Raw genomic sequence first — 114,233 nt, 5'->3', positions numbered from 1 at the left:
CCGATCGCCAGCATCTGCTGCTGGCCGCCGGACAGGGTGCCGGCCCGCTGCCGGGCCCGCTTGCGCAGCTCCGGGAAGAGGCCGTGGACGGTCTCGTAGTCGGGGGCCGTGCCGGCGCGCTCGGCGAGCCGCAGGTTCTCCGCGACGGTGAGCCCGGCGAAGACGCCGCGGTCCTCGGGCACGTAGCCGAGGCCCTGCCGGACCAGCCGGAACGTGGGCTGCCGCAGGATGCTGCCGCCGGCGAAGCCGACCCGGCCGGTGATCTCCGCGGCGCGCGGCATGAGCCCGAGCACGGCCTTGAGCGTGGTGGTCTTGCCGACGCCGTTGCGGCCGAGCAGCGCGGTGACGCCCTGCGGCTGCACGGAGAACGTGACGCCCTGCAGGATGTGCGACCCGCCCACCTTGACCGACAGATCGGAAATATCGAGGATCGCGGTCACAGCGTCACCTCCGCTTCGCTCCGGCGCCGCCGTGAGCCAATCTGCACCCCTGGTTCGCGGCCCGAGCCGCTCCGCTGGCCGCTCACAGCTTCTCCCCCAGGTACGCCTCCTGGACGGTGCGGTCGGCCATGACGACCTCCGGCGTGTCGCAGATGAGCAGGGCGCCGTGGTGCATGACCGCCACCCGGTCCGCCAGGTCGAGCACGACGTCCATGTGGTGCTCCACCATGAGGACGCTGCGCCGCTCGTCGCGGGTCAGCGTCTTGATCAGCGCGACCAGCCCGGGCACGTCCTCGGCGCTGACGCCGGCCATCGGCTCGTCCAGCAGCAGCACCTTCGGCTCGCCGGCGAGCAGCAGCGCGATCTCCAGCTTCCGCTTCTCGCCGTGGGCGAGGGTGCCGGCCATGGTGCGGGCGCGGTGGTCGAGCCCGACCCGCCACAGCACCCGGGCGGCCCGCTCGGCGATGTCCTTGTCGGACCCCGGCAGCGGGAAGGGCCGGATCGACCCGCCGCGGCGGGCCTGGACGGCGAGCCGCACGTTCTGCTCGACGGTGAGCGAACCGAACACCGACGAGGACTGGAAGGTGCGGCCGAGCCCCCGGCGGGCCCGGCGGTGCGGCGCGAGCCGCGTGACGTCCTGCCCGGCGAGCGTGACCGAGCCGTCCGTCGGCTTGCGCAGTCCGGAGATCAGGTTGAACAGCGACGTCTTGCCGGCGCCGTTGGGGCCGATGACGGCGAGGAACTCGCCCTCGGCCAGGTCGATCGACACGTGGTCGACGATCGCGACCTCGCCGATCTTCCAGGTCAGCCGCCTGGTGGACAGCAGGCCGGTGGCCGGGGCGTCAACCACCCCGGCCGCCGGTGCGTTGCTTCGGGGGAACAAACCTCAGCCCTTCATCTGCACGACCGGCGGGGCCGCGTCGGCCGGGTCGATCGCCTTGACGAGCTCCGGCTTCAGGTCGGCGCCGGAGCCGGAGAACTTGCCCTGGAACATCGGCTGCAGCAGGGCGTGGTCCTCCTTGCGGACCGTCAGCTTGCCCTTGACGCCGTCGAAGCTCCAGCCCTCGAGCGCGGTGACCATCTTGTCGGCGTCGTCGCCGCCCTCGCCGGCCGCCCGCACGACCATCTGCGCGGCGGTGAAGCCGTCCGGGTGGAACAGGTCGACCTTGCCGCCCTCGACACCCTTGCGCAGCGCGGTGGTGGCCTCGTTGTCGCTGGCGCCGTCGAAGTAGTGCGCGAGCAGCGACAGCTTGCTGCCGGCCGCGCCGAACGTGGCCCACGAGGCGCGCTGGTCGATGCCGGTGACGACCATGGTCGAGCCGAGCACGCCCTGCTGGTCGAGGGCCTGCCACATGGCGGGGGCGGTGGTGCCGGCCCACGCCACGAAGATCATGTCGGCCTTGGCGCCCTTCGCCTGGGCGGCGAAGCCGGTGAACTCGGTCGCGCTGGCCGGGACGAACAGGTTGTCGACGGTCGCGCCGGCGCCGCCGATGACGGCCTTGACCGCGTCGGCGTTGGACTTGCCGAAGGTGCCCTCCTGCGCGAACACGAGGACCTTCTTGCCCGTGGGCGACGGCAGGTAGGACTTCGCCGCGAGGACGTCCTGGTAGGACTGGCGGCCGGAGCGGAAGGTGTACTTGTTGACGCCGGTGACCGCGTCGGACGCGGCCGGCCCGGAGATGAAGAGCACCTTGTTCTGCGCGGCGAGCGGCGCGACCTGGCCGGCGACGGCCGAGCCGGTGCTGCCGGCGATGATCTTGTACCCCTGGCCGATGAGGTCCTTGGCGGCGGAGACGGCCTTCGCCGGGTCACCCGCGTCGTCGACCTCCTTGACCTCGACCGGGCGGTTGCCGACCTTGCCGGTGCCCTTGGTCGCGAAGGCGAGGCCCGCCTTCCAGCCCTCGATGTACTGCTTGCCGTAGCCGGCGAGGGCGCCGGTCTGCGAGTAGACGAGGCCGACCTTGATGGGGGTGCCGTCCTTCGCCGGCTCCTGCGCCGCTTCCTGGGGGCTGCTGCACGCCGCCGTGAACGTCGCCGCGATGCCCAACCCGAGCGCCGCGAACAGTACCCGCCGCGGCGCAGTCGTCTGCCGAATCACGCTTCCTCCGTGTGAACGCCTTGTTAAGGCCAGCGCCTGCTGGCGGTGTTCGCACACGCTAGGAGTGGCGCAGGGCACCGAGCTATGTGGGCGCACCACACAAGTCGGGCGGGTTGCCCGGTTCGATGCCCTACGAGACGGCCACGAGGTCGAGGAACGCCCCCAACATCGGCAGAAACACCGGCGAGTGGTCACGCTCGGTGACGAAGAGCATGTGGTCGGCGCCGGGGAGGACGGCGACACAGTTGCGCCCGCGGTGCAGCCCGGACAGGCGCTCGGCGAGGACCGAGACGCTGCGCTCGACGGGCACGAGCTCGTCGGCGGCGCCGAACAGGGCGAGGATCGGGCAGCGCAGGTGCGGGACGACCGCGGCGGGGTCGAAGCTCAGCGCCCGGGCGAAGAACGCCAAGGTCTCCACGGTGTCGTACGGCGCGGCCGCGACCACGTCGTGCCACTCGCGGCCGGCGAGCCGGCGCTGCGCGTCGAGGACCTGGGCGGGCGGGTCGCCCACGGCGAGCCTGGCGGCGCGCTCGTCGACCCAGCGCATCGCCTCGTCGACGACGGCGGGCGGGTGCCCGGCGCGGCGCAGCGCCCGCTCGATGCGGACGCGTTCCTGCTCGGCGATGCCGACCGCCGGCCCGGACACGGTGATCACGAAGTCGACGGCCTCCGGCCGTCCGGTGGCGGCGAGGAGGGAGATCCAGCCGCCCTGGCTGTAGCCGATGAGGCCGACCCGCTCCACACCGGTCTCGGCGCGCAGGGCGGCGACGGCGGCGAGGGCCTCGGCGGCCCGGTCGGCGAAGCTCTGCGCCCACCAGCCGGCCGGCTTGTCGTGCCGCAGCGTGGCCACCCCGCGCCCGGCCAGCCAGCCGGGAATGCCGACCCAGTCGTGCCGCATGGCGGGTCCGGAGCCGTCGATCAGCACCAGACCGGCCCTGGGCGCGTCCGGCGGCACAGTGAGGATCGCTTGCAGGTCGCCGACCGTAAGGTCCCGTTCAGGCATGAGGCCCTCCCCACGCTGAACATAACAGCGCGGGGAGGGCCATCGACGACTGCCTAGGGCTTCTTGGCCGTCGGCGTCGACTGGTACGACTTGAGCAGGTCCATCTTCGCCTGGTCGATCGTCTTCCAGTCGTCCTTCAGGACCCCGCCGGTGTCGCCGGAGTTGGGGTTCCAGGACCAGTACGTGTAGCTGAACCCGTTCTCCTTCATGTAGGAGATGAGGTGCCGCTGCCAGATGCCCTCGAGGTCCTTGTTGCCCTGGGCGTCCTTCTCCGCGACGGAGCGGCCGCCGAACTCGCCCATCAGGACCGGGGCCACGTTGTTCTTGACGAGGTGGCCGAACTGCTTGTCCCACAGCGCCGGCATGTTGGCCGGGAACGCCGGGTCGGTGAACCAGCGCTGCGACCACACCTTGGGGCTGTAGTCGTGCGCGGAGTACACCAGCTTCGACTGGTCCTTGAGCCGGACCGGGTCCTTGGCCGCGCCCTGGAGGTTGCCGCCCCACCAGTACCCGTCGCCGTCGTAGGACTCGATGCCCTCCACGACGATCAGCCAGTCGGGGTTCTCGGCCAGGATGGCGTTGCCGGCCCGCTCCGCGGCGGCCCGCCAGTCGGTCTTGTCGCCGCCGGTGCCCCAGGTGGCCTCGCCGTGCGGCTCGTTGTGCAGGTCGGCGCCGACGACGAGCGGGTTGTCACGGTAGTGCTTCGCGAGCATCTTCCAGTCGGAGATCCACCGCTCCTCGCTGACCTTGTCGGTGTACCAGAGGTTGCTCTGGCCCTGCGAGGTCGGCCGGTGCCGGTCGAGGATGACCATCATCCCGCGCTTGGTGATGCCCTCGACCACCTTGTCCATGATCTGTGGGCCGGTGAGCCCCTGCAGGTCCGGGTTGAGCTTGTAGTCGACGCCGTTGGGCTTCGAGGCGGCGTCGAAGAGCTCGTTGCTGAAGGGCAGGCGCACCGAGTTGAAGCCCTGCGCGGCCATCTGGTCGAGCATGTCGTCCAGGGAGCGGGACCACAGCCCGTGCGGGGCGAACGTGTTGGTCTCCAGGCCGAACCAGTTGACCCCGGTGAAGGTGACCGTCCGCCCGCCGGCGTCGACGATGCGGTTGCCGTTGGTGTGCAGCGGCAGCTGGAGCTGCCGGCCGGCCGCCGTGGCCGGACCGTGCTTCTCCTCGGAGTTGCGCATGACAAGACCACCGGTGGTGACAGCGGCGGCGGCGAGCACCAGGGTGGCGCTGAGCCACACAAGACGGGAACGCTTCAAGACCTGTCCTCACGTACGACGACGTCGGGCAGGTCAAAACATTACGGATTCGGAAATTTCAGGTCAGCGTACGAATGTCCGAAATGATCCTGGCGCAACTGTAGGAGCGTCCTCATGGCGCAACTGTAGGAGCGTCCCAGTCCGCCGCTCGTACGACGGCCTCCAGCTTCGACCGGGCACCCATCTTCGACAGCAGATGCCGCACGTGGCTGCGGACGGTGGTGTAGCTGATGCTCAGCTCCCTGGCGATGTCACGGTTGTCCATGCCGGAGGTCATCAGCGTGAGGATCTGCCGCTCCCGCGGGGTCAGGCTGTCCAGCCGCCGGGCGTGCTCCGCGGAGCGGTGCGAGCGCTCCCGCCGCCGCGCGAGCAGCTTCGCCAGCTGGCGGGCCGGCACGAGGATCTCCCCGTCGATCGCCCGGCGCACCGCGTCCGCGACGTCGGCCCCGCCCGCGCTCTTCACCAGGTAGCCGGCGGCGCCGGCCTCCAGGGCCGCGAGGATCACCTCGTCGCTGGTGTCGGCGCTGAGGAACACGATCGCGACGTCGGGCTGGTGCAGCCGCAACGCGGCGACCGCCTCGGGGCCGGTGCCGTCGGGCAGCCAGTAGTCGCACAGCACCACGTCGACCCGCTCGACGTCGGCGAGATGCTCGACCTCCCCGACGCCGCCGGCGATGGCGACGACCCGCAGCTCGTCGTGCTCGTTGAGCAGCGCGGCGAGGCCTTCGGCGACCACCTGGTGGTCCTCGACGATCAGCACTCGGTAGCGCATCAGGCGGCTCCTTTGGATTGCAGGTCGGCGCCGCGCGGCACCCAGAACGTGACGGTCGTGCCACTGCCGGCGCTGCCCCTGGGCACGCTGCCGATCCGGAACCACCCGCCGGCCAGCGCCGCCCGCTCCCGCATCAGCACCAGGCCGAGGTGCCCCGCCCCGGTCTCGAACTCCTCGGCGCCGACCCCGTCGTCGACGACCCGGATCAGGTAGCCGCCGTCCTGCTCGTCGAGGATCACCGTGCACTCGTCGGCGTCGGCGTGCTTGTAGACGTTGGCGACGGCCTCCTGCAGCATCCTGAAGAGCAGGAGCCGGGTGGGCAGCGCCGGCTCGTCCCGCAGCCGGTTGTCCAGGTGCACGGCCAGCGAGTGGTCCTCGGCGAGCCCGTCCAGCAGGTCCCTCGTCGCCGCGGCGAGCCCCTCGCTGGTCAGCTTCGGCGGCCGGAAGTCGAAGATCAGCCGCCGCAGCCGGTCGGCGGCGAGGGCCAGGCTCTCTTCAAGCTTACTGAGCAGCTCCAGGTTGCGGGGGTCGCGCAGCCGGCGGCGCAGGTGCTGCAGCCGCAGCATCGCCGCGGTGATCACCTGCAGGCTGTCGTCGTGCACCCCGGCGGCGATGCGGGCCCGCTCCCGCTCCTGGTTGAGGATGACGTCGCCGAGCGCCTGCTCCTGCGCGGCGCCCTCCTGCTGCAGCCGGGTCACGCGGTGCTCGAGGCTGGACCGGGACAGGCCGCCGGCGCCCTGGTCGTCGACGGCGAGCACGACGAGCCCGCTCGGGTCGCCCGGCAGGGTGCCCAGCCGCACGTCGACCGGCACCTCGGCGCCACCCGGCAGGCGGATCGCCGAGCCGGTGTAGACGGGCTCGTCGCCCGTCTCCGCGCCGAGCGCGCCGCGCGGGTCGCTGACGAACAGCTCCCCGACCCGGCGCCCGACCAGGTCGACGGTGGCCCGGTGGAAGAGCGCCTCCGCGGCGCTGCTGGCGAGCCGGACCACCCCGGCGGCGTCGAGCACGACCAACGCCTCCGGGGCGGCCCGGAATGCCTGCCAGTACACCGGGGCTACTTCTCCAAGTCCTTCGGCAGCACGTACGGCTTCGGCGTCGGGATGTCGACCGGGCCGCCGGAGGAGTCGACCTTGAAGTTGACGGTCGCGGTCGAGCCGCTGAGCTGCCCCCTCAGCTCGAAGATGACACTGTTCTCGGTGTTGCCGGGGATCGTGTACTGCCCGACGGCGCGGGCGGTGCCGGCCTTGTTGACCCGGAACGCGGACACGAGCTCACCCTTCGCGCCCTTGGACGTCTTCGCGTAGACGTGCACGGCCTCGTTCGGCGCGAACTGCGTGGCGTAGAAGTTGACGACCGTGCCGGGCAGGCCGCCGTAGGCGTTCGTCCGGGCCTGCGGCATGTAGGGCAGGATCGTGAACCCCGTGGACGCCGCCGCCCGGCTCTGCTCGCCGATGAAGACCAGCGACTGGGCGCCCTTGAGCTGGTACGGCATGGTGAGCCCGGCGCCCTTGAAGGTTCCGGCGCCGTCGGTCGGCACCGCCATGACCGGCTGCCCGCCGGCGGAGTTCAGCCGCACCAGGACCCGCTCGCCCGGCGCGAACCCGGCGCCGGAGAAGGTGATCGACTGGGTCGCCTTCACCGCGTAGGGCGCGAGCTTGATCGACGGGTACAGCCGCAGCACCTGGAACGGCGCGCTCGCCGCCGCCCCACTCGTCTTGCCCACGACCACCAGACTGGTCGTCCCTACCGCCGTGACCCCGACTTTGATCGGCGTCTTACCCACCGAGCCATCCTCGTCGGCCTTGAGGGTGAGGGTGGGGTCACCATTGATCCGCCCCCAGTAGACCAGCAGCTGCTCGCCCGGGGAGAAGCCCTTCACCGTCAGGTTGACGACGTCGCCGGGCTTGCCGACTATGGCGGACAGCGTCGCCTGCCCGGCGCCCTGAGCGACGGCCGCCTCGGCCTTGGCGACCTTGTCGCTGCCGCGCGCCTGTGCGGTCACCTCCAGCACGGGCGTGGTCATCTTGGTGGGGAACGAGAAGTTCACCGTGAAGATGCCGTACTTGCCGGCCTTCGCGGTGCCGACCTGGACGGGTTTGGCGTTCTTGGCGGCGCCCTTGGACGGCTGCGCCCCGGACGAGGACGGCCCGAGGAACACGTCGACCATGGACCCCTGGTCGAAGCCGGACCCGCTGGCCGTGACCGAGCCGCCGAGCCGCACCAGGCCAGGGTTCAGCGTGACCATCGGATCGCCGCCACCGTGCACCATGACCCCGTTGAGGTCGACGGTCGGCGCCTTCGGTGCCTTGGTCACCGGCGCCGTCGGCGTGTCGCCGCCGCCGCCGCCGAACGACGGCATCTTCGGTGTTTCGATACCCAGCGCCGGCAGCACCGAACGACCGACGCTGATCAGCAGGAACGCGGCGACCGCGGCGATCAGCAGCCGGCGGCCGGAGATCTTCGGCCGGGACACCCGCCGGCGGCGTTTCGCCGCTGCCGAACGGCGTTTCGCCGGTGCCAGCCGGCGCTTCAGGGTTTGCATCGTCACTCCCGCTCGCTCACGAGGTTGCACCGATCTTGATGATCTGTAGTGAGACGTCGCCGCGGGTCGCCTGCCAGACGGGTGTCCCGTGTTGGTCGATCGCCTCGAGGATCCAGGTCTCGCCGCCGCGCTCGAGTGCGTCGCGCATCTTGTTCGACATCACGACGTAGTCGACGTTCTGCCAGCTGGAGGCGAAGACCTTGTCCCGCACGTCCGGGTCGGACGTGGCCTTGTAGTGCGGGTAGGCGTACTTGTACGGCGGGTCGTTGTCGTGCAGCGCGACCCAGATGTCGTCGTCGATGATGAGCTTCGCGTTCGGTGACACGTTCGTCTTGATCCACGCGACCTGCTGCTCCTGCAGGCGGGTCAGCGGCAGCCGGTAGGCGTCGCTGAACTCCAGCTGACCCCTGGTGTTGTACTTGACGAGGAACCCGCCCGGCATGACGAGCACCGGCACCAGCAGGCAGGCGACGAGCACCGCCGCGCCGGCCGGCTTCGTGCGCCGGGTGAGCCAGCCGAAGAACATCCCGAGGTTGAGCGCGAACAGCGGGACCATCGGCGCGATGTAGAAGTCGAGCAGGGCGCTGCGGGTCAGGTAGAAGCCGTAGCCGACGGCCATCAGCGCGCACGCCAGCATCGGCCCTCGCAGCCGTTTGTTGTTGCGGCCGGCGAAGAGGGCGAGCAGCGTCGCCGCGGTGCCGGCGATGAGCAGGTGGCGGTCCTTGAACAGCCAGCTGTCCTGGAGCAGGCTGGTGAACGACAGGCCGTTGCTGCTGTTGGAGTTGCGGTGCAGCTGCCACCACACGGTGTAGAGCAGCGACACGTGGTCGCCGGGGGTGGCGGCGGCGAGGTTGAAGTTGAACCCCTCCGGGAACAGCTCGTTCTTGATCTGTGCGTAGAGCAGGTAGCCGACGACCGGGGCGAGCGCGGCGAACCACCAGAACGACAGCCCGAAGCGCCGGTTCGACTGCTCCTTCACCGTGCGGTGCAGCAGGTACGCGCAGCCCGGCAGGATGAACAGCGCGTTCTCCTTCGTGACGAGCGCCAGGCCGAAGCACGTCCCGGCGGCCATCGCGCTGACGATCCGCCCGTCCTTGCGGGCCAGCAGGTACAGGCCCAGCAGGATCCAGAACATCATCAGGTTGTCCAGCAGCACCTGGCGCTGGTAGTACACGCCGAGCGGCGACACGTTGAACACGAACGCCGCGAGGAACCCGCCGGCCTTGCTGCCGGTGTAGCGCCGGATCGTCTCGTACAGCAGGAACACCGACACCAGGTGCACGATCAGCATCAGGACGCGCCCGGTGTTGATCGCGTTGCCGAAGGCGCTGAAGCCGCCGGGCAGGATCGCGACCCAGCCCGCGATCGTGAGCCAGCCCATCGGCGCGTGGTCGTAGAAATACGTGTAGGGCGACAGCTTGCCCATGTGGAGCACGGACCACGCCTGCTCCATGTAGATGCCCTCGTCGGTGAGGTACAGCGGGTAGCGGAACATGTTCCAGCCGTGCGTCACCAGCCCGATCACCAGGCTCAGGATGATGAGCGGCCAGCCGCGGGTCTGCGGCTTCTTCGGTGTCGGCGCCGCCGGGCTCGCCGGCCGCTGCAGGGTGTCAGCCGACATTGGTCAGCTCCGCCGTCTCCGCCGCGGTGCGGTGCGCACCGACGTGGGCCGTCTTCTCCCAGTTGCGTTCGCCCTTGACCTGCCGCCACAGGGCGCGCGCCGCCGCGTAGGACAGCACCATCTGGTACGGGAACCAGGTGATCGCCATCTTCACGACCGTGCCGGGGGTGGCCTTCAGCCCGTGCGCTCCGGTGAACTCGTACAGGCCGACGACGCTCATCACGAAGTGCGCGCCGAGCAGGAGCACCGGCAGCCACGACATCATGGCCACCGGCACCGGCACGCTCAGCACGAACGCGCTGAGCAGCGCCACCGGCAGGTACACCCCGAGCATCGCCTGCACGTGCGGGAACGCCAGGGTGTACCAGGCGAGGAACCGCTGCCGGCGGGTCGGCATGAGCTTCCAGGTGCCCTTGCCGAGGGTCTGCATGAAGCCTTGACACCACCGGGTCCGCTGCTTGATGAAGCTCTGCAGCGTCGGTGGCGTCTCCTCCTTCGTGACGTAACGGTCGTCGTAGACGACCCGGACCTTCTCCCCCATGCTGGAGAGGCGCAGGCCGATGTCGGCGTCCTCGGTCAGGTTCGACTCGTCCCAGCCGCCGAGGCGCTCGATCAGGTCCCGCTTGAAGAACACGGTGTTGCCGCCGAGCGGGATCGCGCCGTTCTTCGCGTGGTAGTGCAGCCGGCTGCGGAACCAGAAGAAGTACTCCAGCACGTTGAACGTCGAATACCAGTTGGAGTCGAAGTTCATCAGCTGCACGCCGGCCTGCACGCAGCCGACGTCCTCGCCCAACATGATGGTGTTGACGATGTCGAACAGCTGCGGCTGGACCTCGTCCTCGGCGTCGAAGATCGCCACGACGTCGTTGGTGGCATACCGCAGCGCGGTGTTGAGCCCGTGCGGCTTGTTGATCGGACCGTCGTCGAACACGACCACCTCGACGTTGGTGCGGCCCATCGCGCGCAGCCGGTTCACCTGCGCCTGTGCCTGCTCGATCGTGCCGACGTCGTCGGCGGAGCAGACCACGAGGATCTGCACCAGGTGCGGCGGGTAGTCAGCGGACGCGGCGCGGGCGATGGTGTGCTGGATGACCTCCTCCTCGTGGCGTGCCGGGAGGATGGCGGTGAAGGAGAGTGCCGGCGTAGCACGTTGATCTGGCACCCGCGCCCGGTCGCCCGCCTCGGGCTGGTCCCACGTGTAGATCATGAGGTACAACGCGTGCGCCGCCTGCACTGTCAGCACCAGCGAGATCAGGGTGAGAATGGTCAACACCAGCTGTTCCATCGGTGCGTTCACTCCAAATCCACTTCGAGCTGACGGCGAAGTTGACTGCGAACCCGGCCACGATGCCGATGAGGTTCGCGGGCAGGTAGTGCATCCCGAGCGCGACCAGCAGCTGGACCGCGACGACGTTGACCGGCAGTGCAGCGAGGCCGGCCAGGCTGAAGTAGGCGAACCGCTGCAGCGACAACCGGCGGCGGCGGAACGTCCAGAGCTCGTGCAGCACGTAGTTGGTGACCAGCGCGAGCTCGACCGAGGCGACGGTGGCGGGCAGCAGCGCCAGTCCGAGCACCCCGTGCAGCACGAGCAACGCGCCGTTGTTGACCACCACACCGCCGGCTCCCACCAGCGAAAACCGGCCCAGCCGGCGCAAGTTGGGCGTCACGGTGCAACGATGCCCGTCCCGGGCGCGCCTTACATCGGGCCACGGTCGGTGGGCGGCGGCGACCTTCGTCCTCCCCCATTTGGCGTAGGCCGAACGGGACCGGGGACGTGGTGATTCGACGCCGCACCGGGGTATAGCGCGCGGCGATGAGTATCAAGATCTTGATCGCCGACGACCACGCGATGGTCCGTGAGGGCCTGCGCGGCTTCCTGTCCCTCAGCGGCGACCTGGAGACCGTCGGGTTCGCCGCGGACGGCCGCGAGGCGGTGCGCCTGGCCCACGAGCTGCGCCCCGACCTCGTCCTCATGGATCTGCTCATGCCGGTCCTCGACGGTATCTCCGCGACCACCGTGATCCGCCGTGAGCTGCCCGGGGTCGAGGTCGTCGCCCTCAGCGGCTACCTGGAGCCGCAGCTCATCGCCGACGCCCTGCACGCCGGCGCGGTCGGGTACCTGCTGAAGGACACCTCCTCCGAGGAGCTGCACCGCGCGGTCCGCGCCGCCGCCGCGGGTCAGGTGCAGCTGTCGCCGGCGGTCGCGGCCCGGCTCGTCCGGGACGTCCACGTGCCGACGGCCCCGCCGCAGCTCACCCGCCGGGAGGAGGAGGTCCTGGTGCTGCTGGCCCGCGGCCGGGCCAACGGGCAGATCGCCCGGGAGCTGCACATCGCGCCGCAGACGGTGAAGACGCACGTGAGCAACATCCTGCAGAAGCTCAACGCCGAGAGCCGCACCCAGGCCGCCCTCTACGCCATGCGGGTCGGGCTCGTGCCGGTCCACGCGGCGGCCCCGAGCTGAGGCACCGTTGAGACACATAGCGGCGCTGCACGCGCTGCTGCGCGCCGGCGCCCCGGTCGACGAGGTGCTCCACTCGGTGTGCGACCGCGCCCGGCGCGCCCTTCCGGCGGCGGCGGTCCTCGTCGTCGACGCCGCGGGTGCCGTCCGGGTGAGCTCCGGCCCGCCGCTGCCGGACCTCGCCGCGCTCGCCGCCGTCGCGATGCGGGGCGGGCGGGTGGTGCTGCGGGGCACCGTCAGCTGCGTGCCGATGCCCGGGCACGGCGGGGTCCCCGGCGTGCTCGTCGCCGCCGGCCGGCGCCGCCCTCCGCCACCGCGCCGCCTCGAGGCCTTCGCCGCGGTCGCCGCGCTCGCCATCGGTACCGGCGAGACACAGGCGACCCGGGAGCGCGAACGCCTCGCGAGGGACCTGCACGACTCGGTGGTGCAGACCCTCTACGGCATCAGCCTCGGGGCCGGCACCGCCGCCGAGCTCGTCCACGGCGACCCCGTCAACGCCCGCGCCTCCCTCGCCTGGATCCAGGAGACGGCCAGCGCCGGCCTCAGCGACCTGCGCGGCATCATCGTGCGGCTGCGCCCGGAGACGCTCGTCGGCGCGGGGCTCGCCGCGGCGCTGCGGCGCATCGTCGACGCGCTGCACTTCGCGCCCGGCACCGGCGCCGTCCCGCCCGGGTGGGGGCTGCAGCTGGACGCCGAGCCGGCGGTCAGCCCGCAGGTGGAGGAGACCCTGTACCGCATCGCCCTCGAGGCCCTCGGCAACGCCGCCCGGCACGCCGGCGCCTCGCAGGTCACCGTCCGGCTCGCCGGCGACGACACCCGCGTGGTCCTGGAGGTCGTCGACGACGGCGTCGGGTTCCTGCCCCTCACCGCGGGGGCGCCGGGCCGGCTCGGGCTGCGGTCCATGCGGGAGCGGGCCGAGCTGGTCGGCGGCACCCTCGACGTGATGAGCGCGCCGGGTGCCGGCACCGTCGTCCGCGCGATCCTGCCCAGTTCCCCCGCCGTCCTCTCGGGGTGAGGCACCGCCGCCGGGTCCGGCTGACCGTTGGGGCATGCGCGTGGTAGTTGATCTCACCAAGTGTCAGGGGTACGCCCAGTGCGCCTTCCTGGCGCCCTCCTCGTTTCGGATGCAGGGCGACGAGGCCCTCATGTACGACCCCGCCCCCGCCGAGGACCAGCGCGAACGCGTCCAGCGGGCAGCGGCCGCGTGCCCCGTCCAGGCGATCCAGATCGACCGGCTCTCCGTGCAGGACATGCCACCCGTGCACGTCGTGGACCGCCCGTCCCGCATCGTCGTCGTCGGCGCGTCCCTCGCCGGGCTGCGGGCCGCCGAGGCGCTGCGCGAGGAGGGGTTCACCGGGTCCCTCACGCTCATCGACGGCGAGTCCTGCGAGCCGTACGACCGGCCGCCGCTGTCGAAGCAGGCCCTCAGCGGCCAGGTCGCGCCGGACGCGACCGCCCTGCCACGCCCGGACCTCGACGCCAGCTGGCGGCTCGGGGTCAACGCGATCGGCCTCGACCTCGCCGCCCGCCGGGTCCAGCTCGATGACGGCTCGTCGGTGCCGTTCGACCGGCTGCTGATCACCACCGGCGTCCGCGCCCGGTCGTGGCACGACCCGGTCGAGGCCGCCCTGGACGGCATGTTCGTGCTCCGCACCCGCGACGACGCGGTGCGCCTGCACGAGCGGCTCGCCTTCCTCGCGCCGTACGGCGCCGCCGCCCACCTCAGCGAGGCGGTCCCGGGTCCGCTCGAGCCGCGCGACGCCGGCCCCACACCACGCGTCCTCGTCATCGGCGCGGGCTTCACCGGCTCGGAGATCGCCTCCACCTGCCGGTCGATGGGGCTGGACGTCATCGTCGCCGAGGCCGCCGCGACGCCCCTGGCCGGCGCGCTCGGCGGGGTCATCGGTGCCGTCGCCGCCGAGGTGCAGCGCGAGCACGGCGTCGACCTGCGCTGCGGCATCACCGTCGAGTCGATCGAGGGCGACGCCGACGGCCGCGTGCGCCGGGCCCGCTTCTCCGACGGCACGGTCGCCGACGTCGCGGTCGTCGTCGCCGCGCTCGGCGGGGTCCGCAACATCGAGTGGCTCCGCGACTCCGGCCTCGCCGTCGGCGAGTGGGGCGTCGCGTGCGACGCGGGCTGCCGCGCCTTCGACGCCAACGGCCTCGTGCTCGACGACATCTTCGTCGCCGGCGACGTCGCCCGCGCCCCGAACGCGATGTTCGGCTACCAGTTCCTGGCCCTGGAGCACTGGGCGAACGCCGTCTCCCAGGCCGAGGTCGCCGCCCACAACATGGTCAGCGACGAGTCCGACCGCTGGCCGCACCTGCACATGCCGTCCTTCTGGTCCCTGCAGTTCGGCATCAACATCAAGGCCGTCGGCGTGCCCACCTTCTCCGACGAGGTCGTCGTCACCCAGGGCTCCGTGGCGGACCGCCGCTTCGCCGCGGCCTACGGGTACAAGGGACGCCTCACCGGCGCCGTCACCTTCAACCACGGCAAGTGGCTGCCGTTCTACGCGCGGCTCATCGAGCAGGCGGCACCGTTCCCGCCGCACTTCACCACCGTCGACCAGCCCGACTCGATGGTGCCCGTCCCCGCCGACGTCCCCGACCCCAAGTTCCTGGCCCGCGACGCGACCGTGGTGGTCACCGGCCACGATCCCAGCTCCCGGTCCGCTTCCCTGAGGAGTTCCCGATGACCACTTCCGTCGGCTCCGTGTTCGGCGCGGTCCTGGATCCGGTGAACCGCCACAACCCCTACCCGCTCTACACGTCGCTGCGCCGCACCCCCGTCGGCCGCGAACCCGACGGCACGTGGCTGGTCACCACGTTCCGGGAGATCTCCGCCCTGCTGCACGACCCGCGGATCAGCTCCGCCGTCGACCCCGACCGCGAGCCGGTCGGGCTGGCGCCGAGCTTCCTGCGGACCGACCCGCCCCAGCACGACCGCCTGCGCCGCCTCGCCACCCGGCAGTTCGGCCCGCCGCACCGCCCGACCTTCGTCGCGGACCTGCAGCAGTCCTTCGAGGGCATCGTCGACCGGCTCATCGCCGACCTGCCCGCCTCCACCGCGGACCTCGTCGACCAGTTCGCCTACCCGCTGCCGGTCCTCGTCATCTGCGAGCTGCTCGGCGTGCCCCTCGCCGACGAGCCGCGCTTCAAGGCGTGGATCGACCACGCGCTGGCCGCCGCCGAGAACCCGCGGGACACGCCGGCCTTCCGGGAGCTCGGGGACTACCTCGGCGACCTCGTCGACGCCGACCCCGAGCCGGGCCTGCTGCGTTCCCTCGCCCACGACGACGGCCCGGACGGCCGGATGACCCGCGACGAGCTGGTCGGCACGGCGCTCCTGCTGCTCATCGCCGGCCACGAGACGACGGTCAACCTCATCGCCAACGCCTCGCTGGTCCTGCTCCGCGAGCCCCGCTGGATCGAGCGACTCCTCGACGACCCGTCCTTCGCGATCCCCCTCGTGGAGGAGGTGCTGCGCTGGGACCCGCCCGTGCAGTTCCTGCCGTGGCGCACCGCCCTCGACGACATCCCCATCGGCGGCACCACCATCCCACGGGGCGCCACCGTCACGCTGCTCCTCGCCGCCGGCAACCGGGACGCCGCCCACGTCAGCGACCCGGACCGCTTCGACCCGGACCGCCGGCCCGTCCAGCATCTCGGCTTCGGTGACGGCATCCACTACTGCTTCGGCGCCCCGATGGCCCGCCTGGAGGCGCAGGTGGCCCTGCGCGCGCTGGCTCCGGTCCTGGCGCGGGCCCGCCTGCTGGAGGACCCGCCGGAGTACCGGCCGAGCCCCGTGCTGCGCGGCCCCCGCCACCTCCGCGTCGCCCTGCAATGACCCCGGCGCTCTTTGTAGTGACCAGGCGCTCTTTGTAGTGACCGGACGCTCTTTGTAGTAACCGGGCGTCGCGGCGCCGGCGTCATCCGTCGCCGGCGCCGCGGGCCGTCCGCTCACGCGGCGGGTTGGGGCTCCGCCGTGGGGGCGGGGGTCGCCGCCTGCAGCGGGCGGGGCGGGAGGGCCTTGGCCAGCAGGCCGTAGCCCGCGAGCAGGAGCAGCGGGCTGAGCACCGACAGCGGGCCGACGCCCACCGCGAGGAACGCCACGACGCCCAGGCCCGTCAGCACCGGCACCCACCAGCGGACCAGGCCGTCGACGGCGGCGCCGATCGGGACCGCGATCAGGCCGAGCAGGCTCACCAGCATGGCCGGCACGGCCCAGCCGATCGCGAACAGCGCATACCCGCCGAAGGCCTCCGTCACCTTCGCCGCGAGCTCGGCCGGCACCGTCTGCCGGACCGCGAGGTCGCTGAAGTCGCCGACCATCAGCCCGCTGAAGTGCATCAGCGCGAACGCGGTGACGGCGGCCGCCACGCTGGTGAACCGCCGGCCGCGGCGCATCAGCAGCAGCATCCCCGGCACGAACAGCACCCACGCCCAGTGCAGGAACAGCGCGCTCACCTGCGCCAGGTCCGGCTGCCGCACCGACTCCTCGATGTCCGGCGAAAGCCCCGGCACGGTCAGCAGCCCCGCCCCGAACACGACCGGCGCGGCGACGAGCCCGAAGCGGCCCACCCGGTCCTTGAACACGCCGAACGTCGCCGGCTCGTCCGCCCGGGACGGGTCGGTCCGCCGGCCCATCTCCCACCCGGCATAGCAGTACGCCACCAGCATCACGACCGGCCCGGCGAGGTTCACCGGCAGCGGCGAGATCGCGAACTGCAGGTACAGCACCGAACCCAGCAGCGCGGCGGCCGCCGTCCACCAGGAGATGACCTTCGCGTAGGCGGCCGCGACCGGGGTCAGCAGCAGCGCCAGCGCCCAGCCGGCCAGGCCCGGCACCTGCCAGCCCCACACCGCCCACTGCATCGACTGGAACACCTCGTCGGCGCGTTTGACGTCGGCGTCGGGCAGCGTCTGCTCCATGGCGAGGATCGCCAGGTCGTACGCCATCATCGCCGAGAACGTGACGAGCCCGAACACCGCGGCGCACCACGCGATCCGCGCGAGCACGGCGCCCCTGCGGCGAATCGGTGCGAGGAGCCCGAGGAACACCGGCACGAACAGCACCCACGCCCAGTGCAGCAGCACCGAGTGCCACTGGATGGCGTCGGGGTGCGCCCGGTAGATCCCGACGCCCTGGTCCTCGCCGAGGGCGGGGTCGACCGCCGTGGCGACGGCGAGGAAGGCGGGCGCGAGGAAGAGCACGAGCCTGAAGAGAAGAAGCCGCATATCCGTACCCCTGTCGAATCCATGTTGGACCAGCAAGGTACGTATGAGCCGGCTCGCCGGTCGCCACCATGACGAGGGAGTCGTCCTCCCCCGCGCGGGGGACCGGCCGTCATTCCTTGGACGGGCGAATCCCCGGCCGGGGACCGCTTACGGTCATCTCGTGGAGATGAGGCGGGCAGATCTCGCGCTGACGGGCGCGTTCGTGGTGTTCGCCCTGACCGAGGAGGCGGTCGCGCACCAGCCCGGGGGCTGGTGGCCGTTCGTGCTGGCCGGGTTCGCGCCGCTGGTGGCCCTGCGCCGGGCCGTCCCGCTCACGGGCCTGCTCGCCAGCTGCGTCGGCGGCCTCAAGTACTGGTATCCGGACCAGATCGTCAACTACCGCCTGTGGCAGCTCGCCGCGATGATCATCGCGGCGTACACGGTCGGCCGGCACGTGCCGCTGCTCGGCACCACCGGCCGGCTCGCCCGCGCCCGCGGGGTCGCCGGCCTGCTGCTCGCCGTCGCGACCGGCAGCGTCTTCTGGCAGGTCGACCCGGCCGACCCGATGGGCGCGTTCTTCTTCCCCGTCGCGCCGTGGATCCTCGGCACGGTCTTCGGCGTCCAGCATCGCCAGAGCGCCGACGCCGCCACCGCCCGCGCCGCGATCCGTGAGCAGCGGGTCCGCGAGGCGGTCATGGAGGAGCGCGTCCGGATCGCCCGCGAGCTGCACGACATGGTCGCGCACAGCGTCACCGTCATGGTCATCCAGGCGGGCGTGGTCCGCCGCCGCCTCGACGCGGGCCTCACCGTCGACGCCGAGCTGCTGCGCAACATCGAGTCCTCGGGCCGCGACGCCGTCGGCGAGCTGCGCCGCACGCTCGGCCTGCTCCGGGGCGACACCGGTGGCACCGGCGGCACCACCGCGGCACCGGTCGGGCTCGACCGCCTCGACGAGCTGCTCACCCAGGTCCGCGAGGCCGGCCTGACGGTCACCCTGCACCGCTCGGGCACGCCGGTGACGCTGCTGCCGGCCGCGGACCTCTCGGCGTACCGCATCGTGCAGGAGGCCCTGACCAACGTGCTCAAACACGCCGGACCCGCCGCGGTCACCGTGTCCCTGCGCTACGCCGACGACGGCGTCCACCTCTCCGTCGTCGACGAGGGCGGCCCCGTCACCGTCGCGGCCCCCGGCTCCGGCCAGGGTCTCATCGGCATGCGCGAGCGCGTCACCCTGTTCGGCGGCGACCTCGACGCCGGCCCGCTCCCCTCCGGCGGCTTCGCCGTCCACGCCCGGCTGCCGCGGCTGGTGACGTCATGAGCTCCGGTCCCGCACCCGCCTCGAAGATCAGCGTGGTCATCGCCGACGACCAGCGGATGGTCCGCGCCGGCCTGCGCATGGTCATCGAGACCGAGTCCGACATGCACGTCGTCGGCGAGGCCGGCGACGGCGTCGAGGCGGTCACCCTCACCCGCCGGCTACGCCCCGACGTGGTCCTCATGGACATCGCGATGCCCCGCCAGGACGGCCTCGCCGCCACCCGCGCCCTGCTCGCCGCCCCGAACCCGCCCCGCATCATCGTGCTCACCACGTTCGACACCGACGACAACCTGTACGAGGCCCTCCGCGCCGGCGCGAGCGGCTTCCTGCTGAAGGTCTCCTCCCCCGAGCACCTCATCACCGCGATCCGCGTGGTCGCCGCCGGCGAGGCCCTCCTCGACCCGGCGGTCACGACGCGGGTGATCGCCTCGTACGCCGGCACCCCCGGCCCGCAGCCCCCACCCGAGCTCGCCGACCTCACCCCGCGCGAGACGGATGTCCTGCGCCTCATGGCCCGCGGCCTGTCCAACGGCGAGATCGCCGCCGCCCTCACGGTCGGCGAGGCCACGGTGAAGACCCACGTGGCCCGCGTCCTGATGAAGCTCGCCCTCCGCGACCGCGTCCAGGCCGTCGTCTACGCCTACGAGTCAGGCCTCGTCCGCCCCGGCAGCGACGCGGGCCGCTCCGGATCGCCTTAGTCCGGTTCGCCACTGACCCGCTGCTGGCGCAGCTCGGGCACGAACCGCGCCATCGTCTCGAAGTCGGCATCCTCGTGCAGGACCTCGAGTTTCAACCGGATCGCCGTCGCCGCTACAAGCAGATCGGTCACCGACAGCCCATGGTGCGCACTGTGCGATGCCAACTCCTGATGGATGACAGCGGCCAGATCCCAGACGCCGTCGGGCATGGCGATCGCGAGACATGCATTCCGCACATCCTGTTCCAGCTCCGCATACCCCTTGGCATCTGCGATGCACAGCGTTTCGAGGAGCACCGGCACACAGACGGAGATCAGTCCGCGGTCGACAACGTCGAACCACACTGGGTCGACCTGGCGACGCAAAATCCTAACGAGCGCGCTGGTATCGACGAGGTATTTCACTTGTCGATCTCATCCAAGGCGCTGTAGTCAAACAGGCCTTCGTCCGACATTTGCTGAAGACGTTTCAGTGCGCTTCGCCGACGCTCTCGCCAACCCTCGACGTACTGCAGCAGTGCGGCATTCATCGCATCCACCTCGGAGGCACCGCCGAGGTGGCGTTGCGCCTCGGCCAGAAGATCCTGGTCAATGCCGGGGTCGGACAACTTGTTCACAGCGATCTCAGTCATGGTCACCTCCTCACATTGCCACCGTAGGGCCACAAGGTGCAATTCGCGTGTCTTCCTGCGGAAATGGTACGGCGCTCCGACCCGAGAGCGGATCGGAGCGCCGGGCAGGACAGATCAGGCCTCCACGAGGGCCATGACCTCGTCGGAGACGTCGAAGTTGGCGTAGACGTTCTGGACGTCGTCGCAGTCGTCGAGGGCGTCGATCAGCTTGAAGACCTTGCGGGCGCCCTCCTCCTCCAGGGGGACGGTCACGCTCGGCACGAACGAGGAGTCCGCCGACTCGTAGTCGATGCCGGCGTCCTGGAGGGCGGTGCGGACGGCCACGAGGTCGGTCGCCTCGCTGATGATCTCGAAGGCCTCGCCGAGGTCGTTGACCTCCTCGGCGCCCGCGTCGAGGACGGCGAGGAGCAGGTCGTCCTCGGTCAGCTCGCCGGCCTTGGGCACGATGATGACACCCTTCCGGGTGAACATGTACGAGACGCTGCCGGCGTCGGCGAGGTTGCCGCCGTTGCGGGTGAGCGCGACCCGGACCTCGGTCGCCGCGCGGTTGCGGTTGTCCGTGAGGCACTCGATGAGGATGGCGACGCCGTTGGGGCCGTAGCCCTCGTACATGGCGGTCTGCCAGTCGGCGCCGCCGCCGATGAGGCCGGAGCCCCGCTTGACGGCGTTGTTGATGTTGTCGTTGGGCACCGAGTTCTTCTTCGCCTTCTGGATGGCGTCGAAGAGCGTCGGGTTACCGGACGGGTCGCCACCACCGGTGCGGGCGGCGACCTCGACGTTCTTGATCAGGCGGGCGAAGAGCTTGCCTCGCTTGGCGTCGATGACCGCCTTCTTGTGCTTGGTCGTCGCCCATTTTGAGTGCCCGGACATGGCCTAACCCTCCGTCGTCTGGCCCGCCTCACGCGCCATCTCCACGAAGTACCGATGAACTCGGAGGTCGCCGGTGAGCTCGGGGTGGAAGGCGGTGGCAAGCAGGTGCTGCTGCCGAACCGCGACAATCCTACCGGCGACCGAACGTCCGGGCGGTCCGGGCCTTGCGGCTTCGCCCGAAGGCCCGGACCGCCCGCTGACACGACCCAGCACCCGCACGCCCGGTCCAACCTCCTCGACCCACGGGGCGCGGATGAAGACCGCCGAGAACGACCCTCCTTCAATGTCCGAAATGTCGACCGTACCTTCGAACGAGTCGACCTGCCTGCCGAAGGCATTGCGCCGGACGGTCATGTCGATGCCGCCGAAGGGCACCTGGTCGGGGCGGCCGTCCAGGATCGTGCCGGCGAGCATGATCATGCCGGCGCACGAGCCATAGGCGGGCATGCCGCCGGCCAGCCGCTTGCGCAGCGGCTCGGTCATGCCGAACTCGATCGCCAGCTTGCTCATCGCCGTGGACTCGCCGCCCGGGATGACCAGCGCGTCGACCGAGTCCAGCTCGTCGGGGCGGCGCACCGGACGGGCGATGACATCGAGCTCGGCCAGGGCGTGCAGGTGTTCGCGCGTATCGCCCTGGAGGGCGAGCACACCGATGATCATGCCGGCGGTCACCAGCCGCGCTCGGCGAGGCGGTGCGGCTGCGGGATCTCCTCGACGTTGATGCCGACCATGGCCTCACCCAGGCCGCGGGAGACCTTGGCGATGACGTCGGGGTCGTCGTGGAACGTGACGGCCTTGACGATGGCGGCGGCGCGCTGCTCGGGGTTGCCGGACTTGAAGATGCCGGAGCCGACGAAGACGCCCTCGGCGCCGAGCTGCATCATCATGGCGGCGTCGGCGGGGGTGGCGATGCCGCCGGCGGTGAACAGCACGACCGGGAGCTTGCCGGTCTCGGCGACCTCCTTGACCAGCTCGAACGGCGCCTGCAGCTCCTTCGCGGCGACGAACAGCTCGTCTTCGGGCAGCGACGTCAGCTTGCGGATCTCCCCACGGATCTTGCGCATGTGGGTGGTGGCGTTGGACACGTCGCCGGTGCCGGCCTCACCCTTGGAGCGGATCATGGCCGCGCCCTCGGTGATGCGGCGCAGGGCCTCGCCGAGGTTGGTGGCGCCGCAGACGAACGGCACGGTGAAGGCCCACTTGTCGATGTGGTTGCTGTAGTCGGCCGGGGTGAGCACCTCGGACTCGTCGACATAGTCGACGCCGAGCGCCTGCAGGACCTGGGCCTCGACGAAGTGGCCGATGCGGGCCTTGGCCATGACGGGGATCGAGACGGCGGCGATGATGCCGTCGATCATGTCGGGGTCGCTCATGCGGGAGACCCCGCCCTGCGCCCGGATGTCGGCGGGAACGCGCTCCAGGGCCATGACGGCGACGGCGCCGGCGTCCTCGGCGATCTTCGCCTGCTCGGGGGTGACGACGTCCATGATGACGCCACCCTTGAGCATCTCTGCCATGCCCCGCTTGACCCGCGCGGTGCCGGTGACTGACGAGCTGGTGGTGGGCGACTCGGACACGACGAAGCACTCCTCACAGGGCTGAACGGGATTCACCTTGAGTTTACGCCGACCGGGTGACAGGTTCCGACGTCCAATGGGAACCCCGCGGCCCACGTTGCATCCCACCAGCCGGCCAAACCCCCGAAAAAGGTGATTTTTCCGGTTTAGCGGGCGCGGAGCGCCTGATAAACCGGAAGGAAGGGGGAAACAGCGTGCGTTTCGCCGCTCATGTACCGGTTCACGGCAGGGACGGATCGTCGACGTCGAAGTACGCGGGGCGGGGGTGCTTGCGGGCCAGGCGGAACACGCGGACCAGCGCCCGGCGGCGCACGGCGAGGGCGTCGCGCACGACGTCGTTGTGCACCTGCCTGGCGAGGGCGACCCGCCTGCTGACCTGCACGAGCGGCCCGACGACGTCCTCCGGGCCGGCGGCCGCCTCGCGCAGGTGGCGGGTGAGGTCGTTCTCGGCGACCTCGCGGTCCTCGGGCTGGGCGTCGACGGCGATCCGGGCCGCGTACATGAGGGTGGGCAGCTGCGCCGCCTCGGCGAGGGCCACCGCGGCCACCGCGCGCCGGACCAGGTGGGCGTCGAGCGTGGCATAGGCCGCGACCGCCCGCGCGTGGAGCCGGTCGACGCGGGCCGCGAGCCAGGTGAGGTAGGTCGCCACCAGGACCACCACCGCCACCACCGCGATCACCCACCACACGGCGGGAAGCCTACGGGACGGGCTCCTCGACCACGGCCCCGGCGACCTCGATCACCGTCGAGTAGACCTCCAGGACCCGTTCGGCGACGACGGGCCAGTCGTACGCGGCGACGACGGAGGCGGCCCGGTCGGCGAGCGCGGCCCGGCGCGCGGGGTCGTCGAGCAGGCCGGCGACGGTGGTGGTCAGCGCGGCGGCGTCGCCGACGGGGAAGAGGGCACCGGCCCGCCCGCCGTCCAGGACCCGCCGGAACGCGTCCAGGTCGCTGGCGACGACGGTCGCACCCGCGGACATCGCCTCGGTCAGGATCATGCCGAAGGACTCGCCGCCGGTGTTGGGGGCGATGTACAGGTCGACGCTGCGCAGCATCCGCGCCTTGTCCTCCTCCGACACCTTCCCCAGGAAGACGATCCGGTCCTTGAAGGCCGCGATGTCCGGAAAGTCGGTGAAGATCTCGTCGACGTCGCCGGGGCCCGCCACCAGCAGCCGCAGGCCCGGACGGCGGGCGGCGAGCGTCGCGAACGCGGTCAGCAGCAGCGGGAAGCCCTTCCGGGGCTCCGTGAACCGCCCCAGGAAGCCCAGCGTGCCCCCGTCGCCGGGGAAACCGGGCAGCGGCGAGGCGGCGCGGTACCGCGACACCTGCACCCCGTTGGGGATCTCCCACGCGCTGCCGCCCAGGTGCTCGACCTGGACCTTGCGCGCCAGCTCGCTCACCGCGATCCGCCCCGTGATCTTCTCGAGCACCAGCTGGAGCAGCCCCTGCGCGGCGGCGAGCGCCCGCGAGCGGGTCATCGCGGTGTGGAACGTGGCGACGACCGGCCCGCGCGCCGACAGCACCGCCAGCATCGACAGGCTCGGCGTGAGCGGCTCGTGCACGTGCAGCACGTCGAAGCGGCCGGCGGCCATCCAGCGCCGGACCCGGGTCGCGGAGATGAGACCGAAGGAGACGCGCGCGACGGAGCCGTTGTACGGCACCGGCACCGCCCGGCCCGCGGGCACGACGTACGGCTGCTCGGCACTCTCGTCGTCGCCGGGCGCCAGGACGCTGACGTCGTGGCCGAGGCTGATCAGCGTCTCGGCGAGGTCGCGGACGTGGTTCTGCACGCCGCCGGGCACGTCGAAGGAGTACGGGCAGACGATCCCGATGCGCAACACGCCTCCCACGCCTCCTAAGCCTTCACGACGGCGGGGGTGTCGATCCAGAGTCGTTGCAGCATGTGCCAGTCCTGTGGGTTGCGGGCGATGCCGGCGGCGAGGACGTCCGCGATCCGCTGGGTGAGCAGCCGGACCCGCACGTCGAGCGCCCCCTCCGAGGCGTCCGGCAGCGGGATCGGCCCCTCGAGCCGGCCGGCGGCCGCGTCCGGGTCGAACCACATCGACACCGCGTAGAGCGGCGCGCCGGTGCGCAGGGCCAGCAGCGCCGGGCCGGCCGGCATCTTCGTCCGGCCGCCGAAGAAGTCGACCTCGACGCCGCGGGCGGTCAGGTCCCGGTCGGCGAGCAGCGGCACCACGTACCCGGCCCGCAGCCGCTCCTCCAGCACGTCGAACGGGGGCCGCTCGCCGCCGGTCGTCGGCAGGATCTCCATACCCAGCGCGCGCCGGAAATGCAGGTACCGCAGGTACACGCTCTCCGGCTTCAGCCGCTCCGCGACGGTCACGATCGGCCAGCCGTTGGCGGCGACCCAGGCGCCGGCCGCGTCCCAGTTGCCCGCGTGCGGCAGGGCGATGACGGCACCGGACTTGTCGGCGACGTTCTTGGCGAGCAGCTCGCCGCGGTCCAGCCGGAACCCGCTGAGGTGCTGCGCCCGGGAGCGCCCCGGCAGCCGGAACGCCTCCAGGTAGTAGCGTGAGTAGGAGCGCAGCCCCCGCTCGACCAGGTCGGCGAGCTCGGCCTCCGACGGCCCGGGGCCGACGACCCGGCGCAGGTTGGACGCGAGCCTCAGCGTGCCCTTGCCGCCTTTGCCGCTGCGGTACCGGCGGGAGCCGTGCGCCGCGGCGGCCGAGAACAGCGGCCAGGTCACCGCGCGGGGGAGCTTCGGGATGAGCGTGAAGGCGGCGCCGTAGCCGAGTTCCGCGAGGTTCACAGGGCCGCCCGATCGCCGGTGTCAGCGGCCGCCGCGAGCTCGCGGGCCTGCCGGTACACGTGCGACATCCGCTGCCCGATGGTGATCACCGACAGCAGCACCAACAGCCACAGGGCCGCCTCCATGCCGTATGGCACGCCGAACCCGAACAGCAGGCCACCGATCCCGACCAGGATGAGCCGCTCGGTCCGCTCGGCCAGCCCGACGTTGGCGGTCATCCCGAGACCCTCGGCGCGGGCCTTCACGTAGGACACCACCTGCCCGGTGAGCAGGCACAGCAGCGCCGCGGCGCACTCGCGCAGCTGACCCTGGGAGGCGAACCAGAAGGCGACGGAGCCGAAGATGGCGCCGTCGGAGACGCGGTCCATGGTCGAGTCGAGCAGGGCGCCGAACTTGTTGCTGACGCCGAGCTGCCGGGCCATGGACCCGTCGAGCATGTCGGTCAGGCAGCTCACGGTGACGATAACGAGCGCGATGACCATATGGCCGCGGGTGGCGAACCCGAGACTGCCGACGAGCACGCCGACGGTGCCGGCGACGGTCACCGCGTTCGGGGTCACCTTGGCGCGCAACAGCGCGGCCGCGACGGGGTTGACGATGCGGGCCAGTCCGGCCTTGCTGACTACGCTGAGGATCTTCGCCATGGCGCTCCCACGATAACGGCGGCGGAGCTTGCCGGATACCTGCGCGTGGGCCTGCTCACGGTGCTTGAGTAAACCGTAGGCCGCCGGTGGGGTCGAAGGGCTCTTGTGTCGGTGATGGTTCGGGTGTGGGATCGGTGAACAGGTCGTGACTGTGAGACTGCTCACAGCAGGCAGGACGGGAGGCGCATGATGGCGCAGAAGGTCCAGGAGAAGGGTGTCGCCGGCCCGGTGCCGGCGGTTGATGACCCCGGCAGGGTACGCAACGTGGTGGTCGTCGGGCACTCCGGCGCCGGGAAGACGACCCTCGTGGAGGCGCTGCTCGCGGCGACCGGCACGATCGGACGGGCCGGCGCGGTGTCCGAGGGCACCACGGTGACCGACCACGACCCGGCGGCGGTGCGGCAGCAGCGGTCGGTGACGCTGTCCTGCGCCCCCGTCCTCCACGGCGGCACGAAGATCAACCTGCTCGACACCCCGGGGTACGCCGACTTCGTCGGGGAGCTGCGCGCCGGCCTGCGGGCCGCCGACGCGGCGCTGTTCGTCGTGTCGTCCGTCGACGGCGTCGACGCCGCCACCGCCGCGCTGTGGGAGGAGTGCGCCGCCGTCGGCATGCCCCGCGCGGTCGCCGTCACCCGCCTCGACCACCCGCGCGCCGACTTCCAGGACACCCTGGAGCTCTGCCAGGACGCGTTCGGCGACAACGTGCTGCCGCTGTACCTGCCGATGCTCGGCGACGACGGCACCGCGGTCGAGGGCCTCATCGCGCTGGTCACCCACCGGGTCTTCGACTACTCCGCGGGCTACCCGCCGTCGGTCCGCGACCCGGAGCCGCAGCACCTGCCGGCGATCGAGGAGTCGCACAACAGCCTGCTCGAAGGCATCATCGCCGAGAGCGAGGACGAGACGCTCATGGAGCGCTACGTCAGCGGCGAGGTCATCGAGACGTCGGTGATCATCGAGGACCTGGAGAAGGCGGTCGCCCGCGGCACCTTCTACCCCGTCGTGCCCGTCTGCGCGCAGACCGGCCTCGGCCTCGACGCCCTCCTGGAGGTGCTGACCAGCGGGTTCCCGTCGCCGCTGGAGCACGTCGTGCCGCCGGTCACCGACATCGCGGGCGACCCGCACGCGCCGCTGCGCTGCGACCCGGACGGCCCGCTCATCGCCGAGGTGGTGAAGACGACGATCGACCCGTACGTCGGCCGCGTCTCCCTCGTGCGGGTCTTCTCCGGCACGCTGCGCCCCGACAGCCCGGTGCACATCTCCGGGCACGGCATGGCCGAGCGCGGCCACCCCGACCACGACGCCGACGAGCGGTTCGCGCACCTGTTCTCGCCGCTCGGCTCGGCGCTGCGGGAGGTGCCGTACGCGGTCGCCGGGGACATCGTCGCGATCACCAAGTCGACGACGGCGGAGACCGGCGACACGATCTCCGGCAAGGACGACCCGATGCTCATGGCGCCGTGGGTGATGCCGGAGCCGCTGCTGCCGATCGCGATCGTCGCGAAGACCCGCTCCGACGAGGACGCCCTCGCCAAGAACCTCGGCCGGCTCGTCGCCGGCGACCCGACGCTGCGCCTGGAGCGCAACTCCGAGACCCACCAGCTGGTGCTGTGGTGCATGGGTGAGGCGCACGCCGACGTCGTGCTCGACCGGCTGCGCTCCGGCGGCGTGGAGCTGGACACCGAGCCGGTGCGGGTCGCGCTGCGCGAGACGTTCGCCGCGCCCAGCCAGGGCCACGGCCGGCACGTCAAGCAGTCGGGCGGGCACGGGCAGTACGCGGTCTGCGACATCAAGGTCGAGCCGCTGCCGCGCGGGTCCGGCTTCGAGTTCGTCGACAAGATCGTCGGCGGGGTCGTGCCGCACAACTACATCCCGTCGGTGGAGAAGGGCGTCCGCCACCAGATGGAGCGCGGCATGGTCGCCGGCTACCCCGTCGTCGACGTGCGGGTCACCCTGTTCGACGGCAAGGCGCACTCCGTCGACTCGTCCGACGCGGCGTTCCAGACCGCCGGCGCGCTCGCCCTGCGCGAGGCCGCCGAGCAGGGCCAGACGACGCTGCTCGAGCCGATCGACGAGGTCTGGATCCGGGTCCCCGACGAGTTCGTCGGCGCGGTCATGAGCGACCTGTCCGGCCGCCGCGGCCGGGTGCTGGGCAACGAGCCGGACCCGGCCGGGCACGAGCGGACCCTCGTGCACGCCGAGGTGCCCGCCACCGAGCTCGTCCGGTACGCGGTCGAGCTGCGCGCGATGACGTCCGGCTCGGGCACGTTCACCCGCGCGTTCGCCCGGCACGACCCGATGCCGACGCACCTGGCGGACGCGGTGAAGAAGGAGCACGCCGCGACCCGCTGAGCGGCGCCGAGTGGTTCACGGGTCTGGCCGGATCTCCCGGTCCAGCCAGACCCGGTCCCGCAGCTCGATCCCGTCGACCATGATGCCGGCCGGGTAGCCGTTCGCGGGCGTGAAGACGTCCCGCTCCACCGACCGGAAGCGGAAGCCCTGCCGCTGGTAGAAGCGCAGGTTGCCGACGTCGGCGGCGCCGGTCGCGACGAGCATCGTCCCGCCGTGCTCCGCCCGTACCAGCGAGACGGCGGCCTCGATGAGCCGCGCCCCGACGCCGGTGCCGCGGTGCTCCGGCACGACCGCCATGTTCTTGATCTCCAGGCCGACCAGCTGCAGGTGCCCCACGATCCGCCCGTCCTGCACGGCGACGAGGACCCGCCCCTCGTCCAGATAGCCGTCGAGCTCGACGGCGGAGTCCTCGGCCAGCTCGAACGACCACCGCAGGCCGGCCCGGTCACCGTCGTACAGCTCCACTCGCACGACACCAGACGATGCCAGGTCCGCCTACACTGCGCGGCATGATTTTCTCGCGGGGCAGGAAGCAGGACCCGGTCGTCGAGTTCTGGGCCTGGTGGCCCACGATCCGCCAGGCCGTGATCGACGCCATCTCCACCGGCGAGTTCGAGCCGCTCACCCCGCAGATCAGCAAGCGGGTCGCGGCCATCCACAAGGACCTGACCTGGGAGTTCAGCAAGGGCAAGACCGCCACGCACGCGCTGGTCGTCTCCCCCGGCGGCAACCCTGAGCTGCGCGCGGTCGTCGCCCGCTGGGGCGCGCTCGCCCCGGCCGCCGACCCGGAGTGGGAGTTCCACACCGCGCGCCAGCCCGACCACGACACGCTGACGGCCACGATCGAGATCGCCGGCGCCCGGCTGGACCTCGCGCTGCTGCGGTTCGCGTTCACCCCCGACGAGGACTCCGCCGCGATCGACGTCGTCGGCTTCCACCCGCTGTTCCGCAAGCTGCCGGAGCCGGTCCGCGGCCAGATCACGTTCCTCGCCCTCGACTGGCTGCTCGGCGAGGAGGGCGTCGAGCTGTGGGTCGGGTCGGTCGGCTTCAGCGCCGACGAGCCCGACGGCGCGCGGGACCCGCTCGAGCTCGCCGCCGCCGTCGACGACCTGCGCGAGCGGCACCGGGAGCCGACCTGGGCCGTCTTCTCCGCCGTGGTCGACGGCGCCCCGCTGACCGGGATGGTGCAGCGGCCGCTGCGGTCGGCGCGCTGGCCGCGGTTCGACACGCACGCCGCGGTGATCCTGCCCTACCGGGCCGAGGAGGCCGGCCTGCCCACCGAAGACGCCCTGGAGGAGCTGCGGGCGTTCGAGGACGGGCCGCTCGAAGCGGCGCTGGGCGGCGCCGGCGAGATGGTCGCGCAGGAGACCACCGCGGGCCGGCGCATCCTGCACTGCTACCTCGACGGCACGTCCGGCGCCGGCGAGAAGGTCAAGGCCGCCGCGGCCGGCTGGCCGGGCGGCAAGGCGAAGGTGAAGCTGCGCCACGACCCCGCGTTCGAGGCCGTGGCGCACCTGTCCTGACTGCTACTCCCAGACCGACGCCAGCAGCTTCCGGGTGTCGGTGAGCAGCTGCGGCAGGACCTTCGTCCGGCCGACGACGGGCATGAAGTTGGTGTCGCCGCCCCACCTGGGCACGATGTGCTGGTGCAGGTGGGCGGCGATGCCGGCGCCGGCGACCGAGCCCTGGTTCATGCCCAGGTTGAAGCCGTGCGCGCCGCTGGCCCGGCGCACGGCGCGCATCGCGGCCTGCGTGAAGGTCGCCAGCTCCACCGTCTCGTCCGCGGTCAGGTCCGTGTAGTCGGCGACGTGCCGGTACGGGCAGACCATCAGATGGCCGGGGTTGTACGGGTACAGGTTGAGCACCGCGAACACGAGCCCGCCCCTGGCGACGACGAGGCTGTCCTCATCGGGCAGGCCGGGCGCCCGGCAGAACGGGCACCCCGTCGGCTCGTCGTGGTCCCCCGCCCGGTCCTCCTTGATGTAGGCCATCCGGTGCGGGGTCCACAACCGCTCGATGTCGTCCGGCGTACCCGTCGTCATGCCGCCGAGGGTCCCACATTCGTGCGGGACCTGACGACCTCCGCCACGTGCGCGACGGCCTCGTCGAGGGCGACACCGTTGCGCTGGGAGCCGTCACGGTAGCGGAACGACACGGTGCCACCGGTGACGTCGTCGTCGCCGGCGATCACCATGAAGGGGATCTTCTGCTGCTGCGCGGTGCGGATCTTCTTCTGCATCCGCTCGTCGGAGTGGTCGACCTCGACCCGGATGCCTTCCTTGCGCAGCCGCGCCGCGAACTCGGCCAGGTAGTCGCCGTGGTCGGCGCGCACCGGGATGCCGACCACCTGCACCGGCGAGAGCCACGCCGGGAACGCGCCCGCGTAGTGCTCGGTCAGCACGCCGAAGAACCGCTCGATCGAGCCGAACAGCGCCCGGTGGATCATCACCGGCTGCTGCCGGCTGCCGTCGGACGCCTGGTACTCCAGCTCGAAGCGCTTCGGCTGGTTGAAGTCGACCTGGATCGTCGACATCTGCCAGGTCCGGCCGATCGCGTCGCGCGCCTGCACGGAGATCTTCGGCCCGTAGAACGCGGCGCCGCCCGGGTCCGGCACGAGCTCCAGCCCCGACTCGAGCGCCGCGTTGCGCAGCGCCTCGGTCGCCTCTTCCCACTCCGCGGCCTCACCGATGAACTTCGGCGAGTCGTCGCGGGTGGACAGCTCCAGGTAGAAGTCGTCCAGGCCGTAGTCGCGCAGCAGGTCGAGCACGAACTGCAGCAGGCCGCGCAGCTCGCCGACCATCTGCTCCTTGGTGCAGTAGATGTGCGAGTCGTCCTGGGTCAGGCCCCGCACCCGGGTCAGGCCGTGCACGACGCCCGACTTCTCGTAGCGGTACACCGTGCCGAACTCGAACATGCGCAGCGGCAACTCACGGTAGGACCGGCCGCGGGCCCGGAAGATGAGGTTGTGCATCGGGCAGTTCATCGCCTTCAGGTAATACTCCGCGCCCTCCATCTCCATGGGCGGGAACATCGTGTCGGCGTAGTACGGCAGGTGGCCCGACGTCTGGAACAGGTTCGACTTGCTGATGTGCGGCGTGTTGACGAACTCGTAGCCCGACTCCTCGTGCCGCTGCCGCGAGTAGCTCTCCATCTCCCGGCGGATGATGCCGCCCTTCGGGTGGAAGACCGCGAGCCCGGAGCCGATCTCGTCGGGGAAGCTGAACAGGTCCAGGTCCGCGCCGAGCTTCCGGTGGTCGCGCCGCGCCGCCTCCTCCAGGAGCTTCTGGTACTCCTTGAGCGCGTCGCGGGTCGGCCACGCGGTGCCGTAGACGCGCTGCAGCTGCGGGTTCTTCTCCGACCCGCGCCAGTACGCCGCGGCGACGCGGGTCAGCTTGAAAGCCTGGATCATGCGGGTGCTCGGCAGGTGCGGCCCCCGGCACAGGTCCGACCAGCAGACCTTGTCCGACTGCGCGTCGAGGTTGTCGTAGATCGTCAGCTCGCCGCCGCCGACCTCCATGACCTCCTTGTCGTCCACCGTCTGGCCGCTGTCGCTCTTCACGTCGACGAGCTCCAGCTTGAACGGCTCGTCCTTCAGCTCGGCCTTGGCCTGCTCGACCGACTCGAACCGCCGCCGGCGGAACTTCTGCCCCGACTTGATGATCTCCTGCATGCGCTTCTCGAGCTTGTCCAGGTCATCGGGGTGGAACGGCTTGGCGACCTGGAAGTCGTAGTAGAAACCGTGCTCGATCGGCGGCCCGATGCCGAGCTTCGCCTCCGGGAACAGGTCCTGCACGGCCTGCGCCAGCACGTGCGCGGTCGAGTGGCGCAGCACGTTGAGCCCGTCCGGCGACGACAGGTCGACGGCCTCGACCTCCGTGTCCTGCTCCGGCGTCCAGTCGAGGTCGCGGAGCCGGCCGTCGGCCTCGCGGACGACGACGATCGCCTTGGGCCCGCTGGTCGGCAGCCCGGCCTCCGCGACCGCGGCGGCGGCGGTCGTGCCGGCCGTGACCACGATGGTATTCGAGCGCACTGTGGACACGGTCTGCTCCCAAGCGTGAAGAGGTCTGATTCCCCGCAAACTCTATCCGCCGCGTCACCGCAGGGCCGAGAACACCCCGCCCGCCACGACCGCGCCCACCACGGCCCCGACGACGACCTGCGCCACCGTGTGGTCCTTCAGCGCCACCCGCGACCATCCGACCAGCCCCGCCAGCGGCGCCGTCACGATCAGCAGCCAGCCGTAGACCAGCATCAGGATCACCAGCGCCCCCGCGGCCACGGCCGTGTGGATCGACATCTTCCACCAGTGGTTGACGACCGCCGCGACGACCAGCCCCACCCCACCGGCGACGACCGCCGCGAGCAGCTCCTGCTGCGCGTCCAGCCCGACCAGCACCACGAACCCGACCGCCACCGACACCAGCCCGACCAGCAACGGCCCCCGCCGCTGCCGGTGATCCCCCACATGCCGGTCCGTGAGCTCCCCGCGCCGCACGCCGCGCAGGATGTACAGGAACGGCAGCACACTCTCGAACAGCGCCGCGACGACCCCCAGCAGCAGCCCCCGCCCGACGCTCGGCGCCCCGTGCACCGCCAGCAGCACCAGCAGCACCGACACCAGCACCGCCGGCGCCAGCACCTCGGTCACCCCACGAGCGATCCGCTGCACGATCACCGCCGTACCGTACAGAACCCCGCAGCACCCCACGATCCGCGCACACACCCCCACCCCCGAGCCATGCCGGCCGATGCGCTCCCCCGTTTGAAGCACATCGACCGGCACACCCCGACCAGCGCCGACGCCCCGATCCGTCCAGCGCCACATGCCCGGCCCACCTCGATCGACCGAACACTCGATCCGCGCCCGACCCAGCTGGCCCGCTGCGGACCAACCTGCCGACCGCCGAGCCACTCCCCGACCAGCCCACGCCCGACGAGCCTGCCGAACCCGAGCCCGCCCAACCGGCCGCGCGCCCGACCAGGCTGCCAAACCCCGAGCCGATAGCCGGCAGGCCCGGGCCCGACCCGCCTGGCGGCTCTGAGCCACCGCCCGACCGGTCCGCACTCGACCGGCCCGGCGAACCCCGAGCCATTGCCCAACCAGCTGACGTTCAATCGGCCGGATTTCGAACTGCCGGCGATCGCCTCGCTCTGATCCGCCCTGCCCCTGGGTCACGCAGGCCGGACTCCCCCGGGTCAGGCTCTGGGCTCGGTGCGACGTCCTTGGCTCACGCACCGCCGAGGTCCCAGGCCGTCCGCCCCGACTGCGGCCGGCCCAGCACCAAGGGGCGGCGCTGAGACCGAGGTCCGGCGAGGCGGCGACGGATGCCGGAGCCCGCCAGCCCCCGCCATCCACGGTGAATCCCAACGACGCCGCACCCGACACCGAAGCCCAACGACGCCGCAACCAGCACCAGAGCCCAACGACGCCGCAACCGACACCAGAGCCCGAGGGCGCCGCAGCCAACGCCGACCCCGATGGCGCCGAAGCCCGCTGGCGTTCCCGAGCGGTGCCGCCATCCACGCCGAACCCCAACAGTGCTGCAACCGACACCGGAGCCCGACGACACCGCGCCCCACGCCGAAGCCCGACGCCGCCGCACCCGACGCCCGTCAGCGCCGCAGCCGTGAGCCGATGGCGCCGGGACCGATGACGGAGACCCGGGGCGCCGCGGCGGGTGTTGCACGGCCGCGGCGCCGGGGTTGGTCAGCGCTTCCAGAAGGCGCCCCTGGACTTGGGCTGGTCGCCCGAGACCTTGTCGAGCTCCTCGAGGACCTGCTGCCACAGCTCGTCGAGGGGCTGGGAGGCGATGGCCGCCGGGGTGAGGCGGTCGGCCAGGAGGCGCAGGACGCCGATGCCCAGCACCGCCAGGCGCGAGCCCAGGTCTTCGAGCAGCTCGCGGCGCTCGAAGTCGGGGCGGTCGGCGGCGGCGCGCAGGCGGCGGGCCTCCTCGGCGGCGAGCTGGCGCAGCTCCGCCGAGTCGGCGCGCTGGCGCTCCGCCTCGACCGACGGCTGGGCCGCGGGCTGCGCCGAGGCCGGTGCCTGCGGGCGGACCGAGCCCCGGCCGCGCAGCGCCCGCGCGACACCACCGGCGGGACGGGCGAACACGCTGCCGCCACCACCCGCCGACTTGCGGTGCACGGCGCCGCCCGGGGCCGGTGGCGGCGCCATCGGCGGCATCGGCGGCGGGCCGCCCGGTGCGGGTGCGGGCATCGCGACGGCCCGGGCCAGGTCCGGCGCGGCCGCGGCATACGACATCGCCGTCGGGTGCAGCGGCGGCGGGGGCACCGCCGTCGGCAGCTCCCAGCCGGCCGGCGACTCGACGGGCTGCACCACCTGGCGCGGCTCGGCGCCGTCGGTGACGACCCGCTTGTCGACCGCGACATACGCGGTGAACCGGCACAGCACCCCGAAGCGCAGCGACACCGCGGTGATCCGCTGCTCGAGCTGGTTGTCGTCGCTGGTGGCGGCCCAGCGGGCGCCGGGCCCGGCGACATAGGCGTCCTCCAGGTCGCGCAGCAGCGCGCGGGCCCAGATCGCGGTGAGCGCCGGGTTGTCGTGCTCGGTGGCGGTGACGGTGGTCGACCAGGGGGTGCCGTCGCGCATGGTGCCGGCGACGGTGAGCGTGCCGCCGGCCGGGCCGCGATACCGCCCGGTGACGACGAACGGCACGCCGGGGAACACGTCGGGCAGCCGGGCCGGTGCCTGGGTGCCGTCGATGAGGTCGAGCCCTTCGGCGGTGACGGTGACGCCGCTGACGACGGGCGTGCCGATCCGCCGGTGGATGCGGTCCATGGCCTCGTCGAGCCGGTCCTCGCTCTCGACGAGCTCGCAGCGGCCACCGCCGGCGATCGCGAGGCGGCCGAGGAACCCGGCGTTGACGGCCTGGTCGATGCCGACGGTGTGCACCCGCACCCCGCGCAGCGCGCCCGTGACGGTCCGCAGGATCTGGTCCTCGTTGCCGACCTGGCCGTCGGTGACCAGGACGAGCACCCGGTCGCGGTCGCCGGTCGCGGCGTCGAGCAGCTTCAGCCCGTCGATGAGCGGCTGGAGCAGCTCGGTGCCGCCGCGGGCGTCGACCCGGGACAGGTGCTCGACGGCCCGGAAGCGGTGCCGGTCGGTGCCGTCGGACAGGCCGGACGGCAGCGAGTCGGGTGTCTCCACCCGGTCGTCGAAGGACAGCACGGCGAAGCGGTCGGTGGCGGTGAGGGTGTCGACGATGCGGGCGGCGGCGCGGCGCGCGGCGACCATCTTCCAGCCGCCCATGCTGCCGGAGCGGTCCAGCAGCAGCACCACGTCCTTGGCCTTCGGCGGCGCCTGGGACTCCGGCGGCAGCACCGTCAACCGATAGGTGCCTTCGCCGCCCTCGGCGTCGGGCACCACCGCGAGCCCGGCCTCGCCGGCGCCATAGGCCAGCCGGAGCACGAAGTCGCGGTCGGCCCGCTCGCCGGGGCGCACCGACACGGTGCGCTCGGTCTGCTGCACGGCGTGCAGGCTGGAGCGGACCTCGCCGAGCGGCAGCCCGGCCGGGTCGATGTCGACGTCGATGCTCAGGCGCAGCGGGTTGGGGAAGCCGGGCAGCAGGACCGGCGGCGTGATGCGGGACGCGTCGGGCACGGCGTCGGTGTCCAGGGCGTGCCCGGCGCCGACACTGTCACCGTCGAGGGCGCCGCCGGGGATGTAGCGCGGGGCGACGACCAGCGGGAACCGGAACGTGGCTTCGCCGTCCTCGAACGCCAGCGGGCCCGCCAGTGACAGTGACACGCTGACCCGCTCGCCGGGCAGGATGTTGCCGACGCGCATGGTGAACACGTCGGGCCGCTCCTCCTCGGCGATCGAGGCGCGCTGGCCGGCGGCGACGGCGCGGTCGTAGGTCTCGCGGGCGGCGCCGCGCTCCTGCAGCTCCGCCTCGACGACCCGCCCGTCGGCGGTCATCGCCATGCGGGTCACGGCCGCCCGGTCGGGCAGCGGGAAGACATAGGTGGCCTCGAGGGGCACGTCGTGGACGTTGACGAACTCCTGGGTGAGGTCGATGCGCGCGACCAGGCCGGTGATGGCCGTGCGCACGTCGATCCGGTCGAGCGGCAGGTTGCCCCGCTCGGTGCGCAGCGCGCCGAGACCGGCGTCATCCTTCGGGGCGGCGACCCGCTGGGCCTCTGCCTCGGTCATCGTGGCGACTCTCATTGCCCACTCCCTAGCTCGGCACTCGTATCACGCGTCAGTCCGTTGGCCAGACCCAGCGCCGCCAGCAGCTCCAGCAGCGGCTTGGCGGCCGTCTGGATGGCGGCCACGTCGTCGGGCCCAGGTGTGCCGGGCAGCAGCAGCGTCACGTCACCGCCCAGCGGCACCCCGCTGAGCAGTGCGGGCGGTGGCGCCGGTGGCGGTGTGTGCGGTGCGGGCGGCTCGGCCCAGAACCGTGTCCTGGGTTGCTCGTGCTTCGGCAGGTCGGCGATCTCCCACAGGACAGCGTCGGGCGCCTCGGCAAGCTCGATCTGGATGTCGGCGATCCGCCTGCCTTCCGACTGGCGGCGTTTGATCGCCACCAGCTGCGCAAGGTGTCGCGGACCGTAGAGCGCGGTGCGGCCCCGCATGGTCGGGCGGTCGACGAGGCCGATCGTCGCATACCACCTGATGGCACGGGCGTCGGGAACGTCGCGCACCCGACCGTTGGGTGCGCCCGCATAGGCGGTGCCCTCGAGCGCGGCGGCAACACGTGCCGTCAGCTCGTCAAGCGTCCATCCTGTCGCGGTCACCCGCCAATCATGACACTGTCACATGACACTGTCAACAAACCGGGGCAGCCGGACCTCGGCCCGCACCCCCGGCCGCGCGTCCAGCAGCCGCACCGTGCCGCCGTGCCGCCGGACCAGCTCACGCACGATCGCCAGGCCGAGGCCGGTGCCGCCGGCGTCGCGGGCGCGGCCGTCGTCGAGGCGGGTGAAACGGTCGAAGACCCGCTCGCGCAGCGGCCCGGGGATGCCCTCCCCGTCGTCGGTGACAGTGACAACGACCTCCTGGCCGTCGGACTCCGCCTGCAGCACCACCTTGTTGCGGGCGTGCCGGACCGCGTTGTCGGCGAGGTTGAGCACCACCCTGATGAGCGCGTCCTGCTCGCCCTCCACCCACAGCGACTCGCCCGACGGTTCGACGTCGACGCCGGTGTACCGCTTCGCCAAGGTCCTCAGCAGGCTCTGCATCTCGACCGGCTCCCGCGCCACCCGCCGCCCGTCGCGCTCGTCCGCCCTGGCCAGCAGGAGCAGGTCGTCGACCAGCCGGGACAGGCGGTCCAGGTCGGTCAGCAGGTCGTCGCCGACGGTCTGCCAGTCACCGAGCTGCTGCGCCACCTCGACCTGGATGCGCATGCTCGCCAGCGGGCTGCGCAGCTCGTGCGCCGCGTCCGCGATGAAGGACCGCTGCCTGGCCCGGGTCGTCGCGAGCCGGTCCAGCATGTGGTTGAGCGTCACCGCGAGCCGTTGGATCTCGTCGCTGGACGGCGGCACCGGCAGCCGCTCGTCGGTCGCCGCGCCGGTGATCCGCTCGGCGGACGCGCTGAGCCGGTCGACGGGCGCCAGCGCCTGCCCGACGACCTTCCAGGCGATCGCGACCAGGATGGTGACCAGCGCCGGGTACGTCACCCACAACGACGTCTTGAGCAGTTCGAGGCTGCGGTTGTAGTCGCCCAGCGGCACCGCGACCACGACGATCCGGCCGTCCTCGACCTGCCGCACGGTGACCCGCAACGGGTCGCGCTGCAGCGCCCGGTCGCCGGACACGGTGATCCGCTCGTGCAGCGCCTTGTCGATCTCGTCGCGATGCAGCAATGGTACGAGCAGGTCGGCGTTCCGGTCGCCGGCGACGACCCGGTGCTGGGCGTCGAGCACCTGCACGACCTGCCCCGCCGGCGCCGGCAGCGGCGACGGGAGCGTCGACCCCTCCTCCAGCATCGCGGCGATCTCGCCGACGGTCGTGTCGGCCGAGCGGTCCAGCGTGCCCCGGAAGCTGTACGTCATCGCGGTCGCCATCGCCACGCCGGCGATCGCGAGCCCGACGATCAGCCCGCTCGTACCGAGGAGCACCAGCCGGCCTCGAAGCGAAAGACGCGACCACCAGATCATGCTGACCGCAGCCGATATCCGGCGCCGCGGACCGTCTCGAGGGCGTCGCGGCCCAGCTTGCGCCGCAGGTAGCCGACATAGACCTCGACGGCGTTGGGCGCGGTGTCGATGCTGGCGTCCCACACGTGATCGAGCAGCTCGGTCTTCGACACCACCTGCCCGGGGCGGCGCATCAGGTACTCCAGCAGCGCGTATTCCCGCGCCGTCAGCACGATCTCCTCGCCGCCGCTGGTGACCCGCCGACGCGCCGGATCCAGGGTCAGCTCCCCGACCGTCAGGACGCTCGGCCGCTCCGGCGCGCCGCGGCGCAGCAGCGCGCGGAGGCGGGCGACCAGCACCACATATGAGAACGGCTTGGTCAGGTAGTCGTCGGCGCCGCAGTCGAGGCCGTCGGCCTGGTCGTACTCGCCGTCCTTCGCGGACAGCATGAGCACCGGCACCCAGTTCTTCTCCGCGCGCAGGGCGGACACCACCCGGTACCCGGACAGGCCGGGCAGCATGATGTCCAGGATCACCGCGTCGTAGCCGCCGTGTCTGGCCAGCTCAAGGCCGGTCGGCCCGTCCCCGGCGACGTCCACGGCGAACCCTTCCGCCTGCAGGCCGCGCTGCAGCGCCCCCGCCATGCGGATCTCATCCTCGACCACCAGCAGCCTCACGTGCACCAGCGTGGCACGCTGTGCTGTGGGAACGCACAGGCGGTCTCAGCGATGTCACAGCCGACCCCGCGCACCATGGTCGGCAGGAGGTGTACCCAATGTCGAAGTTCACGTCACGACCTGTCCTACGGTGGGCGGTGCCCGCGGTCGCCGCGGTCGCCGTGGTGGGTGCCGGCGTGGCCGCAAAGACCCTCGCCGTCGCCGCCGAGCCGAACCTGCCACCGCGCACCGCCGCACAGCTGCTGGTCGATCTGCAGACCGCGCAGCTGGACGGCCTGTCCGGCACCGTCGTCGAGCGCGCCGACCTGGGCCTGCCGGCCCTGCCGTCGCTGCTGGGCGACCAGAGTTCGGAGCTCACGTCGCTCGTGTCGGGCAAGCACACCCTGCGGGTGTGGTACTCGGGACCTGACAAGGCCCGGTTGTCGCTGCTCGGCACGCAGGGGCAGAGCGACATCATCCACAACGGCTCCGACACCTGGACCTGGAACAGCAAGTCCGCGACGGCGCAGCACTACAAGAAGAACGGCGCCGACGCGGACCCGACGCAGAAGGGTCCGGTCCCGAGCGAGCTGCCGAAGAGTCCTCAGGAAGCGGCCGACCTCGCCCTCAAGGCGATCGACCCGACCACGCAGGTCTCCATCGGCAACTCCGCGAAGATCGCCGGCCGGGACGCGTACGAGCTGATCCTGCGCCCGCGTGACACGGCGTCGCTGATCGGTCAGATCCGCCTGGCCATCGACGCGCAGGAGAAGCTGCCGCTGCGGGTGCAGGTGCTCGCCAAGGGCGACTCCAACCCGGCGTTCGAGGTGGCGTTCACGCAGGTGAGCTTCGCCCGGCCGGACGACTCGCAGTTCGTGTTCAACCCGCCGGCCGGCACCAAGGTCGAGGAGGCGGACCCGGGCAAGGCCGAGGGCGCCGGCAAGCAGCCGGAGCACAACGGCCAGCAGAACGGTGAGCAGCCCAGGAGCACCGTCGTCGGCACCGGCTGGACCTCGGTCTTCGTCGTGCGGACCGGGCAGCCGGGGCAGGCCTCGACGGACCCCGCCGAGGAGAAGAAGGTGCAGGACGCCATCAACCAGCTCCCGCTGGGCAACGGCGGCCGGACGTTCAACAGCAAGCTGTTCAGCGTGCTGATCACCGACGACGGCCGGGTCCTGGCCGGAGCGGTGACCCCGGAGCGGCTCTCGCAGGTGGCCGCGGACCCGGCGGCCGCGCTCAAGTAGGCAACGAGATCACTGAGGGACCGGGGCGGCCTTGCCCCGGTCCCTTTCCTCGTGCCGGGCCGCCGCCGCGCGGTGCAGCGTCGCGATGGAGTACATGTCGCGGGCCCGCCGCAGCAGCTCCTCCTCGGACTCGGTGTTCTGCCGCACGGAGAAGCCGACCGTCGCGTACGCCAGGACGCTCAGCAGCACGCAGGCGGCCACGCAGACCGGCGTGAGCAGGGCCAGCGGGCTCGCACCGCTGACGGGCCCGCTCGACGGCACGGCGGCGACCCGCACCGCGGTCATCACCGCGTAATGCGTGCTGCAGGCCGCCAAGGCCATGATCGCCGCGGCGACGCCGAGCGCCCTGTTGCCGCGGACCGTCGACACGCACCACAGGGACACCGTCGCCCCGACGACCGCCGCGACGAGGGCGGCCAGGGCGGTCGCCGGGTCGTAGCCGACGGTGCCGGCGACGCGCATCGCGAGCGGCGCGGTGCTGTACGCCGCGGCCATGCCTGCGCCGGTGACGATCCCGGCCGGCAGCACCTTCCACAGCGACGGCCGGCCGAAGCCGACGATGTACAGGCCCAGGCAGTACACCACCACCGCGATGCCGAAACCGAGCGCCGTGATCGGCACGTCGTAGCGGACCACCCCGTCGGGCACGTCGGTGCCGAGCAGCGCCATGAAGTGCGGCACCCAGCTGCCCGCTCCCCCGATGCCGACGGCCGACAGGGTCAGCCACCGGGCTCTGCTGCCGCCGCTGGACGCCCTGGACCGGGCGGCGATGAACACGCCGAGCAGGCATCCGAGGAATGACAGGACGAGGGCGAGCGCCGGCGTGATGGCGCCGTAGGCGAAGTGCTCCACGATCGCCCATTCAGCCAGCGCGATGGGTGGGCCGGTCGGACAACCTGTGCGCGTTTGCCCTCACCCTGCGGGGGTAGCTAAAAAGTGAGCACCGAGAGTAAGGGGAGCACACATGAGTCAGGTTGTGGAGAGCGTGGACGTGGCCGTGCCCGTCCGGACCGCTTACAACCAGTGGACCCAGTTCGAGGAGTTCCCGGCGTTCATGCACAGCGTGCGGGAGATCCGCCAGCTCGACGACACAAGGCTGCACTGGGTGGTGGAGTTCGGCGGTGTACGGCGTGAGTTCGACGCGCGCATCACCGAGCAGCACCCGGACGAACGGGTCGCCTGGACGTCGACGGAAGGCCCCAGGCACGCCGGTGTGGTGACGTTCCACCGGCTCGACGACACGCACAGCAGGGTGACCGCGCAGCTCGACATCGACCCGGAGGGCTTCGTCGAGAACGTCGCGGACAAGGTCGGCATCGTGGACCGGGTGATCAAGTCCGACATGGCGAACTTCCGCGAGTTCATCGAGCACCGGGGCGCGGAGACCGGGGCCTGGCGCGGCGACGTGGCCTCCCCCTCGGCGGCTCCCGCCGCACCGAAACCCGGTTCGTGGCTGCACGGCGACGCGGTCCAGGCCGCGCCCGACCTCACGCAGAGCACCGACGTCACACGCATGCCGGACGCGGACGACTCCCGGCACGCCATCTGAGCTCCACTCTCCACCGCACCGGAAAAGCCGGCCGGCCAGCGTTCGCGCTGACCGGCCGGCGTGCTGTGTGCCGGGCTACCGCCGTCGCGCCGTGCTGAGCAGCCGGCCGCTGCCCAGGGTGTACGGTGCGCCGTCCGGCCCGCCGAACAGCTCCACGTCCGCGAACCCGCCGGCGCGCAGCAGCTCGCCGAGGTGCCCGCTGGTGTAGACGTGGTGCACGGCGGTCGCGGTGAGCCGCTCCTCGCCGCGCGTGAACGTGTACGTGCTGAGCATCCGGCTCGCGACCACGTCGTAGTCGGTGCTCGTCTCGACGGTGATGTCGCCGGTGCGCATCATCCGGTCCGCCTGGGTGAAGCCGGGCAGGACCGACTCCGCCGCCGCGCTGAAGTCGACGACGAACCAGCCGCCGGGGCGCAGCGCCGCGGCCGCCGCCGCCACGAACTCGGGCAGCTCGGCCGGCTCCAGGTAGCCGAAGCTGTTGCCGAGGCACAGCACGGCGTCGAACTCGCCGGTCCGCGGGATGTCCCGCATCTCGGCGACCCTGAACTCGACCTCCAGGCCGTTCTTCGCCTGTACGGCGTGCGCGATGGCCTCTTCGGAGATGTCCACGCCGGTGACACGGTGGCCACGGGCGGCGAGGGCGAGGCTGTGCCGGCCGCTGCCGCAGGGCACGTCGAGCACCCGTGCCCCGGGTCTGATCCTCGTCTCGATGAAGTCGACGTCGGCGGCGGTCATCTCGGGTCCGGCGACGCGGCGCCAGAACTCGTTCGGGAGCTCGGTGAAGAAGTCCGCGTACCACGCGGACTGGACGTGCTGGGACAACTGAGGATCTCCTCTTGGATGTGCACGATCGGGGTCTCTGCGTCGCCCGGGCACACCTCGGCAGACCATCGGACCGCGTCGGGTCCGTGGTTCACCGGCGACCCGGGACCGTGTCCCGGGCAGGCATGGCATCCTCCAAGAAGCTGTTGCGCCGACGGTACCAGCGACGCATCGACAGCCGGAAGCGCCTTATTCGACGGGTCGGCGCTGTGCGGGGACCCTCGTCTCCGCCGGGGTCGTGCTCTCCGAGGGCGTGTAACGGCCCGACTCCATCGACCAGTCGACGTTGCCGCGGATCCAGTGCGCGAAGTCGCCGGCGACGGCCGCGACCGCGAAGTCGCCCGCGAGCGGCCCGGCCTGGAACCGCTCACGGGCCGCGATGAACTCCTCCACCAGGGCGTCGTGCTCGGCGACCGCCACTCGGACCGCCGCCTCCACCGGCAGCCGGCGCTCATGCCGCAGGGCGAGCACGATGTTGTGGTGGTCGCCGGCGGCCTCCTCCTTCGGCCACGACACGAGGTCGTTGAAGATCGCGGTGATCATCCCGGCGGAGCGGCGCATCACGGCGAAGTCCGCGTCCTCGAACACCCCCGGGGACAGCTCGACGCCGTGCATGGGCTCGATGAGGTCGAAGAACATGTCGATGGCCGCGGTGCGGAAGCGCATGGTGCGGTACTCGGCGACGGGCGGCGGACGGTTGGCGGCGCGGTTGCCGGCCTCCCAGACGGTGGCCTCCAGATAGTCGCCGACGTGGGCGACGAACCGCTCCCGCCAGGCCGGCCCGACGCGCTGCCTGGTGCGCCGCCACACCTCGGCGACGGCCCTGAGGTGGCCCTTCGGGTCCTCGCCGTCGTCGTCGAGCAGCTGCATGACCTCGTCGACGAGGCGCCGGGTCGCCGCCGGGTCGCCGGCCCGCTCGAGGCGGTCGTCGAGGGCGAAGACGCTGATCAGCCAGGCGGTGGCGAGCTGCAGGTCGGCGGGTGCGGCGTCGGGGTAGGTGCGGGCCATCAGGTTGGCGAACCTCGCCCTGGCGAACGCGGCCCGGGCGCCCGCGCGGTCGAGCAGGCCGTGCCTGGTCGCCCAGTGCAGCGACCAGCGCTGGACGAGGTCGGCGTGCGGCGAGAGGCGCGGTGCGAACGGGCACAGGACCGCCAGCGTCGACTGCATGATGCACCCCTCTTGCCCCAGGAGGTCTTCATGGTCGCTGCTTTTCAGGGATTACGCGACCCTGTTCGAGGGTTTCGAGTTGATATTCCTTTTTGTCGAGTTACGCGCGGGCCGCACAGGTGCCGTATTGAGCTTGACCGAGGTCCATGGGTCCCCGGCCTCGGCGGGCGTGAAAAAGTGTCGTACCCCGGCGCTATCGTGCGCTTGTTCGGCTGGTTCGGCGCTGTCTGTTTGTTCGGCCTTTTTCTTGGAGGTACGGCCGTGTATCGACAAGGTGACGTCCTGCTGGTGCCCATCGCCGCGGGTGAGGTGCCCGCGACCGCGGTGCCTGCCCCGCGCGACCGCTCCGGCCGCATGATCCTCGCCCGTGGCGAGGCGACCGGCCACGCCCACGTGATCGTCGGGCCCGACACGCTGCTGCTCGCCGACCGCGACGATATCGACCGGCTCTTCGTCAAGGTCGTGTCCAAGGCGAGGGTCGTCCACGAGGAGCACGGCTCGATCGCGATCCCAGCCGGGGCGTACCGGATCATCCGCCAGCGCGAATACGTGCCCGGCTCGTGGCGTCCGGTGGCCGACTGATGACCACGACCCCGCTCACCTCCGAGACCAGCGCCGCGGCGCTCGGCGCCAACGCGGCGAAGTGGCTCGCCGCGGGCCTGTCGACCGCGCCCGCCGACCGCGAGGCCGCCGCCGAGGCGGTCCGCCTGGCCTACCGCTCGGCCGGCCTGCCCGAGCCCGCGCACATCGTGTGGTTCGCCTCACCGGCCGCGGGCGCCAGGGCGGCCGCCCTGCTCACCGGCCGCCGCGACCTGCCGGGCCCGGCCGCCGCCCCGCGACCCATGACCACCGCCGCCCGCCGCGCCGCCCGGGCCGGTCTCGCCCTGCCCACCACCCGCCTGGGCGTGGGGACCGCGGCCGCCTTCAGCGACGACGACGTGCTCGTGGCCGAGGAGCTGCGCGCCCAGGGCTGCCCACCCGTCCCGGGCACGGCCGGCGTCTCGGTCCGCGCCGCCGTCCGCACCACCCCGTGGGCCGCCGCGCGCGCCGAGGTCCACGAGTCGCTCGGCCCCGACGGCTGGGCCCGCTTGTGGGCCGCCTGCGGCGCCGACGTGTGGCGCATGGTCAATGACCGCGTCGCCGCCCCGCTGCGCACCCACCTACGCAACGAGCTGCCCGCTCACGCCCGCACCGTCCTCCTCGACGCCGTCTCCGGCCAGCACGACGCGGGCTGGCTCGCCGCATTCGACGCGGCCGCTTCTCGCGCCGACACGCCCGGCGCGCTGTCCCTGCCTCTGCCGCGCGACGGCGGTTCGGGCTCGGGCGGGTCCGTGCACGCCGGCTCCGACGGCCGGGATGCCGCGTCCACCGCTTCCCCGGGTGGTGGCGCCCAGGGCCTTGCGCCCGGCGCTTCCTCGGGTGATAGCGCCCAGGGCCTCGCGTCCGGCGCTTCCTCGGGTGATAGCGCCCAGGGCCTTGCGCCCGGCGCTTCCTCGGGTGATAGCGCCCAGGGCCTCGCGTCCGGTGCTTCCTCGGGTGATAGCGCCCAGGGCGGAGGGTGGGGCGGCAGTTCGCGCGGTGGTCGATCCAGGCCGGGTGGTTCCGTGCGCGGCGGCGCTCCCGGCGGGTGGGCCGGCAGTTCGCGGGGCGATGGGCTCCGGGCCGACAGCCCGCGCGGCGGCGGCCGGTCCGGAGAAGTCCGGGGCGGTGGATGGGCCGAGGACGCTCAGGGCGACGGCCTCCGGGGCGGCGAATGGGCCGGGGGCGCTCAGGCCGACGGCCACCCGGCCGGCGGCGCGGGCGTCGCACACTCGTCCGGGGGCCTCGGGGTCGACGCCCAGCGGGTCGACGGCGCGCGGGCCGACGGGGGCAGGGCCGACACCGCGGTGCTGCGTGCCGCGCAGCGGCTCGCGGGGCTGGCGGGTGTGGCGCGGTCCGCCGGGTGGTGGTGGCCGTATGCCAACGTCGCCATCCTGACCGACCGGCCCGTCGAGCTGCACCGCGACAACGTGGGCCGGCTGCACGCCGCCGACACCCCCGCGCTGCGCTACGGCGACGGGTTCGCGCTGCACGCTTGGCGCGGCATGCCGATCCCCTCGGAGCTCGTGCACCGGCTCGCCCGCCTGACCCACGCCGAGATCGCCGCGGAGCGCAACGCCGAGCTGCGGCGCGTCATGCTCGAGCACTTCGGCTATGAGCGTTACCTGCGGGAAGCGGGCGCGCGGCGGCTCGGCTCCGACGCGTGCGGCGTCCTGTGGCAGCTGCGCTTCGCCGACGACGAGCCGCTCACCATGGTGGAGGTCATCAACAGCACCCCGGAGCCCGACGGCACCAGCCGCATCTACTGGCTGCGCGTCCCACCGACCACCCGCACCCCTCGGGAGGGGGTGGCCTGGACGTTCGGGCTCACCGAGCAGGAGTACCAGCCGCTGGTCGAGACCTGATCGGCGCGGGCCGGCGGGGTCAGCCGCCGCCGCGTTGCGCCTCGACCTGCGCGCGGCTCGGACCGAGGTCCGGCCAGTCGCGCTTCGGGTCGGTCTCGACGAGCTCGACCGTGTCGCTGGGGCGGATGCGGGCGGGCAGCTCGCCGAACCTGGCATGCCGCAGGAAGGCCAGGTCCGGATCGCTGAACGTGATCCTGGCCGAGCCGTCGTCCGCGGTGTCGCTCGTCATACCGACAATCGTCCGCCGGGCCCGGGCCGGTACGCAAGGCCGCCGGCCGCCGGCACGGGCCCCTTCGGGGTTGGGATGCGGGGTGAGCTGTGGGACACGAGAATGGGGCGATGCCGAGCGTGGGGCGGGCGAAGGTGCTCGCGTACCGGACCGTCGCCAACCAGCTGCACGAGCGGGTCGACGCCGACCCGGGTGACCTCGCGGTGCTCGACCTCGGGGTGCCCAACGTGCCGGCCGGGACGGCGCGGCAGGCCCTCGCCGCCCGGACGAGCAGGTTCGACGGGGACCTCGCGATGGTGTGGTCGACCCGGGGCGCACGCCACCTGCACCGGCGGGCGGACCTGCCGGGGCTGGTCGCGGCGCTGTGGCCGGTGAGCGACGCCGACGCGGAGGCCAGGTTCGGCAGCAGGCAGATCCCCGACGGCGGCAAGCTGGGGATCGGGGCGTTCCGGGCGACGGCCGGGGCGTTCGCGGCGGTGGTCAAGAGGCCGACGTCGAAGGGTGACGCGAGCCGGGGCGTCAGCGACCTCGTCCCGGAGGCGTTGACGTACTACTGCGGGCCGTGCAGGGCGACGCACATCGCCGGGTCGGTGTTCCAGCAGGCGGGGCTCGCGGGTGGGGCGCAGCTCGACGAGGCGGCGGCGACCAGCGTGCTGCTGCCGATCGACGACCCGCCGCCCGTGCCGGAGGGGCCGGGCGACCCGTCGGGGCTGATCCGCGCGTACCTGCGGCTGCTCGGACCCGCGACGCCCGGCGACGTCGCGAAGTACCTCGGCACGACCGTCACGGCGATCAAGCCGGCGTGGCCGGATGGCCTGGCGGAGGTGAGCGTCGACGGGCGCAAGACGTGGATCCCCGAGGAGTGCCTGGCGGACCTGCTGGACGCCGGGCCGGTGCACGGGGTGCGGCTGCTGCCGGCGTCCGATCCGTTCCTGCAGGCGCGGGACCGCGGCGTACTGACGCCGCAGAAGGAACGGGAGAGGGAGGTCTGGCGGGTGCTCGGCAACCCCGGGGCGCTGCTGGTCGACGGGGACCTCGCGGGGTCGTGGCGGGCGAAGGCCGCGGGGAGGCGGCTGGCGGTGACGGTGTCGGCGTGGGGGCCGCTGCGGGCGCCGGTGCGGGCCGCGATCGACGAGGAGGCGCAGCGGGCGGCGGCCGCGCGGGGCATCCCCACCGCCGAGGTCACTGTGGAGCGTGGGGATACTTGAGCGCATGAGCTACTTGATCGCGTTCGCGTCGCGGCGGTTGGTGGAGGACGAGTCGCTCCTCCCTGGGTACGTGTACCACGACCCCGAGGACGCGACCCTGCCGGCCGCGCCCGACGGGCGGAAGGCCAGCGGGTGGAACCTGCTGGTCGGCGACGAGACCGACGAGCAGCTCGCCGACGCGGGTGAGCTGCTCATGCCCGACCTGGAGTGGCTCGTCGAGCGCTACCCGGCGTTCGGCAAGGTCGTCAGCGCGGGTTCCGAGGGGCGGCAGTTCGAGTGGGACGCCGACTCCGGCACCTACACCGACGTCGGCCCCTCCACGTTTCAGGACTGAGGCCCCGGCACCGGCAGGATGATCGACGACGGGGCCAGGATCTCCTGCCGGACGGCGCGCAGCTCCAGCTCATGACCGAGCGGCGCGCCCGTGCCCGGGTTGCGCGAGAAGCGCGGGTGCGCCCCGCCGCTGACCTGGACCCGGATGCGGCGCCCCGCCGCGAACCGGTACGCGGTCGGCCACAGCTCCACCCGCACCTCGACCCCGCCGCCACCTGTGGCGCGGGCGAGCCCGTCGCAGATGTTCCACGAGCGGTCCTGCTCGTCCACCTCGCACAGCCGGACGAACACGTCGAAATGCGGCACGAGGTCGCGGTCGGTGAACGGCGTGCCGTCCGGCCGGACGCAGGCAGCCCGGACGGTGATCTCCGCGGCGATCGGGCCGACCACCTCCAGGGGCTCCTCGAGGGGTTCGGACGTGAACGTCAGCACGTCCGGTCGCGCCTCGAGCGGATGGTTGTCGCGCCGGCCGGAGATCTTGCCGATGAGCCGCGGGCCGCCGAGCGCCGGCGTCGGGTCCTTCGGGTCGTACGTGAACCCTTCCAGCCGCTCGCCGTCCGGCGCGGCGGTGGCGCTCAGGCCGCCGTCGCGGCCCAGGTTCAACCGGCGCGTCCCACCGTCCACGGGAGGCCATACCGGCAGCTCGCGCCACGTGTCGGTGCCGCCGACGTGGACCCGGACGGGCCGTTCGCGGATGCTTTCGGGGCCGCCGGTGTGCGCGCGGAACCAGGCGACGGCCTCGGCCGCGGAGTGCTGGAAGAGCCCGGCGCTGCCGTGGTGCCACGGGCCGACGGTGAGGTGCGGCCGGAGGCCCGCCGCCTGTAACGCGGTGTAGTCGGCCAGTTGCCATGGCAGGAAGATGTCGTACCAGCCGCCTATCATCAGGACCGGCGCGGTGACCTTCGGCAGGGTGTGGGTGTGTCCGCGCTGAGTCCAGTAGGGGGAGGTGGGGTCGGCCTCGGCGAGCCACCGCTGGAAGAACTCGACCTCGGCCCCGGTCGTGATGCGGTCCGCCTCGGCGAGCGGCACGCGGGCGAGGCCGCGCTGCAGTCTTGGCTGGCCGCGCAGCAGGTCGACGGCGTTGTCCAGCCGGGTGCCGCGCTGCGCGTCGAGGATCGCCGACCAGGTGAGCACGGTGTCGAGGGAGAAGGCGCCGCCGGCGTAGGTCGGCGGGCCGAAGTCGGAGGCGGTGACGATCGTGGCCATCGCCTTGAGCTCGTCGCCCGCCTCGGCCGCGAGCGCCCACTGCACGAAACCGACGTAGCTGGGGCCGTAGGTGAGGAGGCGGCCGTCGTACCAACGCTGCAACCGCAACCAGTCGAGGGTGTCGAGGCCGTCCTCGCGCTCCTGCAGCAGCGGCTCGAACGTGCCGCCGGAGTCCGACGTGCCCCGGCACGACTGGATCAGCACGTTGAAGCCGCGCTGGGCGACGGCCCGGCACAGCACGCTGGTGGGCGCGCCGCGGCCGTAGGGCGTGCGCACCAGCACCGTGGGCAGCGCGGCGTCGAGGGCCGGGCCGTAGTGGTCGGCGCGCAGGATCGCGCCGTCGCGCATCCGGACGGGGATGCCCTTGGTGACGCGGACGCGTCCGGTCAGCGCGGGCGGGAGCTTCAGCAGTCGGCCTACGGGGTCGAGCCTCATGCCGCCCTACGTTAGTAGTCGTTGCAGCAGCGGCCCATGAGCGCCTTGACGTTGTTGACGTAGTTCCAGTTGGTGATCCCGGCGTCACCCTTGGTGAGGTCGACCGCGCCGGCGCCGTTGTTATAGGCGGACACGACCGCGTTGAGCAGCGTCGGGTCGGCGCCCATGATGTCGAACGTGCCGAGCTGCTCGCCGAAGTAGCGGATCGCCCAGGCCAGGTACTGCCCGCCGAGCATCACGTTGTCCTTCGGGGTGTCGATCTTCCAGCTGGTGCCGAAGCGCTGGTTCATCCAGGTCTCGGTGTTGGGCATGACCTGCATGACCCCGACGCCCCCGTCGCAGGCGTAGATGTTGGACTGCCAGCCACTCTCCTGGTCGGCCACCCCGTACATCAGCCGCTTCGGGACCCTGATGGCCTGCACCTCGGCGGGGGTGTTGCTGCCCCAGAACTGTTTCGTGGACGCCGCGTCCAGATACTCGCGGACGCTCGACTTCGGCAGCTGGGTGCCCTTGTACGTGGGCTGACAGCCGGGCTTCGCGCTGACCTTCGGCGGCGGGGGCGGCAGCGCGGTCTGTTTCGGCGGCGCGATCGACTTCTTCGTCGGGACCTTCGAGGGCGTCGCGGACGGGGTGGGGCTCGGCGGCGGCGGCGCCGACGTCGCCGCCACGACCACCTCGCTCGCCTCGGCGCTCGGCTCGGCCTCCACCTGTGACGGCCGCGAGCCGGCGGACGTGGGCTTCGGATCCTTGCCCTTGACGAGGACCGTGAGCCCGCCGAGCGCGACCAGGACGACCACGACGAGCGCGCCCAACAGGAAGATCATCCCCGGACGCCGCCGGCGCGGCGCGTCCTCCTCGATCCCCCAGCGCTGCTCAGCGGTGTCGTCGTCCCCATAGAAGCTGCCGTAGCTCATCGATGCCTCCCCGTCCTGGCACGCTATCGCGGACCGCGCCGGCCCGCTGTCCCCTATGACGTCGGAGGAGGCCGGTTTCGATGAGTCCGGGCGCGGTACGTCACATCGCGCACTGTGCGTGACGGCACCCTCGGGCCGCCTGGAACAATGGATGCCATGCAGACCCGCGCAGACCTCCGCAACGTCGCCATCGTCGCTCACGTCGACCACGGCAAGACCACCCTTGTCGACGCGATGCTGCGGCAGAGCGGCGCGTTCCACGCGCGCGCGGAGCAGGTCGACCGGGTGATGGACTCGATGGACCTGGAGCGCGAGAAGGGCATCACCATTCTCGCGAAGAACACCGCCGTGCGCTATGTCCCTGCCGACGGCGGAGCCCCGACCACGATCAACATCATCGACACCCCCGGCCACGCCGACTTCGGCGGCGAGGTCGAGCGCGGCCTGACGATGGTCGACGGCGTGGTCCTGCTCGTCGACGCCTCCGAGGGCCCGCTGCCGCAGACCCGGTTCGTGCTGCGCAAGGCGCTGAAGGCCCGCCTGCCGATCATCCTGGTGATCAACAAGGTGGACCGCCCCGACGCCCGGATCAAGGAGGTCATCGACGAGACGTACGAGCTCTTCCTCGACCTCGACGCCGACGAGCACCAGATCGAGTTCCCGATCGTCTACGCCTGCGCCCGCGACGGCATCGCCTCGCTGAGCCAGCCCGAGGACGGCACGGTGCCCGCCGACAGCGACGACCTGCAGCCGCTGTTCCAGACGCTGCTCAACACGATCCCCGCCCCGTCCTACACGGAGGACGCGCCGCTGCAGGCGCACGTCACCAACCTCGACGCGTCGCCGTTCCTCGGCCGCCTCGCACTGTGCCGGGTCCGCGAAGGCAAGATCCGCAAGGGCCAGACCGTCGCCTGGATCCGCACCGACGGCACCGTGCAGAACGTCCGCATCTCCGAGCTGCTGATGACGCAGGGCCTGGAGCGCAAGCCGGCCGAGGAGGCCGCGCAGGGCGACATCATCGCGCTCGCCGGCATCCCCGAGATCATGATCGGCGAGACCCTCGCCGACGCGGAGAACCCGGTCGCGCTGCCCCTCATCACCGTCGACGAGCCGGCGATCTCGATGACCATCGGCACCAACAACTCGCCCCTCGCCGGCAAGGTCAAGGGCACCAAGGTCACCGCCCGCCTGGTCAAGGACCGCCTCGACCGCGAGATGGTCGGCAACGTGTCGCTGCGCATCCTCCCGACCGAGCGCCCCGACACGTGGGAGGTCCAGGGCCGCGGCGAGCTCGCCCTCGCCATCCTCGTCGAGCAGATGCGCCGCGAGAGCTACGAGCTGACCGTCGGCAAGCCGCAGGTCGTCACCCGCGAGATCGACGGCAAGGTGCACGAGCCCGTCGAGCGCCTCACGATCGACGCTCCCGAGGAGTACCTCGGCGCCATCACCCAGCTGCTGGCCACCCGCAAGGGCCGCATGGAGCAGATGGTCAACCACGGCACCGGCTGGATCCGCATGGAGTGGCTGGTCCCGGCGCGCGGCCTCATCGGCTTCCGCACCGAGTTCCTCACCGACACCCGCGGCACCGGCATCCTGCACCACGTCTTCGAGAAGTACGAGCCGTGGTTCGGCGAGCTGCGCATGCGCCCCACCGGCTCCCTCGTCGCCGACCGGGCCGGCGTCGCCACCCCCTTCGCCATGATGAACCTGCAGGAGCGCGGCTCCATGTTCATCGAGCCCACCACCGAGGTGTACGAGGGCATGATCGTCGGCGAGAACTCCCGCGCCGACGACATGGACGTCAACATCACCAAGGAGAAGAAGCTCACCAACATGCGCTCGTCCGCCTCGGACGAGACGGAGAAGCTCATCCCGCCGCGCAAGCTCACCCTGGAGCAGGCCCTCGAGTTCTGCCGCGAGGACGAGTGCGTCGAGGTCACCCCGATCGCCGTCCGCATCCGCAAGGTCATGCTCGACCAGAAGGACCGCGAGCGCGTCGCCCGCAAGCGCTCCCACGCCTGATCTGTCCGCTCGAGGGGCCGCTCCGGCGGCCCTTCAGCGTCTCCGGCGCTTGGGCGACCCTAGGCCGCCTCTCGGCGACCAGCACCTTCTCGTCCGCAGACATCGACCACCGACTGGCCGCTGCTTCGACGTCCCTCAGCCATCACCCGGCGTCTCAGGCGCTGCCCGTGGCGGCGGCGTGCGGGACGGACCAGAGTGGCTGCTCGTGGGGGATGCGCTCCAGCACCCCGCCGGCGAACACGGTGTACAGGGGCAGGCTCCGCAGGTGCACGTAGCCGATGTGGCAGTCGCACTCCTCCTTCGGGCAGGGCGCTGCGGTGCGGCGCCAGGTGTCGTCGTACAGGTTGCCGAGCGGCTCGGGCACGAAGTGGCACCGGCGGACCGTGCCGTCGCCGAGCACGGAGATCACCTCGTCGCCGGTGCGGCACGTGCGCCCGCGGGACCGGTGCGGCCTGACGCTGTAGCCGAACAGCGGGTCGATCGCGGTCCACGCGGCCTCCTCCGCCGGCGTGTACGTGTGGCCGTCGGCGGCGTTGACCCACAGGTACACCTCGGGAGGCAGCGACGCACGCAGCGCCTTCGCGTCGGGAAGGTGCGCGGGCAGGCCGACGACGCCGACGGAGTGCCGGATGCCGTGCCGGCGCAGCGTCGCCACCTGCAGCAGGAAGCGCTCCAGGCTCGTCTGCCCGGGGTGGTACGTGCACCACAGCGCGAGCGTGTCCCGGTCGGCGTCGGCGACCCAGCCGAGCCGCCCCGCGAGGTTGGTCTGGATCGCGGCCCGCCCGACGTGCGGCAGGTGCGACAGCCGGACGAGCGCGGCCCGGTACCAGGACCGCGTCAGCCCCTCGCCCCACGGCGTGAACAGCACCTCGGTCGGCTCGGCGGGGTGCGACTCGACCCAGCCGACGAACCGGTCGAGCGCGGCCCGGTCCTCGCGCAGCAGTTCGGGTGGGTCGCGCCGCTTCGCGAACGGGCAGTACGGGCAGTCGTAGTTGCAGCTCGCGAGCGGGCCGCGGTACAGGATCTTCATCGCGGCACGTGCCCGGCCATGGCGGCGCGGACGCCTGCGGAGATGAGCCAGGGCCCGATCGCGTCGGAGTGCGCGAGCCCCTCGGCGGTGAGCCGGTGCCCGTCGAGGTGGCCGCTGTCGCGGAGCAGGCCCAGCGCCGGGAAGTCGTCGTCGACGCCGGTGCCGAACCGCGCCCGGTACGCCGCCGGCTCCACCCCCGGCGCCCGCAGCAGCGACTTGAGCAGCCAGCGGCGGCGCTGCTCGGTGCCGTCGAGCACGAACCCGACCTCGGCCACGTCGAAGTCCTCCGCCGGCCGCGCCAGGTAGTCGTCCAGAATGCCCCGGACCTGCCGGACGCTCACCGCATAGTCGAACGAATAGTGCAGTCCCGTCGTGTACGACCTGGCCCCGCACCCCAGTCCGACCATGCCGTCGTCCTGGCAGCAGTACCCGGGACCGGCGGAATCACCGATCGGCGCGGCGTCGCGGCGCCGGAACGCGCGCATCGACTGCTGCTCGTAACCCGCGTCGGCGAGCAGGTCGACGGCGTGCCGGTAGAGCCCGAGCCGCTGCGCGTCCCATTCGGGGTCGGGCGTGCCGGGGGCGCGCCGGCCGAGCCCGGTCATCGGCCGCACGTACAGCGGGTACAGGTACAGCTCCTCGGGCCGCCACGTCAGCGCCGTGCGCAGCGACGCGGTCCAGGTGGCGGCGGTCTGGCCGGGGATGCCGTAGATGAGGTCGATGTTCAGCTCGGCCGGACCGGCCGCGCGGATCGTGTCGAGGGCCCGGTCGACCTCGGCGCGACGCTGCGGCCGGCCCGCGGCGTGCGCCTCGGCGTCGAGGAAGCTCTGCACGCCGATGCTGACCCTGGTCGTGCCGCGCTCGACGAGGACCGCGAGCCGGTCGGCGGTCGCCGTGGCGGGCGACGTCTCCACCGACGTCGGCACCGCGCGCAGGTCCGCGCCGGTGGCCCGCTCGACGGTGTCGAACAGCCGGCTCAGCTCGGCCGCCGTCAGGTACGTCGGGGTCCCGCCGCCGATCGCGGCCCGGGCGTAGCTCGCGCCCGGCACGGCGGCGGCGACCCGGCCCGCCTGCCGGGCCAGCTGGTCGAGGTATGCGGTGACCTGCTCGGCGGGCGGCCGCGCCCTGGTGAACAGGTTGCAGAACCCGCACCGCATCTCACAGAACGGCACGTGGACGTAGAGGAACAGCGCGTCCGTCGCCTCCGCCGCCCACACGTCGGCGAGCGCCGGCCGGGGACGCAGCGGCCGGTATGCGGTCTTGTGCGGGTACGCGTACAGGTACCCCTGATACGGAGATCCGAGCATCACCACTCCCCCGGCTCGAGCGTGAACTCGGCGTACGGCACCGTCCACACCACCTCGTGCGCGAAGCGGTGCCCGATGTGCCCGTCCTCGCCGTACGCCGTGCCGTGGTCGCTGCACATGATCACGTGGCACGGCCGCCCGCGGGACGTGACCAGCGCGAACAGCGCCGGCAGGTGCCGGTCGACGTATGCCAGCGCCGCCCCGTGCGACGCCACCGTGTCCTCGGCGGCGCCGGGCAGGTAGTGCCGGTTGGGCTGATGCATGGCGGCGACGTTGACGAACGTGAACAGCGGCCCGTCATCGGGCAGCACCGTCTTGAGCCGCTCGAGCTGCGCCTCGAAGCAGCCCGGGTTGGTGACCCCGAAGTCCCGCGTCCAGTGCGCCTCGTCGAAGAGCCCCGGCAGCACCCCGCCCTGCGCCGACGTCATCGCGAAGAAGCCCACGCCGCCGACGCAGATGGTGTGGTACCCCGCGGCCCGCAACCCGGTGACGACATCACCCTCGTCGAACTCCCACGTGTCCTCGCCGACCGTCGTGCTGCCCGGGAAGCGCGCCGCGAACGGCCGCTCGTGCGGCCCCGGCGTCACCGGTGTCGGCAGGAACCCGCCGAAGAACGCGTGGTGCGCCGCATACGTGAACGACGCCGGCGTGTGCCGCCGCTCCCACTCCCCACCGGGAAGCACCTTCGCCAGGTTGGGCGTCTGCCCGGCCCGCAACTGCCCGGCCGCGACGTCGTGCCGCAGCGTGTCCAACGTGACGAACAGCAGGTCATGGCTGCCGACAAACCTCTTCACCGCACGGCCCAGCTCTCCGTGACGCCTCCACGAGCAGCCGCGCCCGCCGCTGACCCACCACGGGGTGGGGTGAATGGCTTCGACGACCGGACTGCGACGGCGGGCGGCGGGACGATCGAATGCGACGGGGAAGTCAGCTCCCGCGGCAGGCGGACGACCGAGGACGACGGCAGGCACGCGGCCGGGAGACCAGCGACCACGGGCGGCGGGGCCACCGGCGGCGAGAACCGCTCCGCGACCGACGGCGACGGCGACGGCGACGGCGACGGCTGGACTGTGACAGCCTGCGTCTGCACGCCTGCCGCCGGAGACGGGGGCGGCGGGGCGGTGAAGCGGCCGGAGAGAAGGGCGTCGAGCTCGGCGGAGTACGTGTCGCGGCCGGCGACGAGCAGCCCGGGCAGCAGGTCGCCGAACGCGTTGACCTCGGCGACGGCGTGGGTGCCGTGGTCGCGGCCGAACATCAGGTCCACGCCGACGTGCAGACTGCCGGGGAAGCAGGCCGCCGCCGCCTCGCAGGTGCGCATCGCGGCCGCCCAGTGCTCCTCCCCCACGGCGGCCCGGACGCCGGGCAGGTCGCCGCGGGCGTTGCCCAGGTGCAAGTTGGTCATCGGGGACCTGCCGGTGCGCACGACGACGTGGCTGACCCGGCCGGCGACGACGAGCACCCGCAGGTCGAACACGAGCCCGTCGTGCGACGCCTTCGGCAGCCACCGCTCGACGTGCAGGCCGTCGACGGCGAGCCGGTCGACGATCGCGGCGATGGTCCGCTCGTCGGCATACCTGTGCACCCGCAGCTCGTTGTAGAGCTTGCCGCCGTCGAGAGCCGCGGAGGTGTACGCGACGACCCGCCCCCGCTCGCGAGCCCCGCCGAACCCGAGCGCGACGACCCCCGACGCCGACGACCCGTGCGGTGGCTTGACGAACACCCGCCGCCAGCCGCGCTCACGGATCTCCTGGTAGCCGGCCGCGGCGAACGCCTCGGGCACCGCCACGCCCCTGGACCGCAGCAGCGCGTGGCACCGTCGCTTGTCGAACATGACGTCGAGCTCGTCGACCGCGGTCAGCAGCGGCACGCCCGACGCCTCGACCCGGCGGGCCGCCGCGACGAGGCCGCGGTGCCAGGCGGCGAGCCCGACGATCTCGCCGTGCGCGGCCTCGCTTCCCGCGCCCCGCAGCAGCCGGTCGGTCTCGGCGTCCTCCCCCGGTGACTCCAGCCGGATCCAGCTCGACCCGTCGCCGTCGACCCGCGCGCCGGCGCAGACGTCACGCCAGCTCACGACCGTGGGCTCGGGAAGTCCCGCGGCGACGGCCGCGTCGCGGAACAGCCTGACCCGCCGGTTGCCGGGAACGCCGACGACGGTGATGGCGGTCATTCCGACACTGCCGTGTAGCGCTCGCCGTCGTCCTCCTCCTGCTGGTCGGACAGGTCGACGTCGACGCCGGGCAGCTCGGCCCGGAGCCGGTCGGCCAGCTCGGCCGAGACGAAGTGGTGGGACAGGTCGAGCCGTCGCAGGTGGGTCAGCGGCTGGCCGAGCAGGAGCGCCTCGGCGCCCCGGTCGGAGAGGATGCCGAGGGACAGGTCGAGCTCCTCGAGGCGGGGCACGACGGGCGCGCCGGCGAGCGCGGCCGCGACCTGGTCGGCGATCTCGGCGTTGCGCAGCGCGAGCCGGCGCAGCCGGGGCATGCCCGAGCCGCTGAGGACCGGCGTCAGGTCATCGACGGTGATGTCGCCGCCATACTCGCTGACCCCGAGCCACAGCTCCAGGTCGGTCAGCGCCGGCAGGTGCGAGTCGACGACGCCGCGGAGGAAGGCCGCGGGCAGGCCGCCGCTCTCCACCGCCAGCTCACGCAGGCGCATGTGCCGCACCGGCGACAGCTGCAGCCCGTCGGCGCCGCGGATGCGCAGGATCTCCAGCCCCGGGAACGCGGCGAGCAGCGGCGCCACATCGGTGTGGTTGATCCAGGAGATCTCGCACTCCTCACCGGTCATCTCGCCGATGAACAGCGCCCGCAGGTGCGGCAGGCGGGCACGGGCGGCGATGAGCAGGTGCAGGGGCGGCGCGGTGTCATACGCCTCGCCCCACTGGCCGATGACGAACGCGTGGATGGACTCGCCGCCGACGACGTCGAGGCACCGGTCGAGGGTGGAGCCGAACACCTCCTCGCTGTCCTCATAGTCCGTCTCGATCCGCCACGCGACGGCGCTGCGCGGGGTGCCAGCCCTGTCCAGCTTGTCGACGACGCCGGGCCCGAACTGCATCACCGGAAGCCCGGCGAACGTCGTGATGTGCCTCATGCGCGGGACCCTAACAGGACCCCCCGACATTTCCCGGCGACCGGCGGGGCAGCTGCGGCGCGGCGAACCGCCAACCCTGCGTGAGCAGCTCGTCGCATGCCGCGAGTGCCGTTCGCAGCCGCGTCCGGTACGTCCCGGCCAGCTCGATCCACGGGACCCGACCGGCGGCGAGCTCGGTGCGGAACCGGCCGGTCATCCACCCGCGTAGATGCTCGCCGTCACGCATCCCGTCGTCCTCGAAGGGCACGTCGTCGTCGGGGGTCAGCAGGTACAGCGCGGGCTCGCGGGCGGCGGCGCGGACCTCCGGCGAGGCGGAGCCGAGGTAGCGCTCCTCCCAGACGGCGGTGGCGAACGCGTCGGTGTCGCAGATGAGCAGCGGCCCGCCGGCCCGCGCGGCGGCGTCCTCCGCGGCGTTCTGCTCGCGCACGACGGTCAGGAAGTCCTCGCGGTCCCAGACGAGGTCCTCGACCTTGACGCCGCCGGCCATCTTCAGCTCGGTGAGGGTCCGCCCGTACTCCGGCACCCAGCGCGTGCCGGCGAACGCTCCGCCGCGCAGTCTGAGCTGGGCGGCGAGCGCCCGCGCGAGGGTGGTGGTGCCGGTCGACTCGGCACCGACGACGACCACCCGCCGGGCCAGCCAGCCGCGTACGGGAGGGGCCAGGAACGCCCAGTTGGCCACCGGATCGGCGCGGACGGCCGTGCCCGAGACCGGCACACCGCCCCTCGACGGGTCGACCGGGACGTGCCGCGCGTCGAACCGTCGGGCGAGCTCATCGCCGTACAACTCGGATGAAAAAACCAGGTCGACCTGCACCGGACCGACGGCCCCGCGGAAGACCTCGTAGTGCGCCTGCCAGATGTCGGGGTCGTCGTAGTCGATCGGCAGGTCGCAGTACACGCCGGCGAAGCGCACGTGCGGGCTGGCCGAATGGACCTCGCGCAGCCAGTCGAGGCGGGTTTCGAGCGGGATGGACTCGGTGCTCGACGGTGCGACGACGACGGTGACGCGGTCGCATGTACGGGCAGCGGTGTCGATGAGCAGGTGGTGCCCGGCGTGCGGCGGGTAGAACTTGCCGACGACGAGGCCGTGGGTCACGCCGGCACCGTCTCGCGCCGCGGGTCGAGGGCCTGCCGCCACGCGCGCAACCCCAGGACGCACAGGGCGAGGAAGGCGAGGTAGAGCACCGCGGTGAGCCACAGGTCCTTGTACCCGTAGAGCGGCACGTAGACGACGTCGACCGCGATCCACAGCCACCAGCTCTCGACGAGCCGGCGGGTCTGTCCGTAGGTCGCGAGCAGGGAGAGAGCGGTGGTCGCGGCGTCCGGCCACGGCACGGTCGAGCTGGTGAAACGGTCGAGGTACCACCACAACGCCACGGTGAGCGACACGCCGGCGACAGCGAGTGCACCCCATTCGACGCGGGTCGTGCGACGGACTACCGTCGTGGCACCCGGACGCCACCGCCACCAGCCGTAGGCGCCGAGCACCACATAGACCACCTGAAGCCAGGCGTCGCCATAGAGGCCGACGTGCCAGAACGCGACCATGAGCAGCAGCACGTTGGCGATGCCGATGGGCCAGTTCGCGATGTGCTGCCGCACGACCAGCCAGACCGTGACCAGCCCCGTCAGGAACCCCAGCAGCTCCGCCCATGTGGTGGGGGCGCCGAAAGCGTGGAAGGCGGTGGATGTGAGCCAGTCGAGCACGATGTCCCCTACCCTGTCCGAATGGTTCTGGAAGTTGCACTCATCGACGTGCTCGCCGGTCGCGAGGACGAGTTCGCCGCCGCGTACAGCAAGGCACACACGCTGCTCGCGACCACCCCCGGCTGCCGGTCCGTGCGCATGACACGCGGCGTCGAGTCACCGACCCGGTTCGTGCTGCTGGTGGAGTGGGACTCGGTCGACGCGCACCTGGACAACTTCCGCGCCACCGACCGCTTCACGCAGTGGCGCGGGCTGCTCGGGCCGTTCTTCAACGGCGCGCCGACCGTCGAGCACTTCGTCGACGTGCCCGCCTGACCGGTCAGTCGCCGGCCTTCTTCCACACGGTGAAGTCGAGGTACGTGGTGTAGAGCTGGCCGCTGACGACGGCCTCGCCGGACCGGGGCGTGAACCAGCCGAACCGCTGGTCGCCGGTGCGGACGCAGACCTTCGTGGTGGGCAGCAGCGCGCTGAGCAGGACCCGGTCGCCCCACTGGGCGGCCGGGACCGCCGAGCAGACGGCGAGGGTCGGCGTAGCCAGGACGGGGGCGAAGGCCGCGCCGCCCACGGCGGTCAGCCCGAGCGCGCCGGCGGCCATGTCGGCGCCGGACGCCTGCTTGGCGCCGTTGTCGAAGTCGAACGTCTCGTCGGGCTGCCCCGCGAGGACGGTCATCCGCACGGTGCCGGCGCGCAGCACGTCGGTGACGGTGCCCTCCGGCACGGGGCTGGTCACGACGGCGCTCGGGTCGGGGGTGCCGGCGCTGAGCGCGGGCACGGGCGATCCGTTGGCGTCGAGGCCCGGGGACCCTGTGCCCCCCGCAGTGGCCCCGGCGGTGGCCCCGGACCCGGCCGGCGTCGTCGCCTCGGTCAGCGGGGCGGTGGCGGCACGGTTCTCACCGGTCGGCGTCTGCGTGTCGCCGGACGACTTCCGGGTGGCGAGCACCCCGCCCACCGCCGCGGCGAGGAGCACGATCAGGCCGATGACCAGGGCGGCGATCCGCCAGCGGCGGCTGTGCGCCTCCGGGGGCGGCTCGGTGGCCGCGACCGGCGGCACGTCCTGCGGTGCCTCCTGCGGCGCCCGCTGCTCTTCCTTCGGGGGAGTCGCCTGCCTGGGGACGATCGCGTAGGCCGAGGTCGGCCAGCCGGACCCGCCGTCGAGCGGCGAGTCCGACATCCAGCCACGCCGGCTGCGGGGTCGCGGCGGCGACCCGTTGACCTGGTCGTGGCTCGGCTCCGTCGGCGGATCCTGCCGTGGGGGGTGTCCCGGCTCCATGCAGCGCGTCCTTCTGGTCCTGGCGTCGGTGCAGATCGTGCACTTGCGCACGGCACTCGTGCACTCGCCCGGGCAGAGTATCGCTGACAGCCCGCGTCTCGCGCCACGGCTGATGGCGTTGATGACCCACCGTTCGGGTGCCCGCCTGCACCCGCTCGGGTCGCCTGGTCAGCGCGCCAGCATCTGCGCGACCGCGGTCGCCCCCGACGCCGCGTACCAGCCGCTGACCGCGAGTACCGCCAGCACGGCGGCGGCGGCGAAGATGCCCGCGGCCTCGGTCGTCGACCGGCGCAGCGAGCGGCCGCGGCGGTGCCGTGGTCCCTGTTCGGCCACGTCGGCGGCCGCAATGATCATGGTGATGTCACGGCGCCCCAGGCCCGGCCGGCCGATGCAGTGTCGCCCTTGTGTCATGTTCGCCCCGCTATGTCGTCTTCCTCAGCACGGAGGTTATCTCCGCAAATGCCGTTTTCCGTGCCGTACACGCCGGAGATCACCTGACCGGTGCGCGGCGGGTCCGTCCGCTCTGCTGTGATGGGCGGATGAGGATGGTGGGGCTGACCGGCGGGATCGGCGCCGGTAAGAGCGCCGTGGCGGAGCGGCTGGCCGCGCTCGGCGCCGTGATCATCGACGCGGACCGGCTGGCGCGCGAGGTCGTGGAGCCCGGCACGCCCGGCCTGGCCGCGGTCGTCGAGGCGTTCGGCGACGGCGTGCTCACCGCGGACGGCGCGCTCGACCGGGCCGCGATGGCGAGCCGGATCTTCGGCTCCGACGAGGCGCGCGCGACGCTGGAGGGCATCGTGCACCCCCTCGTCCGGGCACGGACGGCCGAGCTGGTCGCGGCCGCGCCTGACGGCGCCGTCATCGTCAACGATGTGCCGCTCCTCGTCGAGAAGCAGATGTCGCGCCTGTACGAGACGGTGGTCATCGTGTTCGCCTCGCTTCCCACGCGGCTGGACCGGCTGGTGCGGTTGCGCGGGATGACGCCCGAGGAGGCCCGGGCCCGGATCGCGGCGCAGGCGACGGACGAGCAGCGGCGGGCGGTCGCGGACGTCTCGATCGTCAACGACGGCACACCGGCCGAGCTGGACGCGGCGGTCGCGGCGGCTTGGCCCTTGATCGCCGGCGTCGCCTGACGTCTGCGCCCCTGACGCAGGGGCGCTCGCGGCGGCCGGTCGCGCGTGTCGCGCGATCCATCCACGGTGCGCTCGCCGACCGTGACGGGCCGGGGCAGCAACCTGGCGCCGGGAGGGCCGGACCGAGTAAATGGCCGGCCTGCTCTCCGGTCGGCCGCCGCGAGCGGCCTACAGCTCTACGGTAGTCCGGTGATCTTCCCCACACAATCGTCAGGTTGAATACGATCAACCACCCAGGGCGAGGAACCCGAAAGTTGTCATACCCCCCGCGTACGGTTGGGGTCATGGCGCTCGACATTCCCCGCTTGGACAACCGCTTCGAGGTGGTCAGCGAATACGTTCCGTCCGGCGACCAGCCCGCCGCCATCGAGCAGCTGGCGCGTCGCATCCGGTCCGGCGAGCGGCACTCGGTGCTGCTCGGCGCGACCGGCACCGGCAAGAGCGCGACGACCGCGTGGCTCGTCGAGCGGCTGCAGCGCCCGACGCTCGTGCTCGCCCACAACAAGACCCTCGCAGCGCAGCTGGCCACGGAGTTCCGCGGCCTCATGCCCAACAACGCGGTCGAATACTTCGTCAGCTACTACGACTACTACCAGCCCGAGGCCTACATCCCGCAGACCGACACCTACATCGAGAAGGACTCGTCGGTCAACGAGGAGGTCGAGCGGCTACGCCACTCCGCGACGATGAGCCTGCTGACCCGCCGCGACGTCATCGTGGTCGCGACCGTCTCCGCGATCTACGGTCTGGGCACGCCCGAGGAGTATCTGGACCGGGCCGCCAAGGTGACCGTCGGGCAGGAGCTCGAGCGCGACAAGCTGCTGCGGCGGCTGGTCGACATCCAGTACACGCGCAACGACCTCGCGTTCAACCGTGGCACGTTCCGGGTCCGCGGCGACACGCTGGAGATCATCCCCGCGTATGAGGAGCTCGCGATCCGGATCGAGTTCTTCGGCGACGAGATCGAGCGCCTGTCCTACCTGCACCCGCTGACCGGCGACGAGATCCGCCAGGTCGACCAGCTGATGATCTTCCCCGCGACGCACTACGGCGGTGGCCCCGAGCGCATGGAGCGGGCGATCTCGCAGATCGAGGTGGAGCTGGAGGAGCGCCTCGCCGAGCTCGACCGCGAGGGCAAGCTGCTGGAGGCCCAGCGGCTGCGCATGCGCACCACGTATGACATCGAGATGATGCGCCAGGTCGGCTTCTGCAACGGCATCGAGAACTACTCCCGCCACATCGACGGCCGCGAGGCGGGCAGCCCGCCGCACTGCCTGCTCGACTACTTCCCCGACGACTTCCTCACCGTCATCGACGAGTCGCACGCCACCGTGCCGCAGATCGGCGGCATGTATGAGGGCGACGCCTCACGGAAGCGGACGCTCGTCGAGCACGGGTTCCGGCTGCCCAGCGCCCAGGACAACCGGCCGCTGCGCTTCGACGAGTTCGAGGAGCGGGTCGGCCAGACCGTCTACCTGTCGGCGACCCCCGGCCCGTGGGAGCTCGGCCGCACGCAGGGCGAGTTCGTCGAGCAGGTCATCCGCCCGACCGGCCTCGTCGACCCGCAGGTCATCGTCAAGCCCACCAAGGGCCAGATCGACGATCTCATGCACGAGATCAACCAGCGGGTCGAGCTCGACGAGCGGGTCCTCGTCACCACCCTGACGAAGAAGATGGCCGAGGACCTCACCGACTACCTGCTGGAGCACGGCATCCGCGTGCGCTACCTGCACTCCGAGGTCGACACCCTGCGCCGCGTCGAGCTGCTGCGCGAGCTGCGGCGCGGCGAGTTCGACGTGCTCGTCGGCATCAACCTGCTCCGCGAGGGCCTCGACCTGCCCGAGGTGAGCCTGGTCGCGATCCTCGACGCCGACAAGGAAGGCTTCCTGCGCTCCGGCACCAGCCTCATCCAGACCATCGGCCGCGCCGCGCGTAACGTCTCCGGCCAGGTCCACATGTATGCGGACAAGATGACCCCGTCGATGACCCTCGCCATCGACGAGACCAACCGGCGCCGCGACAAGCAGATCGCCTACAACCTCGCCAACGGCATCGACCCCCAGCCGCTGCGCAAGAAGCTCGGCGACATCCTCGACGACATCTACCGCGAGGCCGAGGACACCGCCGGCGCCGTCGTCGGCCACGGTCCGGGCGGCGCCATCACCGTCGGCGGCGGCCGCCAGATGAGCCGCGGCAAGTCCCCCGAGAACACCCGCGCCCGCCAGAAGGGCGGCGGCACGAAGGGCACCGCCGGCGCCGCCACCCCAGCCCGCGCGGGCATGGCCCGCGCCGAGCTCGCCACCCTTATCCAGGAGCTCAACGACCAGATGCTCGGCGCTGCCCGCGAGCTGCAGTTCGAGCTCGCCGCCCGCCTCCGCGACGAGGTCTCCGAACTCAAGAAGGAACTCCGCGCCATGGACGTAGCCGGCGTCAAGTAACCATCCACCCATCCCCGCCCCCAGCACCGCGCGTGCAACGGCTCCACACCTACCGGAGCCGCTGCACGCCACGGCCTCCCAGGCCCGCACGCAGGCAGCACTCGCACCGACCAGCGCCCCCGCCCGCCCGCCGTCGTCCGTGGCGGCGGGCGGGGCCAGCCGCGGACGGGGGCCGACGGTGGGCGCGGCGGGCGGCGGGCGGCGGGCGGCGGGCGGCGGGCAACGCTCCACACCTACCGACGACACCGCCTGGTGCCACGATGTCAGGGGCGACGGTGGGCACGGCGACCATCGGCAGACAGCACGTCCGCGCCCGTTCAGAGCCGCCCCACACCACCGCCTCCGGCTACACGCGGGCAACGCTCACTCCCACCAGCGGCACCCACCCGCCGTCTTCGGCGGGCAGCACTTCGCGCCTACCGAAGCCAGCCACCTAGCGCCCTCGGCAGGCAGGCAGCACGTCCACACCTACCGGACCCGCCGCACAGCACCACCTCCGGCCGCACGCGGGCAACGCCCCACACCCACCAGCGACACCCACCCACCATCGTCGGCAGGCAGCACTTCGCGCCTACCGGAGACGCCACCCACCCGGGCGCGGACCCTGTTGCCACCGACTGCGGCTGCATGCGGGCAGCGCTCGACGCCACCGAGAGCGCCGTCCGTCTGCCGCCACCCATCGCGCCCGTCGGCCGCAACCTCGCCCAGCCGGCAATGCCGTCAACGACCGGCACGGAGCTTCCACCGCTGTCTCCGGCTGCAGCTCCACTCCCACCGCAGGCGCTGCCCACCCAGGCGTGGACCTGCCCGTCGCCATCTCCGACTGCACGCGGGCAGCACAGGGCGGGTTGGCGGTATTGCCCCCCGACTCCGCCCTCACAAGGATCCAGCTTCGTCGTTCAGTGCTGCCACACCGCCGGTGGTCTCAGAACCAGCGCAAGTCCCTCGAATGGCTAAACCTCGCCCTCGCCGGCGACTGTGGATCTGAGGCATCCGGGGTGATCACCGTCTGGGGCGATGCGCCGCCACCCCGACTCACGACTCCACACAGACGTCGATCAATGCCATAATTTGCACCTTTTGCGCCATAGATATTTCGCTATCCACCTACAAAAATGATCTCTGAATTGTGAGTGGATCGCGCAGCGTCGATGCGGGCCGACGCGCCAGCGGGTGCCCCCACGATGGCTGCAAGACCAGCGACGGCGTGGATGCACCAGGTGGCGCTCTCGTGCGCTGACCAGGTGAGGACGGCGGCTGGGAAACATCACCACGACCGCGGCGCGGGCGGCACTCACGCCACCGTGGACGCGCAGGTGAAGTCCGTACGTGGCACGGCCGAAGCGCGCCCGAATGCGCCACGCCCAAGCACAAGGCGGGGCCGAACAAAGGCCTCCCGGAGCCGACCGTGTGGTCCGCGGACAGCGCCGTGCCTGGTGGGAACGGCGGGAACGGGAGAGGCCCCGTAGCCGAATCCGGCTACGGGGCCTCTCCTATGTTCTGCGAGCCGTCAGCTCTTGCCGCCGGCCAGCTTCTCACGCAGGGCCGCAAGGGCCTCGTCCGTCGCGAGGGTGCCTGCCGGCTCCTCCGGGGCGCGAGCCGCCGTCGGGGTCGACGAGGTGACCGGGCCGCTGCTCGTCGCGCCGGCCGCGGCAGTGGCGGCGGGCTCGGCGGCGTCGGCCTGGCGGGCCGTCTGCACCTGCTTGGTGTGGGCCTCCCAGCGCTGGCGGGCCTCAGCGTACTGCTGCTCCCACGCCTCACGCTGCTTCTCGAAGCCGGCCATCCACTCGGCGGTCTCCGGGTCGAAGCCCTCCGGGTAGATGTAGTTGCCCTGCTCGTCGTACGTGGCCGACATGCCGTAGAGGGTCGGGTCGAAGTGCTCCTCGCCCTCGACGAAGCCCTCGTTGGCCTGCTTGAGCGACAGCGAGATCCGGCGACGCTCGAGGTCGATGTCGATGACCTTGACCATGACGTCGGAGCCGACCTGCACGACCTGCTCCGGGATCTCCACGTGGCGCTCGGCCAGCTCGGAGATGTGCACCAGGCCCTCGATGCCGTCGTCGACGCGGACGAACGCACCGAACGGAACGAGCTTGGTGACCTTGCCCGGGACGATCTGCTGGATCGCGTGGGTGCGCGCGAACTGGCGCCACGGGTCTTCCTGGGTCGCCTTCAGCGACAGGGAGACGCGCTCACGGTCCAGGTCGACGTCGAGCACCTCGACCTCGACCTCCTGGCCGACCTCGACAACCTCGGACGGGTGGTCGATGTGCTTCCAGGACAGCTCGGACACGTGCACCAGGCCGTCGACGCCACCGAGGTCGACGAACGCACCGAAGTTGACGATCGAGGACACGACGCCCTTGCGGACCTGGCCCTTCTGCAGCTTGTGCAGGAACTCGGTGCGCACCTCGGACTGGGTCTGCTCGAGGTAGGCCCGGCGGGACAGGACCACGTTGTTGCGGTTCTTGTCCAGCTCGATGATCTTCGCCTCGAGCTCGCGCCCCACGTACGGCTGCAGGTCGCGGACCCGGCGCATCTCGACCAGGGACGCCGGCAGGAAGCCACGGAGCCCGATGTCGAGGATGAGACCACCCTTGACCACCTCGATGACGGAGCCGCGAACGATCCCGTCGTCTTCCTTGATCTTCTCGATCGTGCCCCACGCCCGCTCGTACTGCGCGCGCTTCTTCGAGAGGATCAGACGCCCTTCCTTGTCCTCCTTCTGAAGGACCAGGGCTTCGATGTGGTCACCGACCGACACGACCTCAGCAGGGTCGACATCATGCTTGATCGACAACTCGCGCGAGGGGATGACACCCTCGGTCTTGTAGCCGATGTCGAGCAGGACCTCGTCCCGGTCGACCTTGACGACGGTGCCTTCGACGATGTCGCCGTCGTTGAAGTACTTGATGGTCTCGTCGATCGCGGCGAGGAACGCCTCATCGGACGCGAGTTCGTCGACGACCTTGTTGCTGCTGGCGCTCGAGGTGGCCTCGATGCTGCTCGTCATGTGGGTTGTTGCTCCGGTCGGTGGGTGACTTCGGTGGACCTGCGCTCCCGCGGACCATCGTCGGGGCACAACCCGCCTGTCGCAGTGCAGGATCAGTGCATTGGAAGCTCAGGATGTGTCAGACGATCGTGAGCCTGCTCCATGCCGAGGCGCACAACCCACGAGTGCACCGATCAGCCTACCCTGCGCAATACCACATGGTCCAACCCTCCCCCAGACCCGATCCGCCGACTTTTGCGGGGCCTACCGTTGCAGTCCATGGAAACGTCACCAGACGCAGGCGTCACACGACGCGCAGTGAACCCAGCCGAGAGCCGCCGCGCGAGCCGGGGCTGGTGGGACGCTGACGCCGACGCCTACCAGGCCGAACACGGCGCGTTCCTCGGTGACGCCGACTTCGTCTGGTGCCCGGAAGGCCTGCGCGAGGCCGACGCCCGGCTGCTCGGCGACGTCACCGGCAAGGACGTCCTGGAGATCGGCTGCGGCGCGGCATCGTGCTCGCGCTGGCTGCACACCCAGGACGCGCGGGTCATCGCCAGCGACCTGTCGGCCGGCATGCTGCGGCACGCCGCCGCCGGAAACACCCGATCGGGTGTAAAAGTGCCGCTCCTGCAGGCCGACGCCACGGCCCTGCCGTTCGCCGAAGGCGTATTCGACATCGTGTGCACCGCGTTCGGCGCCGTGCCGTTCGTCGCTGACTCCGGTCGCGTCATGCGGGAGGTGTACCGCGTGCTGCGCCCCGGTGGCCGCTGGGCCTTCTCGATCACCCATCCGATGCGGTGGGTGTTCCTGGACGACCCGGGCGAGGGCGGCCTGGTCGCGGTGCACTCCTACTTCGACCGCCGCGCCTACGTCGAGGAGGACGAGGCGCACGTCCCGACGTACGTCGAGCAGCACCGCACCCTCGGCGACCGCATCCGCGAGCTCGTCACGGCCGGCTTCGTCCTCAACGACCTCATCGAGCCCGAGTGGCCAGACGACCACAAGGGCACCTGGGGCCAGTGGAGCCCCCTGCGCGGCAAGATCTTCCCCGGCACCGCCATCTTCATCGCCACCAAGCCGACCTGACCGCGCCTCGGCCGCGCCACCGCGCCAGCAGTCCGCGAGTCGGTCCAACCCCACAAAATGCTGATATTTCCGGTTTAGCGGGCGCGGAGCGCCTGATAAACCGGAAAGAAAGGTCCCACGCGAGCGCAAGCGCCGTGGAACCGGAAGAGAGGACCCGTCGAAATCGGCGTAAGACGGGTATTCGGGAGGACGAGGGCGCCGAGCGGTCCACCGTACGGGCGAAGGCGGCGAGCGGAACGACGGAGGGCGCACGTGGACCGCGATCCGCCCGTTGGTGGAACGTGGAAAGTCGAGGAGGTAGGGCGACCGACCGCCTCGTCGTCCACGGGGCGTGGAGGAGCCGGGCGTTGACCGGCCCGGTCATACCGAGCCGCTCAGCGACCGAACAGCCAAGTCGAGCCGGCAGTCCAGCAGCCGAGCTGAGCCGTCGAGCCAGGCAGCCGACCAAAGCCGCCGAACCGGAGGCACGCGAGCAGGCGAGCACGACGGCGGAGCGGCTCGGTGCCGGTGTCGGCCCGTAGACGGGGCGACACCGGCGGTGCGAGACGACGCGATCAGAGGTCAGAGGTCAGGGGCCAGTGGGACAGCGGTCAGTGGACGGGGATCAGTGATCGGCGGCGTTCCAGTCGCGGCCTGAGCCGACCGAGACGCCCAGCGGGACGTCCAAGGGGTAGGCCTCGCCCATCTGCTGGCGGACGAGGGCCTCGACGGCGTCGTGCTCGCCTGGGGCGACCTCGAACACCAGCTCGTCGTGGACCTGCAGGAGCATGCGGGACCGCAGGCCGGCCTCGCGCAGGGCTGCGTCCACGTGGAGCATGGCGACCTTGATGATGTCGGCGGCGGAGCCCTGGATGGGGGCGTTGAGGGCCATGCGCTCGGCCATCTCGCGCCGCTGGCGGTTGTCGCTGTTGAGGTCGGGCAGGTAGCGGCGGCGGCCGAGGACGGTCTCGGTGTAGCCGTCGCGGCGGGCCTGGACGACGATCTGGCGCAGGTAGTCGCGGACGCCGCCGAACGTGGCGAAATACTCCTCCATGAGGACCGTGGCCTCGGCGGGGGTGATGCCGAGCTGCGAGGCGAGACCGTACGAGGACAGGCCGTAGGCGAGGCCGTAGTTCATGGCCTTGATCTTGCGGCGCTGGTCGGGGACGACCTCGTCGGCGGGGATCGAGAAGACCGACGAGGCGGTCGCGGCGTGGAAGTCGAAGCCCGAGTTGAAGGCCTCGATCAACGCCTCGTCCTTCGACAGGTGGGCCATGATCCGCATCTCGATCTGGCTGTAGTCGGCGGTGAGGAGGGACTCGAAGCCTTCGCCGACGATGAAGGCGCGGCGGATCTGCCGGCCGTCCTCGGTGCGGATGGGGATGTTCTGCAGGTTGGGGTCGGTGCTGGAGAGCCGGCCGGTGGCCGCGACGGTCTGGTAGTAGGTGGTGTGGATGCGGCCGTCGTCGCTGACCGACTTGAGCAGGCCGTCGACGGTGGTCTTGAGCTTGGCCCAGTCGCGGTGGCTCAGCAGGTGCGCCAGCAGCGGGTGCTCGGTCTGCTTGTGCAGATTCTGCAGTGCCTCGGCGTCGGTGGTGTAGCCGGTCTTGATGCGCTTGGTCTTCGGCAGGCCGAGCTCGTTGAACAGGATCTCCTGCAGCTGCTTGGGCGAGCCGAGGTTGAACTCCCGGCCGATCACCTCATAGGCGCCCTGCGCCGCGGCCTTGACGTTGCTGGCGAACTTCGACTCCAGCTCGCTGAGATAGTCGGTGTCGGCGGCGATGCCGACCCGCTCCATCTCCGCGAGCACGGTGACCAGCGGCAGCTCGACCTCGGCGAGCAGGCGGGCGGAGGAGTCGCCGTCGCGCCGCAGCTCCTCGGCGATCGCGTCGGCGAGGTCGAGGGTGGCGCGGGCGCGGAGCATCAGATTCTCCTCCGCCTCTCCCGTGTTGCCACCCAGGCCGTCCAGGGCGAGCTGGCCGGTGTCGGGGGCGTCGACCCGCAGCTCGCGCTTGAGGTAGCGCAGCGCCAGGTCGTTGAGGTCGTAGGAGCGCTGGTCGGGGCGGGCCAGATAGGCCTCGAGCGCGGTGTCGCTGGCGACGCCCTCGAGCGCCCAGCCCCGGGCGCCGAACGCGAGCCGGGCCGGCTTCACGTCGTGCAGCACCTTGAGCCGGTCGGCGGCGGCGAGCCACTCCCCCACGGCCGCGTCGTCGGCGGCGTCGAGCTCGGTCGGGTCGAACCAGGCGGCCGGGCCGCCGGCGACGGCGAGGCCGATGCCGGTGACCTCGCCGGTGCCGCGGCCGAACTTGCCGGCGACGGCGACGCCGACGCGGGTGCCGGCCGGCGCGTGCTCGGTGAGCCAGGCGCCGACGCCCTCGCGCAGGACCGTGCCGGACAGGTCGAAGCCGCTCTCCGCCTCGGGCTCCACGGCGTCGAGATACTGGTAGAGCCGGTCGCGCAGGATACGGAACTCCAGGGCGTCGAAGACCTGGTGGACGGCCTCTCGGTCCCAGCCGCGCCAGTGCAGCTCGTCGGGGGTGATCGGCAGCTCGAGGTCGTCGACGAGCCCGTTGAGCTCATAGTTGCGCATGACGTCGGCGAGGTGGGCGCGCACATTCTCGCCCGCCTTGCCCTTGATCTCGTCGACCCTGGCGATGATCCCGTCGAGGTCGCCGAACTGCAGGATCCACTTGGCGGCGGTCTTGTCGCCGACGCCGGGGACGCCGGGGAGGTTGTCGCTGTCCTCGCCGACGAGCGCCGCCTTCGCCCGGTAGAGCGACGGCGGGATGCCATAGCGCTCCTCGACCTTGGCCGGCGTCATGCGGTCCATCTCGGAGACGCCGCGCTTGAGATAGAGCACCGTCACGAGGTCGGTGACCAGCTGGAAGGCGTCGCGGTCGCCGGTGATGATCGAGGTGGGGATGCCCTGCGCGGCGGCCTCCCGGGCGAGGGTGGCGATCACGTCGTCGGCCTCGTAACCCGGCTTCTCGATGAAGGGGATCCGCAACGCGTTGAGGACCTCCTTGATCAGGTCGAGCTGGCCGGAGAACTCCGGCCGGGTCGTCGAGCGGTTGGCCTTGTATTCCGCATACTTCTCCAGGCGGAAGGTCTGGCGCGACACATCGAAGGCGACCGCCACATGCGTGGGCTTCTCGTCCCGCAACATGTTGATCAGCATCGACGTGAAGCCGAAGACGGCGTTGGTCACCTGCCCCGTCTTCGTGGAGAAGTTCTCCGCGGGGAGGGCGAAGAACGCCCGGTAGGCGAGGGAGTGCCCGTCGAGCAGCAGGAGCCTGGTGTCCTCTGTTGAACCCGTCACATCCTTGAGCCTAGTCGGGGGGTATGACAGTTCCCCGCGGAGACCCCGCGCCGTGACGCGACAAACCGATTCCCGCGACGGTTGCGAACAGGAAGATTACGACTGCGCAACTTCCTGGGGCGTGTTGCCCCGAAGGCCTAGTGCCAGCACCCGAGTTTCATTAGGTTCTGCCCCTATCAGCGTCTTGGCATCTAGGCGCAACCACGCCTACCGCGCTGTAAAAAGGAGACAGGTGATGATCCGCCCCAACCTCGCATGGCGCTCGGTCGCCGTGCTGAGCGCTGCCGTCCTGGCACTCAGTGCATGTGGTGACGATGCAGATAAGCCCAGCACCGGCGCAACCACCGGCGGTGCCGCCCCTGGCGACGGCGTTCTGAAGATCGGCACCATCCTGCCGCAGACCGGCTCGCTGGCGTTCCTCGGCCCCCCGGAGTTCGCGGGCGTCGACGTCGCGATCAAGGAGATCAACGCCAACGGTGGCGTCCTGGGCAAGCCCGTCACGATCCAGCACATGGACTCGGGCGACACCTCCACGGACATCGCCACCCAGTCGGTCAACAAGCTGCTCACGGACAAGACCGACGTCATCATCGGTGCCGCCTCGTCGTCCGTCTCGCTGTCCGTGATCGACAAGATCACCGGCGCGGGCGTGGTCCAGATCTCGCCGGCCAACACGTCGACGGCGCTGACCACCTACAACGACAAGGGTCTCTACTTCCGGACCGCCCCGCCGGACACGCTGCAGGGCCGCGTCCTCGGTGACCTGATCGTCCAGGACGGCAACGCCACCACCGGCATGCTGGTCCTCAACGACTCCTACGGCACCGGCCTCGCCGAGAACGCCAAGGCGGAGATCGAGAGCGGCGGCGGCAAGGTCGCCGTGTCGGTCACCTACGACCCGAAGGCCGCGGACTTCTCGGCCGACGTCGCGAAGATCAAGGCTGCCAACCCGGACGCCATCGCCATCATCGGCTTCGACGAGACCAAGAAGATCGTCCCCAAGCTGATCGAGGCCGGTCTCAAGACCAAGAAGTGGTACTTCGTCGACGGCAACATCGCCGACTACTCGAAGGACTTCGCCCCCGGCACGCTGAAGGGCTTCAAGGGCACCCAGCCCGGCGCCGCGACCAAGGACGACTTCAAGAAGCGCGCCCTTGAGATCAACAAGGACCTGAAGGACTGGAACTACGCCGTCGAGTCCTACGACGCCACCATCCTCGCGGCCCTCGCGGCCCTCGAGGCCGGCAGCGACAACCCGGCCGAGATCGCGAAGCACCTGATCACCGTCTCCAAGGGCGGCGAGAAGTGCACGGACTTCAAGTCCTGCGCCGACCTGATCAAGCAGAAGAAGGACATCGACTTCGACGGCCTGAGCGGCCCGATCTCCTTCAACGACGCCGGCGACCCGGCCGAGGCCACCATCGGTGTCTACACCTACGACGAGAACAACAAGCTCACGTCGGACGTGAAGTACCAGACCGGCAAGATCTGATCTGAATAAAGCGAAAGGGCCTCACCGCGGAAGCGGTGGGGCCCTTTTCCATGCGTGCGCCACAACAAAGAATCCCGCGCCTGCCGGAGAACAAACCGGCAGGCGCGGGAATCCAAAAACGATGGTTCAGGCGCGGGCGAGCGTACCCAGGTACAACTCGATCACCCGCGGGTCGTTGATCAGATCCTGACCGGACGCCGTGTAGGCATTGCGGCCCTGATCGAGGACGTATCCCCGGTCGCAGATCTGCAGGCAACGGCGGGCGTTCTGCTCGACCATCACGACCGTCACACCGGTCGAGTTGATCTGCTTGGTCCGGAAGAACACCTCGTCCTGCAGCGCCGGCGAGAGACCCGCTGAGGGCTCGTCGAGCAGCAGCACGGTCGGCTCCATCATGAGCGCCCGGGCCATGGCGACCATCTGCCGCTCACCGCCGGACATGAGCCCCGCCCGCTGCTTGCGCCGCTCGGCCAGGGTCGGGAAGAGCTGCGTCACGAAGTCGAAGCGCTCCTTGAAGCGCTTCGGCTTCAGGAACGTGCCCATCTGCAGGTTCTCTTCGATGGTGAGGGCCGCGAAGACGTTGTTGGTCTGGGGCACGAAGCCGATGCCCCGCTCCACCAGCGCGTGCGCCTTCATGTTGGTGATGTGCTCCCCGCGCAGGGTCACGGCCCCCGAGCGGATGTTGACCAGGCCGAACATGGCTTTCAGGAGGGTCGACTTGCCGGCGCCGTTGGGGCCGATGATGCCCACGAGCTCGCCGTCGTGCACGTACAGGTCAGCGCCGTTGAGGATGTTGACGCCGGGCAGGTAGCCCGCGACGACGTCGTCGGCCCGCAGGACCGCCCCGTCGGCGTGTGCCAGGTGGTCGCCGCGGTCGACGATCTCGTTGCTGGCGACCGGGGCGTCGTCCTCGATCGGAACGGTCATGCCGGTCCCCCCTTCGGGTCTTCTTCAGGAGAAACAGAAAGCTCGTCGACGGCGCCGATCAGGGTCACCTCGCCGTCGGATTCGTCCAGCGTAGAGGCGTCCACCTCCTCGCCGCCGACGGTCTTGACCGCGCCGTCGTGGTGCGCGCCCAGGTAGGCGTCGATCACGCGCGGGTCGGCCATGACCTTGTCCGGGGTGCCCTCGGCGATGACGCCGCCCTGCCCCATGACGATGATCCAGTCGCTGATGTCGTGGACCATGTCCATGTCGTGCTCGACGAAGAGCACGGTCATCCCGTCCTCACGCAGCTGCTTGACGTGGCCGAGCAGCGACTGCGTCAGCGCCGGGTTGACCCCGGCCATCGGCTCGTCGAGCATGACCATCTCCGGCTGCACCATGAGCGCCCGGGCCATCTCCAGGAGCTTGCGCTGGCCGCCGGAGAGGCTGCCGGCGAAGTCGTCCCTCTTGGCGATGAGCTTGAACCGGGTGAGCAGGTCCTCGGCGCGGGCGGTGATCTCGGCTTCCTGCTGTTTCCAGGTGCCGGGCAGCAGCGCGCGCCAGAAGCTCTCGCCGCGCTGCCCGGTGGCGCCGAGCCGCATGTTGTCGATGACCTTGAGCTTGGACAGGGCCTTCGTGAGCTGGAAGGTGCGGACCATGCCGGCCCGCGCGACCTTGTGCGCCGCCACGCCGGACAGCGACTTGCCGTTGAACGTCCACGAGCCCTCGTCGGGCGCGTCGAAGCCGGTGAGCAGGTTGAAGAAGGTCGTCTTGCCGGCACCGTTGGGGCCGATGAGGGCCGTGATCGAGCCGCGCTGGATCTCGACGTGCTTCACGTCGACGGCGGTGAGGCCGCCGAAGCGGCGCACCACGTTGTCGGCGACGAGGATCGGGTCCGGTTTCGGGACGCCGGGCTCGCACGGCAGTCCGGCCAGGGCCTGCACGGCTCGCGCCCGAGCGGCCCGGTCGGGCTTGTTCTCAACGTCCATCGAGCATGACCTCCCTCTTGTCGCCGAAGATGCCCTGCGGCCGGTAGATCAGCAGCAGGATGAGGCCGAGACCGACCAGGATGTACCGGACGGAGCCGGCCTGCGAGGTGGTCATGAACCACTCCGGGAAGACCTTGTTGTTGGAGGCCTCGCTCAGGGCCGAGTCGATGAAGACCAGCAGGACCCAGAAGATCATCGAGCCGACGACCGGGCCGAAGACCCGGGCCGCGCCGCCGAGGATCACGATGGTGTACGCGAAGAACGTGAACTCCGTGCCGTACGTGTCCGGCTGGACCGCCGCCCGGTCGAGGGCGAAGACGAAACCGCCGAGGGCGCCGATGACGCCGCCGAGGACCAGCGACTGCATCTTGTACGAGAAGACGTTCTTGCCGAGGCTGCGCACGGCGTCCTCGTCCTCCCGGATGGCCTTGAGCACGCGGCCCCACGGGCTGCTCATGAGCAGCCAGACCACGAGGCAGCTGAGCAGCACCAGGGTCCAGCCGACGACCAGGATCCACAGCTCACGGTCGGTGAACGTGATGAGCCCGAGGTCGATGCCCTTGGTGCCGGCGAACGGGTTGAGCTCGTAGAAGTCCTGCGAGAAGCTCTGCAGGCCGTCGGAGGCACCCGTCCACTTGCGCAGGTCGGTGGCGCGGTAGAAGAGCCGGATGATCTCGGCCGCGGCGATCGTGACGATGGCCAGATAGTCGGCGCGCAGTCGCAGCGTCGGGATACCGAGCAGCAGCGCGAGGACCACCGCCGCGAGCAGGCCGATGAGGACGCCGAGCCACAGCGGCAGCCCGAAGGTCGCCACCGTGATCGCGATGCCGTAGGCACCGACGCCGAGGAAGGCGGACTGGCCGAAGTTGAGCAGGCCAGTGTAGCCGAAGTGGACGTTGAGTCCGATGGCCGCGAGGGCGTACGCAATAGCGGTGGACCCGATGATCGCTTCCAGCGACACGCTGAAGATGCTTTCCCAGTTCATCGTCGTCCCCTCAGCCGATCCGGGCCCGGCGGCCGAGGATGCCCTGCGGCCGGAAGAGCAGGATCACGATCAGCACCCCGAGGGCGCCCACAGACTTCAGCTCGGTCGGGATCCACAGCGTGGAGAGCTGGATGAACAACCCGATGACGAGGCTGCCGAGCAGCGCGCCCCAGGCCGTGCCGAAGCCACCGAGGGTGACCGCGGCGAAGATGAGCAGGAGGATCTGGAAGCCCATCTGGAAGCCCACGCCCTGGAAGGCGCCGAGGATCACGCCGCTGAGCGCGGCGAGGGCGCCGCCGATCGTCCACACGAGGCGGATGATGCGGTCGACGTTGATGCCGGACGCGGCGGCCAGGGCCGGGTTGTCGGCGACGGCGCGGGTGGCCTTGCCGAGCCGGGTGCCGACCAGCGCGAAGGACACCGCGGCGAGGACGACGAGGGCGATGCCGTCGGCGATCAGGTTCTTCGGCGCGATCAGGAAGGGCCCGTACTGCACGCCCGCCTGGGCGTTGTAGTCGGCGAAGTTGCGCGACTCACCGCCGAAGAAGTACAGGAAGACGTACCTGATCAGCAGCGACAGGCCGATCGAGATGATCATCATGGTGACCAGGTTGGTGCGGCGCTTGCGCAGCCAGCCCCAGAACGCGCGGTCCTGGAAGTAGCCCAGGGCGGCGCCGATGGCCACCGAGATGATGCCGGACAGCACCAGCGGCATCCCGATCGTCACGTTGAACAGGAACGTGATGAGGCCACCCAGCGTGACCATCTCGCCGTGGGCGAAGTTGGTCAGGCCGGTGGTGCCGAAGATCAGCGAGATGCCGAGCGCCGCCAGGGCGATGATCAGCGCGAAGTGCAGGCCGGAGTACAGCAGGTCGGCGACGCGGTCGAACGACGACGGCCCCTCGGTCTTGGTGCCGGGCTGGTTGTTGCCACTGCCGCCGGTCGTGCCGGCCGCGCCGAGCGGGAACAGCACGTTGCGCAGCTGCCCGTCCGCCACGGTGACGGTGGGCAGCACGGGCCGGTTGTTGGTGAGCCCGACCCCGGAGGGCAGCGACGCTACATCGAGTTCCACCTTGTAGGTGCCCGGACCGGTTACGGGAATACTCCACTTGCCCTGCTCGTCGGATGTGGCCTCACCGGCGGGCGCGCCGTCCTGGGTAGACGCCTTGATCTTGACACCGGCGACCGGAGCGCCGTTGTTGGTCAACGTCCCCTGCAGTGCTTCCCCTTCGGCCCACGCGCTTGTGGCGCCTAGACCGAAGGAGAGCATCACGCAGGCCAGGAAGGCCGTGAGCATGATCACGGCTCTACGCAATGGTGCTCCTCGAATAACAGATGGCAGCAATCGTCCCGACCCTCGGGACTGGCGGATCATAGCCCGCCCCAGAAGCCGATTGCGGTCCGTTACCAAGCCGTTATTCGACCCTGAGCACTACGTGCGCAGACACGCCCTGCGCAGGTAAAAGGTCAGGACTCAGGGGTTACCGTGCTGTTACCGGTGGCGGTTTCCGCGATGATCCGATCCGCCACTTCGCGCATGGTCATTCGATGATCCATCGCGGTGCGCTGAATCCATTTGAACGCCTGCGGCTCGTTCATCGAGTAGGTCGCCATGAGCTGACCCTTGGCGCGCTCGACGACTTTGCGGGTCTCGAGCCGGTCGGTCAGCGTGGCGACCTCCTGCTCGAGCACGGCCAGCTCGGCGAACCGCGACACGGCGATCTCCACCGCCGGCACCAGGTCGCTCTTCTGGAACGGCTTCACCAGGTAGGCCATCGCGCCGGCGGCGCGGGCGCGCTCGACCAGGTCCCGCTGGCTGAACGCGGTGAGGATGACGACCGGCGCGAGGCGCGCGCCGGCGATCTTCTCCGCGGCGGCCAGCCCGTCCATGATCGGCATCTTGATGTCCATGATGACCAGGTCGGGCTTGAGCTCCTCGGCGAGGCGGACGGCCGTCTCGCCGTCGCCGGCCTCGCCGACCACGTCGTAGCCCTCCTCGACGAGCATCTCCCGGAGGTCGAGACGGATGAGCGCCTCGTCTTCCGCGATGAGCACCCGACGGCTCTGTGCCTCGGCCACGCGCAACTCCCGATCCGATCCGACACGACTGACGGCGATTACCGCCGCGATCAGACTAGTGGGTACCCTGGTGCGGCGTACCCGTCCCGGTATCCCAATCGGCAGAGGAACGGAGCTCAAACCTCCGACAGTGTGGGTTCGAATCCCACCCGGGGCACGCAGGATCTCACGCGGGCGGCAGCACGACCGGGTCCGCGCCGGCGGTCAGCAGGTCCAGTCCGGCGCCGCTGACGACCTGCGCGGGCTGCCGGTCCCGCCCGAGGATCGCGGCCAGCCGCGCGACAGGAAGCCGGTCCGCGCCGCGGGACGCCGCAAAAACGACGTTGCCGAAGCGCCGGCCCCGCAGGAGTTCCGGACGCACGAGCAGGCACACGTCGGCGAAGGCGGTGCGCAGGGTGGCCGCCTGCCCCCGGGAGAAGGTCAGGGGCGCGAGGTCCGCGACGTTGACCGCGTAGACCCCCTCGGGGCGCAGGATCCGGGCCACCTCCGCGGCGAACGTGACGTCCGACACGCTTTCCGGCATCTGCGCGGCGTCGTACACGTCGCCGATGACGAGATCATAGGACGAATCCGGAATGTCGGACACGACCTCTCGGGCGTCCCCGAAGACGAACGAGACGCCGGTGGCGTCGGCGAGCGGCACGACCCGCTGCACGAAGTCGGCGAGCCGCCGGTCCCGCTCGACGATCACCTGCGTTGAGCCGGGGCGCGTGGCGGTGACGTAGCGCGGCATCGTGAAGGCGCCGCCGCCCAGGTGCAGCACGGTGAGGGGGCGCGCCTGCGGTGCCATCGTGTCGACGACCGCGGCGATGCGGCGGGTGTACTCGAAGCTGAGGTAGGTCGGGTCCGCGACGTCGACGTACGACTGCTGCACCTCTTCGAAGAGCAGCGTCCAGCCGCCCTTGCGGCGCGGGTCGCGCACCAGCCTGGCGTTGCCGAACTCGGTGCGCTCGCCGATCCCGTCGATGATCTCCCGCCACCCACCCATCTAGGCGGGTGCCTCGTCCACGAGCTCCACGGGCGGCCCGTCGGCATAGCGCGCGGCGAACAGCGGCTTGCCCTTGTCGACCTCCTGCGTGCCGACGATGACCACCCCGCGCACGAAGTCGGACGAGACGCTGTTGACGTGCACGCCCTGCTCGGCCCAGTAGGTGTTGTCGTCGTTGACCTGCTGGTAGCGCTTCGCCAGCTCGGCGGCGGAGAACTTCGCGTCGTGCACGAGCACGCACGACGCCGCGAACGTGCCGGTGATCCACTTGTCCAGGTCGGCGGACGGCTTGCGGTAGACCTCGACGCCGTCGTCGCCGACCCGGGCTCCGGCGAACACGGCCGCGAAGTCGGCCTCGCCCTTCGCGTCGATCTGCGAGACGACCTCCACCAGGTCCCCGGACGGCGACGCGCCGCACCCGGCCGTCTTCACGACCGCGCCCGAGCCGCCCGAGCCGCCGGGCGAGGCGGACGAGGACGGAGCCGCCGACGTACAGGCCGTCAGCCCGAGCAGCAGCGCCACCACCAGTACACGTCGCATCACCGCCAACCTACCGGAGCATGCACCGGGGCGCCCGCAGTGGTAGGCAGGGCGGAGCGGGCCCAAAGCCAGCGAAACCGGCGATTTGTCTCAGTTCTGGAGCTTCCGGGCCGAACCGAAAGACATGGACGGCACCACCCTGATCAAGAGCATCGACGACGTCATCGATGCCCGTGCCGTCACCACCGTGTTCCAGCCGATCGTGCGGCTCGACTCGTGGCGCCGCCACCGGCCCGAGGTCGTCGGCTACGAGGCGCTGACCCGCGGCCCGGCCGGCACGCCGTGGGAGGCGCCGCTGGAGCTGTTCGACGCCGCCGGCAGGGCCGGGCGCCTCGCCGAGCTCGACTGGGTCTGCCGCGCCGCCGCGTACCGTGCCGCGATCGACGCCGGCCTGCCGCTCGGCCTCACCCTGTTCGTCAACGCCGAGCCCGCCGCGCTCGGCGTGCCGTGCCCGCCGGACCTCGCCCCGGCGATCCTCGACGCCCAGCTGCGGCTGCGGGTCGTCGTCGAGATGACCGAGCGGGCGATCGCCGACGACCCGGCGGCCCTGCTGACCGCCGCCGAGGCGTGCCGCGGCTCCGGCTGGGGCGTGGCGCTGGACGACGTCGGCGCCGGGCCCGCGTCCCTGGCGGTCATGCCGTTCGTGCACCCGGACGTGGTCAAGGTCGACCGGCACCTCACCCAGCAGCCCGAGGGGGCCTACGCCGCCCGCGTCGTCAACGCGATCGTCGCCTACGCCGAACGCACCGGCGCCGCGATCCTCGCCGAGGGGGTCGAGACCCGCGAGCACGTCGCCGCCGCCCTGGGCATGGGCGCGACGCTCGGCCAGGGCTGGCTGTTCGGCCGGCCGGGGCCGCTGCCGGAGGACGTCGCCGAGCGCAGCGCGACCCTGCCGGTGCCGTTCGTCGCGCCGCCCGCCGGGACCGGGACCAGGACGCCGTACGAGATCGTCGCCGGCCGCCGCCCGACCGCCGAGGCGACGAAGCGGATGCTCATGCCGCTGAGCCGGTACCTGGAGGAGAAGGCGCTCGACGCGGCGGAGCCGCCGATCCTGCTCGGCTGCTTCCAGGAGGCGCGGTTCCTGACCCCGCCGACCGCCCGCCGCTACGCGACCGTCGCGCGGACCGCCGCCCTGGTCTGCGCCCTCGGCACCGAGATCCCGAGCGCACCGGTGCCGGGCGTCAGGGGCGCCGCGATCGCCGGCGACGACCCGCTGCGCGGCGAGTGGAACGTGGTCGTCGTCGGGCCGCACTTCGCCGGCGCCCTCGTCGCGCGGGACCTCGCCGACGACGGACCCGACGACGACCGGCGGTTCACCTACGCCCTCACGTACGACCGCGACCTCGTGCTCGAAGCGGCCCGTGCGCTCCTGCACTGGATCGTGCCAACATAGGCGGTTATGAAGCGGGTGGCGCTGGTGGTGGTGCTCGCCCTTCTGGCCGGCTGCGGCAACGGCGGCGGCGAGAAGGAGAGCCCGGTCAAGCTGCGGATCGAGCTGACCCAGGGCCGGGTCGACGAGGTCCGGCACACGGTGCAGATCTCCATGCACAACGAGGGCCCCGCGAAGGTCACCGTCGAGCGGGTCGAGCTGCAGGCGCCCTCGTTCAAGGGGGTCGGGCCGGTCGCGGTCGACGCCCCGCTGCCCGTCGGCGGCCTGCGCGTCGACGTGCCCGTCTCCTACGGCACGGGGATCTGCCAGGGCGACGAGCTCAAGCCCCGCAGCGCCGCCTCGCATGTCGGTTTCGCCGTCCGTACCGAGGACGGCAAGCTCCACGACCTGCGGCTGCCGCTGCCCGACCCGGACCCGATGCTCGACAAGCTGCTCGCTATCGACTGCCAGCAGGCGTACCTGGACCGGCAGGTCTCGCTCACGTTCGGCCCCTGGACGCACCTGCCGAGCGGCTGGCTCAACGGCACCGTGGTGCTGAAGCGGACGGGGTACACCGGCACCGTGACGCTGCAGGAGTTCGTCGGCAGCATCCTGCTCGAAGTGCTGCCGCTGCCCGCGCGGGAGCAGACGCCGAAGCCGTACGCGGTGCTGCAGCCCGGGCAGACCGAGGTGACGGTCCCGGTCGTGGTCGACGGCGAGCGCTGCACCCCGCACGCCCTCGCCGAGATCAAGAAGCCGTACGTGTTCCCCGCCTGGCTCAGCCTCGACGGCGGCCCGCCGCTGTACACGGAGCTGAAGATCACCGATGCGGAGCGTGACGCGTTCAAGCCGGTCATCGACGCCTGCGCCGCCAACCGCACCGAGATGTAGCGCAAACTTTTAAGCCAGACTTAGGCCAGTTGCGATGGGGTACGGCGGGTGCCATGCTCCAGAGCCATGTCCGAGGTCGGTGCGCGCGTCCGCGCGGCGTTACCCGCGGTCGCGCTGCTGACCCTGGCAACCGCGGCCGTCCTCGGCCTGTCCACGCTGCTCGGGATCGCCGCGGCGCCGCCGATCTGGCAGGTCGTCCTGACCCTGGTCGCGGGCCTGCTGCTGGGCGTCGCCGCCACCGACCAGGTCCGCGCCGCCCTCACTGACTGGCAGGGCGCGGCCACCGCCGAGGCCGGGTCGCACCGGAAGGGCCGCCGCGGGCCGGCTCCCGTCCAGGACCCTGACCAGCCGCTCGAGAAGCCCGCCCGGCCCCGGCCGAAGCGGCCGTCGTGGCGGCGGATCGGGATCATCGCGGCGGTCGTCGTCGTGCTCGTCGCGCTGCTGTGGGTGCCGCAGGTGCCGGTTCACGGGGTCGCCACGGCGATCCTCACGTTCGGGTTCGGCTACGCGGCGTACGTGCTGCCGGTCCTGCCGCTGCTGCTGCTCTGGCCGCTGCCGCGCCTGCCCCGGGCCACCTGGCCGTGGCAGCTGCCCCTGGTGCCGATCGTCGACCGGCGGCTGTGGACCGGCGCCGAACTGCGCGGCCTGGCCGTCGCCACCGGGCACTACCTGCGCGAACGGGTCCTCACCCGCACCACCGGCATCGCCCTGGCCACGCTCGGGCTGCTGCACCTGGTCCGCGGCAACCCGAGCCTCCTGGACGGCGGCACCTCCCGCGCCGGCGGGCTCGCCGGCTGGCTGCTCGCCGAACCGCTGCGCCTGATCCTGTCCACCGGCGGCGCGATCGGCCTGCTCGGCGGGGTCCTCCTCGGCGCCGCGGCGGTCATCGCCGCGTCCGTCGGCCGCGCGTGGGGCACCGTCGCCGGCTACTCGGTGCTCGCCGTCGCGGTCCTGGTGCCGCTGGTCGGCGCGGGCGCCGGGCACTGGCTCGGCTTCGAGTACTACCTGCGCACCGAGCAGGGCAAGGTGGTCGTCGTCGCGGGCCTGTCCCCGTCGCACCGGCAGGCGGTCCACGACACCGCCGTGCCCGTGGACGGCCTGGCGCCGTCGCTGGTGGCGCTGCTCGACAAGGGGCTGCAGGTCACCGGCAACGACGACGGCGACCGGATCGCGCGGGCCCTGGCGGACCCGTCGAAGGCGGCCGCCGAGCTGTTCGTCGGCGACCAGTTCGAGCTCAAGGCCGGCGAGTGCTTCGACTGGATCGGCGGGTCGTCGCAGCTGCGCTACGTGACGCCGTGCAACGCCGCGCACATCGGCGAGGTCACGTACGTCGGGCACCTGCCGTTCCTGGAGGACCCGGGCCGCGAGGCCGTCGACGCGGCCGCGAAGGCGGTCTGCGAGCAGTCCTACGGCGCGTACCTCGGCGTCCCGTACGGCCAGTCGTTCCTGCCCCTGGACAAGCCGATGCTCCCGGCGGGCTGGACGCAGCGGCCCGTCATCGCGTGCTCCGTCACGTCGGTCGGGCCGTGGACGCTCAAGGGCACGAAGACGGTCGCCGCGCTGCAGCAGAAGGTGCCGTGGGGCGCCGCGGGCGGCTGCAAGGTCGAGGTGCCGGACGCGCTGCGGGTCACCGCGGAGCAGCCCAACATCCGCTGCGTCGCGCCCGGCCCGGAGCAGCGGCTCGCGGTGCAGGGCGCCGGCTTCACGATGGACCTGGAGTTCGCCGCGATCGGCAAGGCGGCCGGCGGCGCCAAGATCGGTGCGGCCTGCCTCGACGGCGCCGACCTGGGCAACGGCTACACCTTCGAGGTCGGCCCCGAGGGCATCATCGAGATCTTCAAGCTGACCGGCGGGCAGCCGGCGAGGCTCGCCGCGTCGGCGAAGCCGAAGAACGCCGGCCCGCCGCCGACCGCCTCGACGCCGCTGCAGGTCACCTGCAAGCCGACCGCGGACGGCGGGATCGAGCTGACCGCCTTCTCGACCGGCAACCGCAAGGCGACCGCGGTCGACAAGACGAACCCGGTGACCCGCCTCTCCCCCAGGCTGATGCTGGCCAACGCCGGCGCCGGCGGCGTCGTCATGACCACCATGATCTTCAGCGCCACCCGCATCTGAGGCGCTACCTGCGTCCGAGGGTGCGGTGCTACCCGAGTGTGAGCATGACGGACGTGGGGCTGTTCGGCTCATCCGGCCGCAGCGATGCCTCGCCGGCCGCCGCGACCTCGGCGCAGATGCTGTCGTCCCAGGTCAGCACGCCCCGCATCGGCAGGCACCCGACGTAGAAGCCCGGCGCCTGCTCCGTGACCGGCCAGCCCAGCGCGCGCAGCTCCCCGACGAGCTGCGCGATGACCTCCCCGGTGGACCGGCCGTCGGTCGCCCAGAACTCGCTGGCCTGCGGGCACTCCACGATCTCGCCCTCCCCGGTCTCGCAGCCGCCCCGGACGACCATCCGGCGCAGCCCTACCCCGTCGGGCAGGTCGTCGCCGTGCACCCACTGCCTGGCGTCGCCGGACGGCAGCGCCCTGCCGCCACCGCCGACGACGATGGTCCCGACGCACAGGAGCAGGGCCGCGACCCCGCCACCGATCATGAGCAGGGTCCCCCGGGCGTCCGGCCCGGCCGCCCGGACCCGGAACGCGAAGCCGGCCGCCCAGGCGATCAGGGCGAGCAGCACGTACGGCACGAACCAGTCCGTCGCCGGCGGCTGCAGCACCCCGGCCCGCCCGGTCGACAGCAGCACGAGCGCGGGAGCGGCGACGAGCAGCGCGGCCACCGCCGGCACCCCGACCCGCCAGGTGGGCGCGATGAACACCGCGATCAGGGCGGGGACGGGCAGCGCCACCGCCTGGGTGAACCACTCGTGGCCGACCTGGGTGAACCAGGAGACCCACGCGCAGACGGCGATCACGGCGAGGACGGCGGGCACCCGCCAGCGGCGGGCGAGCAGAGCGGTCACAGCGGTGGATCATGGCACCTGGGCGGGGAAAACGCACGCCCCGATTTGTAAAGCGAGCGTTCGCTCTATAATCAGAGGATGCCGCGCGTCTCCGAAGCCCACCTCGCCGCCCGCCGGGAACAGATCATCGACGCGGCGACGCGCTGCTTCCTGCGCAACGGGTTCCACCAGACGTCCATGCAGGATGTCATCAGAGAGGCGGAGCTGTCCGTCGGGGCGTTCTACCGCTACTTCGACAGCAAGGCCGCGCTGATCAAGGCGATCGCCGGCGAGAAGATCGGTGTGGTGCAGGCGACCGCCGACCACCTGCTGCGGCAGGACCCGCCGCCGCCCGTGCTGGCGGTGATCGACGACCTGCTGCGCCAGATCGACATCAACCTCACCGACGACGGCACGGTCCGCATCGCCGTGCAGGTGTGGGGCGAGGCGGTGCACGACCCCGAGTTCGCCGGGCTGATCACCGAGATCTACGGCCGGATCCGGGGCAACGCGGTCGCCCTGGCCCGGCGCGCCCAGGAGAGCGGCCAGCTGCCCGCCGGCGCCGACCCGGTCGCGATCGGCTCGGCGCTCTTCGGGCTCATCCAGGGGTACATCCTGCAGCGGGTGCTCATCGGCGAGGTCGACCGCGAGTCGTACATGAGCGGCATCGCGGCCCTGATGGGGGCCGGCCACGAGGACCGGCCCCGCACCGTCACGACCGAGTGATCTTGACGTCGTCGACGCCGGCCTCGACCAGGCTGGCCGTGCCGGAGTCGTTCGCCTCGATCAGGATCCGGATCGACTGCCCCGCGTAGGCGGTCAGGCCCACCGAGGCCGTGGCCCACGCGCCGGCCCGGTTCGACGCGGCGCCCGCCTGGGTGAACACGGTCGTCGTGGTGCTGCCGACGACGCGCACCCGCAGGTAGTCGGCGCTGGTCGCGTTGTTGAGGTGGGCGAGGTACCAGGAGAAGGAGAGCGTCAGCGTGCCACCTGACGGCACCGCCGGCAGCGTGATCGCGGGCGAGCGGATGCTGGTGACCCCGCCGTCCACGTCGTAGGTCCCGGCGCTGCTGCCCGCCGCCGCACCCGTGACCAGGTCGAAGCTGCCGCTGACGGTGGTGCCGAGCTGCAGCGCGACGCCGGAGCTGGTGGCGGCCGGGTCGCCCCGCTCGAACGCGCCGGCCGTGGCCGTGTCGGTGCCGGACGGGTTCGTGGTCCAGCCGGTGGCCGTCTCGAACGTGTCGCTGTAGACGGTGGTGCCCGGCGGGACCGGGGTGCTGGTCGCGATGGTCCACACCGCGTATGCGATGGCGTCGCTGTTGCGGTCCAGGGCCGTGTCGTTGATGTTGCTCGTGGTGTCGCAGGCGCGGTGGTAGCAGACGTCGAACGCGGTGCCGGACGTGCCGCCCCACTTCGTGGCCTGGGCCGCGGTCTTGGTGCCTTCCGCCCCGGTGAAGATGCCGCCCGCGGGGATGCCGTTGGCGATGAACGGGCCGTAGTCGGAGCGGCCGTCGAAGTCGGTGCCCTCCGTCGGCACGCCGATCGACGTGAAGTAGTCCTTCAGCGTCTGCTCGAGGGCGGCCGAGCCGGCGGGGCCGGGGCCGGAGCCGACGCCGTCGGAGTTGTCGCCGTCGTAGAGGAAGTAGCCGGCGTTCGGCGAGCCGACCATGTCGAAGTTCAGGTACGCCTTGATCTTCGCCTTCTCGGCCGCGGACAGGCTGTTGACGTACGCGGTCGAGCCGCGCAGCCCGAGCTCCTCCGCGCCCCACCAGCCGAAGCGCAGGTGCTTGGTGGTGCTCAGCGCCTGCCGGGACACCTCGAGCGCGACCTCCAGGTTGGCCGAGGAGCCGGAGCCGTTGTCGTTGATGCCGGGCCCGGCGGTGACGCTGTCCAGGTGGGCGCCGACCATCAGCACGTCGTCGGGGTCGCCGCCCGGCCAGTCCGCGATCAGGTTGTAGCCGGTGGCGCCGTTGTACGTGAACGACTGCACGACCGTGGTGTACCCGGCGGCGTCGAGCTGCCCCTTCACGTAGTTGACCGAGGCCAGGTAGCCGGGCCGGCCGTGGGCCCGGTTGCCGCCGTTGGCGGTCGCGATGCTCTGCAGCTGGCTCAGGTGCGCCTTGACGTTGGCGACGGAGATGTTGGGCGCGGCGGCGAGCAGGATCTTCGCCGGCGCCGCCGAGGCGGGCGCCGGCAGCGCGGTGGCCGCCAGAGCCACCGCCAGCGCGACGGTGCGGACCTTCTTCACGTGGACAGCTCCCGGGGGTCGAGGGGGTCACGGCCCGGCGGGAGAGGTCAGCCGTCAGCCGCCTGGCCGTCTGCCATGGTCCCGAGAGACATCGAAATACGTCAAGCTTTCGATTCGCTCATCGCATTGATACACGCATAAGGTGCCGGACATGAACAACCCTTCAGGCACCTCCCGGCGGACCGTCCTGGCCGCCGCGGCGGCAACGGCGGCGGCACCCTTCGTCGCCGGCGGCGAGGCGGGCGCGGCACCCGCGGCGAAACCCACAACCTGGGACCTCACGCTGCTCGGCACCTCGGACACCCACGGCAACGTCTACAACTGGGACTACTACAAGGACGCCGAGTACGACGACAGCGCCCACAACGACATCGGCCTGGCGAAGGTCGCCACGCTCGTCAACCAGATCCGGGCCGAGCGGCGGGGCAGGGCCACCCTCGTCCTCGACGCCGGCGACACGATCCAGGGCACGCCCCTGGCGACGTACTACGCCAAGCAGGAGCCGATCACCACGACCGGCGAGAAGCACCCGATGGCGCGGGCGATGAACGTCATCGACTACGACGCCGTCACCCTGGGCAACCACGAGTTCAACTACGGGCTGCCGCTGCTCGCCCTGTGGATCCGCCAGCTGGGCTTCCCGGCCCTTGCGGCGAACGCCGTCAACGTGAAGACCGGCCGGCCCGCGTTCGTGCCGTACGTCATCAAGAAGGTCGACCTGGGCCACGGCGCGCCGAACCTCCGGGTCGGCATCCTCGGCCTCACCAACCCCGGCGTCGCCATCTGGGACCGCGCCAACGTCGAGGGCACGCTCCGCTTCGAGGACTGCGTCGCCACCGCCGCGAAGTACGTGCCCGAGATGCGCCGCCGCGGCGCCGACATCGTGCTCATCTCCGCGCACGGCGGCGACAGCGGCAAGTCCAGCTACGGCCCGGAGCTGCCGAACGAGAACCCGTCGGCGCTCATCGCCGAGCAGGTCCCCGGCATCGACGCGATCCTCTTCGGCCACGCGCACAGCGACATCCCGCAGCGCTTCGTGACCAACACGGCGACCGGCGCGCAGGTGCTGCTGTCGGAGCCGTCGCGGTGGGGCCAGCGGCTGACCCGGATGGACTTCCAGCTCAGCCGCGACCGCGGCCGCTGGGTGATCACGTCGAAGGCGTCGACGTCGCTGAACACCAACACGGTCGAGGCCGACCCGAAGGTCGTCGCCGCCGTGCGGGCGCAGCACAACAAGACCGTCGCCTACGTCAACCAGGTCGTCGCGACCTCCACCGAGACGCTGTCGGCGGCCGAGTCCCGCTACAAGGACACCGCGATCCTGGACTACATCAACAAGGTCCAGACCGACACGGTCACCGCCGCGCTCGGCACGGCGCTGCCGGTGCTGTCGATCGCCGCCCCGTTCTCGCGGACCGCGGTGTTCCCCGCCGGCGACGTCAAGATCAAGGACGTGGCGGGGCTGTACATCTACGACAACACCCTGGAGGCCGTCGTCCTGACCGGCGCCGAGGTGCGCGCCTACCTGGAGTACTCGGCGAAGTACTTCGTGACGCTGCCGGTCGGCGCGCCCGTCGACCCGGCGACGATCAACGACCCGTCCGTGCCGGACTACAACTACGACGTGATCTCCGGCGTCGAGTACGACATCGACATCAGCAAGCCGGTCGGGCAACGCATCACGCGGCTCGTGCACCCGGGCACCACCACGCCCGTCGGCGACACCGAGCAGTTCGTGGTCGCGGTGAACAACTACCGGCGCTCCGGCGGCGGCAACTTCCCCGGCATCGTGAAGTCGCAGGTGTACAACGCGCAGCAGGAGATCCGGCAGCTGCTGATCGACTGGGCGCAGGCGAAGGGCTCGATCGATCCGGCCGACTTCTTCACCCCGAACTGGCGGCTCGTGCGGGAGAACGTGCCGGTCTTCGCGTAACGCCATACCCTGGGCGGCATGCAGGAACGGATCTTAGGACGGACCGGTGCCCCGGTCGGCGTGGTAGGGCTCGGCGCGTGGCAGCTCGGCGCCGACTGGGGCGAGGTCGACGAGGACCAGGCGCTCGCGACCCTCGCCGCCGCGCACGAGGCGGGCGTGACGTTCATCGACACCGCCGACGTGTACGGCGACGGCCGCAGCGAGCGCCTCGTCGGGGCCTTCATCAAGGACCGGCCCGGCATCACGGTCGCCACGAAGATGGGGCGCCGGGTGCCGCAGGAGGCCGACCGGTACAACCTCGACAACTTCCGCGCGTGGAACGACCGGTCCCGGGAGAACCTCGGCGTCGACACCATCGACCTGGTCCAGCTGCACTGCCCGCCGTCGGAGGTGTACTCCACCGACGAGGTGTTCGACGGCCTGGACCTGATGGTGCAGGAAGGCCGCATGAAGGCCTACGGGGTGAGCGTCGAGACGGTCGCCGAGGCGCTGACCGCGATCGCCCGGCCCGGCGTCGCCACCGTGCAGATCATCTTCAACATGCTGCGGCTCAAGCCCCTGGACGACGTGCTGCCCGCGGCGGAGAAGATGGGCGTCGGCATCATCGCCCGCGTCCCGCTCGCCAGCGGCCTGCTGTCCGGGCGCTACGACGAGCACACCACGTTCGGCGCCGACGACCACCGCACCTACAACCGGCACGGCGAGGCGTTCGACCAGGGCGAGACGTTCTCCGGCGTCGACTACGACACCGGGCTCGCCGCCGTGCGCCGGCTCGCGCCGCTCAAGCCCGAAGGGCTGACGATGGCGCAGTTCGCGCTGCGCTGGATCGTCGACCACCCCGCCGTGTCGGTGGTCATCCCGGGCGCCCGCAGCGGCGAGCAGGCCCGCGCCAACGCGGCCGTCGGGAGCGCCGACCCGCTGCCCGCCGCCACCCATGAGGCGGTCCGCGAGGTGTACGACGACCTCATCCGCCAGTCGGTCCACAGCAGGTGGTAGCGACTGGCGACACCATCGGTGTCGAGGAGGAGTTCCACGTCGTCGACGCGGAGACCGGCGAGCTGTCGCCGTCCGCCCGGCGGGTGCTGCGCGGCGCCGACGCCGAGCCGGAGCTGCACCGGTCGATGGTCGAGACGGCCACCGCCGTGCACACCGACCTCACCGCGCTGCGCGCCGACCTGATCGAGAAGCGCCGCTCCCTGGTGGAGTCCGCCGGGCGGCACGGCCTGGCGATCGTCGCCGCCGGCACGGTCCCCGGCTCGGGCGCGGCCCCGAGCCGGGTCTACCCGGACGAGCGCTACGAGCGCATGGCCCAGGAGTACCGGCAGCTCGTCGACGAGCAGCAGGTCGCCGCGTGCCAGGTGCAGGTCGGCGTGCCCGACAGGGACCTCGCGGTGCGGATCACCCGGCGGATCCGGGAGTGGCTGCCGGCGCTGCTCGCGCTCAGCGTCAGCTCGCCGTACTTCGCCGGCAACGACACCGGCTACGCGTCCTACCGCACGGTCGTCACGTCGCGCTGGCCGACCGTCGGCCCGCCGCCGGACCTGGGCTCCGCCGCGGAATACCAGCGGGTCGTCGACACGCTCGTGGAGAGCGGCGTGATCAGCGACGCGGGCATGGTCTACTTCGACGCCCGGCCGTCCGCGCGGTACCCGACGGTCGAGGTGCGGGTCGCCGACTCGTGCCCGAACGTCGACGACGCGGTGCTGCTCGCCGCGCTCGCCCGCGGTCTCGTCACGGTCGCCGCCGCCGACGACGCCGCCGGCCGGCCCCTGCCGGAGGCGCCGCAGGTGCTGCTGCGGGCCGCGACGTGGCGGGCCGCCCGGTCCGGGCTCAGCGGCCACCTCGTCGACCCGTCGACCCGGTCCGCGCTGCCGGCGATCGCCCGCGTCGACGCGCTGATGGAGCACGTCCGCCCGGCCCTCGAGGCCCGCGGCGAGTGGGAGATCGCCGTCGACCTCCTCGAGGACCTCCGCGGGCGCGGCACGTCGGCGACCCGGCAGCGGGCGCTCAAGGACCACCGCGAGGTCGTACAGTCCCTGGCAAAGGAGACGGCCGAAGGGACAGGTTCCGGATGACGCTGCGCGGGCTGCTGGTCGACTACGGCGGGGTCCTCACCACCGACGTGTTCGCCTCCTTCGACGCGTTCTGCGCCCGGGAGGGCCTGCCGCCCGGCACGGTCCGCGACCTCTTCCGCGACGACCCGGCCGCCCGGTCGCTGCTCGGCGGCCTGGAGGACGGCACGCTGCCCGACGCCGAGTTCGAGGCCGGGTTCGCGGCGCTGCTCGGGGTGGCGCCGGAGGGCCTCATCGAGCGGCTCCTCGGCGCCACCACCGCCGATGTGGCGATGCTCGACTTCGTCCGGGCCGCCCGCGGCCGCGGCATCCGCACGGGCCTGATCTCCAATTCGTGGGGTTCTCAGCGGTACGACCGGATCCTGCTGGACGAGCTGTTCGACGGGATCGTGATCTCCGGCGACGTCGGGGTGCGCAAGCCCGACCCGCAGATCTACGTGCTGGGCGCGGCGGCGATCGGGCTGCCGCCGCAGGAGTGCGTCTACGTCGACGACCTGCCGGGCAACCTCAAGCCGGCGCGGGCGCTGGGCATGACGACGGTCCGGCACCGCACCCCGGAGGAGACCCTGGAGATCCTGACGGCGTGCCTGCAGGACGCCCCGGCATGAGCGGGCGCGCTCCCGACGGGCGGGCTCTTGTGAACCGCCGGGCGCTCCTGCTCGGCGGTGCCGGCGCCCTGCTGCTCTCGGCGTGCGAGTCGGACGGCGCCGGGGCGACCGGAAACCTGCGGATCGCGACCGGCAGCACGGGCGCCGTCTACTACCAGTACGGCAAGGCGATCGCAGACCTCGCGAAGCGGTACCTGCCGGACGTCCACGCCAGCGTCCTCACCACGAACGCGTCGAAGGAGAACGTCGGCGCGATCCTCGCCGGCCAGGCCGAGCTCGGCTTCACCCAGGCCGACACCGCCGGCGAGGGCGACCGGGCCGCGCCGGGGCAGCTCGCCGCGCTCGCCCGCATCTACGACGACTACGTGCACCTCGTCGTCGCCCGGGACAGCCCGATCGAGACCGTCGCGGACCTGCACGGCCGGCAGGTGTCGGTCGGCGCCGCCGGCTCCGGCACCGCGGGCACCGCCGACCACATCCTCGACGTCGCCGGGGCCGGCCTCAAGGCGAGCATCATCCAGCGCCCGCTCAACCTCGACGACTCGGTCAAGGCGCTGCAGGCCCGCCAGATCGACGCGTTCTTCTTCTCCGGCGGGCTGGCCGTCGGCCTGATCCAGCAGCTGGCGGAGAAGTTCCCGATCCGGCTCCTCGCCCTCGACACGTTCGTCCAGCCGCTGCGCAAGGCGTTCGGCAACTACTACGCGGAGCGGGTCGTGCCCGCCTCGGCGTACCACGGCATCAACCCGACGGTCGCGATCGGCATCGCCAACTATCTCGTCGTGCGGGGGTCGATGCCCGAGCCCCTCGCCTACGGCGTGACGCGGCTGCTCTTCGAGGGCCGCGACGAGCTCGCCAAGGCGCACCAGGCGGCGGCCCGGCTCAACATCCGCTCCGCGATCAGCACCCCGCCGCTGCCGCTGCACCCCGGCGCCGTCCGCTACTACCGCGCTCAGAAGGCCTGAACGGCGACCACCACCACCTGCACCTGCGGGCCGAGGGCGCCGTCGAGCGCGGCGCCGAACACGATCTCCGCGTCCGGGTGGGCGCGGCCGGCGATCTCCTCCATCGCGGTGGCGACCTCGTCGTAGGTGACGCCGGCGTCGCCGGACACCGACACCAGCACGGTGCGGGCGCCGTCGACGCGGTCGTCGAGGAGGTGCTCCAGCCCGCCGGCCGCAGCCCGGGCCGCGGCGACGACCCGCTGGTCGCCGCCGGCCTGGCCGACCCCGATCAGGGCCGTGCCGCCGCCGCTCAGGGCGGCCCGGACCGTGTCGAAGCCGATGCGGATGATGCCGGGCGTGGTGAGCAGGCCGGCGATGCCGCGGACCGCGGTGTCGAGGACCCGGTCGGCCTCCCGGAACACGTCCATCATGCTGACGCTCCGGTCGCCGAGGCTCAGCAGGCGGTCATTGGCGATGACGATCAGCGTGTCGCAGTGCTTCCGGAGCTCGGTGATGCCCTCGTCGGCGACCGCCTGCCGCTTGCGGCCCTCGAACGCGAACGGCCGGGTCACCACGCCGACCGTCAGCACGCCGAGGGAGCGGGCGACGCGGGCGACCACGGGCGCGCCGCCGGAGCCGGTGCCGCCGCCCTCCCCGCACGCCAGGAAGACGAGGTCCGCCCCGGTGAGGACGGCCTTGAGGTCGGCCTCGTGCGCCTCGGCGGCGAGCCGGCCGGTCTCGGGGTTGCCGCGCGAGCCGAGGCCGCGGACCGCCTCGCCGATGTCGACCTTCACGTCGCTGTCGGACATCAGCAGCGTCTGCGCGTCGGTGTTGACGCTGATGTACTGGACGCCGTCGATCCGCTGCGTCTCGATCATCCGGTTCACGGCGTTGATCCCGCCGCCGCCGATGCCGACGACCCTGATGTCGGGTGGGCCCGCCGGGCCCCCGGGCGCCGGCCTCGGCGACGGCCCTGGTGCCGGCCCTGGTGCCGGCCGCAGGGCCGCGAACGCGGCGTTGCGGCTCAGCGCGAGCCGGGCGGCGGTGTCCCGGTTGATCTGCTCCGGGCGGGGCAGCCCGCGGGACACCATCGTGTGCAGGACCCGCTCGTAGATGAGGCCGAGGGTCAGCAACTCCGGGCCGTCCGGCACGCCGGAGCGCAGCAGCGACACCAGCTCCCCGGTGAACGCGGTGTGCTCCGCGTCGGGCGGCGCGAGCGCGAGATGGTTCGCCGCGGTGGCGGTGAGGATGTAGACGCCCTCGATGCCGGTCAGGCCGACGATGCTCTCCCCCGACATCGCCGGGATCGCCCGGCCGGAGAAGCAGCAGTCGAGCACGACGACCCGGTTCGCGGCCGGGAACCGGCCCCGGTCCATGACGACGGTGCGCAGGTCGTCGTAGCGCAGCGTGCGGAACGGCAGCCGGTCGACGTCGGTGGTGCCGATGGCCAGGTACAGCTCCCCGGTCCGCGGGCCCGGCAGGCCGTGCCCGGCGACGTAGACGATGAGGGTGTCCTCGGCCTCGACGGCGCTGTTCCACAGCTGGTCGAGGACGGACGTGTCGTCGGCGGGGTCCTGGATGACCACGCAGTGCTCCGGCGGCAGCCCGCCGAGGTCGGGGTCGGTGAGGACGCGGCGCATCGCGTCGAGGTTGTTGGCGACGGCGGGCAGGTCGGGCAGCGCCGCGGAGGCGTACGTGCCGGTGCCGATCAGCACCGCCCGGGACCGCGCCGGGTCGGGGAGCCGCACCCCGTCAGCCCTGACCGGCCGGCTGGGCTCCGGGCTGGGCTCCGGGCTGGGCTCCGGGCTGGGCTCCGGGCTGGGCTCCGGGCTGGGCTCCGGGCTCGATCGCGGGCTGGTTCAGGACCTCGCGGAGGAACGCCTGCGGGTCGGCGACCCGTTTCGCGTCGAGGGTGATCTCCCGGCCGTCGGGGGTCTTCACGGTGACCGCGATGTCGGCGCGCCGCTGGGTCAGCCACACGCCGACGGACTTCGCGAGCGCCACCCACAGCGCGCCCGCCCCGGCGACGGTCGCGGCGGCCTGCACCACCAGCGCGGTCGTGCCGCCCATGGTGCCCTCGGGCGGCGGCTCCTGGGCGAGCCGCAGCCGGCCGCGCAGCTCGGGCTCCTCCCGCAGCCACCGCCACAGCTCCTCGGTGTCCGCCGTGCTGTCGCCGACCACGATGCGTGTCTCAGGGTTCACGGAGCCACGATGTCACAGCGCTCGATGCGTCGGGTGTCCGCGCCGGTCCGCCGATCCGCCAGTTCTTCCGCACCGCCCGGCGGTTGCCGCCGCCCCGGCCGTCGCCGCCGCCGGGGTCAGGGGCTCGGGTCAGGGGCTCGGGAACCACAGGCGCGCGTGCAGGCCGCTCGGCTCGTTGGCGAGCAGGTCCAGGCGGCCCGACGACGCCTCGACGAGGACCGCGACGATCGGCAGGCCGAGGCCGCTGCCGTCGACGTTCTGCGTGCCGGGCGCCCGCCAGAACCGTTCGGTGGCCAGCTCACGCTGCTGCTCGGTGAGGCCCGGCCCGGTGTCGATCACGTGCACGGCGACGCCGCCCTTGTCGGCGGTGGGGCGGACCGTGACGGTGCTGCCCTCGGCCGAGAACTTGACGGCGTTGTCGATCAGCGCGTCCAGCGCCTGGTCCAGCGCGGTCGTCAGCGCGCGGGCCTTCAGGGCGTGCGGCGGCCGGACGTAGCGCAGCGTGATGTGCTTCTTCGCGGCGACGGGCTGCCACGCGACGACCCGCGCCCACGCGACCTCACCGGCGTCGATGTCGGCGAGCTCGAAGCGGCCCCGCTCGGCGCGGGCGAGCGCGAGGAGGCTGTCGAGCACCTCGCCGAGGCGTTCGACCTCCTCGACGGCGAGCCGGTGGCCCTCGACGGCCTGCGGGTCGGTGAGGTCTGCGCCGAGGTCCTCGACCCGCAGCCGCACCGCGGTCAGCGGGTTGCGCAGCTGGTGGCTGGCGTGGGAGACGAACGCCCGCTGCCGCTCCAGGGAGTCGGCGACGGTCGCGGCCATCTCGTTGAACGCGGTGCCGAGGCGGCGCAGCTCCGGCGGGCCGTCGGCGGCGGGCACGCGGGCGGCGTAGTCACCGGCGGCGAGCTCGTGGGCGGCCGCGTCGAGCTCGGCGACCGGGCGCAGCGTCCAGCGGGCCAGGGACCAGGCCGCGACGATGCCGACGAACAGCACGACCAGCCCGCCGCCGGCAAGGATGCTCCAGGTGGTGCGGACGCCGGTGACGCGTCCGCCGACGGGCGAGACGGTGACGACGGCCCCGATGACCTCGCCGCCACGGCCGACCGGGACCGCGACCACGAAGGGTGCCGTCCGCCACGGCCAGATCGTGCCGTCGTCGCTGGCCTCGCGGCCTTCGAGGGCGCGGTGGGCCTGCCGCAGCACCGCCTTGTCGGCGAGGTCGACCAGGTTGGCACCGGGGCGGGACGACACGATGTTGACCGCGTCCTGGTTGAGCACGATCGCGGCGATGCCGTAGACCGCGTCGTAGCGGGCCAGCTCGGCGGCGAGCTCGTCGGTCTCGCGGGGTGCCCGCAGCGCCGGCTCGGCGATCGTGGCGAAGCGGCTGGCGTCGGCGAGCCGGTCGGCGACGACCTGCTGGGTGTCGCGGCTCGCGATGCTGAGCGCGAACGGCACCTCGAGCGCGACGAGCACCAGCAGGAGCAGCAGCACGTACGTGGCGACGAGGCGGACCCGCACGGTCAGAGTCCCGGCACGAGGCGGTAACCGACGCCGCGGACGGTCTGCACCAGGCCCGGCACGTCGAGCTTCGCCCGCAGCGAGCCGACGTGCACGTCCAGGGTGTGCCGGCCGACGAAGCTGGTCTGCCACACGGCGAGGATCAGCCGGTCGTACGTGACGACGACGCCCGGCGTGCGCACGAGCACGGCGAGGATCTCGAACTCCTTGCGGGTGAGCGCGACGTCCCGGCCGGCGACGGTGACCTGGCGGGCGGCCACGTCGACCCGGACCGGTCCGGCCGCGAGGACCTCGACGGCGCTCTGCTGCGCCCGTGTCGCGCGGCGCAGCACGGCCTCGATGCGCGCGTTGAGCTCCGCCATCGAGTAGGGCTTCACGACGTAGTCGTCGGCGCCGGTCTGCAGCCCGATGACCCGGTCGCGCTCCTCACCGCGGGCGGTGACGGCGATGATCGCGACCGACTCGTCCTTGCGGCGCAGGGTGCGACACACCTCGATGCCGTCGCCGTCGGGCAGGTTGAGGTCGAGCAGCACCAGGTCGAACGGCTCGCCCGCGAACGTGTCGAGGGCCGTCTGCGCGGTCGGGCAGTGCGCGACGTCGTGCCCGCGCCGGCGCAGGGCGGTGGCCAGCGCGGCCGCCACCCGGGCGTCATCTTCGACCAGCATCACTCGCATCGTGCGCCATGGTATTCGCAAGGGCAACAGCGCGTGTGCTCAGATGAGGGTCCGCAGCGCCTTCCGGTTGAGTTTGCCGACGCTGGTCAGCGGGATCTGGTCCAGGACGCGGATCTCCCGCGGCCGTTTCGTCGGGGCGAGGTGCTCGCGGGCGTAGGCGTCGAGCTCGTCGGCGCTCGCCGCACCGGGGGCCGTCAGCGACACGAACGCGACCACCTCCTCGCCGAGCCGCTCGTCGGGGCGGCCGACCACGGCGGCCATCGCGACGGCGGGGTGGGCGGTCAGCGCGTCCTCGACGTCACGCGGGTACACGTTGAACCCGCCCCGGATGATGAGGTCCTTCTTGCGGTCGATGATGCTGAGGTACCCGTCGCCGTCGATCGCGCCGATGTCGCCGGTCGCGAACCACCCGCCCGCCACGCCGCTGTCCCGCGCGCCCCAGTAGCCACGCATCACGTTCGGGCCGCGGACGAGGATCTCGCCGTCGTCGCCGAGCCGGACCTCGATGCCTTCGAGGGGCCTGCCGACCGTGCCGCGGCGGGGCGCGTCCAGGGGGCTGCCGCTGACGATCCCGCCGGTCTCGGTGCAGCCGTACCCTTCGAGGACCCGCGCGGACGGCACCAGCCGCTCGAACGCCTCGGCCGCGGCGGGTGGCAGCGGGGCGGCGCCGGAGAACACGAACCGCAGCGCGCTCAGGTCGTGCTCCGCCAGGGGCTGGCCGAGCAGCATGACGATCATCGACGGGACGACGGCGGCGGTCTGCGCCCGCTGCTGCGCGGCGAGCCGCAGCCAGCCGGCGGGCTCGAACCACCGTTGCAGCACCGCGACCGGCGGCTCCGCGGCCTGCATCGCGCCGACGGTGACCATCAGGCCGTAGGAGTGCGACAGCGGCAGAGCGGTGATGCCGGTGTTGAGGCCGGGCGTGTGGGCCGCCTCCCGCGAGACCCGCCCCGCGTGCGCCAGGTTGGCGTGACTGAGCGCGACACCCTTGCTCCGTCCGGTGGTGCCGCCGGTGTACAGCAGTGCCGCGAGCTCACCGGGGTCCCGGTCCACGACCGGGATCGGGTCGGCCGCCAGCAGCGCGTCGAAGGACGGGGTGCCGACGACGATCGGGGGCACGCCGAACTCGCTGCACAGGTCGCCGAACTTGGGCACCAGCTCCGGCGAGGTGACGACGGCGACGGCGCCCGAGTCGCGCAGGACGTGACGGAGCTCGTCGGCGGTGACGAGGAAGACCACCGGTGTGACCACCGCGCCGGCGCGCCACACCGCCTCGTACACCTGCGAAACCTCGGGACAGTTGGCCATGACGATCGCCACCCGGTCGCCGGGGCGCACCCCGGCCGCGCGCAGCCCTCCGGCGATGCGGGTCGCGCGCTCGTGCCCCTCCCCTGACGTGTGCCAGGCGCCCTCGAAGCAGAGTGCCGGGTAGTCGCCGTGCCGGTCGAGGGACGCCTCCGCGAGGCGGGCGAGGTTGGGCATCGACGACCTCCAGTCGCAATGTTTCTACACTGACTATGCCGATACCTGGGTACTGTCAAGTCCTCGCGAGGGAGCCGCATCATGACGGACCGTCCGATCACCGCCGGCGAGCGGTTCGCCGACGTCGGCGACTGGGGCTCCAGCCGGGGCGTCAACGGAAGCGCCGGCCCCAACCTGTGGCGGACGCTGGGCTTCCGGCGCATCGGCTGGGAGCCCGGCGGCTCGACCGTGGAGTGGGACGCGACCGTCGACTACGGCTTCACCACCCCCGGCGGCCCGGTGATCCAGGGCGGCCTGGTGACCGCGATCCTCGACTCGGCGATGGGCGGCGCCTGCTTCACCACGCTGGACCGCGACGAGCTGTTCCTGACCGCGGACCTGCGGGTCGAGTTCTTCCGGCCGACCCGGCCCGGGACGCTGCGCGCCGTGGGCACCGTCCTGCGCCGGACCAGGAAGGTCGTGTTCTGCGCCGCGGAGCTGTACGACGCCGACGGCACCACCCTCGCGGCCAGCCGCTGCACGCAGGTTCTCATGGCGGTCTGACCTTTTCGGCCCGGTTTCGCAGCGTCAAGTTTCTCTCAAGGAACGACGTGCGCGATTCCGCCGGTACGGTCCGAACCGCCACGGTGAACGGGTGGACATCGTGTCAACCGGCGAGCGCTATCGGGCCTCGACCGTCGCCGCGTTCGAGGCGGCCGTGCTGGTGCGATGTGCAGGGGTGTGTGGCGGAGGAGGACGGGCCCGGGCGCTGGGGGGTGCCCGGGTCCGTTCCGCGTTCACACACGTGCCAGCGGGGGTGCTCGCCGAGTTCAACCGATCCGTCGCCGCGGACCGGCTGGTCGAGCTGCTCGGGGCGGCCGGCCGCTCGGCGAGCGTGCACCGCTACACCGCCGGCACCCGCCACCGCTACGAGATCTTCCGCGTGTTCTGCGACGCCGTCTCCTTCCTCGACCGCGCCTGGCAGCAGGGGTACGCGGACCTGTGCGGCGCGCCCGAGCTGCCCCGGTCGGCCCGCCAGATCCGCCACGCCCGCCAGCTCGCCGAGTCGGCGTGGCGGGGCGTGCTGATGGTGTCGGGGCCGTCCCGGTCCGGCTCCCCCGGCCTGCGGGTCCCCGACCTGGAGACCGCCACGGTCCTGATCCGCGCCGGCCGGATGATGAGCCTGCCGGTCCGCATGAGCACCCGCCCCGGCGGCCAGCTGCTGCTGGTCATGCCGCAGGAGGTCGCGGCCTAGCCGCGCTCGCGCGGCGCGCCGCCACTGCCGGTCGCGCCACGGGTTGTCATGCCGCAGGAGGCGGCGGCCTGCCCCCCTGTCCTAACCTCGCTCCTGAAGCCGCTCGAACTTGCGCTCCAGGCCGTCCACCAGCGCCTCCAGGCCCAGCTCGAACGCGCTGTCGTCGACATGGGTGTGCCGCTCCGCCAGGCGATGGGCGTCGCGCAGGTGCGGGTAGTCCCTCGCGTACAGGTCCGGGTCGTCGACGAAGCCGAGCGCGAACGAGCCCAGCGCCGAACCGGCGACGAAGAACCGCATGGTCGCGCCGATCCGGGTCGCGTGCCCCGGCGACCACCCGGCGTCCACGAGCGCGCCGTAGACCGCGTCCGCCAGGCGCAGCGACGCGGGCCGGCGGGCCGGGCCGCGCGCCAGGAACGGCACCACGTTGGGGTGCGCGCGGAACGCCGTCCGGTAGGCCCGCGCCCACGCCTTCAGCGCCTCCGGCCACGGGTCGCGGCCGAGCATGGACAGGTCGACGCCGGCGACGATCGCGTCGCCGATCGCGTCGACGATCTGCTCCTTCGTGGCGAAGTGGTTGTACAGCGACGGCGCCTGGACGCCCAGCTCGCGGGCCAGCCGCCGGGTCGACAGCGCGTCGAGCCCGTCGGCGTCGACGATCGCGGTGGCGGCGTCGACGATGCGGTCACGGCTGAGGAGTGGCGTTCTGGGGCGAACCATGGCTACGATCTTAGAAACTAACGGCGTTAGTTAACGGACCGGGTTTCTTGGAGCTTGCATGGACTTCACGCTCAACGACGATCAGCGCGCGATCCGCCAGGTCACCGCCGACTTCGTCAGCCGCGAGATCACCCCGCACGCCGCCGCCTGGGACCGCGCCGAGCACGTCGACCTCGCGATCGTCAAGAAGCTCGCCGACCTGGGGATCTTCGGCATCACGATCCCCGAGGAGCACGGCGGCAGCGGTGGCGACCACACCACGTACTGCCTGGTCCTGGAGGAGCTCGGCAAGGGCGACTCGTCGGTGCGCGGCATCGTGTCGGTGTCCCTCGGCCTGGTCGCCAAGAGCATCAACGGCTACGGCACGCCCGCACAGAAGGCCGCCTGGTTGCCGCGGCTGTGCGCCGGCGACGCCCTGGGCTGCTTCGCGCTGACCGAGCCCGACACGGGCTCCGACGCGGGTGCGCTGTCGACGCGGGCGATCCGGGTGGACGGGGGCTGGCGGCTGGACGGCGCGAAGATGTTCATCACCAACGGCACCTGGGCGCAGGTCGCGCTGGTCTTCGCCCGCACCGGCGGACCGGGCCCGAAAGGGGTGTCGGCCTTCCTGGTGCCGACGGACACGCCGGGCCTGCGGATCGAGGAGATCCACGGCAAGCTCGGCCTGCGCGGGCAGGCGACCGCGGCGCTGACCTTCGAGGGCGTCACGGTCGGCGAGGACGCGCTGCTCGGCGAGCTGGGCCAGGGCTTCAAGATCGCGATGTCGGCCCTGGCGAAAGGCCGGATGTCCCTGGCGGCCGGCTGCGTCGGCATCATCCAGGGCTGCCTCGACGCCGCCGTCGCCTACGCGAAGCAGCGTTCCCAGTTCGGGCGGCCGATCGCCTCGTTCCAGCTGGTGCAGCAGCTCATCGCCGACATCTCCGTCGAGGCCGACGCGGCGCGGCTGCTGACCTGGCGGGTCGCCGACCTGATCGACCGGGGGCTGCCCTTCGCCACCGAGTCGTCCACCGCGAAGCTGTACGCCTCCGAGGCCGCCGTCCGCTCGGCGAACGCGGCGCTGCAGGTCTTCGGCGGTTACGGGTACATCGACGAATACCCCGTCGGCAAGTACCTGCGCGACGCACGGGTCACTACCGTGTACGAGGGGACGAGCCAGATCCAGAAACTCATCATCGGTCGCGCCCTCACCGGCGTGAACGCGTTCGTCTAGGGGGCCTGAATGAGCGGAGCGCAGCGGAAGGTGGCGGCATGAGCGGGCAGCGGAGCGGCTCGGGCCGCTCATCATGTGACAGGTTCGGCTCAGGCCGACGCCGGAGCGCAGCGGAGGTGGCGGCATGAGCGGGCAGCGGAGCGGCTCGGGCCGCTCATCATGTGACAGGTTCGGCTCAGGCCGACGCCGGAGCGCAGCGGAGGTGGCGGCATGAGCATCGACGTCTACAACCCGGCGACCGAGGAGGTCATCGGGTCCGTTCCGGAGACCGATTCCGTGGACCCGGCCGTTGCCGCCGCCCGGGCCGCCCTCGGGCCGTGGTCGGCGCTGCCGCGGGCCGAGCGCGCCGCGCACCTGGCGGCGCTGCGCGACCTGCTCGTCGCGCACGCCGACGAGCTCGCCGGCATCATCACCGCGGAGATGGGCGCGCCGCTGGCCATCGCCCGCAAGGTGCAGGTGGGCCTGCCGATCGCGGTGCTGTCCTCGATGGTCGACCTGCTCAACCGCGACGAGTGCGAGGAGCGGATCGGCAACTCCCTCGTCGTGCGCGACCCGGTCGGGGTCGTCGCGGCGATCACCCCGTGGAACTATCCGCTGCACCAGACGGTCGCGAAGCTCGCCCCGGCCCTCGCGGCCGGCAACACCGTCGTGCACAAGCCGAGCGAGGTCGCGCCCCTGTCCGCGCTGCGGCTCGCCGAGCTGGTCCGCGAGGCGGGGCTGCCGTCGGGCGTGTACAACCTGGTCACCGGCTACGGCGACCCGACCGGGGCGGCCCTGGCGGGGCACGCCGGGGTGGATCTCGTGTCGTTCACCGGGTCGACGGGCGCCGGCCGTACCGTGGCCGCCCTCGCCGCGTCGCATCTCGCGCGGGTCTCGCTCGAGCTCGGCGGGAAGTCCGCCAACGTGATCCTGCCGGACGCCGACCTGGCCGCCGCGGTGAAGGTCGGCATCGGCAACTGCTACCTGAACTCCGGCCAGACCTGCACCGCCTGGACCCGCCTCCTCGTGCACGAGTCCCAGCACGACGAGGTGGTCGACCTGGCCGTCGCGGCCGCTTCGAAGTACACCGTCGGCGACCCCACCGACCCGGCGACCCGTCTCGGACCCCTCGCCTCCGCCGCCCAGCGCGACCGCGTGCGGTCCTACATCGCGCGTGGCGTCGCCGACGGTGCCCGGATGGCGCTGGGCGACGGCTCCGTGCCCGACGTCGGCTACTACGTGGCGCCGGTCGTCTTCGCCGACGTGGACCCCACCTCCGTCATCGCGCAGGAGGAGATCTTCGGGCCGGTCCTGTCGATCATCCGGTACCGCGACGAGGACGACGCCGTCCGGATCGCCAACGGGACGCCGTACGGCCTGGCCGGCAGCGTCTGGTCGGGGTCCCCCGAGCGTGCGCTCGCGGTCGCCCGCCGCCTCCGGACCGGTCAGGTCGACGTCAACGGCGGCTCGTTCAACCCCCTCGCGCCGTTCGGCGGGATCGGGGACTCCGGATACGGGCGCGAGCTCGGCGTCCACGGCTTCGAGGAGTTCACGTCGGTGAAGGCGATCCAGCTGTGACGTCCGCGCTGGTACTGCGAGCGGTGGACGGTCCCGCCTCGGTCGAGGACGTCGTGCTGAACCCCGTCGGCCCGTCGCAGGTGCGGGTGCGCCTGGCGGCGGCCGGGGTCTGCCACTCCGACCTGTCCCTGGCCAACGGCACCCTCCGCCAGCCGTTCCCGGTGGTGCTCGGCCACGAGGGCGCCGGCGTCGTCGTGGAGGTCGGGTCCTCCGTCTCGGACATCTCGGTCGGCGACCACGTGGTGCTGAACTGGTCGCCGCCGTGCCGCTCCTGCTGGTTCTGTTCAGCCGGCGAGCCGTATCTGTGCTCGCACGCCGACGACGCCCGCGGGGTGCCCTACGCGCGTACCGCGCTCGGAGACGACCTCTACGCGGGCCTCGGCACCGGGGCGTTCGCCACCGAGACGGTCATCGGCGCGCACGCCTGCATCCCCGTGCCGGCGGACATCCCGCTCGAGGAGGCGGCCCTGCTCGGCTGCGCGGTCCTCACCGGGGTGGGGGCGGTCCTCAACTCCGCCCGGGTGCGTTCCGGGGAATCGGTCGTCGTGATCGGCCTCGGCGGTGTCGGTCTCGCGGCGCTGCAGGGCGCCCGCATCGCCGGGGCGGCCACGGTCATCGCCGTCGACGCGTCCCCGTCGAAGTCTTCGCTGGCGCTGTCGCTGGGCGCGACCCACTTCCTGGCCCCCGGCCCGTCGCTGGCCAAGGAGGTCCGCGCGCTGACCTCCGGCCGGGGCGCCGACCACGCCATCGAGTGCGTCGGCCGCGCCGCGACGATCCGCGCCGCCTGGTCCGTGACCCGCCGCGGCGGGCGCGCCACCGTGCTCGGCCTGGGCTCCAGCACCGACGAGGTGACGTTCAACGCCCTGGAGGTGGCGTACTTCGCCCGGACGCTCACCGGGTGCATGTACGGCAGCACCGACCCCGCCGTCGACGTGCCCGTGCTGCTGTCGCACTACCGCTCGGGGGCGCTGAACCTGGCCGCCCTCGTCACCGACCACGTCTCCCTGGCCGAGGTGCCGGCCGCCTTCGACCGCATGCGCTCCGGCGTCGGCGCCCGCACCCTCGTGCGGTTCTGACGTCACTCCGGGCGCCCGCACCCGCGCTCCCAACCCGGCAATGGCCGGCGGACGTGTCGCGGGTGCGGCCGCCCGCCGGCGGCGGGGCCGTCGCGGGTGCGGCCGCCGCTGGCGGCGGGGCCGTCGCGGGGCACGACGCCCGCCCGTTGCGCCGCTGACGCCCGCTCCACCCAGGATTTCGCCCCACGGCGAGCGCACTTCTTGGCCCCGCCCCCTCGAACCACACCGCGCACTGCACCTGGCGTCACATCCAGCACTGCATCTCGGGCCGCATCTCGCCTCGAACCACCTCGCGGCCTCCCGCCATCCGCACAGACATTGATCAATGCCCCGATTCACCCCCTCTGCACCCATCAACGCCACCCCACCCCTCAGATCGCACCCAGCCTCGAACCGCATCCCGCAGCAGCACTGGCGCCACCTCCAGCGCCGCACCCCGGCCACACCTCACCTCGAACCGCACCTCACGGCCACCCCTCTCACACATGCGCTGATCAATGCCCCAACTTGCCCCAATTGTGCCATCGACGCTGCGCGATCCACCCACAAAAATGATCTCTGGAGTGTGGGTAGATCGCGCAACGTCTATCCGCATGCGCGCGGCCGGGGCCGTTTCGCGGTTGTCCACAAGCGGGCAGTTATCCACAGATCGGCGCAGGTCGCGAAGCGCGAAAAGCGCGGGCGGGGCAGCATTCAGGCATGCACCGGTCACTCCAGCAGTTCGCCGACTCCAACGACGGTGTCGTGCTCCGACGCGCCGCCGTCCGCGTCGTCGATCGGGTTGTTGTCGACCGTGCCGCCGGCTGCGGCCAGATCGTCAGGGTCTGCCCGAAGACGTTCGTCGACTCGGCTCTGGCAGACGACAGGCGGGCACTGCTGCGGGCCGTCGCCCGGTATGGCGGCGAGAGCGGCGCGCTGTCACACACCAGTGCGCTGGAGGTGTGGCGGCTTCCCGCGCCGGCCACCGGCCCGATCCATCTCACCATCGGGCCGGGGCACTTCCTGCGCAGAGCGGCGGGCGTCCGTGTCCATCGCCGGATGGCCCCGCTGGACGACGTCGTCGTCCGCGACGGGTTGCGGGTCGTCCGCGTCGAGCGGGCGGTGGTCGACAGCTGGCCGTTGCTGGAGCGGGACCTGGGGCGGGCGGCGGCGATCGTCGCGGTCAACCGCCGCATGACGACACCCGATCGGCTCATGGCGGCCCTGGATCGCGCGCCACGGATCGGTGGGCGGCGCGGGCTGGCACGGCTCGTCGAGCTGCTGCAGGCGGGGTGCAGGAGCCAGCTCGAGCTGTGGGGGTATCAGCGGGTGTTCGCCGGCGCGGGATTCGAGGGCCTGCGATGGCAGGCACCGGTCAGGGTGGGCGGGCACACGGTGTATCTGGACGCCTTCGACCCGCGCACCGGTGTCGACTTCGAGCTCGACGGCACGGAGTTCCACGCCGGTCTCGCCGATCGGGAGCGGGATCTGCGCCGCGACACGGCGTTGCAGGCCGAGGGGCTGACCGTCGTGCGGTTCACCCACGCCCGCCTGCGCCGCGATCCAGACGGTGTTCGGCGCGAGGCGCTGGCGGTCATGAATGCGCGCGCGGACGGATGGTCGCGGCGGTGGTCGTATGCAGAATAACCTCCGCGACCATGGTGGGGTTGTCGCTCATGGGGACGTGGCCGCAGCCGTCGAGGGCGACGTGGTGGGCGTCCGGGAGGCGTTCGCGGGCGACGCCTGCCTGGACCGGCAGGAAGATGCGGTCGCGGGAGCCCCAGGCGACGGTGACCGGGACGTCGGGGCGGGCGGTGTAAGCGTAGGCGCGGCCGTGGCGGGCGACGGCGCCGAAGTCCTTGCCACCGCGCAGAGCCAGGGTGTCGGCGAGGGCGCGTTCGGCGGTGAGGACGCTCGGGTCGCGCACCAGCCAGCCGAAGGAGAATGCCTTGCCGAAGCCGGTGCGGTAGAAGACCTTCAGCAGCGGCGTGGGGGTGAAGGCGCCGACGCGGTGGCCGCGCAGGATGCTCAGCGCGCGGCGCACCTGGGCGGGGGTGCAGAAGCCGGCGGGCGACAGGGCGGTCGCCGAGCGGGCGTGACCGGCGGCGGCGAGCTCCAGGGCGATGGCACCGCCGAGGCTGTTTCCGGCGACGTGCGGCCGGTCCAGGCCCGTCTCGGCGAAGTACTCGGCCAGGGCCGCGACGGCGCTCGGCATGCCCTGGTTGTCGGCCGGGGCGGGCGAGCGGCCGAAGCCGGGCAGGTCGATCGCGATCACGTCGTGGTGCTCGGCGAGCAGGTCGATGACCGGCTCCCAGGCGCGCCAATGGTGGCCGATGCCGTGGATGAGCACAAGCGGCTCACCAGTTCCCTTGCGGACACTGTGCAGGGTCATGCCCACTCCTCCGCTGCGCTCCAGTGCGGTCATGCGGTCACCTCGTATGCCGTGACGTCGAAGCGCTTCATCCGCTGCCGGAAGCGCCAGGTGGACCCCGGCCACAGGGTGGAGTTGCGGCCGGTCGTGTCGATGTACCAGCTGCTGCACCCACCGGTCGCCCAGACCGTCTTCGCCATACGGCGGTCGACGGCGGCGGTGAAGGCACGCTGCGCCTCCGCGCGCGGCTCGATGCTGCGCGCACGGTCCAGGGTCTTCAGGGCGCCCAGGACGTATTCGATCTGGGCCTCGATCATCAGCACGACCGAGTTGTGGCCGAGGCCGGTGTTAGGGCCGAGCAGGAGGAAGAGGTTGGGGAAGCCGGCGACGGTGGTGCCGCGGTAGGCCTGCGGGCTGCCCTGCCACACCTCGGCCAGGCTGCGGCCGTCGCGGCCACGGACACGTTCGGAGATGGGGAGGTCGGTGACGTGGAAGCCGGTACCGAAGATGATGGTGTCGACCTCGTGCTCGACGCCGTCGCGGGTGACGATCCCTTGTGGACGGACCTCCGCGATCGGCTCGGTCACCACGTCGACGTTGTCCCGGGTCAGCGACGGGTAGTAGGTGTTGGACTTGAGGACCCGCTTGCAGCCCATCGCGTAGTTCGGGGTCAGCTTGGCGCGCAGCGCCGGGTCGGTGACGGCGGAGCGCAGGTTGCGCAGCGCGATCCGTTGCGCGAGCCGCATCACGGGTGGGCGGAGGAAGCCGATGACCGTGGACTCGATCGCCCAGTAGACGATCGTGCGCATCAGGCGTTGAGAGCCGGGGATCCGCTTGTACAGGGTGTGCTCCCAGCGACGCAGTGGGCGTTCGTTGCGCGGCATGACCCACGCGGCGGTGCGCTGGAAGAGGGTCAGGCGGGCGACGGAGGGCTGGATCGCCGGCACGAACTGGATCGCCGAGGCCCCGGTGCCGATGACGGCGACCCTGCGGCCGGTCAGGTCGAGGTCGTGGTTCCAGCGGGAGGAGTGGAAGGTCTCGCCGCGGAAGGTCTCCAGGCCGGCGAGCTTCGGGACGACCGGCTCGTTGAGCGGGCCGCCGGCGCTGATCAGCACGTCGGCGGTCCACTCGCCGCGGGACGTCTCGATCCGCCAGTGCCCGGCGGCGGCGTCCCAGCACGCGAGCCGCACGTCGGTGTCGAAGCGGATGCTGGGCCGCAGCCCGAAGCGGTCCGCGCAGCCTCGCAGGTACTGCCAGATCTCGGGCTGCGGGGAGTACGTGTTGCTCCAGGCCGGGTTCAGCGCGAAGGAGAACGAGTAGACGTGCGAGGGCACGTCGCACGCGCAGCCCGGGTAGGAGTTGTCGCGCCAGGTGCCGCCGAGGTCCGCCGCCCGTTCGAAGACGACGAAGTCGTCGTGGCCGCGCTGCTTGAGCCGGATCGCGGCGCCCAGGCCGCCGAAGCCCGCACCGACGATCGCGATCCTGACGTGCATGCAGCCTCCCTGGTACCGACTGGTACCAGGGAGGTTACCACCGGGTATCTTCGCGGGGAAGCTATCCGGTCACAGGCCGAGCAGGCGGTCCAGGAAGTCGCGGTACTGGCGCACCGCGGCCCGCAGCCGCTCCGTGTCCTCGCCGCCCTCCTGCTGCCAGGCGCTCAGCTGCGCCCGCTGCGACTCGAGGGCTCCGGTGACGGCCGCGACCGCCTCGGTGACGAGCTGGTCGGCCTCGCCGGCGACGGACCGCGGGTCGTCGATGAAGCGCAGCTGCAGCTCGCGCCACCGTTCGCGCAGGCCGTCGGCGGCGCCTTCGGCCCAGATCGCCCCGACCGGCACCGTCTCGACCGCCCCGGGCCGCAGGTCCTGCCCGGCCCCGCCTTCCGCGCTGGTGGTGTCGCCGACCGCCGCTCCGGCCGGCACGGGGACCGCGACGACGTCGCCGGCGTCGAGCGCCTCGCCACCTTCGAGCGCTTCGCTGCTGGCGCCGTCCTCGCCGGCGGTGACGGGCTCGTCGGTCACGACTGGGTCGTCGGTCAGGACCGGCCCGGCGAGGGTGCCGTCCCGGCGGTCGTCCGCGGTGTCAGCATCGGTGTCGTCGGCGACATCGACATCCGCATCGTCATCGACACGGTTGCCCGTTGCCGCATAGTCGGACGCGTCGTCGGCGTGGGTGAAGGCGGACGCGTCGTCGGCCCCCGCGTAGGCGGGCGCGTCGTCGAAGCGTCCGTCGGTGTGGGCGTCGCGCGTGTCGGAGGCGTCGTCGTCGGTGTGGTCGTCCGTCAGGACGGCGGTGTCGGCGTAACGCGTGCCGGAAGCTTCGTCGTCGGTGCGGTCGTCCGCGAGGACTGCGGTGTGGTCGCCCGCGCGGGTGTCCGACTGGTCCTCCGGCAGGGAGCCGGCCCGGAGCTGGGTCGCGTGGTCCGCGGCCCACGCACGGTCCTCGGCGTCCTCCGCGGCGGCGGCTTCCTCCTCGCCGCGCTCGTCGGCGCGCGACTCGATGTCCGCGGGGACGAAGTCGGCGTCGCCCCGGGCCTCGTCCTCGTCACGGGCCGCGATCTCCTCGGCCGTCTCGTCACGGGTGGGGTTGCCGGTGTCCGTCGCCCCGCCGGCCCAGTCACCGCTCCGATCGTCTGTCCGGTCACCGGAGCCGTCGTCGGCCCGGTCGTCGGAGCGCTCGCCGGTCCAGTCGGCGGAGCCATCGTCGGAGTGGTCGACGGAGCCATCGTCGGCCCGGGTGTCGGAGCGTTCGTCGGCCAGGGTCTCGTCCAAGCGCGCGTCGTCGGCACGGTCCCCCGCCCAGTCGTCGGGACCACCTTCGGCCTGAGTGGCGTCCGAGCGGTCGTCGCCGGCACGGTTCCCAGTCCAGTCGTCGGAGCCGCCGTCGGACAGGGTGTCGTCCGAGCGGTCGCCGTCGGCGCGGTCCTCGGCGCGCTCTTCCTCCAGGGCCCGGTCGTGGTCGACGAGCTTGACGTCGTCGCGGTCGGCGAAGCCGTCGTGGTCGGCGTCGGTCAGGGCGGACCCCGAGGCGTAGGTTCCCGCCGGGTACGTCTCGCCTTCTCGCGCGTCGTCGGTGCGGGCGTCTTCGACGACGCCGGTCTCGTGGGCGGTGCCCACGGCGGTGTCGTCGGTGCTGTCGTCGTCGGAGGGGTGGCGGGGGCCGGGCACGTGCGTCTCGTCGAGGTTGCCGCGTTGATCCTGCATCGGGGGTTTCCTTTCCCGGCCTACGACCGGCGGCTGGTGTCGCGGGGAACGTCCTCGGGGTCGCGCTGCCCGGGCACGTCGGTGTCGCGGACGGCGGAAGCGTCAGCCGCATCGTCGGCACGGACAGCGCCGGCACGGACATGGTCGGCACGGACATGGTCGGCACGGACATGGTCGGCACGGGCGTCGTCAGCGTGGACCGCATTGGCGCGGCCACCGTCAGCGCGGCCACCGTCAGCGCGGACACCGTCAGCGCGGACACCGTCAGCGCGGACACCGTCAGCGCGGACACCGTCAGCACGGACACCGTCAGCACGGCCATCGTCGGCGCGGAGGCCGTCGGCACGGCCATCGGCGGCACGGACACCGTCGGCACGGACGTCATCGGCGCGGACCGCATGAGCAGCGCGGACGTCGTCGGAGGCGGCAGCGCCGGAGGTGGAGGTAGCAGCGTCGGAGGTAGCAGTACCGGAGGGGGCCGCGGATGACGAGATGGCGCCGGGGGTGGCGTCGACGCCGAGCAGGTCCGAGAACAGGGTGCGGTAGTGGACGACGGCCTGGCGCAGTTGCTCGGTGGTGGCCTCGCCGCGGTCGCTGAGGTCGCTGATCTCGTGCGCGTCACGGTAGTGGCCGAGGGTGCGCGCGTGCTCGACGGAAAGGTGGGCGACCTGCTCCTCGTACTCGCCGGTCGGGTAGCCGCGCTCGGCGACCAGCTCGGTGACGAGGGCGTCGGCGTCGCGGACGGCGCCGGCGGGGTCGTCGAGGAAGCGGGCCTGGATCTCGGTCCAAGCGGTGGTGTACCGGGTGCGCGCCTCCGGGGTGAGCTCGCGCAGCTCCAGCTCGGCGTGGCGGCGCTCCCGCTCGCGGAGCTCCCGTTCGGCGGCGGCGCGGCTGTCACCCTCGGCGACGGCCCGGTCGTACTCGGGGCCGAACCGGTGCTGCAGCGCCCGCCGCCGGGTGACGAACCAGATGCCGTAACCGATCGCCGCGATCACCAGGAGCACGACGATCGTGATGAGAACTTGGGTGGTTGTCATGGCGGTCCTCCTTCACAGGAGGTATGCCCGCCAGACAGTGCGTATCAAACGAAACCAGTAACTATGGACCGACGAGGTGCGTCAGGAAGTCGCGGTAACCGTGGACCGCCGCGCGCAGCTGCTCGGTGTCGTCCCGGCCGCTGGCGCGCCAGGTGCTGAGCTGGTCCTTGCGGGCGTTCAGCGACGCGGTCACCCCGGCGAGGGCGTCGTCGACGAGGCGCTCCGCCTCGCCCGCAGCGGTCTGCGGGTCGTCGACGAACCGCAGCTGCAGCTCCTGCCAGCGGGCCCGGACCTCGTACGCGTGACCCTCCGACGTCAGGGAGGACGTGGACGAGTAGTAGGAGCCGGGCGCCGGCACGGAGGACATCGGCGACGGCATCGCGGGGACGCCGGCCGCGGCGCCGTAGGCGGCCCCGTAGGCGGGCATCTGCGCGCCGTTGACGGGCATGCCGTTGCCGTTCGCGGAGGGCATGCCGGGCATGGCGCCGGGCATGGTGCCGGGCATGCCGGTGCCGGGCACCGCCGCGCCGGGCATCGCGGCGCCAGGCATCGCGGCTCCGGGCATCGCGGCGGCAGGCATGCCGGTGCCGGGCATCGCGGCTCCGGGTGTCGCGGCCACGGGCGGGCGGGGGGTGGGCGGGGCCGACGAGGCCGCCGTCTCCTCCTCTTCCTCCTCCTTGCCGCCGCGCAGCAGGATCCAGCCGCCGACCGCCAGGGCCAGCACGACCAGGCCGATCGTGATCGTCGTCGAGTTCATGTGGACCCCCTAGAGGCCGAGGATGCGGTCGAGGAACTCGCGGTAGTCGCGCAGCGAGGCGCGCAGGTTCTCGGTGTCGAGGCCGCGGGCGGCCCGCTGCTGGTGCAGCTGGCTGCGCCGGGCGTCCAGGGAGGTGGTCAGGGAGCTGACCGCCTCCTGGACGAGCCGTTCGGCCTCCGAGGCGACCAGGTGCGGGTCGTCGAGGAACTTGGCCTGCAGCTCCTGCCACTTGCCGCGGATACGGTGCCGGTCGCTGTCGTTCCAGAGGGTCGCCAGGGCCCCGGCGGGTGTGCCGCCGGTGTTCGCGCGGAACGGCACGCCGTTGGTCTGCCCACCGGCCGAGGCAGCGGAACCGCTGGTCTGCCCGGCGGCACCGCTGATCTGCCCGGCCGCACCGCTGGTCGGCCCGGACGGGGAGGAGGTCTGCCCGGTCGAGGTAGAGGGTGGCGCGGGCGCCGGCGGCTCGTCGTCAGGCTGAGGCGCCAGCTCCGGCACCGACTCGTCGGCTTCAGGTTGCATTGCGAGGTCCTACCCAGGCCCACGGAACAAAACCAGGAAAGCGTCAGACCAGGAACACATCCGGCGCCAGGTCTGATCGCGCGATGTCGGTGTTCAGGGCGATGATGTCACCCAGGGAGCGGCGGAAGTCCACCCCGTACACCCGCCTGATCATCTCCAGTCCGGGGTCGGTGCGGTAGAAGAAGCGGTCGCCGTCGCGCAGCGCCTGGAACTGGCGGCTCCAGATCGCCAGCTGCAGCTCGCCGAACTCGGTGCCGCGCACGTGCGGCTCGGCCACCATGCCGACGAACGCGTCGACGCGGTCGACGGAGCCGTACACCGCCTTGAGCCGGGCGGCGAGGGCGGTGCGTCGCACGCCGCGGGTGACGGAGGTCGACGCCTCCTCCGACGCGGGGTCGACCCGCTTGCCGGCGGCGTCGAACAGGGCGACGAAGTCCAGCGCCGAGGGGTCGTCGACCTCCTTGCCGGCGGTCAGCCGCGGGTCGCGCGGCCACTCCTCGGTCGCCTCGCCGGTGATCGCCCGGAACGTGCGGCGGGCCGGCAGCCCGTACGCGCGGCGCAGCTGGTTGTATCCGGGGATGCCGTGGTCGCGGCCGCGCTGCACGTCGATCGCGCCGAGGTCGACGACGCCGCGGAAGCACTGCGGGAGGGCCGGGCCGTCCAGGCACCGCGGGTTGCCGGCGACCGGGACCTGGAACAGGACGCTGCGCAGCTGGTTGTCGATCTGCTCGTCGTTGCGGTACTCGGCCTCGGCGCCGATGCCCCGCAGCAGCGGCCCGAGCTGCAGCGCCGGGACGAGATCGGGGTTGAAGTAGGCGACGTTGAGCGGGACGGCCAGCTCGACCTCGGCGCCGTCGGCCTCGACCTGTACGCCGCCGCGGCGCAGCTGGTCCAGCACGGCGGTGCTGTAGCGGTCCGCGGCCGACGAGACCTCCAGCTCGCCGTGGATCATGCTGTGGGCGCGGTACCCGACGGTGGCGAACTCGTTGGACAGCGACGCGTCCACGTCGGGCCGGTAGCCGCGGTACCTCGGCAGGGTGACGCCGAGCGCGGGCAGGAACTGCTCGTAGGTGATGAACTGCTGCTCCGCGATGACGACCCGGCGGGCGATCTGGAAGCGCTGCTCGGCGCTGAGCGTCGCGGGCAGCAGGTCGACGACCCGGTTGTGCTCGCGGGCGAAGAGCGTCTGGACGGCGGTGAGCCCGATGTTCTCGTTGGCCCGCTGGTCGCCGGCGACGACCGCCCGGCCGGGGCGGCCCAGCAGCATCCCGTCGACCGCCATCGCCGGCGCGGTGCCGGGGTCGCCGCGGCTGTCGCGGCGCGGCAGGTAGCCGTCCTGCAGCAGCAGGTGCGGGCCGTTGTTCGTCAGGTCGCCGTCGACCGGGCCCTCCCGCAGCCATTCGAGGCGTTCGCGGGTGCCGCCGTACACCGCCCAGGCGTCGACGTAGGAGCTGACCAGGTTCGTCTGCTGCCGCGGCCCGCCGCCGGGGGCGGGCCTGGGAGCGGGCCTGGAACGGGTGAACGGGATGCTACCGAGCGTGTTGGTGAACGACTCGAGCGGGTCGGCGGCGCTGAACGCGATGTCGGCCTTCTCCGCGGTGCCCTCCTCCCGCAGGCCGATGGTGTGGTCGACGAACTGGCCCCAGACGAAGCCCCACTGGCTCACCCGGCGGTCGGAGAAGATGTTCTGGTTCGTGTCGTTGAAGACGCGGTTGCTGACCCAGCGCACGTCAGGGCCCTGCACCATCGCGGACC

Annotated in this window: 101 protein-coding genes, 1 tRNA gene and 2 pseudogenes (2 of these 104 only partly in view); 36 read left to right on the top strand and 68 right to left on the bottom strand. The window is 72.0% G+C overall.

Going from position 1 to position 114,233, the window contains the following annotated elements:
• The 11 genes from ACQEVZ_RS37975 to ACQEVZ_RS37925 all read right to left on the bottom strand — a co-directional run.
• A protein-coding gene (locus ACQEVZ_RS37975; RefSeq protein ID WP_433375609.1) for an ABC transporter ATP-binding protein crosses the window boundary here: on the bottom strand, positions 1-440 show its 5' portion. It extends 283 nt beyond the left edge of the window; only the first 440 of its 723 coding nucleotides appear in the window; the start codon lies at positions 438-440; its stop codon lies off the left edge, out of view.
• 82 nt (positions 441-522) lie between these two features.
• A complete protein-coding gene (locus ACQEVZ_RS37970) occupies positions 523-1,266 on the bottom strand; it encodes an ABC transporter ATP-binding protein (protein ID WP_344503651.1) in 744 nt (247 codons plus the stop codon).
• 60 nt (positions 1,267-1,326) lie between these two features.
• Positions 1,327-2,535 carry a substrate-binding domain-containing protein gene (locus ACQEVZ_RS37965; protein ID WP_425552254.1) on the bottom strand — a complete coding sequence of 403 codons (1,209 nt, stop codon included), beginning with the start codon at positions 2,533-2,535 and terminating at the stop codon, positions 1,327-1,329.
• Positions 2,536-2,668: 133 nt separating this feature from the next.
• The gene (locus tag ACQEVZ_RS37960; RefSeq protein WP_433375606.1) at positions 2,669-3,541 is read right to left on the bottom strand and encodes an alpha/beta hydrolase family protein; all 873 of its coding nucleotides are present in this window, start codon (positions 3,539-3,541) and stop codon (positions 2,669-2,671) included.
• Between the two features lie 53 nt (positions 3,542-3,594).
• Positions 3,595-4,803, bottom strand: coding sequence for a glycoside hydrolase family 5 protein (locus ACQEVZ_RS37955; RefSeq protein WP_344503524.1), 1,209 nt, complete (start codon positions 4,801-4,803; stop codon positions 3,595-3,597).
• Between the two features lie 112 nt (positions 4,804-4,915).
• The gene (locus tag ACQEVZ_RS37950) at positions 4,916-5,575 is read right to left on the bottom strand and encodes a response regulator transcription factor (protein WP_344503523.1); all 660 of its coding nucleotides are present in this window, start codon (positions 5,573-5,575) and stop codon (positions 4,916-4,918) included.
• Positions 5,575-6,624, bottom strand: coding sequence for an ATP-binding protein (locus ACQEVZ_RS37945; RefSeq protein WP_433375601.1), 1,050 nt, complete (start codon positions 6,622-6,624; stop codon positions 5,575-5,577). The genes ACQEVZ_RS37950 and ACQEVZ_RS37945 overlap by 1 nt, the downstream gene beginning before the upstream one ends.
• Before the next feature lie 5 nt (positions 6,625-6,629).
• Positions 6,630-8,117: a hypothetical protein gene (locus ACQEVZ_RS37940; RefSeq protein WP_433375598.1), complete on the bottom strand. Its 1,488-nt coding sequence runs from the start codon at positions 8,115-8,117 to the stop codon at positions 6,630-6,632.
• Between the two features lie 16 nt (positions 8,118-8,133).
• Positions 8,134-9,738: an ArnT family glycosyltransferase gene (locus tag ACQEVZ_RS37935; RefSeq protein WP_433375595.1), complete on the bottom strand. Its 1,605-nt coding sequence runs from the start codon at positions 9,736-9,738 to the stop codon at positions 8,134-8,136.
• Positions 9,728-10,900 (bottom strand): glycosyltransferase, encoded by a 1,173-nt coding sequence (locus ACQEVZ_RS37930; protein ID WP_344503519.1) that lies wholly within the window; start codon positions 10,898-10,900, stop codon positions 9,728-9,730. Before ACQEVZ_RS37930 ends, ACQEVZ_RS37935 begins: the two co-directional genes overlap by 11 nt.
• Positions 10,794-11,405 (bottom strand): GtrA family protein, encoded by a 612-nt coding sequence (locus ACQEVZ_RS37925; RefSeq protein WP_360564724.1) that lies wholly within the window; start codon positions 11,403-11,405, stop codon positions 10,794-10,796. The genes ACQEVZ_RS37930 and ACQEVZ_RS37925 overlap by 107 nt, the downstream gene beginning before the upstream one ends.
• Before the next feature lie 146 nt (positions 11,406-11,551).
• Here ACQEVZ_RS37925 and ACQEVZ_RS37920 point away from each other — a divergent pair, with 146 nt between their 5' ends.
• From ACQEVZ_RS37920 to ACQEVZ_RS37905, 4 genes are read left to right on the top strand one after another with little or no spacing between them, the layout of a single operon-like run.
• Positions 11,552-12,199: a response regulator transcription factor gene (locus ACQEVZ_RS37920; RefSeq protein ID WP_344503517.1), complete on the top strand. Its 648-nt coding sequence runs from the start codon at positions 11,552-11,554 to the stop codon at positions 12,197-12,199.
• A 7-nt stretch (positions 12,200-12,206) separates the two neighbouring features.
• Complete coding sequence (locus ACQEVZ_RS37915; RefSeq protein ID WP_433375589.1) at positions 12,207-13,211, top strand: sensor histidine kinase; 1,005 nt, start codon at positions 12,207-12,209, stop codon at positions 13,209-13,211.
• Positions 13,212-13,245: 34 nt separating this feature from the next.
• Positions 13,246-14,895, top strand: coding sequence for an FAD-dependent oxidoreductase (locus tag ACQEVZ_RS37910; protein ID WP_433375586.1), 1,650 nt, complete (start codon positions 13,246-13,248; stop codon positions 14,893-14,895).
• A complete protein-coding gene (locus ACQEVZ_RS37905; protein WP_433375583.1) occupies positions 14,892-16,046 on the top strand; it encodes a cytochrome P450 in 1,155 nt (384 codons plus the stop codon). The genes ACQEVZ_RS37910 and ACQEVZ_RS37905 overlap by 4 nt, the downstream gene beginning before the upstream one ends.
• Before the next feature lie 113 nt (positions 16,047-16,159).
• On the opposite strand, the gene ACQEVZ_RS37900 is transcribed toward ACQEVZ_RS37905, so the two are convergent.
• Complete coding sequence (locus tag ACQEVZ_RS37900; RefSeq protein ID WP_433375580.1) at positions 16,160-17,437, bottom strand: hypothetical protein; 1,278 nt, start codon at positions 17,435-17,437, stop codon at positions 16,160-16,162.
• A 166-nt stretch (positions 17,438-17,603) separates the two neighbouring features.
• Between ACQEVZ_RS37900 and ACQEVZ_RS37895 the strand changes: the two genes are divergently transcribed.
• Positions 17,604-18,734: a sensor histidine kinase gene (locus ACQEVZ_RS37895; RefSeq protein WP_433377192.1), complete on the top strand. Its 1,131-nt coding sequence runs from the start codon at positions 17,604-17,606 to the stop codon at positions 18,732-18,734.
• A complete protein-coding gene (locus ACQEVZ_RS37890; protein ID WP_433375577.1) occupies positions 18,731-19,432 on the top strand; it encodes a response regulator in 702 nt (233 codons plus the stop codon). The genes ACQEVZ_RS37895 and ACQEVZ_RS37890 overlap by 4 nt, the downstream gene beginning before the upstream one ends.
• Here ACQEVZ_RS37890 and ACQEVZ_RS37885 read toward each other — a convergent pair.
• The 9 genes from ACQEVZ_RS37885 to pgsA all read right to left on the bottom strand — a co-directional run bounded on the left by ACQEVZ_RS37885 (position 19,429) and on the right by pgsA (position 25,924).
• Entirely contained in the window at positions 19,429-19,836 is a 408-nt protein-coding gene (locus ACQEVZ_RS37885) for a PIN domain-containing protein (RefSeq protein WP_433375574.1), read from the bottom strand. The two genes, ACQEVZ_RS37890 and ACQEVZ_RS37885, sit on opposite strands and share 4 nt — an antisense overlap.
• Positions 19,833-20,063: a hypothetical protein gene (locus ACQEVZ_RS37880; protein WP_433375571.1), complete on the bottom strand. Its 231-nt coding sequence runs from the start codon at positions 20,061-20,063 to the stop codon at positions 19,833-19,835. Before ACQEVZ_RS37880 ends, ACQEVZ_RS37885 begins: the two co-directional genes overlap by 4 nt.
• Before the next feature lie 114 nt (positions 20,064-20,177).
• Entirely contained in the window at positions 20,178-20,933 is a 756-nt protein-coding gene (locus ACQEVZ_RS37875; RefSeq protein ID WP_344503509.1) for a YebC/PmpR family DNA-binding transcriptional regulator, read from the bottom strand.
• Between the two features lie 3 nt (positions 20,934-20,936).
• A complete protein-coding gene (pdxT, locus tag ACQEVZ_RS37870) occupies positions 20,937-21,593 on the bottom strand; it encodes a pyridoxal 5'-phosphate synthase glutaminase subunit PdxT (protein ID WP_433377190.1) in 657 nt (218 codons plus the stop codon).
• A gap of 8 nt (positions 21,594-21,601) precedes the next feature.
• Positions 21,602-22,510, bottom strand: a complete 909-nt coding sequence (gene pdxS / locus ACQEVZ_RS37865) for a pyridoxal 5'-phosphate synthase lyase subunit PdxS (RefSeq protein WP_344503508.1) — start codon at positions 22,508-22,510, stop codon at positions 21,602-21,604.
• Between the two features lie 220 nt (positions 22,511-22,730).
• Positions 22,731-23,198: a hypothetical protein gene (locus ACQEVZ_RS37860; protein WP_344503507.1), complete on the bottom strand. Its 468-nt coding sequence runs from the start codon at positions 23,196-23,198 to the stop codon at positions 22,731-22,733.
• Between the two features lie 10 nt (positions 23,199-23,208).
• Entirely contained in the window at positions 23,209-24,348 is a 1,140-nt protein-coding gene (locus tag ACQEVZ_RS37855; protein WP_354900693.1) for a glycosyltransferase family 4 protein, read from the bottom strand.
• 17 nt (positions 24,349-24,365) lie between these two features.
• The gene (locus ACQEVZ_RS37850) at positions 24,366-25,280 is read right to left on the bottom strand and encodes a phosphatidylinositol mannoside acyltransferase (RefSeq protein ID WP_433375566.1); all 915 of its coding nucleotides are present in this window, start codon (positions 25,278-25,280) and stop codon (positions 24,366-24,368) included.
• Positions 25,277-25,924: a phosphatidylinositol phosphate synthase gene (gene pgsA / locus ACQEVZ_RS37845; RefSeq protein WP_433375563.1), complete on the bottom strand. Its 648-nt coding sequence runs from the start codon at positions 25,922-25,924 to the stop codon at positions 25,277-25,279. The genes ACQEVZ_RS37850 and pgsA overlap by 4 nt, the downstream gene beginning before the upstream one ends.
• 189 nt (positions 25,925-26,113) lie before the next feature.
• Here pgsA and ACQEVZ_RS37840 point away from each other — a divergent pair, with 189 nt between their 5' ends.
• The gene (locus tag ACQEVZ_RS37840) at positions 26,114-28,276 is read left to right on the top strand and encodes an elongation factor G-like protein EF-G2 (protein ID WP_433377186.1); all 2,163 of its coding nucleotides are present in this window, start codon (positions 26,114-26,116) and stop codon (positions 28,274-28,276) included.
• 15 nt (positions 28,277-28,291) lie between these two features.
• Here ACQEVZ_RS37840 and ACQEVZ_RS37835 read toward each other — a convergent pair whose 3' ends face one another.
• The gene (locus ACQEVZ_RS37835; protein ID WP_433375560.1) at positions 28,292-28,747 is read right to left on the bottom strand and encodes a GNAT family N-acetyltransferase; all 456 of its coding nucleotides are present in this window, start codon (positions 28,745-28,747) and stop codon (positions 28,292-28,294) included.
• A gap of 38 nt (positions 28,748-28,785) precedes the next feature.
• Between ACQEVZ_RS37835 and ACQEVZ_RS37830 the strand changes: the two genes are divergently transcribed.
• On the top strand, positions 28,786-29,799 hold the full coding sequence (locus ACQEVZ_RS37830; protein WP_433375557.1) for a DUF695 domain-containing protein: 1,014 nt from the start codon (positions 28,786-28,788) through the stop codon (positions 29,797-29,799).
• Positions 29,800-29,802: 3 nt separating this feature from the next.
• Here the strand turns inward: ACQEVZ_RS37830 and ACQEVZ_RS37825 are convergent, their stop codons facing one another.
• From ACQEVZ_RS37825 to ACQEVZ_RS37795, 7 genes are all read right to left on the bottom strand, one after another.
• Complete coding sequence (locus ACQEVZ_RS37825) at positions 29,803-30,318, bottom strand: HIT family protein (protein ID WP_344503500.1); 516 nt, start codon at positions 30,316-30,318, stop codon at positions 29,803-29,805.
• On the bottom strand, positions 30,315-32,306 hold the full coding sequence (gene thrS, locus ACQEVZ_RS37820) for a threonine--tRNA ligase (RefSeq protein WP_433375553.1): 1,992 nt from the start codon (positions 32,304-32,306) through the stop codon (positions 30,315-30,317). The genes ACQEVZ_RS37825 and thrS overlap by 4 nt, the downstream gene beginning before the upstream one ends.
• Before the next feature lie 63 nt (positions 32,307-32,369).
• On the bottom strand, positions 32,370-32,951 hold the full coding sequence (locus ACQEVZ_RS37815) for a phosphatase PAP2 family protein (RefSeq protein WP_344503498.1): 582 nt from the start codon (positions 32,949-32,951) through the stop codon (positions 32,370-32,372).
• Between the two features lie 1,032 nt (positions 32,952-33,983).
• Positions 33,984-36,446 (bottom strand): VIT domain-containing protein, encoded by a 2,463-nt coding sequence (locus ACQEVZ_RS37810; RefSeq protein ID WP_433375550.1) that lies wholly within the window; start codon positions 36,444-36,446, stop codon positions 33,984-33,986.
• A gap of 11 nt (positions 36,447-36,457) precedes the next feature.
• Complete coding sequence (locus tag ACQEVZ_RS37805) at positions 36,458-37,030, bottom strand: MerR family transcriptional regulator (protein ID WP_344503496.1); 573 nt, start codon at positions 37,028-37,030, stop codon at positions 36,458-36,460.
• 18 nt (positions 37,031-37,048) lie between these two features.
• Positions 37,049-38,353 carry a sensor histidine kinase gene (locus tag ACQEVZ_RS37800; protein WP_354900644.1) on the bottom strand — a complete coding sequence of 435 codons (1,305 nt, stop codon included), beginning with the start codon at positions 38,351-38,353 and terminating at the stop codon, positions 37,049-37,051.
• Between the two features lie 35 nt (positions 38,354-38,388).
• Positions 38,389-39,048 (bottom strand): response regulator transcription factor, encoded by a 660-nt coding sequence (locus ACQEVZ_RS37795; protein ID WP_203849905.1) that lies wholly within the window; start codon positions 39,046-39,048, stop codon positions 38,389-38,391.
• 98 nt (positions 39,049-39,146) lie between these two features.
• Between ACQEVZ_RS37795 and ACQEVZ_RS37790 the strand changes: the two genes are divergently transcribed.
• Positions 39,147-40,271, top strand: coding sequence for a LolA family protein (locus ACQEVZ_RS37790; protein ID WP_433375545.1), 1,125 nt, complete (start codon positions 39,147-39,149; stop codon positions 40,269-40,271).
• Between the two features lie 9 nt (positions 40,272-40,280).
• Here ACQEVZ_RS37790 and ACQEVZ_RS37785 read toward each other — a convergent pair whose 3' ends face one another.
• Positions 40,281-41,123, bottom strand: a complete 843-nt coding sequence (locus ACQEVZ_RS37785; RefSeq protein WP_344503493.1) for an MHYT domain-containing protein — start codon at positions 41,121-41,123, stop codon at positions 40,281-40,283.
• 112 nt (positions 41,124-41,235) lie between these two features.
• Here ACQEVZ_RS37785 and ACQEVZ_RS37780 point away from each other — a divergent pair.
• Positions 41,236-41,688: pseudogene (locus tag ACQEVZ_RS37780) on the top strand (SRPBCC family protein); the annotation flags it as partial.
• A gap of 207 nt (positions 41,689-41,895) precedes the next feature.
• Here the strand turns inward: ACQEVZ_RS37780 and ACQEVZ_RS37775 are convergent.
• Together ACQEVZ_RS37775 and ACQEVZ_RS37770 are read right to left on the bottom strand one after the other, a co-directional pair.
• The gene (locus tag ACQEVZ_RS37775; protein ID WP_433375541.1) at positions 41,896-42,642 is read right to left on the bottom strand and encodes a class I SAM-dependent methyltransferase; all 747 of its coding nucleotides are present in this window, start codon (positions 42,640-42,642) and stop codon (positions 41,896-41,898) included.
• A 189-nt stretch (positions 42,643-42,831) separates the two neighbouring features.
• The gene (locus ACQEVZ_RS37770; protein WP_344503491.1) at positions 42,832-43,809 is read right to left on the bottom strand and encodes a terpene synthase family protein; all 978 of its coding nucleotides are present in this window, start codon (positions 43,807-43,809) and stop codon (positions 42,832-42,834) included.
• Between the two features lie 261 nt (positions 43,810-44,070).
• Between ACQEVZ_RS37770 and ACQEVZ_RS37765 the strand changes: the two genes are divergently transcribed.
• Entirely contained in the window at positions 44,071-44,391 is a 321-nt protein-coding gene (locus ACQEVZ_RS37765) for a hypothetical protein (RefSeq protein ID WP_344503490.1), read from the top strand.
• Positions 44,391-46,253 (top strand): DUF6745 domain-containing protein, encoded by a 1,863-nt coding sequence (locus ACQEVZ_RS37760; protein ID WP_433375536.1) that lies wholly within the window; start codon positions 44,391-44,393, stop codon positions 46,251-46,253. Before ACQEVZ_RS37765 ends, ACQEVZ_RS37760 begins: the two co-directional genes overlap by 1 nt.
• 19 nt (positions 46,254-46,272) lie before the next feature.
• Here the strand turns inward: ACQEVZ_RS37760 and ACQEVZ_RS37755 are convergent, their stop codons facing one another.
• On the bottom strand, positions 46,273-46,482 hold the full coding sequence (locus tag ACQEVZ_RS37755) for a hypothetical protein (protein ID WP_344503488.1): 210 nt from the start codon (positions 46,480-46,482) through the stop codon (positions 46,273-46,275).
• A 110-nt stretch (positions 46,483-46,592) separates the two neighbouring features.
• Here ACQEVZ_RS37755 and ACQEVZ_RS37750 point away from each other — a divergent pair, with 110 nt between their 5' ends.
• On the top strand, positions 46,593-47,690 hold the full coding sequence (locus ACQEVZ_RS37750) for a DNA glycosylase AlkZ-like family protein (RefSeq protein WP_433375533.1): 1,098 nt from the start codon (positions 46,593-46,595) through the stop codon (positions 47,688-47,690).
• A 4-nt stretch (positions 47,691-47,694) separates the two neighbouring features.
• Positions 47,695-48,024 (top strand): hypothetical protein, encoded by a 330-nt coding sequence (locus tag ACQEVZ_RS37745; RefSeq protein ID WP_344503486.1) that lies wholly within the window; start codon positions 47,695-47,697, stop codon positions 48,022-48,024.
• On the opposite strand, the gene ACQEVZ_RS37740 is transcribed toward ACQEVZ_RS37745, so the two are convergent.
• Together ACQEVZ_RS37740 and ACQEVZ_RS37735 are read right to left on the bottom strand one after the other, a co-directional pair.
• Positions 48,015-49,664: a CocE/NonD family hydrolase gene (locus ACQEVZ_RS37740; RefSeq protein ID WP_433375530.1), complete on the bottom strand. Its 1,650-nt coding sequence runs from the start codon at positions 49,662-49,664 to the stop codon at positions 48,015-48,017. The two genes, ACQEVZ_RS37745 and ACQEVZ_RS37740, sit on opposite strands and share 10 nt — an antisense overlap.
• Positions 49,665-49,675: 11 nt before the next feature.
• Positions 49,676-50,578: a lytic transglycosylase domain-containing protein gene (locus ACQEVZ_RS37735; protein ID WP_354900633.1), complete on the bottom strand. Its 903-nt coding sequence runs from the start codon at positions 50,576-50,578 to the stop codon at positions 49,676-49,678.
• A gap of 156 nt (positions 50,579-50,734) precedes the next feature.
• Between ACQEVZ_RS37735 and typA the strand changes: the two genes are divergently transcribed.
• Positions 50,735-52,600, top strand: a complete 1,866-nt coding sequence (gene typA / locus ACQEVZ_RS37730; RefSeq protein WP_433375526.1) for a translational GTPase TypA — start codon at positions 50,735-50,737, stop codon at positions 52,598-52,600.
• Positions 52,601-52,754: 154 nt separating this feature from the next.
• Here the strand turns inward: typA and ACQEVZ_RS37725 are convergent, their stop codons facing one another.
• The 7 genes from ACQEVZ_RS37725 to pnuC are packed head-to-tail and all read right to left on the bottom strand — an operon-like array spanning position 52,755 to position 59,734.
• The gene (locus ACQEVZ_RS37725; RefSeq protein WP_433375523.1) at positions 52,755-53,630 is read right to left on the bottom strand and encodes an STM4011 family radical SAM protein; all 876 of its coding nucleotides are present in this window, start codon (positions 53,628-53,630) and stop codon (positions 52,755-52,757) included.
• On the bottom strand, positions 53,627-54,937 hold the full coding sequence (locus ACQEVZ_RS37720; protein ID WP_433375520.1) for an STM4012 family radical SAM protein: 1,311 nt from the start codon (positions 54,935-54,937) through the stop codon (positions 53,627-53,629). The genes ACQEVZ_RS37725 and ACQEVZ_RS37720 overlap by 4 nt, the downstream gene beginning before the upstream one ends.
• Positions 54,937-55,731 (bottom strand): STM4013/SEN3800 family hydrolase, encoded by a 795-nt coding sequence (locus ACQEVZ_RS37715; RefSeq protein ID WP_433375517.1) that lies wholly within the window; start codon positions 55,729-55,731, stop codon positions 54,937-54,939. Before ACQEVZ_RS37715 ends, ACQEVZ_RS37720 begins: the two co-directional genes overlap by 1 nt.
• Entirely contained in the window at positions 55,728-57,104 is a 1,377-nt protein-coding gene (locus ACQEVZ_RS37710; RefSeq protein WP_433375514.1) for an STM4014 family protein, read from the bottom strand. Before ACQEVZ_RS37710 ends, ACQEVZ_RS37715 begins: the two co-directional genes overlap by 4 nt.
• Positions 57,101-58,027: an STM4015 family protein gene (locus ACQEVZ_RS37705; RefSeq protein WP_344503477.1), complete on the bottom strand. Its 927-nt coding sequence runs from the start codon at positions 58,025-58,027 to the stop codon at positions 57,101-57,103. The genes ACQEVZ_RS37710 and ACQEVZ_RS37705 overlap by 4 nt, the downstream gene beginning before the upstream one ends.
• Positions 58,028-58,037: 10 nt before the next feature.
• Entirely contained in the window at positions 58,038-59,123 is a 1,086-nt protein-coding gene (locus tag ACQEVZ_RS37700; protein WP_433375511.1) for an AAA family ATPase, read from the bottom strand.
• Positions 59,120-59,734 (bottom strand): nicotinamide riboside transporter PnuC, encoded by a 615-nt coding sequence (gene pnuC / locus ACQEVZ_RS37695; RefSeq protein WP_344503475.1) that lies wholly within the window; start codon positions 59,732-59,734, stop codon positions 59,120-59,122. The genes ACQEVZ_RS37700 and pnuC overlap by 4 nt, the downstream gene beginning before the upstream one ends.
• 21 nt (positions 59,735-59,755) lie before the next feature.
• Here pnuC and ACQEVZ_RS37690 point away from each other — a divergent pair, with 21 nt between their 5' ends.
• Positions 59,756-60,049, top strand: coding sequence for an antibiotic biosynthesis monooxygenase family protein (locus ACQEVZ_RS37690; protein ID WP_354900622.1), 294 nt, complete (start codon positions 59,756-59,758; stop codon positions 60,047-60,049).
• 4 nt (positions 60,050-60,053) lie between these two features.
• On the opposite strand, the gene ACQEVZ_RS37685 is transcribed toward ACQEVZ_RS37690, so the two are convergent.
• Both ACQEVZ_RS37685 and ACQEVZ_RS37680 read right to left on the bottom strand, forming a co-directional pair.
• Positions 60,054-61,004 (bottom strand): hypothetical protein, encoded by a 951-nt coding sequence (locus tag ACQEVZ_RS37685; RefSeq protein ID WP_433375507.1) that lies wholly within the window; start codon positions 61,002-61,004, stop codon positions 60,054-60,056.
• A 168-nt stretch (positions 61,005-61,172) separates the two neighbouring features.
• Positions 61,173-61,415: a hypothetical protein gene (locus tag ACQEVZ_RS37680; protein WP_344503472.1), complete on the bottom strand. Its 243-nt coding sequence runs from the start codon at positions 61,413-61,415 to the stop codon at positions 61,173-61,175.
• A gap of 128 nt (positions 61,416-61,543) precedes the next feature.
• Between ACQEVZ_RS37680 and coaE the strand changes: the two are divergent.
• A pseudogene (gene coaE, locus ACQEVZ_RS37675) lies at positions 61,544-62,113 on the top strand (dephospho-CoA kinase); the annotation flags it as partial.
• A 308-nt stretch (positions 62,114-62,421) separates the two neighbouring features.
• Positions 62,422-64,575, top strand: coding sequence for an excinuclease ABC subunit UvrB (uvrB, locus tag ACQEVZ_RS37670; protein WP_360564796.1), 2,154 nt, complete (start codon positions 62,422-62,424; stop codon positions 64,573-64,575).
• 1,510 nt (positions 64,576-66,085) lie between these two features.
• Here the strand turns inward: uvrB and rpsA are convergent.
• On the bottom strand, positions 66,086-67,684 hold the full coding sequence (gene rpsA, locus ACQEVZ_RS37665; protein WP_425552253.1) for a 30S ribosomal protein S1: 1,599 nt from the start codon (positions 67,682-67,684) through the stop codon (positions 66,086-66,088).
• Between the two features lie 162 nt (positions 67,685-67,846).
• Between rpsA and ACQEVZ_RS37660 the strand changes: the two genes are divergently transcribed.
• Entirely contained in the window at positions 67,847-68,656 is an 810-nt protein-coding gene (locus ACQEVZ_RS37660; RefSeq protein WP_344503469.1) for a class I SAM-dependent methyltransferase, read from the top strand.
• 604 nt (positions 68,657-69,260) lie between these two features.
• On the opposite strand, the gene polA is transcribed toward ACQEVZ_RS37660, so the two are convergent.
• Positions 69,261-71,954 carry a DNA polymerase I gene (gene polA, locus ACQEVZ_RS37655; RefSeq protein ID WP_433375502.1) on the bottom strand — a complete coding sequence of 898 codons (2,694 nt, stop codon included), beginning with the start codon at positions 71,952-71,954 and terminating at the stop codon, positions 69,261-69,263.
• Positions 71,955-72,189: 235 nt separating this feature from the next.
• Here polA and ACQEVZ_RS37650 point away from each other — a divergent pair, with 235 nt between their 5' ends.
• Entirely contained in the window at positions 72,190-73,446 is a 1,257-nt protein-coding gene (locus ACQEVZ_RS37650; protein WP_433375499.1) for an ABC transporter substrate-binding protein, read from the top strand.
• Between the two features lie 126 nt (positions 73,447-73,572).
• On the opposite strand, the gene ACQEVZ_RS37645 is transcribed toward ACQEVZ_RS37650, so the two are convergent.
• The 5 genes from ACQEVZ_RS37645 to ACQEVZ_RS37625 form a co-directional block, all read right to left on the bottom strand.
• Positions 73,573-74,373, bottom strand: coding sequence for an ABC transporter ATP-binding protein (locus tag ACQEVZ_RS37645; protein ID WP_363399083.1), 801 nt, complete (start codon positions 74,371-74,373; stop codon positions 73,573-73,575).
• Positions 74,370-75,359, bottom strand: a complete 990-nt coding sequence (locus ACQEVZ_RS37640) for an ABC transporter ATP-binding protein (RefSeq protein WP_363399081.1) — start codon at positions 75,357-75,359, stop codon at positions 74,370-74,372. The genes ACQEVZ_RS37645 and ACQEVZ_RS37640 overlap by 4 nt, the downstream gene beginning before the upstream one ends.
• Complete coding sequence (locus ACQEVZ_RS37635) at positions 75,349-76,344, bottom strand: branched-chain amino acid ABC transporter permease (protein WP_433375494.1); 996 nt, start codon at positions 76,342-76,344, stop codon at positions 75,349-75,351. Before ACQEVZ_RS37635 ends, ACQEVZ_RS37640 begins: the two co-directional genes overlap by 11 nt.
• Before the next feature lie 10 nt (positions 76,345-76,354).
• Positions 76,355-77,659 (bottom strand): branched-chain amino acid ABC transporter permease, encoded by a 1,305-nt coding sequence (locus ACQEVZ_RS37630; RefSeq protein ID WP_433375491.1) that lies wholly within the window; start codon positions 77,657-77,659, stop codon positions 76,355-76,357.
• 152 nt (positions 77,660-77,811) lie between these two features.
• The gene (locus ACQEVZ_RS37625; RefSeq protein ID WP_344503463.1) at positions 77,812-78,423 is read right to left on the bottom strand and encodes an ANTAR domain-containing response regulator; all 612 of its coding nucleotides are present in this window, start codon (positions 78,421-78,423) and stop codon (positions 77,812-77,814) included.
• A gap of 83 nt (positions 78,424-78,506) precedes the next feature.
• Between ACQEVZ_RS37625 and ACQEVZ_RS37620 the strand changes: the two genes are divergently transcribed.
• A tRNA-Leu gene (locus ACQEVZ_RS37620) sits at positions 78,507-78,580 on the top strand.
• A gap of 9 nt (positions 78,581-78,589) precedes the next feature.
• Here ACQEVZ_RS37620 and ACQEVZ_RS37615 read toward each other — a convergent pair.
• Positions 78,590-79,411 carry a spermidine synthase gene (locus ACQEVZ_RS37615; RefSeq protein ID WP_433375486.1) on the bottom strand — a complete coding sequence of 274 codons (822 nt, stop codon included), beginning with the start codon at positions 79,409-79,411 and terminating at the stop codon, positions 78,590-78,592.
• Complete coding sequence (locus ACQEVZ_RS37610; RefSeq protein ID WP_433375483.1) at positions 79,412-79,951, bottom strand: hypothetical protein; 540 nt, start codon at positions 79,949-79,951, stop codon at positions 79,412-79,414.
• A 124-nt stretch (positions 79,952-80,075) separates the two neighbouring features.
• Here ACQEVZ_RS37610 and ACQEVZ_RS37605 point away from each other — a divergent pair, with 124 nt between their 5' ends.
• The 3 genes from ACQEVZ_RS37605 to ACQEVZ_RS37595 all read left to right on the top strand — a co-directional run bounded on the left by ACQEVZ_RS37605 (position 80,076) and on the right by ACQEVZ_RS37595 (position 84,326).
• A complete protein-coding gene (locus ACQEVZ_RS37605; RefSeq protein WP_433375480.1) occupies positions 80,076-81,344 on the top strand; it encodes a sensor domain-containing phosphodiesterase in 1,269 nt (422 codons plus the stop codon).
• Between the two features lie 6 nt (positions 81,345-81,350).
• Entirely contained in the window at positions 81,351-82,211 is an 861-nt protein-coding gene (locus ACQEVZ_RS37600; protein WP_344503459.1) for a hypothetical protein, read from the top strand.
• A gap of 66 nt (positions 82,212-82,277) precedes the next feature.
• Entirely contained in the window at positions 82,278-84,326 is a 2,049-nt protein-coding gene (locus ACQEVZ_RS37595; RefSeq protein ID WP_433375477.1) for a hypothetical protein, read from the top strand.
• 28 nt (positions 84,327-84,354) lie between these two features.
• Here the strand turns inward: ACQEVZ_RS37595 and ACQEVZ_RS37590 are convergent, their stop codons facing one another.
• Entirely contained in the window at positions 84,355-85,167 is an 813-nt protein-coding gene (locus ACQEVZ_RS37590) for a hypothetical protein (RefSeq protein ID WP_354900608.1), read from the bottom strand.
• A gap of 78 nt (positions 85,168-85,245) precedes the next feature.
• Between ACQEVZ_RS37590 and ACQEVZ_RS37585 the strand changes: the two genes are divergently transcribed.
• Positions 85,246-85,872: a TetR/AcrR family transcriptional regulator gene (locus ACQEVZ_RS37585; protein ID WP_433375473.1), complete on the top strand. Its 627-nt coding sequence runs from the start codon at positions 85,246-85,248 to the stop codon at positions 85,870-85,872.
• Here ACQEVZ_RS37585 and ACQEVZ_RS37580 read toward each other — a convergent pair.
• Entirely contained in the window at positions 85,859-87,394 is a 1,536-nt protein-coding gene (locus tag ACQEVZ_RS37580) for a M28 family peptidase (RefSeq protein ID WP_433375470.1), read from the bottom strand. The two genes, ACQEVZ_RS37585 and ACQEVZ_RS37580, sit on opposite strands and share 14 nt — an antisense overlap.
• Positions 87,395-87,545: 151 nt before the next feature.
• On the opposite strand from ACQEVZ_RS37580, the gene ACQEVZ_RS37575 reads away from it, so the two are divergent.
• From ACQEVZ_RS37575 to ACQEVZ_RS37555, 5 genes are read left to right on the top strand one after another with little or no spacing between them, the layout of a single operon-like run.
• Entirely contained in the window at positions 87,546-89,327 is a 1,782-nt protein-coding gene (locus tag ACQEVZ_RS37575) for a bifunctional metallophosphatase/5'-nucleotidase (protein WP_433375467.1), read from the top strand.
• 18 nt (positions 89,328-89,345) lie between these two features.
• Positions 89,346-90,323 (top strand): aldo/keto reductase, encoded by a 978-nt coding sequence (locus ACQEVZ_RS37570; RefSeq protein ID WP_433375464.1) that lies wholly within the window; start codon positions 89,346-89,348, stop codon positions 90,321-90,323.
• The gene (locus ACQEVZ_RS37565; RefSeq protein ID WP_433375461.1) at positions 90,317-91,402 is read left to right on the top strand and encodes a carboxylate-amine ligase; all 1,086 of its coding nucleotides are present in this window, start codon (positions 90,317-90,319) and stop codon (positions 91,400-91,402) included. The genes ACQEVZ_RS37570 and ACQEVZ_RS37565 overlap by 7 nt, the downstream gene beginning before the upstream one ends.
• Positions 91,399-92,007 (top strand): HAD family hydrolase, encoded by a 609-nt coding sequence (locus ACQEVZ_RS37560; RefSeq protein ID WP_360564825.1) that lies wholly within the window; start codon positions 91,399-91,401, stop codon positions 92,005-92,007. Before ACQEVZ_RS37565 ends, ACQEVZ_RS37560 begins: the two co-directional genes overlap by 4 nt.
• Entirely contained in the window at positions 92,004-92,969 is a 966-nt protein-coding gene (locus ACQEVZ_RS37555; RefSeq protein ID WP_433375457.1) for a TAXI family TRAP transporter solute-binding subunit, read from the top strand. The genes ACQEVZ_RS37560 and ACQEVZ_RS37555 overlap by 4 nt, the downstream gene beginning before the upstream one ends.
• Here ACQEVZ_RS37555 and ftsZ read toward each other — a convergent pair.
• From ftsZ to ACQEVZ_RS37530, 5 genes are all read right to left on the bottom strand, one after another.
• Positions 92,957-94,696, bottom strand: coding sequence for a cell division protein FtsZ (ftsZ, locus tag ACQEVZ_RS37550; protein ID WP_433375454.1), 1,740 nt, complete (start codon positions 94,694-94,696; stop codon positions 92,957-92,959). The two genes, ACQEVZ_RS37555 and ftsZ, sit on opposite strands and share 13 nt — an antisense overlap.
• Positions 94,697-94,700: 4 nt before the next feature.
• On the bottom strand, positions 94,701-95,150 hold the full coding sequence (locus tag ACQEVZ_RS37545; RefSeq protein WP_433375451.1) for an effector-associated constant component EACC1: 450 nt from the start codon (positions 95,148-95,150) through the stop codon (positions 94,701-94,703).
• 129 nt (positions 95,151-95,279) lie between these two features.
• Positions 95,280-96,665 (bottom strand): ATP-binding protein, encoded by a 1,386-nt coding sequence (locus tag ACQEVZ_RS37540; protein WP_433375448.1) that lies wholly within the window; start codon positions 96,663-96,665, stop codon positions 95,280-95,282.
• Between the two features lie 2 nt (positions 96,666-96,667).
• A complete protein-coding gene (locus ACQEVZ_RS37535; protein ID WP_344503447.1) occupies positions 96,668-97,339 on the bottom strand; it encodes a response regulator transcription factor in 672 nt (223 codons plus the stop codon).
• A 39-nt stretch (positions 97,340-97,378) separates the two neighbouring features.
• Positions 97,379-98,821, bottom strand: coding sequence for an AMP-binding protein (locus ACQEVZ_RS37530; protein ID WP_433375445.1), 1,443 nt, complete (start codon positions 98,819-98,821; stop codon positions 97,379-97,381).
• 81 nt (positions 98,822-98,902) lie between these two features.
• Between ACQEVZ_RS37530 and ACQEVZ_RS37525 the strand changes: the two genes are divergently transcribed.
• Positions 98,903-99,364 (top strand): PaaI family thioesterase, encoded by a 462-nt coding sequence (locus tag ACQEVZ_RS37525; protein ID WP_433375442.1) that lies wholly within the window; start codon positions 98,903-98,905, stop codon positions 99,362-99,364.
• 91 nt (positions 99,365-99,455) lie between these two features.
• Positions 99,456-100,055, top strand: a complete 600-nt coding sequence (locus ACQEVZ_RS37520; RefSeq protein ID WP_433375439.1) for a hypothetical protein — start codon at positions 99,456-99,458, stop codon at positions 100,053-100,055.
• Between the two features lie 81 nt (positions 100,056-100,136).
• Here ACQEVZ_RS37520 and ACQEVZ_RS37515 read toward each other — a convergent pair whose 3' ends face one another.
• Positions 100,137-100,772 carry a TetR/AcrR family transcriptional regulator gene (locus ACQEVZ_RS37515; protein ID WP_433375436.1) on the bottom strand — a complete coding sequence of 212 codons (636 nt, stop codon included), beginning with the start codon at positions 100,770-100,772 and terminating at the stop codon, positions 100,137-100,139.
• 58 nt (positions 100,773-100,830) lie between these two features.
• Here ACQEVZ_RS37515 and ACQEVZ_RS37510 point away from each other — a divergent pair, with 58 nt between their 5' ends.
• The 4 genes from ACQEVZ_RS37510 to ACQEVZ_RS37495 all read left to right on the top strand — a co-directional run bounded on the left by ACQEVZ_RS37510 (position 100,831) and on the right by ACQEVZ_RS37495 (position 106,241).
• Positions 100,831-101,982, top strand: a complete 1,152-nt coding sequence (locus ACQEVZ_RS37510; RefSeq protein WP_433375433.1) for an acyl-CoA dehydrogenase family protein — start codon at positions 100,831-100,833, stop codon at positions 101,980-101,982.
• Positions 101,983-102,192: 210 nt separating this feature from the next.
• Positions 102,193-103,539 carry an aldehyde dehydrogenase family protein gene (locus ACQEVZ_RS37505; protein WP_433375430.1) on the top strand — a complete coding sequence of 449 codons (1,347 nt, stop codon included), beginning with the start codon at positions 102,193-102,195 and terminating at the stop codon, positions 103,537-103,539.
• Entirely contained in the window at positions 103,536-104,615 is a 1,080-nt protein-coding gene (locus tag ACQEVZ_RS37500) for a zinc-binding dehydrogenase (RefSeq protein WP_433375427.1), read from the top strand. The genes ACQEVZ_RS37505 and ACQEVZ_RS37500 overlap by 4 nt, the downstream gene beginning before the upstream one ends.
• Positions 104,616-105,314: 699 nt before the next feature.
• Positions 105,315-106,241, top strand: coding sequence for a DUF559 domain-containing protein (locus ACQEVZ_RS37495; protein ID WP_433375424.1), 927 nt, complete (start codon positions 105,315-105,317; stop codon positions 106,239-106,241).
• Here the strand turns inward: ACQEVZ_RS37495 and ACQEVZ_RS37490 are convergent.
• From ACQEVZ_RS37490 to ACQEVZ_RS37460, 7 genes are all read right to left on the bottom strand, one after another.
• Positions 106,189-107,019 (bottom strand): alpha/beta fold hydrolase, encoded by an 831-nt coding sequence (locus tag ACQEVZ_RS37490; RefSeq protein WP_433375421.1) that lies wholly within the window; start codon positions 107,017-107,019, stop codon positions 106,189-106,191. The genes ACQEVZ_RS37495 and ACQEVZ_RS37490 overlap by 53 nt on opposite strands.
• A complete protein-coding gene (locus ACQEVZ_RS37485; protein ID WP_433375419.1) occupies positions 107,016-108,458 on the bottom strand; it encodes a flavin-containing monooxygenase in 1,443 nt (480 codons plus the stop codon). Before ACQEVZ_RS37485 ends, ACQEVZ_RS37490 begins: the two co-directional genes overlap by 4 nt.
• Positions 108,459-108,527: 69 nt before the next feature.
• Positions 108,528-110,165, bottom strand: coding sequence for a hypothetical protein (locus ACQEVZ_RS37480; RefSeq protein WP_433375416.1), 1,638 nt, complete (start codon positions 110,163-110,165; stop codon positions 108,528-108,530).
• Between the two features lie 20 nt (positions 110,166-110,185).
• Positions 110,186-111,202: a hypothetical protein gene (locus ACQEVZ_RS37475; protein ID WP_433375413.1), complete on the bottom strand. Its 1,017-nt coding sequence runs from the start codon at positions 111,200-111,202 to the stop codon at positions 110,186-110,188.
• Positions 111,203-111,263: 61 nt separating this feature from the next.
• Positions 111,264-111,959 carry a hypothetical protein gene (locus ACQEVZ_RS37470; RefSeq protein ID WP_433375410.1) on the bottom strand — a complete coding sequence of 232 codons (696 nt, stop codon included), beginning with the start codon at positions 111,957-111,959 and terminating at the stop codon, positions 111,264-111,266.
• Between the two features lie 9 nt (positions 111,960-111,968).
• Complete coding sequence (locus tag ACQEVZ_RS37465) at positions 111,969-112,478, bottom strand: hypothetical protein (protein WP_344503433.1); 510 nt, start codon at positions 112,476-112,478, stop codon at positions 111,969-111,971.
• Between the two features lie 43 nt (positions 112,479-112,521).
• A protein-coding gene (locus ACQEVZ_RS37460; RefSeq protein ID WP_433375407.1) for a peroxidase family protein crosses the window boundary here: on the bottom strand, positions 112,522-114,233 show its 3' portion. 265 nt of this gene lie beyond the right edge of the window; 1,712 of the gene's 1,977 nt are visible here — the last part of the coding sequence; the start codon falls outside the window, past its right edge; the stop codon is at positions 112,522-112,524.

The sequence above is a fragment of the Dactylosporangium sp. CA-152071 genome, assembly GCF_050936335.1.
In the GTDB taxonomy this organism is placed as follows: Bacteria; Actinomycetota; Actinomycetes; order Mycobacteriales; family Micromonosporaceae; genus Dactylosporangium; species Dactylosporangium maewongense.
The sequence above is the reverse complement of the archived record's forward strand: the minus strand, read 5'-3'. Positions and strand labels throughout refer to the sequence as shown.

Bases quoted from the DNA above. Each gene is read 5' to 3' on its own strand.
- ACQEVZ_RS37485 (WP_433375419.1), bottom strand. From the start codon at position 108,458: ATGCACGTCAGGATCGCGATCGTCGGTGCGGGCTTCGGCGGCCTGGGC.
- pdxT (WP_433377190.1), bottom strand. From the start codon at position 21,593: ATGATCATCGGTGTGCTCGCCCTCCAGGGCGATACGCGCGAACACCTG.
- ACQEVZ_RS37910 (WP_433375586.1), top strand. From the start codon at position 13,246: ATGCGCGTGGTAGTTGATCTCACCAAGTGTCAGGGGTACGCCCAGTGC.
- ACQEVZ_RS37895 (WP_433377192.1), top strand. From the start codon at position 17,604: ATGAGGCGGGCAGATCTCGCGCTGACGGGCGCGTTCGTGGTGTTCGCC.
- ACQEVZ_RS37770 (WP_344503491.1), bottom strand. From the start codon at position 43,809: ATGCAGTCGACGCTGGCGGTCCTGTGCCCGTTCGCACCGCGCCTCTCG.
- ACQEVZ_RS37830 (WP_433375557.1), top strand. From the start codon at position 28,786: ATGATTTTCTCGCGGGGCAGGAAGCAGGACCCGGTCGTCGAGTTCTGG.
- ACQEVZ_RS37920 (WP_344503517.1), top strand. From the start codon at position 11,552: ATGAGTATCAAGATCTTGATCGCCGACGACCACGCGATGGTCCGTGAG.
- ACQEVZ_RS37555 (WP_433375457.1), top strand. From the start codon at position 92,004: ATGAGCGGGCGCGCTCCCGACGGGCGGGCTCTTGTGAACCGCCGGGCG.
- ACQEVZ_RS37560 (WP_360564825.1), top strand. From the start codon at position 91,399: ATGACGCTGCGCGGGCTGCTGGTCGACTACGGCGGGGTCCTCACCACC.
- ACQEVZ_RS37875 (WP_344503509.1), bottom strand. From the start codon at position 20,933: ATGTCCGGGCACTCAAAATGGGCGACGACCAAGCACAAGAAGGCGGTC.
- ACQEVZ_RS37645 (WP_363399083.1), bottom strand. From the start codon at position 74,373: ATGACCGTTCCGATCGAGGACGACGCCCCGGTCGCCAGCAACGAGATC.
- ACQEVZ_RS37735 (WP_354900633.1), bottom strand. From the start codon at position 50,578: ATGAGCTACGGCAGCTTCTATGGGGACGACGACACCGCTGAGCAGCGC.
- ACQEVZ_RS37825 (WP_344503500.1), bottom strand. From the start codon at position 30,318: ATGACGACGGGTACGCCGGACGACATCGAGCGGTTGTGGACCCCGCAC.
- ACQEVZ_RS37490 (WP_433375421.1), bottom strand. From the start codon at position 107,019: ATGACCGCACTGGAGCGCAGCGGAGGAGTGGGCATGACCCTGCACAGT.
- ACQEVZ_RS37680 (WP_344503472.1), bottom strand. From the start codon at position 61,415: ATGACACAAGGGCGACACTGCATCGGCCGGCCGGGCCTGGGGCGCCGT.
- ACQEVZ_RS37690 (WP_354900622.1), top strand. From the start codon at position 59,756: ATGGTTCTGGAAGTTGCACTCATCGACGTGCTCGCCGGTCGCGAGGAC.
- ACQEVZ_RS37615 (WP_433375486.1), bottom strand. From the start codon at position 79,411: ATGGGTGGGTGGCGGGAGATCATCGACGGGATCGGCGAGCGCACCGAG.
- ACQEVZ_RS37950 (WP_344503523.1), bottom strand. From the start codon at position 5,575: ATGCGCTACCGAGTGCTGATCGTCGAGGACCACCAGGTGGTCGCCGAA.
- ACQEVZ_RS37810 (WP_433375550.1), bottom strand. From the start codon at position 36,446: ATGACCGAGGCAGAGGCCCAGCGGGTCGCCGCCCCGAAGGATGACGCC.
- ACQEVZ_RS37935 (WP_433375595.1), bottom strand. From the start codon at position 9,738: ATGTCGGCTGACACCCTGCAGCGGCCGGCGAGCCCGGCGGCGCCGACA.
- ACQEVZ_RS37640 (WP_363399081.1), bottom strand. From the start codon at position 75,359: ATGGACGTTGAGAACAAGCCCGACCGGGCCGCTCGGGCGCGAGCCGTG.
- ACQEVZ_RS37840 (WP_433377186.1), top strand. From the start codon at position 26,114: ATGGCGCAGAAGGTCCAGGAGAAGGGTGTCGCCGGCCCGGTGCCGGCG.
- ACQEVZ_RS37600 (WP_344503459.1), top strand. From the start codon at position 81,351: ATGAAGCGGGTGGCGCTGGTGGTGGTGCTCGCCCTTCTGGCCGGCTGC.
- ACQEVZ_RS37750 (WP_433375533.1), top strand. From the start codon at position 46,593: ATGCCGAGCGTGGGGCGGGCGAAGGTGCTCGCGTACCGGACCGTCGCC.
- ACQEVZ_RS37530 (WP_433375445.1), bottom strand. From the start codon at position 98,821: ATGCCCAACCTCGCCCGCCTCGCGGAGGCGTCCCTCGACCGGCACGGC.
- ACQEVZ_RS37960 (WP_433375606.1), bottom strand. From the start codon at position 3,541: ATGCCTGAACGGGACCTTACGGTCGGCGACCTGCAAGCGATCCTCACT.
- ACQEVZ_RS37525 (WP_433375442.1), top strand. From the start codon at position 98,903: ATGACGGACCGTCCGATCACCGCCGGCGAGCGGTTCGCCGACGTCGGC.
- ACQEVZ_RS37575 (WP_433375467.1), top strand. From the start codon at position 87,546: ATGAACAACCCTTCAGGCACCTCCCGGCGGACCGTCCTGGCCGCCGCG.
- ACQEVZ_RS37515 (WP_433375436.1), bottom strand. From the start codon at position 100,772: ATGGTTCGCCCCAGAACGCCACTCCTCAGCCGTGACCGCATCGTCGAC.
- pgsA (WP_433375563.1), bottom strand. From the start codon at position 25,924: ATGGCGAAGATCCTCAGCGTAGTCAGCAAGGCCGGACTGGCCCGCATC.
- ACQEVZ_RS37510 (WP_433375433.1), top strand. From the start codon at position 100,831: ATGGACTTCACGCTCAACGACGATCAGCGCGCGATCCGCCAGGTCACC.
- ACQEVZ_RS37710 (WP_433375514.1), bottom strand. From the start codon at position 57,104: ATGACCGCCATCACCGTCGTCGGCGTTCCCGGCAACCGGCGGGTCAGG.
- ACQEVZ_RS37890 (WP_433375577.1), top strand. From the start codon at position 18,731: ATGAGCTCCGGTCCCGCACCCGCCTCGAAGATCAGCGTGGTCATCGCC.
- ACQEVZ_RS37660 (WP_344503469.1), top strand. From the start codon at position 67,847: ATGGAAACGTCACCAGACGCAGGCGTCACACGACGCGCAGTGAACCCA.
- uvrB (WP_360564796.1), top strand. From the start codon at position 62,422: ATGGCGCTCGACATTCCCCGCTTGGACAACCGCTTCGAGGTGGTCAGC.
- ACQEVZ_RS37900 (WP_433375580.1), bottom strand. From the start codon at position 17,437: ATGCGGCTTCTTCTCTTCAGGCTCGTGCTCTTCCTCGCGCCCGCCTTC.
- ACQEVZ_RS37880 (WP_433375571.1), bottom strand. From the start codon at position 20,063: ATGACTGAGATCGCTGTGAACAAGTTGTCCGACCCCGGCATTGACCAG.
- ACQEVZ_RS37605 (WP_433375480.1), top strand. From the start codon at position 80,076: ATGGACGGCACCACCCTGATCAAGAGCATCGACGACGTCATCGATGCC.
- ACQEVZ_RS37760 (WP_433375536.1), top strand. From the start codon at position 44,391: ATGACCACGACCCCGCTCACCTCCGAGACCAGCGCCGCGGCGCTCGGC.
- ACQEVZ_RS37790 (WP_433375545.1), top strand. From the start codon at position 39,147: ATGTCGAAGTTCACGTCACGACCTGTCCTACGGTGGGCGGTGCCCGCG.
- ACQEVZ_RS37905 (WP_433375583.1), top strand. From the start codon at position 14,892: ATGACCACTTCCGTCGGCTCCGTGTTCGGCGCGGTCCTGGATCCGGTG.
- ACQEVZ_RS37755 (WP_344503488.1), bottom strand. From the start codon at position 46,482: ATGACGAGCGACACCGCGGACGACGGCTCGGCCAGGATCACGTTCAGC.
- ACQEVZ_RS37505 (WP_433375430.1), top strand. From the start codon at position 102,193: ATGAGCATCGACGTCTACAACCCGGCGACCGAGGAGGTCATCGGGTCC.
- ACQEVZ_RS37595 (WP_433375477.1), top strand. From the start codon at position 82,278: ATGTCCGAGGTCGGTGCGCGCGTCCGCGCGGCGTTACCCGCGGTCGCG.
- ACQEVZ_RS37705 (WP_344503477.1), bottom strand. From the start codon at position 58,027: ATGAGGCACATCACGACGTTCGCCGGGCTTCCGGTGATGCAGTTCGGG.
- ACQEVZ_RS37495 (WP_433375424.1), top strand. From the start codon at position 105,315: ATGCACCGGTCACTCCAGCAGTTCGCCGACTCCAACGACGGTGTCGTG.
- ACQEVZ_RS37685 (WP_433375507.1), bottom strand. From the start codon at position 61,004: ATGGAGCCGGGACACCCCCCACGGCAGGATCCGCCGACGGAGCCGAGC.
- ACQEVZ_RS37725 (WP_433375523.1), bottom strand. From the start codon at position 53,630: ATGAAGATCCTGTACCGCGGCCCGCTCGCGAGCTGCAACTACGACTGC.
- ACQEVZ_RS37740 (WP_433375530.1), bottom strand. From the start codon at position 49,664: ATGAGGCTCGACCCCGTAGGCCGACTGCTGAAGCTCCCGCCCGCGCTG.
- ACQEVZ_RS37570 (WP_433375464.1), top strand. From the start codon at position 89,346: ATGCAGGAACGGATCTTAGGACGGACCGGTGCCCCGGTCGGCGTGGTA.
- ACQEVZ_RS37480 (WP_433375416.1), bottom strand. From the start codon at position 110,165: ATGCAGGATCAACGCGGCAACCTCGACGAGACGCACGTGCCCGGCCCC.
- ACQEVZ_RS37635 (WP_433375494.1), bottom strand. From the start codon at position 76,344: ATGAACTGGGAAAGCATCTTCAGCGTGTCGCTGGAAGCGATCATCGGG.
- ACQEVZ_RS37745 (WP_344503486.1), top strand. From the start codon at position 47,695: ATGAGCTACTTGATCGCGTTCGCGTCGCGGCGGTTGGTGGAGGACGAG.
- ACQEVZ_RS37535 (WP_344503447.1), bottom strand. From the start codon at position 97,339: ATGCGAGTGATGCTGGTCGAAGATGACGCCCGGGTGGCGGCCGCGCTG.
- ACQEVZ_RS37470 (WP_433375410.1), bottom strand. From the start codon at position 111,959: ATGAACTCGACGACGATCACGATCGGCCTGGTCGTGCTGGCCCTGGCG.
- ACQEVZ_RS37475 (WP_433375413.1), bottom strand. From the start codon at position 111,202: ATGACAACCACCCAAGTTCTCATCACGATCGTCGTGCTCCTGGTGATC.
- ACQEVZ_RS37465 (WP_344503433.1), bottom strand. From the start codon at position 112,478: ATGCAACCTGAAGCCGACGAGTCGGTGCCGGAGCTGGCGCCTCAGCCT.
- ACQEVZ_RS37720 (WP_433375520.1), bottom strand. From the start codon at position 54,937: ATGCTCGGATCTCCGTATCAGGGGTACCTGTACGCGTACCCGCACAAG.
- ACQEVZ_RS37585 (WP_433375473.1), top strand. From the start codon at position 85,246: ATGCCGCGCGTCTCCGAAGCCCACCTCGCCGCCCGCCGGGAACAGATC.
- ACQEVZ_RS37610 (WP_433375483.1), bottom strand. From the start codon at position 79,951: ATGCGACGTGTACTGGTGGTGGCGCTGCTGCTCGGGCTGACGGCCTGT.
- typA (WP_433375526.1), top strand. From the start codon at position 50,735: ATGCAGACCCGCGCAGACCTCCGCAACGTCGCCATCGTCGCTCACGTC.
- ACQEVZ_RS37650 (WP_433375499.1), top strand. From the start codon at position 72,190: ATGATCCGCCCCAACCTCGCATGGCGCTCGGTCGCCGTGCTGAGCGCT.
- ACQEVZ_RS37940 (WP_433375598.1), bottom strand. From the start codon at position 8,117: ATGCAAACCCTGAAGCGCCGGCTGGCACCGGCGAAACGCCGTTCGGCA.